Source organism: Streptomyces sp. LE64, assembly GCF_052606915.1.
The window spans coordinates 455,771-571,113 of record NZ_CP199708.1; the positions used below are offsets into that span (position 1 = coordinate 455,771).

General features: G+C 71.8%; 89 protein-coding genes, 3 rRNA genes, 2 pseudogenes and 1 riboswitch (2 of these 95 running past the window's edge). Of the genes and pseudogenes, 41 read left to right on the forward strand and 53 right to left on the reverse strand.

Annotation, left to right across the window (positions count from 1 at the left end; genetic code table 11):
* The 3 genes from ACSMX9_RS01970 to ACSMX9_RS01980 form a co-directional block, all read left to right on the forward strand.
* Positions 1-143, forward strand: partial view of a sensor histidine kinase gene (locus ACSMX9_RS01970; RefSeq protein ID WP_445399450.1) — the 3' portion only. Its footprint begins 1,249 nt before the window's first position; 143 of the gene's 1,392 nt are visible here — the last part of the coding sequence; its start codon lies beyond the left edge, outside the window; it ends in the stop codon at positions 141-143.
* Between the two features lie 4 nt (positions 144-147).
* Positions 148-810, forward strand: coding sequence for a response regulator transcription factor (locus ACSMX9_RS01975; protein WP_445399452.1), 663 nt, complete (start codon positions 148-150; stop codon positions 808-810).
* A gap of 166 nt (positions 811-976) precedes the next feature.
* Positions 977-2,134: an ROK family transcriptional regulator gene (locus ACSMX9_RS01980; RefSeq protein ID WP_351244911.1), complete on the forward strand. Its 1,158-nt coding sequence runs from the start codon at positions 977-979 to the stop codon at positions 2,132-2,134.
* Between the two features lie 95 nt (positions 2,135-2,229).
* Here the strand turns inward: ACSMX9_RS01980 and ACSMX9_RS01985 are convergent, their stop codons facing one another.
* From ACSMX9_RS01985 to ACSMX9_RS01995, 3 genes are all read right to left on the reverse strand, one after another.
* Positions 2,230-2,991: a GntR family transcriptional regulator gene (locus ACSMX9_RS01985; RefSeq protein ID WP_351244913.1), complete on the reverse strand. Its 762-nt coding sequence runs from the start codon at positions 2,989-2,991 to the stop codon at positions 2,230-2,232.
* A 304-nt stretch (positions 2,992-3,295) separates the two neighbouring features.
* Positions 3,296-4,177 (reverse strand): RNA polymerase sigma factor SigJ, encoded by an 882-nt coding sequence (sigJ, locus tag ACSMX9_RS01990; protein ID WP_445399454.1) that lies wholly within the window; start codon positions 4,175-4,177, stop codon positions 3,296-3,298.
* A 55-nt stretch (positions 4,178-4,232) separates the two neighbouring features.
* Complete coding sequence (locus tag ACSMX9_RS01995; RefSeq protein WP_445399456.1) at positions 4,233-5,195, reverse strand: EamA family transporter; 963 nt, start codon at positions 5,193-5,195, stop codon at positions 4,233-4,235.
* 47 nt (positions 5,196-5,242) lie between these two features.
* Between ACSMX9_RS01995 and pdxR the strand changes: the two genes are divergently transcribed.
* The 4 genes from pdxR (at position 5,243) to ACSMX9_RS02015 (ending at position 12,538) form a co-directional block, all read left to right on the forward strand.
* Positions 5,243-6,706: a MocR-like pyridoxine biosynthesis transcription factor PdxR gene (gene pdxR / locus ACSMX9_RS02000; RefSeq protein ID WP_445399458.1), complete on the forward strand. Its 1,464-nt coding sequence runs from the start codon at positions 5,243-5,245 to the stop codon at positions 6,704-6,706.
* A gap of 131 nt (positions 6,707-6,837) precedes the next feature.
* The gene (locus tag ACSMX9_RS02005; protein ID WP_445399460.1) at positions 6,838-8,280 is read left to right on the forward strand and encodes an SWIM zinc finger family protein; all 1,443 of its coding nucleotides are present in this window, start codon (positions 6,838-6,840) and stop codon (positions 8,278-8,280) included.
* Positions 8,277-10,991 (forward strand): DUF7824 domain-containing protein, encoded by a 2,715-nt coding sequence (locus ACSMX9_RS02010; RefSeq protein ID WP_445399462.1) that lies wholly within the window; start codon positions 8,277-8,279, stop codon positions 10,989-10,991. The genes ACSMX9_RS02005 and ACSMX9_RS02010 overlap by 4 nt, the downstream gene beginning before the upstream one ends.
* 101 nt (positions 10,992-11,092) lie before the next feature.
* Positions 11,093-12,538, forward strand: coding sequence for a GNAT family N-acetyltransferase (locus tag ACSMX9_RS02015; RefSeq protein ID WP_445399464.1), 1,446 nt, complete (start codon positions 11,093-11,095; stop codon positions 12,536-12,538).
* On the opposite strand, the gene ACSMX9_RS02020 is transcribed toward ACSMX9_RS02015, so the two are convergent.
* Positions 12,424-12,951: a hypothetical protein gene (locus ACSMX9_RS02020; RefSeq protein WP_445399466.1), complete on the reverse strand. Its 528-nt coding sequence runs from the start codon at positions 12,949-12,951 to the stop codon at positions 12,424-12,426. The genes ACSMX9_RS02015 and ACSMX9_RS02020 overlap by 115 nt on opposite strands.
* A gap of 243 nt (positions 12,952-13,194) precedes the next feature.
* Here ACSMX9_RS02020 and ACSMX9_RS02025 point away from each other — a divergent pair, with 243 nt between their 5' ends.
* A complete protein-coding gene (locus ACSMX9_RS02025) occupies positions 13,195-14,886 on the forward strand; it encodes a DUF885 domain-containing protein (RefSeq protein ID WP_445399468.1) in 1,692 nt (563 codons plus the stop codon).
* A gap of 24 nt (positions 14,887-14,910) precedes the next feature.
* Here ACSMX9_RS02025 and ACSMX9_RS02030 read toward each other — a convergent pair whose 3' ends face one another.
* Genes ACSMX9_RS02030 through ACSMX9_RS02040 form a run of 3 tightly spaced genes read right to left on the reverse strand, consistent with a single transcriptional unit; the run spans position 14,911 to position 19,754 of the window.
* A complete protein-coding gene (locus ACSMX9_RS02030) occupies positions 14,911-17,913 on the reverse strand; it encodes an AAA family ATPase (RefSeq protein ID WP_445399470.1) in 3,003 nt (1,000 codons plus the stop codon).
* Complete coding sequence (locus tag ACSMX9_RS02035; RefSeq protein ID WP_445399472.1) at positions 17,910-19,073, reverse strand: exonuclease SbcCD subunit D; 1,164 nt, start codon at positions 19,071-19,073, stop codon at positions 17,910-17,912. The genes ACSMX9_RS02030 and ACSMX9_RS02035 overlap by 4 nt, the downstream gene beginning before the upstream one ends.
* 54 nt (positions 19,074-19,127) lie before the next feature.
* On the reverse strand, positions 19,128-19,754 hold the full coding sequence (locus tag ACSMX9_RS02040; protein ID WP_366114835.1) for a YigZ family protein: 627 nt from the start codon (positions 19,752-19,754) through the stop codon (positions 19,128-19,130).
* Between the two features lie 118 nt (positions 19,755-19,872).
* Here ACSMX9_RS02040 and ACSMX9_RS02045 point away from each other — a divergent pair, with 118 nt between their 5' ends.
* Positions 19,873-20,280 carry a CoA-binding protein gene (locus ACSMX9_RS02045; protein ID WP_445399474.1) on the forward strand — a complete coding sequence of 136 codons (408 nt, stop codon included), beginning with the start codon at positions 19,873-19,875 and terminating at the stop codon, positions 20,278-20,280.
* Between the two features lie 17 nt (positions 20,281-20,297).
* Here the strand turns inward: ACSMX9_RS02045 and ACSMX9_RS02050 are convergent, their stop codons facing one another.
* Together ACSMX9_RS02050 and ACSMX9_RS02055 are read right to left on the reverse strand one after the other, a co-directional pair.
* On the reverse strand, positions 20,298-20,855 hold the full coding sequence (locus tag ACSMX9_RS02050; RefSeq protein ID WP_445399476.1) for a YbaK/EbsC family protein: 558 nt from the start codon (positions 20,853-20,855) through the stop codon (positions 20,298-20,300).
* Positions 20,856-20,881: 26 nt separating this feature from the next.
* On the reverse strand, positions 20,882-21,454 hold the full coding sequence (locus tag ACSMX9_RS02055) for a helix-turn-helix domain-containing protein (protein ID WP_445399478.1): 573 nt from the start codon (positions 21,452-21,454) through the stop codon (positions 20,882-20,884).
* A 248-nt stretch (positions 21,455-21,702) separates the two neighbouring features.
* On the opposite strand from ACSMX9_RS02055, the gene ACSMX9_RS02060 reads away from it, so the two are divergent.
* Complete coding sequence (locus ACSMX9_RS02060) at positions 21,703-22,752, forward strand: hypothetical protein (RefSeq protein WP_445399480.1); 1,050 nt, start codon at positions 21,703-21,705, stop codon at positions 22,750-22,752.
* Positions 22,753-22,827: 75 nt separating this feature from the next.
* The gene (locus ACSMX9_RS02065) at positions 22,828-24,111 is read left to right on the forward strand and encodes an MFS transporter (protein ID WP_445399482.1); all 1,284 of its coding nucleotides are present in this window, start codon (positions 22,828-22,830) and stop codon (positions 24,109-24,111) included.
* A 10-nt stretch (positions 24,112-24,121) separates the two neighbouring features.
* Here ACSMX9_RS02065 and ACSMX9_RS02070 read toward each other — a convergent pair whose 3' ends face one another.
* Together ACSMX9_RS02070 and tuf are read right to left on the reverse strand one after the other, a co-directional pair.
* The gene (locus tag ACSMX9_RS02070; RefSeq protein ID WP_445399484.1) at positions 24,122-24,982 is read right to left on the reverse strand and encodes a spermidine synthase; all 861 of its coding nucleotides are present in this window, start codon (positions 24,980-24,982) and stop codon (positions 24,122-24,124) included.
* Between the two features lie 66 nt (positions 24,983-25,048).
* Positions 25,049-26,227 (reverse strand): elongation factor Tu, encoded by a 1,179-nt coding sequence (gene tuf, locus ACSMX9_RS02075; protein ID WP_445399486.1) that lies wholly within the window; start codon positions 26,225-26,227, stop codon positions 25,049-25,051.
* 354 nt (positions 26,228-26,581) lie between these two features.
* Here tuf and ACSMX9_RS02080 point away from each other — a divergent pair, with 354 nt between their 5' ends.
* The 6 genes from ACSMX9_RS02080 (at position 26,582) to lnt (ending at position 32,740) form a co-directional block, all read left to right on the forward strand.
* On the forward strand, positions 26,582-27,319 hold the full coding sequence (locus ACSMX9_RS02080) for a TVP38/TMEM64 family protein (protein WP_445399488.1): 738 nt from the start codon (positions 26,582-26,584) through the stop codon (positions 27,317-27,319).
* 114 nt (positions 27,320-27,433) lie between these two features.
* Positions 27,434-28,657 (forward strand): FAD-dependent monooxygenase, encoded by a 1,224-nt coding sequence (locus ACSMX9_RS02085; protein ID WP_445399490.1) that lies wholly within the window; start codon positions 27,434-27,436, stop codon positions 28,655-28,657.
* 217 nt (positions 28,658-28,874) lie between these two features.
* Positions 28,875-29,747 carry an undecaprenyl-diphosphate phosphatase gene (locus ACSMX9_RS02090; RefSeq protein WP_445399492.1) on the forward strand — a complete coding sequence of 291 codons (873 nt, stop codon included), beginning with the start codon at positions 28,875-28,877 and terminating at the stop codon, positions 29,745-29,747.
* 385 nt (positions 29,748-30,132) lie between these two features.
* Positions 30,133-30,309 carry a hypothetical protein gene (locus ACSMX9_RS02095; RefSeq protein WP_351246782.1) on the forward strand — a complete coding sequence of 59 codons (177 nt, stop codon included), beginning with the start codon at positions 30,133-30,135 and terminating at the stop codon, positions 30,307-30,309.
* A gap of 204 nt (positions 30,310-30,513) precedes the next feature.
* A complete protein-coding gene (locus tag ACSMX9_RS02100; protein WP_445399494.1) occupies positions 30,514-30,999 on the forward strand; it encodes a nuclear transport factor 2 family protein in 486 nt (161 codons plus the stop codon).
* A gap of 142 nt (positions 31,000-31,141) precedes the next feature.
* On the forward strand, positions 31,142-32,740 hold the full coding sequence (lnt, locus tag ACSMX9_RS02105; RefSeq protein ID WP_445399496.1) for an apolipoprotein N-acyltransferase: 1,599 nt from the start codon (positions 31,142-31,144) through the stop codon (positions 32,738-32,740).
* Here the strand turns inward: lnt and ACSMX9_RS02110 are convergent.
* From ACSMX9_RS02110 to ACSMX9_RS02140, 7 genes and pseudogenes are all read right to left on the reverse strand, one after another.
* Entirely contained in the window at positions 32,652-33,569 is a 918-nt protein-coding gene (locus ACSMX9_RS02110) for a Gfo/Idh/MocA family protein (RefSeq protein ID WP_445399498.1), read from the reverse strand. The genes lnt and ACSMX9_RS02110 overlap by 89 nt on opposite strands.
* A gap of 193 nt (positions 33,570-33,762) precedes the next feature.
* Positions 33,763-34,284, reverse strand: a complete 522-nt coding sequence (locus tag ACSMX9_RS02115) for a hypothetical protein (protein ID WP_445399500.1) — start codon at positions 34,282-34,284, stop codon at positions 33,763-33,765.
* 186 nt (positions 34,285-34,470) lie between these two features.
* The gene (ung, locus tag ACSMX9_RS02120; RefSeq protein ID WP_445399502.1) at positions 34,471-35,151 is read right to left on the reverse strand and encodes a uracil-DNA glycosylase; all 681 of its coding nucleotides are present in this window, start codon (positions 35,149-35,151) and stop codon (positions 34,471-34,473) included.
* Positions 35,152-35,257: 106 nt separating this feature from the next.
* The gene (locus tag ACSMX9_RS02125) at positions 35,258-36,835 is read right to left on the reverse strand and encodes an ABC transporter substrate-binding protein (RefSeq protein WP_445399504.1); all 1,578 of its coding nucleotides are present in this window, start codon (positions 36,833-36,835) and stop codon (positions 35,258-35,260) included.
* A 246-nt stretch (positions 36,836-37,081) separates the two neighbouring features.
* The gene (locus ACSMX9_RS02130) at positions 37,082-37,465 is read right to left on the reverse strand and encodes a DUF3037 domain-containing protein (protein WP_445399506.1); all 384 of its coding nucleotides are present in this window, start codon (positions 37,463-37,465) and stop codon (positions 37,082-37,084) included.
* Positions 37,462-38,283 carry a HipA family kinase gene (locus ACSMX9_RS02135; protein ID WP_366114818.1) on the reverse strand — a complete coding sequence of 274 codons (822 nt, stop codon included), beginning with the start codon at positions 38,281-38,283 and terminating at the stop codon, positions 37,462-37,464. The genes ACSMX9_RS02130 and ACSMX9_RS02135 overlap by 4 nt, the downstream gene beginning before the upstream one ends.
* A gap of 299 nt (positions 38,284-38,582) precedes the next feature.
* Positions 38,583-39,027 (reverse strand): annotated as a pseudogene (locus ACSMX9_RS02140) (hypothetical protein).
* Between the two features lie 288 nt (positions 39,028-39,315).
* On the opposite strand from ACSMX9_RS02140, the gene ACSMX9_RS02145 reads away from it, so the two are divergent.
* Complete coding sequence (locus ACSMX9_RS02145; protein WP_445399508.1) at positions 39,316-40,137, forward strand: APH(3'') family aminoglycoside O-phosphotransferase; 822 nt, start codon at positions 39,316-39,318, stop codon at positions 40,135-40,137.
* Between the two features lie 22 nt (positions 40,138-40,159).
* On the opposite strand, the gene ACSMX9_RS02150 is transcribed toward ACSMX9_RS02145, so the two are convergent.
* Positions 40,160-40,435: a hypothetical protein gene (locus tag ACSMX9_RS02150; RefSeq protein WP_445399509.1), complete on the reverse strand. Its 276-nt coding sequence runs from the start codon at positions 40,433-40,435 to the stop codon at positions 40,160-40,162.
* A 221-nt stretch (positions 40,436-40,656) separates the two neighbouring features.
* Here ACSMX9_RS02150 and ACSMX9_RS02155 point away from each other — a divergent pair, with 221 nt between their 5' ends.
* Positions 40,657-42,033: a prevent-host-death family protein gene (locus ACSMX9_RS02155; RefSeq protein WP_445399511.1), complete on the forward strand. Its 1,377-nt coding sequence runs from the start codon at positions 40,657-40,659 to the stop codon at positions 42,031-42,033.
* Here the strand turns inward: ACSMX9_RS02155 and ACSMX9_RS02160 are convergent.
* From ACSMX9_RS02160 to ACSMX9_RS02175, 4 genes are all read right to left on the reverse strand, one after another.
* Entirely contained in the window at positions 42,003-42,629 is a 627-nt protein-coding gene (locus ACSMX9_RS02160) for a hypothetical protein (RefSeq protein WP_445399512.1), read from the reverse strand. The two genes, ACSMX9_RS02155 and ACSMX9_RS02160, sit on opposite strands and share 31 nt — an antisense overlap.
* A 661-nt stretch (positions 42,630-43,290) precedes the next feature.
* Positions 43,291-44,637 (reverse strand): FAD-dependent oxidoreductase, encoded by a 1,347-nt coding sequence (locus ACSMX9_RS02165; RefSeq protein ID WP_445399514.1) that lies wholly within the window; start codon positions 44,635-44,637, stop codon positions 43,291-43,293.
* 412 nt (positions 44,638-45,049) lie between these two features.
* Positions 45,050-46,588 carry a flavin monoamine oxidase family protein gene (locus tag ACSMX9_RS02170; protein WP_445399516.1) on the reverse strand — a complete coding sequence of 513 codons (1,539 nt, stop codon included), beginning with the start codon at positions 46,586-46,588 and terminating at the stop codon, positions 45,050-45,052.
* Positions 46,589-47,069: 481 nt separating this feature from the next.
* Complete coding sequence (locus ACSMX9_RS02175) at positions 47,070-48,587, reverse strand: amidase (protein WP_445399518.1); 1,518 nt, start codon at positions 48,585-48,587, stop codon at positions 47,070-47,072.
* A gap of 91 nt (positions 48,588-48,678) precedes the next feature.
* Here ACSMX9_RS02175 and ACSMX9_RS02180 point away from each other — a divergent pair, with 91 nt between their 5' ends.
* On the forward strand, positions 48,679-49,860 hold the full coding sequence (locus ACSMX9_RS02180; RefSeq protein WP_445399520.1) for a PucR family transcriptional regulator: 1,182 nt from the start codon (positions 48,679-48,681) through the stop codon (positions 49,858-49,860).
* A gap of 79 nt (positions 49,861-49,939) precedes the next feature.
* Here ACSMX9_RS02180 and ACSMX9_RS02185 read toward each other — a convergent pair whose 3' ends face one another.
* Positions 49,940-51,112: a helix-turn-helix domain-containing protein gene (locus tag ACSMX9_RS02185; protein WP_445399522.1), complete on the reverse strand. Its 1,173-nt coding sequence runs from the start codon at positions 51,110-51,112 to the stop codon at positions 49,940-49,942.
* A 1,719-nt stretch (positions 51,113-52,831) separates the two neighbouring features.
* Here ACSMX9_RS02185 and mtnA point away from each other — a divergent pair.
* From mtnA to ACSMX9_RS02205, 4 genes are read left to right on the forward strand one after another with little or no spacing between them, the layout of a single operon-like run.
* On the forward strand, positions 52,832-54,595 hold the full coding sequence (gene mtnA / locus ACSMX9_RS02190; RefSeq protein ID WP_445399524.1) for an S-methyl-5-thioribose-1-phosphate isomerase: 1,764 nt from the start codon (positions 52,832-52,834) through the stop codon (positions 54,593-54,595).
* Between the two features lie 28 nt (positions 54,596-54,623).
* Positions 54,624-55,202, forward strand: coding sequence for a 1,2-dihydroxy-3-keto-5-methylthiopentene dioxygenase (locus ACSMX9_RS02195; RefSeq protein WP_445399525.1), 579 nt, complete (start codon positions 54,624-54,626; stop codon positions 55,200-55,202).
* A complete protein-coding gene (gene mtnC / locus ACSMX9_RS02200; RefSeq protein WP_445399527.1) occupies positions 55,199-55,951 on the forward strand; it encodes an acireductone synthase in 753 nt (250 codons plus the stop codon). Before ACSMX9_RS02195 ends, mtnC begins: the two co-directional genes overlap by 4 nt.
* Positions 55,948-56,772 (forward strand): S-methyl-5'-thioadenosine phosphorylase, encoded by an 825-nt coding sequence (locus ACSMX9_RS02205; protein ID WP_445399529.1) that lies wholly within the window; start codon positions 55,948-55,950, stop codon positions 56,770-56,772. The genes mtnC and ACSMX9_RS02205 overlap by 4 nt, the downstream gene beginning before the upstream one ends.
* Before the next feature lie 46 nt (positions 56,773-56,818).
* Here ACSMX9_RS02205 and ACSMX9_RS02210 read toward each other — a convergent pair whose 3' ends face one another.
* From ACSMX9_RS02210 to ACSMX9_RS02220, 3 genes are all read right to left on the reverse strand, one after another.
* A complete protein-coding gene (locus ACSMX9_RS02210) occupies positions 56,819-58,045 on the reverse strand; it encodes a beta-ketoacyl-[acyl-carrier-protein] synthase family protein (RefSeq protein ID WP_445399531.1) in 1,227 nt (408 codons plus the stop codon).
* Positions 58,042-58,284, reverse strand: a complete 243-nt coding sequence (locus ACSMX9_RS02215; protein ID WP_445399533.1) for an acyl carrier protein — start codon at positions 58,282-58,284, stop codon at positions 58,042-58,044. The genes ACSMX9_RS02210 and ACSMX9_RS02215 overlap by 4 nt, the downstream gene beginning before the upstream one ends.
* A 66-nt stretch (positions 58,285-58,350) precedes the next feature.
* Positions 58,351-59,358: a beta-ketoacyl-ACP synthase III gene (locus tag ACSMX9_RS02220; RefSeq protein WP_445399535.1), complete on the reverse strand. Its 1,008-nt coding sequence runs from the start codon at positions 59,356-59,358 to the stop codon at positions 58,351-58,353.
* An 830-nt stretch (positions 59,359-60,188) separates the two neighbouring features.
* On the opposite strand from ACSMX9_RS02220, the gene ACSMX9_RS02225 reads away from it, so the two are divergent.
* The 7 genes from ACSMX9_RS02225 (at position 60,189) to ACSMX9_RS02255 (ending at position 70,651) form a co-directional block, all read left to right on the forward strand.
* Positions 60,189-62,243 carry an AMP-binding protein gene (locus tag ACSMX9_RS02225; protein WP_445399537.1) on the forward strand — a complete coding sequence of 685 codons (2,055 nt, stop codon included), beginning with the start codon at positions 60,189-60,191 and terminating at the stop codon, positions 62,241-62,243.
* Positions 62,240-63,283 carry a 3-oxoacyl-[acyl-carrier-protein] synthase III C-terminal domain-containing protein gene (locus ACSMX9_RS02230; protein WP_445399539.1) on the forward strand — a complete coding sequence of 348 codons (1,044 nt, stop codon included), beginning with the start codon at positions 62,240-62,242 and terminating at the stop codon, positions 63,281-63,283. The genes ACSMX9_RS02225 and ACSMX9_RS02230 overlap by 4 nt, the downstream gene beginning before the upstream one ends.
* A gap of 17 nt (positions 63,284-63,300) precedes the next feature.
* The gene (locus tag ACSMX9_RS02235) at positions 63,301-65,919 is read left to right on the forward strand and encodes an aminotransferase class III-fold pyridoxal phosphate-dependent enzyme (protein WP_445399541.1); all 2,619 of its coding nucleotides are present in this window, start codon (positions 63,301-63,303) and stop codon (positions 65,917-65,919) included.
* A gap of 147 nt (positions 65,920-66,066) precedes the next feature.
* Complete coding sequence (locus tag ACSMX9_RS02240; RefSeq protein WP_445399543.1) at positions 66,067-67,158, forward strand: DUF3419 family protein; 1,092 nt, start codon at positions 66,067-66,069, stop codon at positions 67,156-67,158.
* Between the two features lie 35 nt (positions 67,159-67,193).
* Positions 67,194-68,048, forward strand: a complete 855-nt coding sequence (locus ACSMX9_RS02245) for an alpha/beta fold hydrolase (protein WP_445399545.1) — start codon at positions 67,194-67,196, stop codon at positions 68,046-68,048.
* Between the two features lie 15 nt (positions 68,049-68,063).
* On the forward strand, positions 68,064-69,182 hold the full coding sequence (locus tag ACSMX9_RS02250; RefSeq protein ID WP_445399547.1) for an acyl-CoA dehydrogenase family protein: 1,119 nt from the start codon (positions 68,064-68,066) through the stop codon (positions 69,180-69,182).
* Positions 69,183-69,535: 353 nt separating this feature from the next.
* Positions 69,536-70,651 carry a flavin reductase gene (locus tag ACSMX9_RS02255; RefSeq protein ID WP_445399549.1) on the forward strand — a complete coding sequence of 372 codons (1,116 nt, stop codon included), beginning with the start codon at positions 69,536-69,538 and terminating at the stop codon, positions 70,649-70,651.
* 64 nt (positions 70,652-70,715) lie between these two features.
* Here ACSMX9_RS02255 and ACSMX9_RS02260 read toward each other — a convergent pair whose 3' ends face one another.
* Entirely contained in the window at positions 70,716-71,276 is a 561-nt protein-coding gene (locus ACSMX9_RS02260; RefSeq protein WP_445399551.1) for an EF-hand domain-containing protein, read from the reverse strand.
* Positions 71,277-71,757: 481 nt separating this feature from the next.
* On the opposite strand from ACSMX9_RS02260, the gene ACSMX9_RS02265 reads away from it, so the two are divergent.
* Positions 71,758-74,544 (forward strand): LuxR C-terminal-related transcriptional regulator, encoded by a 2,787-nt coding sequence (locus ACSMX9_RS02265; protein ID WP_445399553.1) that lies wholly within the window; start codon positions 71,758-71,760, stop codon positions 74,542-74,544.
* A gap of 26 nt (positions 74,545-74,570) precedes the next feature.
* Here the strand turns inward: ACSMX9_RS02265 and egtD are convergent, their stop codons facing one another.
* From egtD to ACSMX9_RS02280, 3 genes are all read right to left on the reverse strand, one after another.
* A complete protein-coding gene (gene egtD / locus ACSMX9_RS02270) occupies positions 74,571-75,581 on the reverse strand; it encodes an L-histidine N(alpha)-methyltransferase (protein ID WP_445399555.1) in 1,011 nt (336 codons plus the stop codon).
* A 33-nt stretch (positions 75,582-75,614) separates the two neighbouring features.
* Complete coding sequence (locus ACSMX9_RS02275) at positions 75,615-76,454, reverse strand: class I SAM-dependent methyltransferase (RefSeq protein ID WP_445399557.1); 840 nt, start codon at positions 76,452-76,454, stop codon at positions 75,615-75,617.
* 282 nt (positions 76,455-76,736) lie between these two features.
* Entirely contained in the window at positions 76,737-78,068 is a 1,332-nt protein-coding gene (locus ACSMX9_RS02280; RefSeq protein WP_445399559.1) for an aminotransferase class I/II-fold pyridoxal phosphate-dependent enzyme, read from the reverse strand.
* A gap of 89 nt (positions 78,069-78,157) precedes the next feature.
* Between ACSMX9_RS02280 and ACSMX9_RS02285 the strand changes: the two genes are divergently transcribed.
* Positions 78,158-78,820: a pyridoxamine 5'-phosphate oxidase family protein gene (locus ACSMX9_RS02285; RefSeq protein WP_445399561.1), complete on the forward strand. Its 663-nt coding sequence runs from the start codon at positions 78,158-78,160 to the stop codon at positions 78,818-78,820.
* 30 nt (positions 78,821-78,850) lie between these two features.
* Here the strand turns inward: ACSMX9_RS02285 and ACSMX9_RS02290 are convergent, their stop codons facing one another.
* From ACSMX9_RS02290 to ACSMX9_RS02300, 3 genes are all read right to left on the reverse strand, one after another.
* Positions 78,851-79,894 carry an EamA family transporter gene (locus ACSMX9_RS02290; RefSeq protein ID WP_445402867.1) on the reverse strand — a complete coding sequence of 348 codons (1,044 nt, stop codon included), beginning with the start codon at positions 79,892-79,894 and terminating at the stop codon, positions 78,851-78,853.
* Positions 79,895-79,956: 62 nt separating this feature from the next.
* Complete coding sequence (locus ACSMX9_RS02295; protein WP_445399563.1) at positions 79,957-80,538, reverse strand: Clp protease N-terminal domain-containing protein; 582 nt, start codon at positions 80,536-80,538, stop codon at positions 79,957-79,959.
* 214 nt (positions 80,539-80,752) lie between these two features.
* Positions 80,753-81,346 (reverse strand): PadR family transcriptional regulator, encoded by a 594-nt coding sequence (locus ACSMX9_RS02300; RefSeq protein WP_366116989.1) that lies wholly within the window; start codon positions 81,344-81,346, stop codon positions 80,753-80,755.
* A gap of 225 nt (positions 81,347-81,571) precedes the next feature.
* Here ACSMX9_RS02300 and ACSMX9_RS02305 point away from each other — a divergent pair.
* Together ACSMX9_RS02305 and ACSMX9_RS02310 are read left to right on the forward strand one after the other, a co-directional pair.
* Positions 81,572-82,123: pseudogene (locus ACSMX9_RS02305) on the forward strand (DinB family protein); the annotation flags it as partial.
* A gap of 611 nt (positions 82,124-82,734) precedes the next feature.
* On the forward strand, positions 82,735-83,577 hold the full coding sequence (locus ACSMX9_RS02310; RefSeq protein ID WP_445399565.1) for a PhzF family phenazine biosynthesis protein: 843 nt from the start codon (positions 82,735-82,737) through the stop codon (positions 83,575-83,577).
* Between the two features lie 4 nt (positions 83,578-83,581).
* On the opposite strand, the gene ACSMX9_RS02315 is transcribed toward ACSMX9_RS02310, so the two are convergent.
* Together ACSMX9_RS02315 and ACSMX9_RS02320 are read right to left on the reverse strand one after the other, a co-directional pair.
* Positions 83,582-84,394, reverse strand: a complete 813-nt coding sequence (locus ACSMX9_RS02315; protein WP_445399567.1) for a CPBP family intramembrane glutamic endopeptidase — start codon at positions 84,392-84,394, stop codon at positions 83,582-83,584.
* Positions 84,395-84,537: 143 nt separating this feature from the next.
* A complete protein-coding gene (locus ACSMX9_RS02320; RefSeq protein ID WP_445399568.1) occupies positions 84,538-86,058 on the reverse strand; it encodes a glutamate--cysteine ligase in 1,521 nt (506 codons plus the stop codon).
* Between the two features lie 533 nt (positions 86,059-86,591).
* On the opposite strand from ACSMX9_RS02320, the gene ACSMX9_RS02325 reads away from it, so the two are divergent.
* Both ACSMX9_RS02325 and ACSMX9_RS02330 read left to right on the forward strand, forming a co-directional pair.
* Positions 86,592-87,170: a hypothetical protein gene (locus tag ACSMX9_RS02325; protein ID WP_445399570.1), complete on the forward strand. Its 579-nt coding sequence runs from the start codon at positions 86,592-86,594 to the stop codon at positions 87,168-87,170.
* 338 nt (positions 87,171-87,508) lie between these two features.
* On the forward strand, positions 87,509-87,715 hold the full coding sequence (locus tag ACSMX9_RS02330) for a DUF5999 family protein (protein WP_351248548.1): 207 nt from the start codon (positions 87,509-87,511) through the stop codon (positions 87,713-87,715).
* 80 nt (positions 87,716-87,795) lie between these two features.
* Here ACSMX9_RS02330 and gcvP read toward each other — a convergent pair whose 3' ends face one another.
* A complete protein-coding gene (gcvP, locus tag ACSMX9_RS02335; RefSeq protein WP_445399572.1) occupies positions 87,796-90,681 on the reverse strand; it encodes an aminomethyl-transferring glycine dehydrogenase in 2,886 nt (961 codons plus the stop codon).
* 171 nt (positions 90,682-90,852) lie between these two features.
* Positions 90,853-90,948: riboswitch (glycine riboswitch) on the reverse strand.
* 112 nt (positions 90,949-91,060) lie between these two features.
* On the opposite strand from gcvP, the gene ACSMX9_RS02340 reads away from it, so the two are divergent.
* Positions 91,061-91,444: a PRC-barrel domain-containing protein gene (locus tag ACSMX9_RS02340; protein ID WP_366116974.1), complete on the forward strand. Its 384-nt coding sequence runs from the start codon at positions 91,061-91,063 to the stop codon at positions 91,442-91,444.
* Here ACSMX9_RS02340 and ACSMX9_RS02345 read toward each other — a convergent pair.
* The 13 genes from ACSMX9_RS02345 to ACSMX9_RS02405 form a co-directional block, all read right to left on the reverse strand.
* The gene (locus tag ACSMX9_RS02345; RefSeq protein WP_445399574.1) at positions 91,354-92,793 is read right to left on the reverse strand and encodes a DNA polymerase IV; all 1,440 of its coding nucleotides are present in this window, start codon (positions 92,791-92,793) and stop codon (positions 91,354-91,356) included. The two genes, ACSMX9_RS02340 and ACSMX9_RS02345, sit on opposite strands and share 91 nt — an antisense overlap.
* A 64-nt stretch (positions 92,794-92,857) precedes the next feature.
* Positions 92,858-93,496: a MerR family transcriptional regulator gene (locus ACSMX9_RS02350; protein WP_445399576.1), complete on the reverse strand. Its 639-nt coding sequence runs from the start codon at positions 93,494-93,496 to the stop codon at positions 92,858-92,860.
* 223 nt (positions 93,497-93,719) lie between these two features.
* Entirely contained in the window at positions 93,720-94,193 is a 474-nt protein-coding gene (locus ACSMX9_RS02355) for a bifunctional nuclease family protein (RefSeq protein ID WP_351248538.1), read from the reverse strand.
* Positions 94,194-94,288: 95 nt separating this feature from the next.
* Positions 94,289-95,038: a transcriptional regulator FtsR gene (ftsR, locus tag ACSMX9_RS02360; RefSeq protein WP_445399578.1), complete on the reverse strand. Its 750-nt coding sequence runs from the start codon at positions 95,036-95,038 to the stop codon at positions 94,289-94,291.
* A 13-nt stretch (positions 95,039-95,051) separates the two neighbouring features.
* Complete coding sequence (locus ACSMX9_RS02365; protein WP_351248534.1) at positions 95,052-95,885, reverse strand: FHA domain-containing protein; 834 nt, start codon at positions 95,883-95,885, stop codon at positions 95,052-95,054.
* Between the two features lie 189 nt (positions 95,886-96,074).
* Positions 96,075-96,974, reverse strand: coding sequence for a DUF881 domain-containing protein (locus ACSMX9_RS02370; protein WP_445399580.1), 900 nt, complete (start codon positions 96,972-96,974; stop codon positions 96,075-96,077).
* A 5-nt stretch (positions 96,975-96,979) separates the two neighbouring features.
* Positions 96,980-97,312, reverse strand: a complete 333-nt coding sequence (locus tag ACSMX9_RS02375; RefSeq protein WP_073795017.1) for a small basic family protein — start codon at positions 97,310-97,312, stop codon at positions 96,980-96,982.
* Positions 97,309-98,139: a DUF881 domain-containing protein gene (locus ACSMX9_RS02380; RefSeq protein WP_351248530.1), complete on the reverse strand. Its 831-nt coding sequence runs from the start codon at positions 98,137-98,139 to the stop codon at positions 97,309-97,311. The genes ACSMX9_RS02375 and ACSMX9_RS02380 overlap by 4 nt, the downstream gene beginning before the upstream one ends.
* Positions 98,140-98,340: 201 nt before the next feature.
* Complete coding sequence (locus ACSMX9_RS02385; protein ID WP_445399582.1) at positions 98,341-100,836, reverse strand: sugar phosphate nucleotidyltransferase; 2,496 nt, start codon at positions 100,834-100,836, stop codon at positions 98,341-98,343.
* Between the two features lie 113 nt (positions 100,837-100,949).
* The gene (locus tag ACSMX9_RS02390; protein WP_351248526.1) at positions 100,950-101,558 is read right to left on the reverse strand and encodes a CDP-alcohol phosphatidyltransferase family protein; all 609 of its coding nucleotides are present in this window, start codon (positions 101,556-101,558) and stop codon (positions 100,950-100,952) included.
* A 162-nt stretch (positions 101,559-101,720) separates the two neighbouring features.
* A 5S ribosomal RNA gene (rrf, locus tag ACSMX9_RS02395) occupies positions 101,721-101,837 on the reverse strand.
* 96 nt (positions 101,838-101,933) lie between these two features.
* A 23S ribosomal RNA gene (locus tag ACSMX9_RS02400) occupies positions 101,934-105,058 on the reverse strand.
* Positions 105,059-105,390: 332 nt separating this feature from the next.
* A 16S ribosomal RNA gene (locus ACSMX9_RS02405) occupies positions 105,391-106,917 on the reverse strand.
* Together the 16S, 23S and 5S rRNA genes form the textbook arrangement of a ribosomal RNA operon.
* A 576-nt stretch (positions 106,918-107,493) precedes the next feature.
* Here ACSMX9_RS02405 and ACSMX9_RS02410 point away from each other — a divergent pair.
* On the forward strand, positions 107,494-107,943 hold the full coding sequence (locus ACSMX9_RS02410; RefSeq protein ID WP_445399584.1) for a PTS sugar transporter subunit IIA: 450 nt from the start codon (positions 107,494-107,496) through the stop codon (positions 107,941-107,943).
* Positions 107,944-108,032: 89 nt separating this feature from the next.
* Positions 108,033-109,703, forward strand: coding sequence for a phosphoenolpyruvate--protein phosphotransferase (gene ptsP, locus ACSMX9_RS02415; protein WP_351248163.1), 1,671 nt, complete (start codon positions 108,033-108,035; stop codon positions 109,701-109,703).
* A gap of 40 nt (positions 109,704-109,743) precedes the next feature.
* Here the strand turns inward: ptsP and ACSMX9_RS02420 are convergent, their stop codons facing one another.
* Both ACSMX9_RS02420 and ACSMX9_RS02425 read right to left on the reverse strand, forming a co-directional pair.
* Complete coding sequence (locus tag ACSMX9_RS02420) at positions 109,744-110,640, reverse strand: hypothetical protein (protein WP_445399586.1); 897 nt, start codon at positions 110,638-110,640, stop codon at positions 109,744-109,746.
* A 122-nt stretch (positions 110,641-110,762) separates the two neighbouring features.
* Positions 110,763-112,739: an acetoacetate--CoA ligase gene (locus ACSMX9_RS02425; RefSeq protein WP_445399588.1), complete on the reverse strand. Its 1,977-nt coding sequence runs from the start codon at positions 112,737-112,739 to the stop codon at positions 110,763-110,765.
* A gap of 199 nt (positions 112,740-112,938) precedes the next feature.
* On the opposite strand from ACSMX9_RS02425, the gene ACSMX9_RS02430 reads away from it, so the two are divergent.
* Positions 112,939-115,326 (forward strand): glycoside hydrolase family 31 protein, encoded by a 2,388-nt coding sequence (locus ACSMX9_RS02430; protein ID WP_445399590.1) that lies wholly within the window; start codon positions 112,939-112,941, stop codon positions 115,324-115,326.
* On the opposite strand, the gene ACSMX9_RS02435 is transcribed toward ACSMX9_RS02430, so the two are convergent.
* A protein-coding gene (locus ACSMX9_RS02435; protein WP_445399592.1) for an NUDIX domain-containing protein crosses the window boundary here: on the reverse strand, positions 115,317-115,343 show its 3' portion. 507 nt of this gene lie beyond the right edge of the window; the window shows 27 of its 534 coding nt (coding positions 508-534); its start codon lies beyond the right edge, outside the window — the gene reads right to left on this strand; the stop codon is at positions 115,317-115,319. The genes ACSMX9_RS02430 and ACSMX9_RS02435 overlap by 10 nt on opposite strands.

Consider the following 115,343-nt stretch of genomic DNA (forward strand, 5'->3'; position numbering starts at 1 on the left):
GCGGGGAGTGGCGGGTGGGAGCCCGCCTGCCCCTGCGGGGGCCCGTGGGCGACCGCGCCACGGGCCCCGTGGCCGGTCCGGGGCGGCCGGCCCCGTCGGGTCGTCCCCGGTGGTTCGGTGGGGGTGGCGGGCCCGTAGGGTGAGTGCATGCCCCTGAAGGTCCTGCTCGTCGATGACGAGCCGCTGGTGCGTGCCGGTCTGCGCGCGGTGTTGGAGGCGCAGCCGGACATCGAGGTGGTCGGCGAGGCGGGCGACGGGGCCGCCGTGATCCCACTGGTGCGCACGCTTCGCCCCGATGTGGTGGCCATGGACGTCCGGATGCCGTTGATGGACGGGATCGAAGCCACGCGCGCGGTCTTGCGGACGGTTCCCGAACCACCGAAGATCATCATGGTGACGACGTTCGAGAACGACGAGTACGTGTACGGGGCACTGCGGGCGGGCGCGGACGGCTTCCTGTTGAAGCGGGCGCGCCCGGAGGAGATCGTGCACGCCGTCCGGCTCGTCGCCGAGGGCGATTCGTTGCCCTTCCCGACCGCGATCAGACGGCTCGCCGCGGAGCACGGCCGGGAGTACGGGACCGCCGGCGCACGTCGCGCGTTCAGTGCCGCGGCGCTGACCGCCCGGGAGGAGGAGGTGTTGCGGCTGATGGCGCGGGGACTGTCCAATGCGGAGATCGCCGGCCGCTTGACGGTCGGCGCCGAGACCGTGAAGTCGCACGTGAGCGCCGTGTTGGCGAAGCTGGGGGCGCGGGACCGCACCCAGGCGGTGATCGCGGCCTACGAGTCGGGATTCGTCTCGCCGGGCTGACGGACACCGACGGGCGGCACCGGTAGGGAGTGTTCGCCGGCCCGTGCGAGCGGGCGGAAGGAAGAAAATCGTACCGACCAGGTTGCGGGAGTGCATCGATGCTCGCCGTGGTCGTGCGGTGACGAGTACGATCCGGCCAGACGAGCACGAGCTGAGAGGACACACGTTGGGGCAGCTGACCGGCGGAGACCCCTCTCTCCTGCGGCGGATCAACTCCGCCGTGGTGTTGCACGCGTTGCGTGCGGCGGGTTCCGCGACACTCACCGAGGTGACCCGGGGGACGGGTCTGTCACGGCCGACGGTCGAGGGTGTGGTCGAGGGCCTCATCGAGGCGGGCCTGGCGGTCGAGACGGCCGCCGAGGAGGGGACCACCCGCAAGCAGGGGCGACCGGCCCGGAGGTTCCGTTTCCGTTCCGAGGCGGGCCATCTGTTGGGCCTGGAACTCGGCCCGCACCGGGTCGCCGTGGTCCTGGCCGACCTGGACGGCCGGGTGTTGGGCACCGGGGTCAAGGAGGTCACCGTCGAGGCGCCCGCCGACGAGCGGTTGGAACGCCTGCGCATGACCGTCGCCGACACCCTGCGCCGCACCGGGGTGGCCCGCAGTTCCCTGTGGGCGGTCGGGGTCGGCACGCCGGGCATCATCGAGGCGGACGGAACGGTGCGGCTGGGCACGGCGCTGCCGGACTGGACCGGGCTCCAACTCGGCGAGCGGCTGCGCAGGTCGTTCAAGTGCCCGGTGCTGGTGGAGAACGACGCGAACACGGCGGCGGTGGCGGAGCACTGGAAGGGGGCCGCGAAGGACTCGGACGACATGGTCTTCGTCCTCGCGGGCCTCAGCCCCGGCGCCGGCGCGCTGATCGGCGGACGGCTGCACCGGGGCTTCGGCGGTGCGGCGGGCGAGATCGGGGCGCTGCACCTGCTGGGCCGGGAGTCGACGCCCGAGACGCTGCTGTCCACCACGGACAAGCCCCTGGAGCCGTTGAACGAGCAGGCCGTGGCGGAGGTCTTCGCGCTGGCCCGGCGGGGCGATGCGAGCGCCCGGGCCGCCGTCGACCGCTTCATGCGCCGGCTGGTGCACCACGTGGCCGCCCTGGTGCTGGCCCTCGACCCCGAGATGGTGGTGGTCGGCGGCTGGGCGACGGGGCTGGACGACGTCCTGGAGCCGTTGCGGCAGGAGTTGGAGCGGTACTGTCTGCGGGCGCCGAAGGTGGCCCTGTCGATCCTGGGCGAGGCCGCGGTGGCGACGGGGGCGTTGCGGCTGGCGCTCGATCACGTCGAGGAGCAGTTGTTCGCCGTGGAGGGCACGGTCACCGCACGCCGATGAGGAGGTCGCCGAGACCGCGCCGGTCGGCCCCGGACAGCCGAAACCGCCGGGACTTTCCCCCCTTCACGGTGGGGCGTCCCGGCGGTCGCGGACGTTCAGGAGGCCTGGCGCTCGGGTCCGTGGTGTATTTCGACGCCGCCCGAGTCACCGAAGGTGAGGCGGCAGGTGTCGGCCCGGTAGGTGGCCACGGAGACCGCGGCGGTGCGGCCGGCGGCGAAGAACCGGGTGGTGACCACGAGCACCGGGGAACCGGGCAGCCGGTCGAGTTCGCGGGCGTCGTCGGCGCGGGCCGAGCCCAACTCCACCGCCCGGTCCTGGCCTTCCAGCCCCAGCCGCTGGAGCTCCCGCAGCACGGCCCGGGCCCGGGCGGTGCCGGACGGGCTGTCGATGCCGGAGAGGTCCGGAACGGACGCGGCGGGGACGTAGAGCAGTTCCGCGGCGACGGGCTGCCCGTGGGAGACCCGGGTGCGCCGCACGACGTGCACGGCCTCGCCCTCGGGGGTCTCCAGCATCCGGGCGATCGCGGGGGGCGGTGCGTCCGTCTCCCCGCCCGCGGTCTGCCAGGTGTCGCCGAGCGCGCCCGGCCAGTCCTGGACGGGAGAGCCCACGGCCACCCCGACCCGCGGCGGTGCGACGGTGGTGCCGACGCCCCGGCGGCGTTGCAGCCGTCCTTCGAGTTCGAGTTGCTCCAGCGCCTGCCGGAGGGTCGCGCGGGCCACCCCGAAGCGGGCGGCCAGCTCACGTTCGTTGGGCAGGATCTCGCCCACCGTGAACTCCGAGTCGAGTGCCTCGGTGAGCACGGTCTTCAGGTGCCAGTACTTGGGCTCCGGCACCGTCTCCAGTTGCGTGGTCCCCACCCTGTCCTCCGCAATCGCCGTGTCCCAGAAGCGTTTTAGCGCCCTTGTTTATTAAAGGTTCCTGCACTATGCCTGTGACGATAGAGCCGAGACACCCCTTGGTCAAGACCAATTCTGAAACGGCGCGGTGCCGATCCCGGCTCCGCCCGGACAACATTCATGAGGTGTTAGCGATGCCCACACGCCCGTAAGGCCACTGTCACATAGCGTACAGGGCCCGTCACATGACGAAATCTTTACTTTCCGCCGAATGCCCGCGGCGGTCACCCGCCCGGACGCCCCGGCGGAACGGCATCGGATCGCCTCACGTCAGGGCGGTGAGTTTGTCCGGGTTGCGTACGATGTAGACGCGCTGGACGCGGCCAGCGGCAACGTCCAGTTGGAACACCGTATCGGGTGCGCCGCCGCTGCGGACCAGGATCGCGGTCCCTCCGTTGAGTTCGAGGAACTCGAAGGTCAGGCCGTCGTCCGCGCTCTTGCGGGCCGCCCCCCACAGGAAACGGGCCACCTTGTCGGCCGAAGCGATCACCCGCAGCGGGGCCCTGCTCTTGCCCCCGCTGTCGCCGACCAGGGTCGCGTCCGGAGCGAGCAACGACAACAGGGCGGCGAAGTCCCCGCCGGTCGCCGCGGCGAGGAAGCGCTCGGTGAGCTCACGGCGCTGGGCGGGATCGACCTCGTAGCGCGGATGCCGCTCCTCGACGTGCCGCCGGGCCCGGGCGGCGAGTTGCCGGACGGCCGCCTCCCCGCGGTCGAGGATCCGAGCGATCTCCGCGTACGGATAGCCGAACGCCTCGCGCAGCACGAACACCGCGCGCTCCAGCGGGGACAACGACTCCAGCACCACCAGCACGGCGAACGACACGGACTCCGCCAGCGCGGCCCGTTCGGCACCGTCGGGGAGGACCGGCCCGAAGTCGGTCACCAAGGGCTCGGGCAGCCAGGGGCCGACGTAGGACTCGCGGCGGGCCCGCAGCTGGCGGAGCCGGTCGAGGGCGAGCCGGGTGGTGATCCGCACCAGGAAGCCGCGCGGTGCGCGCACCTGGTCCCGCTCGGCGGCCGACCACCGCAGCCAGGCCTCCTGCACCACGTCCTCGGCGTCGGCCACCCGGCCCAGCATCCGGTAGGCCACGCCCATCAGGACGGGACGGTGCTCTTCGAAGACCTCGGTCGCGGTGTCGGTGGTCATGCCCCCATCCCACCCCCGCCCGCGGCTGCTGTCCAACCCGCGCCGCGGGGACAGCTCAACCCCGGCGGTCGTCCGTCCGCGCCGCCCGGACGGGCGCCGAATCCGGGGCGGGGGGCGACGGCGGCGAGCCGGCGCCGCGGGCCCCGAGCAGGCCGGCCCCGAGGGCCACGCCGGCCGCGACCAGGGCGCTGCCGAGCGCCTGGGGCATCCCGTAGGTCCCCGCCCCGACCAGCGGCGCGGTGCCCGCGGCGGCGACCGGGATCAGCCCGGAGAACAGCGTGGCCCGTTCGGCGCCGATCCGCTGCACGCCGGCGTACCAGCAGACGAATCCGACGACGGTGACCACCACGGCCATCCACCCCAGGGCCAGCGCCTCGGTGGTGTCGGGCGGCCGGAGCCAGGTCCCGCCCGCCGCACCGACCGCGACCAGCCCGACCACCGCGGACTCCACCGCCGCCAACGCGCAGACCACAGCCGACAACAGCACCGGCCCCAGCGGGCGCAGCACGGGCACCGCCAGCACGGCGAAGCCCACCTCGCCCACCAGGGCCCCCACGGAGAACACCAGCCCCATCGCATCGGTGCGCCCCCAGCCCTGGACCGTGAAGGCCCCCGCGGCCACCAGCAGGGCGCCGTGCAACACGGCCCGGCTCGGGCGACGGCCCGCGAGCAGCGGCACCAGCACGGCCACGACGACCGGGGCGCAGCCGACGAGGACCCCGGGCACCGCGGGCTCCGCGGTGCGCTCGGCCGCGAGGACGGCGGTGTTGAAGCCGACCATGCCGAGGGCGGCGAGCAGAAGCAGGCGCAGCCACTGACGGGCCGCCAGGGCTCGGACCGCGGTCAGGGACCCGGCGGGCAGCAGGGGCAGCAGCAGGAGGAAGGCGAGCCCGTAGCGCAGGAACAGCCCACCCGCGTAGGGGTAGTCGCCGAGGAGGCTGTTGGCCGTGAAGGAGCCGCCGACCAGGAGGCAGGCGAGGGCGGCGGAGAGCGCGCCGCGCACCGGGTTCGCGTTCATGGGGGCGACGTTAGGGGCGGTGGTGGACCGGTTTAAGGTCCATTTCCATGAGCGTATCGGGGACCACTTCCGATGGCGGTGCACGGGAACGGGACGCGGGGCCCGGCACTCCGGTGTGGGAGTTGCTAAAGCCCGCCGTGACCGCTCCGGTCCGCCGTCGGGGCCGCGCCCTCCAGTCGGCGTTGCGCGCGGCCGCCCGCAGCGGGCGGCTCGCCCCCGGGACCCGGCTGCCGTCGAGCCGGGATCTGGCCGCCGACCTCGGGGTGTCCCGCGGACTGGTGACGGAGGCGTACGAGCAACTGACCGCGGAGGGCTATCTGCGCAGCGACCGGGGCGCGGGCACCTGGGTGGGCGACGCCGCTCGGGCCGCGCGCCCCGGCGCACGGGACCGCGCACCGGGGCGGCACGGCGCGGCCGTCGACTTCCTGCCCGGCTCCCCCGACCTGTCGTTGTTTCCGCGCGCCGGGTGGACGGCCGCGCACCGGACGGCCCTGGCCGACCTGGCGCACGACGGACTGGGCTATCCGGATCCCGGAGGGCTGCCCCGGCTCCGCACCGCCCTGGCACAGATGTTGGCCCGACGCCGCGGAGTGGTCGCCGACCCCCAGCGGTTGGTGGTCTGCTCCGGAGTCGCCCAGGCGTTGACCCTGGTCGGGGGCGCGCTGCACGCGCGGGGCGGGCGAACGGTGGGGGTCGAGGACCCCGGCAGCCCCCCGCACGCGGAACTGTTCCGGGCGGTCGGGCTACGGACCGTCGCGCTGCCCGTGGACGACGAGGGGGTGGCGCTCGGTCCGCTCGCCTCGTCCGGGGCCCGGTGCGTGGTGACCACGCCGGCCCACCAGTTCCCGCTCGGCATCGGGTACTCCGCCGCACGCCGGGCCGCGCTGCTGGACTGGGCGCGGGAGGTGGACGGGCTGGTCGTGGAGGACGACTACGACGGCGACTTCCGGTACGACCGCTCCCCCGTGGGCGCCCTCCAGGGACTCGACCCGGAGCGGGTGTTCTACACAGGGTCGGTGAGCAAGTCGCTGGCCCCGGGGCTGCGGCTCGGCTGGTTGCTGGCCCCGGCCGGGTGGGTGGACACGATCGTGGCGCGCAAGCGGACCATGGACCTGGGCAACCCGGTCCTGGAACAGGAGGTGTTGGCGGGGTTCGTGGAGGGCGGCGGCTACGAACGTCAGTTGCGGCGGTGCGGGCGGGCCTACCGGGAACGGCGGGACGCCCTGGTCACGGCGGTGCGGGAGGGGTTCCCGGGGGCCGAGGTGACGGGGATCTCCGCCGGGCTGCACCTGATCGCGGCGCTCCCCGCGCGGTACGGCCCCGAGGCGCGGTTCCTGCTCCGGGCCCGGGAGGCTTCCGTCGAGGTGCGCCCGCTGTCGGCCTACCGGGCCGACAGCCGGGCCGCGCCGTCCGAGGACGGCGCGGTGCGGCTGGTCCTGGGGTACGCCCACCTCTCCCCCGCCCGGATCACGGCGGGCGTGCGCCGGCTCGTCGCCGCCGTGGACGGTTGACCCGCCGTGCGGCCGTCGAGCCCGGGGCCTCCCGGCCGACCGATGGCGCGAATGCGACGGCTCGCTTCCCGGTCCGTTCAACGTCCGTGCAGGTGGAACCCGTTGTCAGTGGGTGCTCCTACGGTGTGCCCATGACCCGATCACTACACGCCCTGGCCTATGCACGACCGTCCGCTCTGGAGAGCGCGCCGGACGGACGACGGCTCGGTCTGGAGACCTCGCAGGGCGCGACGCCGACCGGACGGCAGGACCACCCCCGGTTCTTCGCCGGTTTCCTCACCTCCCCGCAGATCGCTTCGGCGGCGCTGCTCGCGGTGGCCGACGTGGCGGCGGCCCGGTACTACCAGCCGCAGTTGCGGGCCTCGCTCGACCCGGTGGTGACGGGCAACGGCGACCGGCTGCGCTTCGAGTCCTTCTCCGGGTGCGGCGGCGTGTACGCCCGGCTCGACGTCCTGGCAGCGGGCCTGGACGGCGGGGAGATCGGGCACGGCACGACCAACGTGGACGTGAACGACCCGCTGCGCGAGGCGCTGTCCCGGCTGGGTACGGACGATCCGCTGCACCTGCGGGTCGGCCCCGAGGAACTGGCGGTCACCACGCTGGACGGTTCCGTCGTGGAGAAGAAGGTGCCGTTGCCGGACCGTTGGCTGCGGGGCTTCGCCGAGGCCCAGGTGATCGCGGCGGGCTTCGAGCTGCGGGCCGAACTGCCGGCCGCCGAGGCGGTGCGCTTCCTGCGGGCCTTGCCCAGGGCCGGCCGGGGCCGGCCCCCGCTGTGGGTGGTGCCCGCCGGGCGCGGCCTGCGGCAGACCACCCGACCGGTGCCGGGCGCGGTGTGCCTGCCTGGTCCGGAGCGACTGGTCGCGCTCCAGCGGGTGCTCCGGCACGCCACCGCCCTGCGGATCTACGGTCCGGCCGCGGTCGGGCAGGAGCCCGCCTCCGCCGCCTGGGAGGTCGTGCTGCCCGGCATGCGGCTGACGCTCACCCTGTCCCCCGAGGCGTCCCGCGGGTTCTCCGGCGAGGGCGGGGTGTTGGAGGCCCTGGCGACGGACGAGGCGGGTGAGGACGCCGATCTGATCTCGGTGCTCCTCGCCTGGGAGCCGCGGATCGACGTCGCCGATCTGGCCGCCTCCTCCGGCCTCCCCCCGGAGCGCGTCCGGGCCGCGCTGGTCCGGCTGGGCACCTCGGGTCGGGTGGGGTACGACACGGCCGAGGCCGCGTACTTCCACCGCGAGCTGCCCTACGACGCGCACCGCGTGGAGCGGCACAACCCGCGGTTGCGGTCGGCGCTCGCCCTGCTGCGGGCCGGCGCGGTCGCCCTGGCGGGCGAGCTGGGCACGGTGACCGCCGCGGACGGCCACGTGCACCGGGTGCGCGAGGACCGCGGGCGGCTGAGCTGCACCTGCCAGTGGTGGGCGGAGTACCGGGGCGGGCGGGGCCCCTGCAAGCACGCCCTGGCCGTGCGGATGGCCCGCCGGGGCGCGGCGGACGCGCCCAGGGCGGACGGGAACGGGCCCGGTGCGGGCGAGGACACGACGGTCGCCGTCGGTGGGAACGCGGGAGAGGCACGAGGATGACGAACACGACGGCCACGGCCGGAACGGCGGCGCGGACGGGGGCGACCGGTTCGGCGCCCGGTACCCCGGAGGACCTGGTGGCGGCCGTGCGCACCGGGAAGACGGCCGTGGTGGTCGCCTTGGTGCGCGACATGGACGCAGCCGAACGGCGGGCGGCGCTCCCGGCGCTGAAGGAACTGCGCAAGGAACTGCGCGGGGCCCGCTGGAACGACCCGGCCCGTGCCGCCTATCCGGCGCTGCACGCGGCGGGTGCCGGCTGCCAGTCCGGGGCCGCGGCCACCGCGACCTGGCTCGCCGGGGCCGACATGCGCTGGTCCGGGGCGAAGTCCCGGCACCTGCTGGACCTGCTCTCGGACCGCACCCCCGAGTGGCAGGCGGAGGTGGCCCGGCGGTTGGCGGACCGCCCGCTGGCCTCCCGCGTCCCCTACGAGCTGATGTCCGGGCTGGTGCAGCGCGCGGGATGCGAACCGCCCACCACCGAGGCGTACGTCCGGGGGTGGATGGAGCACCTGAGCCGCAGCGGCGGGTCCCGCGGACCGAAGTTGCAGGACCGGCTCGCGGCCGATCCCCACCTGGTCCGTATGGTCGCCGCCCTGTTCGCCCAGGACGACGTCGGTTGGCAGCTCGAATGGACCTACGGCAACGACGCCGACCACGGCTGGACGCCCGCCCTGACGGAACTCACCGCCGCCGGGGTCCTGGACCGCGCCACGATGGTGGCCGCCTGCGTGGCACGGCTGCTGCGCGGGGGCAAGCCCCATGACCAGCGGGCGTTCCTGGGGGTGCTCACCGCCCTGTCCCCGACCCGGGAGGAGGAGCGGGAGCGGATCGCCGACTGGACGGCCCTGTTGGCGGACGCGGTGGGTCCGGTCGCCGCGTACGCCCAGAAGGTCCTGGGCGGGCTGGCTCTGGACGAGAATCTGACGATCCGTCAGGTTGCGGAGTCCTCGCGCGGGGCGCTGTTCCGTCCGGAGAAGAAGCTGGTGCGCGCCCAGCTCGTCCTGCTCGGCAAGGTGCTCACCGCCTCGCCGGGTACGGCGTCGGAGCTGCTGCCCGCCGTGGCGGACGCCTTCGGCCACCCGGACACCGACGTCCAGGAGCGGGCGGTCAAGCTGCTGGAGAAGCACGCGCGTCGGGCGGACGAAGGAGTGCGGGCGGACCTCCTCGGGGTCGCCGAGCAGCTGAGCACGGTGCTGCGGCCCCGTGCCGCCGCGGCCCTGGGCTTCGCCCCCGCGGCCCTGGAGCCCCTGGACGCCGGACCCCACGAGGAGTACCTGCCGCCGGTGCCCGAGCCGGTGCGGCTGGACCCGCCGATCGGCTCCGTGGCGGAACTGGCCGAGGAGATCAGCGCCCTGGTGACCGCGCGCGAGGAGGTGGCCGTCTTCGAGCGGGTGCTGGACGGTCTGGTGCGCCACGCCCACGCGGACCGTGCGGCCCTGGTCGAGGCGGTGCGACCGGTCGTCGCACGCCGCTGGTGGTACCCGGGGAAGCACCCCCACCTGACCCCCGACAAGAGGTTCGCGACGAGCACCTTCGGGATCGACGTGGTCCTGGCCGCCCTGTTCGACGCCGTCGGGACGGACACCCTGCACCGGGCGACACGACGCAACGGGGCCGGCGAGGAGGGGGAGTGCCCGCACTCCTGGCTGAACCGGCCCCGCCGGGCCCGGCTGTGGGAGGCCGCGCACCTGGTGCGCACCGACCCCCCGCCGTTCCTGTTGGCCACGCCCACCTGGACGTCCGGGCTGCTGGCCGCCGAGGACCTGGTGGCACGGCTCGCCGAGTACCGGGACCGGGGCGTCCGGCCGGCGGAGACGGACTTCGCGCAGGCACTGTTGCGGGTGGAGCGGGACGGGGGCGCCCGGGCCGCCGAGGCGCTCGCCCTCGGCACCCCGGAGGGCGAACGCCTCGCCCGCTGGCTGACCACCGAGGAGGCCGCGCCTGAGGTGACCTTGACGGCTCCCCTGAGGGACCCGCACCACCTGCTCGTCAACGTGGGCGGGATACCCGGGTCCCAGGAGGAGTGGCCCGAGGTGTTCCGGGGGCTGGGGCTGCCCGCCTCCCACGGCCGCCGCCCCTGGAGCTGCGACCACTGGCACGCCGCCGGCGAGGCCCACCGGTTGGCCGCCCTGCCGGGGCGACGCGAAATGGTGGCCGCCCGCATCGTGGACCAGTTTTCGCGCGTCGCCACGGTGGACGCCCGCGGTGACGTCGCCTACCTCCCCCTGCTCGCCGAGGCACCGGGGCCCGCCGGGGTCGCGGTCCACCTGTCCGTGGCGTACGGGCTGGGCGCCCGCGCCGGCGAGGACCGGACGGCAGCGGTGGACGCCCTGCTGGTGCTCGCCGCCCGGGGCGACCTCGACGCCGCACGGTTGGGCGGCCTCCTGGGCACCCTGGCGGCCGGCGGCACGGTGAAGGCGAGCCGGCTGGTGGACAGCATGAGCACCGCGGCGACGACCGGCGCGTACGCCACCGTGTGGGCGGTGCTCCGCGAAGCGCTCCCGCCCCTGCTGGAGGACGCCGTCCGGTCGGGCAAGGGCGCGCGCGGGCTGGCGGACCTGCTGGCCACCGCGGCGGACTGCGTGGAGCGCTGCGGGACGGGCTCCGGCGTACCGCACCTGGAGTCGTTGGCGGAACGCGGCGGCGGTTCGCGGTTGGTGAGTCAGGCCCGCCGGCTGAAGGCCCTGACCGGCGCGGACGCCGACGGCTGACCGGAGCGGCGGGGGCGACCGGACCGTGACCGCGGGGGGCTGTTACCCGCCGGTCACGGCCGGTTCGCGCATCCGCAACACCGCCCCGCCACGGTGGTCGCATGAGCCCGGACACATCTGACCACCCCCGGCGTCCGCACTGGCGGCGCGATGCCGTGGAACTGGCCGCCCTGTTCACGGCGGTGGCCGTCGCGGACACGGTGGCCCATCTGATCGGCCACGGCCCGGACGGCCCCGAACTGCTGGCCGTCTCGGCGGTGGTCCTGCTGGCCACCGCGGCGTTCCACGCCTGGTGGGCCCACCGGCACCGCCGCCCCGCCCGCCCGCCCCGGACCGCCGGGCGGCCGGGTGGGGCGGGCGCACCACCGGCCGACGCACCGACCACCGGCGTGTGGCGGCTGCGGACCACGGTCCGCGACGCCCCCGGGTCCCTCGCGGCGCTGTGCACGGCCCTGGCCTCGCACGGCGTGGACATCCTCAGCCTCCAGACCCATCCCTTGGCCGAGGGCACCGTCGACGAGTTCCTGCTGCGGGTACCGGCCGGGCTGTCCCCGGCCGAGGTCACCCGGGCCGCCGACCGGGCCGGGGGCACGGACCACTGGATCGAACGCGCCGACGCCCACGACCTGGTGGACGCGCCGACCCGGGTGCTGGCCCTGGCCACCCGGACCGCGCTGGATCCGGCCGAACTGCCCCCGGCGCTGCGCAGGCTCCTCGGCCGCTGCACCGTCCGCCCCCACCCCGCGCCCGTCGACGAGGACGAGGGGGTGCACGGCACCGTGCTGCGGTTGCGCACCCGGGACGGCGGCTTCCTCACCGTGGAGCGCCCGCACCTGCCCTTCACCCCCACCGAGTTCGCGCGGGCCCGCGCGCTGGTGGAGTTGGACGGGCGGCTCGGCCCCCGGGTGCCCGAGGAGCGGTCGGTCCTGGAACTGGGCTCCGGCGCCGCGGTGACGGTGCGCCGGGCGTCCCCGGCGGACCTCGCGGCGGCGAGGGCGCTGCACGAGCGTTGTTCACCGCGGACGCTACGGCAGCGCTACCACGGCTCGTCCCGGGACACGGACCGTCGGCTGCCCCGTCTGCTGCACCCCGCGTACGGGCGCACCCTGGCCGTCTGCACCGCTTCCGGACGGATCGTGGCGCTGGGCCACCTGTTGTGGGACGGCGACGAGACGGAGGTGGCGCTGCTCGTGGAGGACGCCTGGCAGGGGCGCGGCATCGGGGGAGAACTGCTGGGCCGGCTGGTGCGACTGGCCGAGGAGGCGGGCTGCCGCGACGTCCACGCGGTGACCGGCCCGTCCAACACGGCGATGATCGCGGCGCTGCGCGGACTGGGCCGTCCCCTGGACTACCTGGCCGACGACGGCGTCCTCGTCGTCACCGCCGCACTGGGCGGGCCGGAGGCGGACCGGCCCGCCCGGGGCGGTTCCGCTCAGCAGGAGACCTCGTCGTCGTCGTCGAGCGCCGACTCGGTGCCCACCCGGAACGCCCCCGGGTCGAACGTGAGCCGCAAGAGCACCGGGGCTCCCGACAGTTCCTTCTCGTAGCAGACGTCACCCGGGAGCCCCCGCGGTTCCGACCCGTTCCGGGACGCCACCCACGTCCAGCCGTCCGCCTCGGCCAGGGTGCGGTAGTGGTCCCGGACGGCGTCGTGGCCACCGTCGAACTCGTAACTGCGGGTCGCCGACAGCAGTTCCTCGTCGTTGGCGTCGAGGCAGCCCACTTCCAGGACGTACCAGCCCTCGGAGATCCGGGCGCCCCGCGGCGGGGTGCCCAGCAAGGGCACCGAGGAGATCTCCTCCGCCCGGGCCTGGGTGCCCAGGCAGTCGTCCTCGTCCAGCAGCAGGCCCCCCAGCATCCGGTTCAGCCCGAGGAGCAGCGCCAGGCCCACCAGCAGGGCGCCCACCACGGTCAGGGCACCCCACTGCCACACGGTCAATCCGGTCGGCTTCTGCGACACCGCCCCGCCCCCAGGTACGTCCGAAAGCGCCCGTCCCGTCCCCATCGTGGCGCTCGGGGCGAAGGTACACGTCACGGACGCCTTCCGGGGGCCGTCGAGGTGCGGTCCGAGCAGCTGCGCCGCGTTCCCGGTCGGCGGCGGCCCGATCCCGCCGGCGACCGGCGGCGGAAGCCGTGGCCGGGACCGGTTCCCGTACGGGCCGCCGCCGTGACGGGGCGGGGGTCCACGTACGAGGATGTCCGCATGTCACAGAAGAACGACCCGCTCCCCCGTGAGGTCGCCGACGCCTACGTCGACGCCCTCGTCGCCCTCGATCCGGTCACCGGCACCTACCTCGGGGTGCGGGAGAGCCACCGCGCACTGCCCGACTACTCACCGCAGGGGCGGGCGGCCCTGGCCGACCTCGCCCGCCGGACCCTGGACCGTCTGACGGCCGCCGAGGCGCGGCCGGGCGCCGAGGACGAGCGGGAGCGCCGGTGCGGCCGGTTGCTGCGCGAACGGCTCACCGCCGAGTTGGCCGTCCACGACGCCGGGGAACACCTGCGCGCGGTCGGCAACATGGAGACCCCGGCGCACGCCGTACGGGAGGTGTTCACCCTCACCCCCACGGAAACGGCGGAGGACTGGGCCGCGGTCGAGGCACGGCTGCGCGCGGTGCCCGCCGCCCTGGCCGGCTACCGGGAGTCGCTCGCCCTGGGTCTGGAACGCGAGCGGTACGCGGGCCCGCGGCCCACCGCCACCTTCGTCGACCAGCTCGCCGAGTGGACCGCACGGGACGCGGACGGCCTCTCCTGGTTCCACCACTTCGTGGCCCCGGCCCCGTCGTCGCTGCACGCCGGCCTCACCGAGGCGGCGGAGGCGGCCCGGGCCGCGTTCGCGGCGCTGCACGACTGGATGACCGGTACCTACGCCCCGAGGACCGCCGGCGCGCCGAACGCGGTGGGTGCCGAGCGGTACGCCCGCTGGGCCCGCTACTACAACGGCACGGACCTCGATCTGGCCGAGGCGTACGCCTACGGCTGGGCCGAGTACCACCGGCTGCTCGCCGAGATGCGGGCGGAGGCGGAGAAGGTCCTGCCGGGCGCCGCGACGCCCTGGACGGCGCTGGCCCACCTCGATGCGCACGGGCACCGCGTCGAGGGCGTGGAGGAGGTGCGGGTCTGGCTCCAGGAGCTGATGGACCGTGCGATCGCCGAGTTGGACGGCACCCACTTCGAACTCGCCGACCGGGTCAGGGTGGTGGAGTCTTGGATCGCTCCGCCCGGCAGCGCAGCCGCCCCGTACTACACCGCTCCCTCGGAGGACTTCTCCCGTCCGGGGCGCACCTGGCTGCCGACCATGGGCGAGCACAGCTTCCCCACCTACGACCTGGTGTCCACCTGGTACCACGAGGGCGTTCCGGGCCACCACCTCCAGCTGGCGCAGTGGGCCCACGTCGGTGCGAACCTGTCCCGCTACCAGGCGGGCGTGGGCGCGGTGAGCGCCAACTGCGAGGGCTGGGCCCTGTACGCGGAGCGGCTGATGGACGAGTTGGGCTTCCTCACCGACCCCGAGTACCGGCTCGGCTACCTGGACGCGCAGATGCTGCGGGCGGTGCGGGTGATCATCGACATCGGGGTGCACCTGGAGCTGGAGATCCCGGCCGACTCGCCGTTCAGGCCCGGCGAGCGGTGGACGCCCGAGTCCGCGGAGGAGTTCTTCGGCGCCCACAGCAGCCGCCCGGCGGACCACGTGGCGAGCGAGATGACCCGCTATCTGTCGATCCCCGGCCAGGCCATCGGCTACAAGCTGGGCGAGCGGGCGTGGTTGACGGGTCGCGAACGGGCCCGTGCCCGGCACGGGGACGCCTTCGACGCGAAGGCGTGGCACATGGCCGCGCTCTCGCAGGGGTCCCTGGGCCTGGACGACCTGGTGGACGAGTTGTCCCGGCTCTGAGCGCATCACGGGTGCGCCGCGACGTCAGTGGCCGCCGGCCCGCTGGCGCACCCGTGATCCGCCGCGTCCCTTCACGACCTCCAGTTGTGCGTGCACCCGGCGGCGGAGGTCGGGGACGTGGCTCACGATCCCCACCGAACGGTCGCGTTCGCGCAGCGAGTCGAGGACGTCCAGCACCTCGTCCAGGCTCTGGTCGTCGAGGCTGCCGAAGCCCTCGTCGATGAAGAGGGTGTCCAAGCGCACCCCGCCGGCCTCGTCGGTCACCACGTCGGCGAGGCCCAGCGCGAGGGCCAGGGAGGCGAAGAAGGTCTCGCCCCCGGAGAGGGTCGAGGTGTCCCGGGCACGGCCGGTCCAGGCGTCCACCACGTGCAGTCCGAGGCCCGAACGGCCCCGGCCCGAGCGGTCGTCGGAGTGCACCAGGGTGTAGCGGCCCTGGGACATCCGGGCGAGCCGGGCCGTTGCCGCGGCGGCCACCTGCTCCAGTCGGGCGGCCAGGACGTAGGACTCCAGGCGCATCCGGCGTTCGTTCGCGGCGGAGGTGCCGGCGGTGAGCGAGGCGAGCCGGGCGACCCGGTCGTGCTCCGCGCGCCGGGGGCCGAGCGCCCGGACGGCCGCGGTGATCCGGGCGGAGAGCCGTGTCAGGTCCTCGCGGTCGCGGACGGCCGCGGCGTGCCGGGAGGCGGCCTCCCGCAGCCGTTGCTCGGCCCGGGCGGCGGCGCGTTCGACGGCGGGGAGGTCCACGGGCGGCAGGCCGGCGGCGGTGAGCGCCTCGACGTCGGTGAGGACCGTCCGGACCTCGGCGTCCGTCTGCTGCCAGGCGTCGATCCGCTGCTGGAGCGCCCGGTGCGCAGGGCCGTCGAGCAGGGCTGCGGCAGCGGCGTCGGGGGTGTCGAAACCGGCGCGGTAGGCGGCGTCGGAGAGCCGCGCGTCGGCCTCCTTGAGCTGCCGTGCGGCTTCGGCCGCGGTCCGCGCCGCCTCGGCCGCGGTGTGCAGCGCGTCCACCCGCCGTTGCAGTGCCTCGGCCCGGGCGGCGACGCTGAGGGCTTCGCCGCGGGCCTCGGTCAGCTCCGCTTCGACGGCTGCCGCCTCGCGTTCCCACGCCTCCCGCCGGGCGGCTCGCGAGGCGGCCCGGCGGGCCGCCTCCTGCTGGGTCGTGACGCGCCGGGCGTGTTCGGCCTCGGCCCGGTCGAGGGCCTCCCGGGCGGCGTGCAGTCCCCAGGCCGTGCGCCGGGCCGTCGCGAGGTCCGTGCGCAGCACGGTCACGGCCTCGGCGAGTTCCTTCACCGTGGCGTCGCCGGCGGCGGCCGTCGCCGCGGCGCGCTCCCCCTCGATCCGGGCACAGCGCTCGCCGGCCGCGGTGTGCGCGGCGTCGGCCTGCTGGTACGCCGTGTGCGCGGCCTCCTCGGCTCCCCGGTCGACGTGGCCCGGGGCCTTGCGGGCGGGGCGGGGGTGTTCGGTGGCGCCGCAGACGCCGCAGGGTTCCCCGCTGGTCAGGGTGGCGGCGAGTTCGGCGGCGATCCCGTTCAGCCGCTGTTCCCTCAGGTCCAGCCAGTCGTGGCGGGCGCGGTTGGCGCGGGTGTGGGCCGCCCGCAGCTCCTGTTCGGCCTCGACGGCCGCGGCGGCGAGCAGGTCGCGCTGGAGCGCCGCGGCGTGGCGCCCCTCGGCGGACTCCAGCCGACCGGCCAGCGCTTCGGCCCGGGCGAGGCCCTGCTGCGCGGCGTCGATCGCGTCGCGCAGCGCGGTACGGGTGGTCTCCCAGTCGTCGAGCCAACTGGCGGTGTCGTGGAGCAGTTCCCGGTCGGCGGCCTCCTCCTCTTGCCACCGGTCCCGTTCCCCGGCGAGTTCGGCCGCTCGGCGCTCGACGCGGCGGGCCGATTCGAGGGCGCCGAGTTCCTCGGCGGCCCGGCGGGCCGCGGTGTGCAGACCGTCGGCGTCGAGGGGGACCGGGGTGTCCGGGTCGCCGGCGGCCGTGCGGGCGGCGGCTTCGGCACCGGCCGCCCGCTGTCGGCGGGTCTCGGCCTCGTCGCGCAGTTCCCGGGCGGGGGCCACGGTGTCGGCCCGGCGGGCCGACTCGATGCGGAGCAGGTCCGCGCGGTGTTCCGCGGACCGCTCGGCGAGGGCCGCCGCCCGTTCCCGCGCCCGGGCGAACCGGGTCTGGAGCCGGTGCCGTTCGCCCGCCCCGTCCAGCGCGGAGCGGGCCGCGCGTAGGGCGGACTCGGCCGTGGTGAGGGCGCACTCGGTGTGGGCGAGGCGTTCGAGCGCGGTGCTGCGGGCCACGGCGGCCCAGCCGAGGAGGGCGGTGCCGAGGCCGGGGTCGCCGGGCGACAGCTCGGGCAACGGCGACTCCACCACGTCCCCGGCGGCGGTGACCATCTGGTTGGCGAGGGCGAGGAGTTCGGTGTCGGCGGTGCGGACGGCCTGTTCGCCGGCGCGACGCCGTTCGGCGAGGCGCTGTTCCACCGCGGCGAAGCGGCCGGTGTCGAAGAGCCGGCCGAGGAGCCGGCCGCGGGTCTCGGCGTCGGCGCGCAGGAACCGGGCGAAGTCCCCCTGCGGGAGCAGGACCACCTGGCAGAACTGTTCCTTGCTCATGCCGAGGAGTTGGCCGATCTCCTCGCCGATCTCCTGGTGGGAGCGGCTGAGGTCCTTCCAGGCGCCGTCCTGGTGCGCGCGCAGGGCGCTGTACGCCTTCTCGGTGGTGGTGCCGGAGCCGCGCTTCTTGGGGCGGGTCCAGGAGGGTCGGCGGGTCACCTCCAGTCGGCGCCCGGCGACGGTGAGGTCGAGGCTGACCTCGGTGACCGTGCCGGGGTCGGCGTGGTCGCTGCGCAGGTTGACCCCCTGGGGGCTGTGCCGGGCGCCCGGCACCGATCCGTACAGGGCGTAGCAGACCGCGTCGAGGACGGAGGTCTTGCCCGCGCCGGTGGGGCCGTGCAGCAGGAAGAGACCGGCGCGGGAGAGGTCGTCGAAGTCGATCCGTTGGGTGGTGCCGAAGGGCCCGAACGCCGTGAGGCGCAGCTCGTGGAGTCTCATCGGGCGGCCTCGTGCAGGGTGTCGGCGGCGCGGACCTCGTCGAGGGCGGTGCGCAGGACGGTCCGTTCGTGGTGGTCGGGTGCGGCGCCGCGGACGTGGGTGACGAAGTCCTCGGCGATCTGCTGGTCGGTGCGGCCGGCGAGGCGTCGGGCGTAGGAGGCGTGCCCGTCCCCGGCGGGCCGCTCCGGGTCGAAGACCAGGCTCAGGGTGTGCGGGAAGCGGGCGGACAGCCGGGCCATGGGGTCCTCGGGGCGGACCGGGTCGGTGAGGGCGGCCTCGATCCAGGCGTCCTCGTGGGGGGTGAGCGCGGGGTCCGCGAGCAGGTCGTCGAGGTGTCCGCGGAGCCGGGCCAGCGGGCGGGGGACGGGGCAGTCGAGGCGTTCGGCACGCACCCCGCCGGTGGCGTCGAGGTCGACCAGCCAGGTGCTCTTGCGGTGGTGCACCTCGGAGAAGGAGTAGGCGAGCGGGGAGCCCGAGTAGCGCACCTGGTGGCTCAGGGTCTGGCAGCCGTGGAGATGGCCGAGGGCCGTGTAGTCGACCCCGTCGAAGACCTCCAGCGGGACCGAGGCCACACCGCCCACGGTGATGTCGCGTTCGCTGTCGCTGGGCTGTCCGCCGGTGACGAAGGCGTGCGCGAGCACCACCGAGCGGGTCCCCGCGGGGCGGGCGGCGAGGTCGGCCCGGACCCGGTCCATCGCGGCGCGGAGCACGCTCTCGTGGCGGGCCCGGGGTACGCCCAGTTCCTCGCCGACCAGTGCGGGCTCCAGGTAGGGCAGCCCGTAGAACGCGACGTCGCCGTGGGCGTCGGGGAGCAGGACCGGGGTGCCCACCGCGTCGGGGGCGGTGCGCAGGTGGACGCCGGCGTGCGCGAGCAGCCCGGCGCCGACGCCCAGCCGGCGGGCGGAGTCGTGGTTGCCGGAGATCATCACGGTGGGCACGCCGAGGGCGGCGAGCCGGTGGAGGGTGTCGTCGAACAGCTCCACGGCGGCCAGCGGGGGAACGGCTCGGTCGTACACGTCCCCGGAGACCACCACCGCCTCCACCCCGCGGTCGCGGACGGTGGCGAGGAGATGGGTGATGAACTCGGCCTGGGCGTCGAGCATGTTCACCCGGTGGAAGGACCGACCGAGGTGCCAGTCGGACGTGTGCAGGAGCCTCATGGCCCCGAGACTAGCCGGCGGGTCCGACAGCCGGTGCGGGTCGCGGGACGGCACTCAGGCGGGGCCGTACGCCTCCCCGCCGAGGTCGAGGGCGGCCGTGCCCGCGGTGGTGTCCGCGAGCCAGGCGCGCAGCGCCTCGACGTCCGCGTCGGGCAGGGCGATCTCGATGGCCACCGCCTCCCCGTAGCGCACCTCGCGCACCTGGCGTCCGGTGGCGCGCAGGTCGTTCTGCACCTTGCCCGCGCGCTGGTGGTCGACGGTGACGGTGGCGATCCTGAAGCGTCTGCGGGTGACCGTCCCCAGGGCGTCCAGGGCTTCGCCGACGGCGCCCCCGTAGGCGCGGATCAGCCCCCCGGCGCCGAGCTTGACGCCGCCGTAGTAGCGGGTGACGACGGCGACGGCGTACCGCACGTCCCGGCGCAGCAGCATCTGGAGCATCGGCACGCCGGCGGTGCCGCCGGGCTCGCCGTCGTCGGACGCGCGCTGGACGGCGGCGTCGGCCCCGATGACGTAGGCGGTGCAGTTGTGGGTGGCGTCGGCGTGCTCCCGGCGGACGCGCGCGATGAAGTCCTGTGCCTCCCGTTCGGTGGCCGCGGGTGCGAGCGCGCACAGGAAGCGCGAGCGGTTGATCTCGATCTCGTGCACGCCCTCCCGGGCGACCGTGCGGTACTCGTCCTGCATCGTCCCAGCCTATGCGGTGTGCGGCGGGAGCCTCGCGCCGGCGCCGGGGGCGGCCGGGAATCCCGGGGGTCCCCGTCGCGTTGCCCGGAACGGACGGAAGCGCACGAGGAGGCGGCACATGTACGGCGACCGGGACACGGTCCGCAGGATCCTCACGGAGTCGGGTGACACCTGGGCGGTGGTGGGGCTGTCGAACAACGAGTCGAGAGCGGCGTACGGGGTGGCGCGCGTCCTCCAGCGCTTCGGGAAGCGGGTGGTGCCGGTGCACCCGAAGGCGGAGACGGTGCACGGCGAGCCCGGGTACGCCTCGCTGGCCGACGTGCCCTTCGACGTGGACGTGGTGGACGTGTTCGTCAACGCGGAGCACGCCGGCGCGATCGCCGACGAGGCGGTGGCCAAGGGGGCCCAGGCCGTGTGGTTCCAGCTCGGGGTGGTGGACGAGGCGGCGTACGAGCGCACCCGCGCGGCGGGGCTGGACATGGTGATGGACCGCTGCCCCGCCATCGAACTGCCCCGGCTGGGGTGATCCGCGGGCGGTCCGGATCAGGCCCGGCCGAGCCCGTCCACCAGGACGGCGCCGGGCAGCTCGGCGAGCGCCTTCCCGGGCATGATCAGCTTGCCTCGGCGCAGTCCGCTGCCGAGCAGGACGTGCGTCAGGTCCAGGAGGCGCGGATCGACGAACAGCGCCCAGTCGGCGGGCAGCCCGACGGGGGTGATGCCGCCGTGTTCCATGCCGGTGAGCCCGGTCGCGGTGTCCATGGCGGCGAAGGACGCCTTGCGGGCGCCCAGTTGACGGCGGACGGTCCCGTTGACGTCGACCCGGGCGGCGGACGGGACCAGGCAGGCCGCGAGGGTGCTCTCGCCGCCGCGCTTGCCGGCGACCACGACGCAGTTCGCGGAGAAGGGGAGCAGTTCCGCCCCGTAGTGCTCGACGAAGGCGTCGGTGTCCGCCCACCGCGGGTCCGTCTCGACGTGGAGGACCTCCTCCGCGGGAACGGTCCCCCGCCAGTGGCGGAGCGCGTCGACGACGGGGACGGGCAGGGCGTGCAGGCGGTGGAGGGCGGGGGCGACGTCGTCGAAGGAGTCGAGGGGGGCTGGCATGCCGGAACGCTAGCAGTCCGCCGGGGTCACCGAGCCGGGGGAACGGCCACCGCCATGGTCATCTCGACGGGGACGGTGCCGTCGTTGCGGTAGGCGTGGGGGACGTTGGCCTCGAAGGTGGCGGAGGTGCCGGCGGGCATCGGATGGGCGGTTCCGTCCACGACGAGGGTCATCTCCCCGGCCGTGACGTGCAGGAGCTCGACGGTGCCGTTGGGGTGCGGGTCGGAAGCACTGCCCTCGCCGGGCATCAACCGCCACGACCACAGCTCCAGGGGGCCGCGGCGTTCGGTGCCCACCAGGAGCGAGTTGCGGCTGCCGGCCTCGGTGGACCACATCCGGACCGCCTGCTCCGCAGCGACCAGGCGGACCTGGGGTCCCTGTTCGTAGTCCAGCAGGGTCGCGATGCTGATGCCGAGGGCGTCCGCGAGCTTCACCGTGGTGCCGACGCTGGGGTTGGTCCGGGCCTGTTCGATCTGGATGACCATGCCGCGGCTGACGCCGGAGCGGGCGGCGAGGGCGTCCAGGGTGAAGCCGCGCTCCCCGCGCCAGCGCTTGAGGTTGCGGGCGAGGGACTGGGTGAGCTGATCGAGGTCCGACACGTTCCGTCCAAGGTCTGGGCTGGCGCGCCGTCGACGCGGCGCCACGGCGGTGCACCGCACTGTACTTCCCGCGCCGTCCCGGGTGGCGGGTCCCTTCGGTGCGCCCGGGCGCGCCGAAGGGACCCGCTGGCGCCTCGGCCGCCGGACGGGTGCGGGGGGCGGCGCTGGCCACCCGGCGCGCCGACCACCACGAACCCGTCGAACACCCGTGACCGGGTCGTTGCCCACCACCACTAGGGTTACTGCCCATGTGGCCAGGACAGCAGCAGCCCGGGGGCGAGCAGAACCCGCACCAGCAGCAACCGAATCCGTACCAGCAGCCGGGGTACCAGCAGCCCAACCCGTACCAACAACCCGGGTACCAACAGCCCAACCCCTACGCCCAACAGCCGGGGCAGCAGGCCCCGTGGGGCGCGCCCACCGTGCCGGCGGGGCCGGTGGTGCCGGGCCCGGGCGGCGACGGCGGCAAGGGCGGCGGGAAGCGGACCGCGTTCGTGGCGATCGGAGCCGCGCTCGCGGTCCTGGTGGCCGCCGGTGTCACCGGGTACCTGGTGCTGGGCGGCGAGGAGGGCGAGGGCGGGAAGCAGAAGGACGCCAAGGGCGCTGACACGAGCACGTCCCCCTCGGCCCCGGCGGCCCCGGCGGCCCCGGCGGAACCTTCCGCCACCGAGAACCCGCGCGGCGGCGAGGAACTGAAGCCCACCGTCGCCGGGTGGAAGGTCGTCTACAACCCCAAGCGCGGGGTCGCCTTCGACGTGCCGGCCGACTGGGAGGTCGACCAGCCCGGGATGTCCGTCGGCTTCGAGGACTCCAAGTCCGACAAGATCAAGCCCCTCATCGTGATGTCGGCCCCCGCCTACTACAAGGCCGAGTGGTGCACGTCCGACGACGACAAGGACGGCAACAGCAGCAAGACCGCCCTGGCCACCGTGGGCACCAAGGGTGCCAACGGCGCCACCAGCGCCGAGGACGCCGCCGTCCGCCAGGCTCCCTGGTGGGTCTACGGCGGCTACACCCAGCCCGACCGCAAGAGCATGCGGTTCGACGAGAAGGGCACCCCCTTCACCACCGCCTCCGGCATCAAGGGCAGCATCGCCCGCGCCCACTCGGTGAACACGCCCAAGAAGGGCGCGTGCATCACCGACGGCAAGTCGGTCGCCTTCGGTTTCAAGAACTCCAAGGGTGACTACGTCGCCTGGAACCTCTTCGGCGCCAAGGGCGTGAAGGAGGAGGTCCCGGACGCACTGATCACCCAGATCCTCAAGACCGTGAGACTGCACGGCGAGCCCACGGACTGACCCCCGGCGGCCCCGCGGCGGTGGCGGACGGAAAACGAGTTGGCCCCCGACCGGTTCATGACCAATAGTCCCGGAGTGAACTCCGCCACCGCCAAGCGCTCCCGGTCGCCCCGCTGGGCCGGCCGCAACTACGTCCTGCTGACCGCCGCCACGGTGATCACCAACCTCGGCAGCCACGGCGCGCTGATCGCCGCCGCGTTCGCCGTCATGGAGTCGGGCGGCAGCACCGGTGACGTGGGACTCGTGGCGGCGGCGCGCACCGTGCCGCTGGTGCTCTTCCTGCTCATCGGCGGGGCGGTCGCGGACCGGGTGCCGCGCCACCGGGTGATGGTCGCCGCGAACGCCCTCAACTGCGTCTCCCAGGCGGTGTTCGCAGCCCTGGTCATCACCGACGGGGCCACCCTCTGGCAGATGATGCTGCTCTCCGCCCTCGGCGGCACCGGGCAGGCGTTCTTCAGCCCGGCCTCCGAGGGCATGCTGATGTCCTCGGTCACCGGTGAACAGGCCAGCCGCGCCTTCGCCCTGTACCGGATGGCCATGCACGGGGCGGGCATCGGGGGCGCGGCGCTCGGCGGAGCCATGGTCGCCGCCCTGGGGCCCGGCTGGGTCCTCGCGATCGACGCCGCCGCCTTCGCCCTGGCCGGTGCCCTGCGGGCGTTCCTCGACGTGCGGCACATACCGGCCCGGGAGCCTGGGGCGGGACTGCTGGCGGACCTGCGGGACGGCTGGCAGGAGGTGATCGGCCGCCCCTGGCTCTGGTCGATCGTGGCGCAGTTCTCCGTCGTGGTCGCCGTCATCGGGGTCTCGGAGGCCGTGTACGGGCCGCTGGTGGCCCGGGACGAGTTGGGCGGCGCGGCTCCCTGGGGGTTCGCGCTGGGCGCCTTCGGCGTCGGCACGGTCCTCGGGGCGCTGTTGATGGTGCGCTGGAAGCCGCGCCGACTGCTGTACGTGGGCACCCTGTGCGTGTTCGTCCAGGCCCTGCCGGCCGCCGCCCTCGCGGTGGCGGCGCCCCTGTCGGTCCTGGTGGCGGTGATGTTGATGAGCGGGGTCGCCATCGAGGTGTTCGGCGTCTCGTGGATCACCGCCATGCACCAGGAGGTCCCGGAGGAGAAGTTCTCCCGGGTCTCCGCGTACGACTGGTTCGGCTCGGTGGGTCTGGTCCCGGTGTTCACCGCGCTGGCCGGCCCCGCCGAGGGGGCCTTCGGCCGGTCGACCGCCCTGTGGGGCTGTGCGGTGCTGGTGGTCGTGGTGACCGCGGCGGTGCTCTTCGTCCCCGACGTGCGACGGCTGACCCGGCGGGAGGCGCCCGCGGTGGAACCCGCCGAGCCGCCGGTGGCCGACCCCGACCCCGTCCGTTGACCCGACGCCCTCAACCGACCCGGAAGGCTCCGTCCGGCGGCTCGGGCGAAGCCACCGCCTCGGCGTCCCGCACCGCCGTCGCGCCCCCGGTGCGGGAACGCAGCGCGGGGCCGTGCTCCACCCGGGCCGGGAAGGGGTCGGCGGCCGCCCGGCGCGCCAGGTCCGCCACCGGCAGCGGGGCGTACGAGGCGACGAGGACGAGGTTGCCGAACCGGCGCCCCCGCAGGACGGCCGGCTCGGCGATCAGCGCCAGTTCGGGGTAGACGGCCGCGAAGGCTGCCAGTTGGGAACGGAGGAAGGCGAAGGGCGCGCCGTCGGCGAGGTTCGCCGCGTAGCAGCCGTCCTCGCGCAGCACCCGGCCCGTCTCCCGCGCGTAGTCGAGGGAGGTGAGGTGGGCCGGGACCCGTGAGCCGCCGAACACGTCGGCGATCAGGAGGTCCGCGGAACGCGCGGGGGCCGCGGCCAACCAGGCGCGGGCGTCGGCCCGGTGCACCGCGATCGGCTCCCCGGGGTCGAGCGGGAGGTGCTCGGCGACCAGTGCGCTGAGCGCTCCGTCCGCCTCCACCACCTGCTGTCGGGAACCCGGGCGGGTGGCGGCCGCGTACCGGGGCAGGGTGAGCGCCCCGCCGCCGAGGTGCACCACGTCCAGCGCACGGCCCGGCGCCGCGGTGGCGGCGGTGTCGATGACGTGCCCGAGCCGGCGGGCGTACTCGAACTCCAGGTGGGTGGGGTCGTCGAGGTCGACGTACGACTGCGGGGCGTCGTCGACGGTCAGCAGCCAGGCGCAGCGGCGGTCGACGTCGGGCAGCAGTCGGGCGGTGCCGTGCTCCACGGCCCGGACGACGGGTACGGGTTCCTCGGGTTGCTCCACCCCTCCATTGTCGCCGCCCGCGTCCGGTGCGACCGCCGTCGACGGCGGTCGCACCGGAGCCCGCGCTCAGTCGACCCGGGACACGGTCCCCGCGCCGACGGTCCGGCCGCCCTCCCGGATCGCGAATCCGAGTCCGGGCTCCAGCGGCACGGCCCGTCCCAGTTCGACGGTCACCGTGACGGTGTCGCCGGGGCGGGCCACTGCGGTCTCCCCGAGGTCCACGTCCCCGACGACATCGGCGGTGCGCAGGTAGAACTGGGGCCGGTACCCGGTGGTGAGCGGTGTGGACCGACCGCCCTCGGCCGCGGAGAGCACGTAGACCCGTGCCGTGAAGCGCCGGCTCGGCACGGTGCTGCCCGGGGCGGCCACCACGTCGCCGCGGCGCACCGCGTCCCGGGCGGTCCCGCGCAGCAGCAACGCCACGTTGTCCCCGGCCTGCGCCTCCTCCATGGGCTTGCCGAAGGTCTCGACGCCGGTGACCACCGTGGTGAGGGCCTCGGGGCCGGTGCCGAGCACCTCCACCCGGTCCCCCACCCGCACCGTGCCCCGCTCCACCGCCCCGGTCACGACGGTGCCGCGGCCGGTGATGGTGAGGACGTTCTCGACGGAGAGCAGGAACGGGGCGTCGACGTACCGTTCGGGCACCGGTACGAAGGTGTCGACGGCGTCCAGCAGCGCCACGATGGACTCGGTCCACTGGGGGTCGCCCTCCAGCGCCCGCAGCCCGGACACCCGCACCACCGGCACGGCGTCCCCGCCGTAGCCGTGCGCGGTGAGCAGCTCGCGGACCTCCAGCTCCACCAGGTCGGTCAGCTCCTCGTCGCCGGCGTCCGCCTTGTTGATGGCGACGACGACGTGGTCGACGCCGACCTGCCGGGCCAGCAACACGTGTTCGGCGGTCTGCGGCATGACGCCGTCGAGCGCGGAGACCACGAGGATCGCCCCGTCGAGCTGCGCGGCCCCGGTCACCATGTTCTTGACGTAGTCGGCGTGGCCGGGCATGTCGACGTGGGCGTAGTGCCGGGTGTCGGTCTCGTACTCGACGTGGGCGATGTTGATGGTGATGCCGCGCGCGGCCTCCTCGGGGGCGCGGTCGATGCGGTCGAAGGGCACGTAGGTGCCGGTGCCCCGCTCGGCGAGCACCTTGGTGATCGCCGCGGTCAGAGTCGTCTTGCCGTGGTCGACATGGCCCATGGTGCCGATGTTGAGGTGGGGCTTGGTGCGGACGTAGGCCGTCTTGGCCATGGGAGTTCCTCGCCTCGTGGAGGTGCGTGACGGGTCCGGAGCGACGCTCCGGACCGGGGACCCCTCGGTGTCGCCGACCCTCCCCCTGCGGGGTCCGCCGGACGATCCGGGAAGGGTCAGCTTCGGGCGCCGCCGACGGTCACGGACGAGCAGACGACGGCAGCCTTCGGGGCATCCGCTACCGCGGATGCTGCGAGGAGGAAGGCGTGCCGGAACATGGGGAGATCGTCGCGCAGTCGGCGGTGCGCGTCGACCGAATTAATCCGGCCGGGCCCGCGACCCGCCGGTGCGGCCGGGGCGCCGGGACCGCCGCCCCTACGACGATCATATGTGCGGGTCGGTTACGCTCCCCGGATGCTGGAGACCACCGCCACCCGGCCCGCACCGATATCCGCGACCGTCCCGGCGCGTTCGACGGCCACGGCCGTCCGCCTGGCGGGTGCCCTCTGGTCCCCCTGGTCGCGACTGTCCCTGTTGGCGGTCCTGTTGGCGGGTGCCGCGCTCGGCATGGTGGCGTTCGAGCCGCAGCGGCTGCTCGCGCACGAGGGGTGGCCGGTCCAGTTGCAGGGGGCCGCGGCGGCGGTGGTGTTCGCCGTGCTCTACGGCGTGTGCACGGTGGTGTTCGTGCCCCGCCCCTTGTTGAACCTGGCGGCCGGTGCCCTGCTCGGGGCGAAGTTCGGGCTGGGGGCGGCGATCGCGGGCACCGTCATCGGGGCGGCGATCGCCTTCGGGCTGGGCCGGGTCCTGGGGCAGGACGCCCTGCGCCCCCTGCTGCGGGGACGGTGGCTGAAGGCGGCGGACGGACAACTGAGCCGTCACGGGTTCCGCTCGATGCTGGCGGTACGGCTGTTCCCCGGGGTCCCCTTCATCGCCGCCAACTACTGTGCGGCGGTGTCCCGCATGGGCTGGTCGCCCTTCCTGCTCGCCACCGCCGTGGGGTGCGTCCCCAACACGGCCGCCTACGTGATCGCGGGCGCCCGGGCGGAGACCCCCACCTCGCCGGGGTTCCTGGTGGCCATGGCCTTCATCGCCGTCACCGGAGTCGGCGGTGCGCTGGTCGCCTGGCGCAAGCGGCACCGGTTGCGCGCCTGATCCGCATCCCCTCGCGGGTCGGGCCCGACCCGTCCGGGTGTCCGCCTCCCCCTTTGCGCGCGGGGCGGCGCCGCACGGCTCCCGCCCTGCTACCTTGTGTGACTCATCGTGCACATGACGTCACTGTGGGGAGTCTGCGTGAAGGTCGCCTGCGTCGGCGGCGGGCCCGCCGGTCTGTACTTCTCGATCCTGATGAAGCGCCACGACCCGTCCCATGACATCACCGTCTACGAGCGCAACCCCCCGGGATCCACGCACGGCTGGGGCGTGACCTACTGGAGCGCGCTGCTGGACCGGCTGCGGGAGGGCGATCCGGAGTCGGCTCGGGCCGTCCGGGAGCACGCGGTGAGCTGGCGCCAGGGCGTGGCGCACGTGGGTGGCCGCACCACCGTGCAACCCGGCGACCAAGGGTTCGGCATCGGGCGGCAGGCGCTGCTCACCCTGCTGGCGCGGCGGGCCGAGGCCCTCGGCGTACGGGTCGTCTTCGACCGGAACGTCACCGAGCCGCCCGAGGCGGATCTGGTGGTGGCCGCGGACGGGGTGCACAGCGCCCTGCGGCAGCGGCACGCCGCCCACTTCGGCACCGGGGTGACCACCGGCCGCAACCGGTACGCCTGGCTCGGCACCTCCCGGGTCTTCGACTCGTTCACCTTCGCCTTCGCGGCGACCGACCACGGCTGGGTCTGGTGCTACGGCTATCCGTTCAGCGCCACCCGCAGCACCTGCGTCGTCGAGTGCTCGCCCGCCACCTGGCACGGACTGGGGCTGGACCGCGCCGACAGCGCCGAGGGGCTGGTCCTCCTGGAGAAGCTGTTCGCCGAGCCCCTCGACGGCCACCCGCTGATCGGTCGCGAGCACTCCGCCGAGCCGGCGCAGTGGCTCACCTTCCGCACCGTGACCAACCGCACCTGGCACCGGGACAACCTCGTGCTCCTCGGCGACGCGGCGCACACCACGCACTACTCGATCGGCGCCGGCACCACGCTGGCCCTGGAGGACGCGATGGCACTGGCCGACGCCCTGCACGACGCGCCCGAGCTGGGTACCGCCCTGCACCGCTACGAACGGGAACGGCGCACCGCACTCGTACCGGCGCAGAGCGCGGCGCGCTACAGCGCCCGGTGGTACGAGGACCTCCCCCGGTACCTGGCGCTCCCTCCGGAGCAGATGTTCGCGTTGCTCGGACAGCGGCACTCACCGCTGCTTCCGCACCTGCCGCCGCGGCTGTACTACCGGCTCGACCGGGCGGCGGGGCGGCTGGACGCGCTGCGCCGGGTCAAGCGGTGGGCAGGCCCGCGGCTCGCCCGGACCGTGCAGTCGCTCTCCCCGCGGCGCTGACCTCCCAACCCGTCCGGTGCCGCACCACCGGCCGCCGGACGGCCGCCCCCCGGCCGTCCGGCGGCCGGTTCCCGTTCACCCCGGGCCCCTAGGCTGCGCACGAGACCGCCCGGGCCGCCCTCCTCGCGGGCCGCAGGCTCGTCCTTCCCCGCCGTCCCGTGGGCAACGGACCGCTCCGCGCGGCCCGGCCCCACTCAGCACTGGATGCCGCCCTTCCATGTCTTGGTTCGAAGCCTTCGTCCTCGGACTCGTCCAGGGGCTGACCGAGTTCCTCCCCATCTCCTCCAGCGCCCACCTGAGACTGACCGCGGCGTTCGCGGGCTGGCAGGATCCCGGGGCCGCGTTCACCGCGATCACCCAGATCGGCACGGAGACCGCCGTCCTGATCTACTTCCGCAAGGACATCGCCCGGATCGTCTCCGCCTGGTTCCGCTCGCTGACGGACCGGTCCGTGCGGCGGGACCACGACGCCCAGTTGGGCTGGTTGGTCATCATCGGCTCGATCCCCATCGGCGTGCTCGGGGTGACGCTCAAGGACCAGATCGAGGGGCCCTTCCGGGACCTGCGGCTGATCGCGACGACGCTGATCGTGATGGGGGTGGTGCTGGGGGTCGCCGACCGGCTCGCGGCACGCGACGAGTCGGGCGGCCGGCACCGGGCCGCACGCCCCCGCAAGACCCTGGAGGACCTCGGGGTCCGGGACGGACTCGTCTACGGGTGCTGCCAGGCCCTGGCCCTGATCCCCGGGGTCTCCCGGTCCGGGGCGACCATCAGCGGCGGTCTGCTGATGGGCTACACCCGTGAGGCGGCGGCCCGGTACTCCTTCTTGTTGGCGATCCCCGCGGTGCTCGCCTCGGGCGCGTACGAACTGCGGGACGCGGGCGAGGGGCACGTCTCCTGGGGGCCGTTGGTCTTCGCGACGCTCGTGGCCTTCGGCGTGGGATATGCCGTGATCGCATGGTTCATGCGTTTCATCACCACCAAGAGCTTCATGCCCTTCGTCTACTACCGGATCGCCCTCGGGGTGTTGCTGTTCGTCCTCGTGAGCGCCGGGGTGCTCAGCCCCCACGCCGGCGAGTTCGGGCACTGACGGGGCGCCGGAGGGAAGGCGCGGAGCGGCCCGCCCCGGAGGCGCTGTCCAACCGGGACGGGCCCTCAGCTCACGCAGCCAGCATGGGCTGTTGACGGCTCCACCCTAGGACGCGGTACTGACACCACCCGGTCGCCCCGCAGGGGACGGCGATCACTCCTACCTCGCCGCAGCCCGATCAAAACCCGCCAGGTCCTCGAAATTCAGCCGCGAGCGAGAGAGTTGCCTCACAGACCCACTCCCGGCGGACCGCTCGGCGGACTACCGGAAACCGCACATGACCTGCACGTTCTCTCCGCAAAGCCCTCCGCATCACCTTGCGTACAGTGATGAACTATAGGCAAGGCGTAGCGGATGGTCAGATCGAGCGCCTAAGCTTCGTGTCATGTCCCGCACCCAAGAGCATGCCGGTTGCGTGCGTTCCGCCGACTCCCTCAACGAGGAGATCCGTGATCTGTGGCTGCGGACGGGCGGTCGCCTGTCCGCGGAGGAACGACGCACCTACGAGGCGCTGGTGACCGAGTGGGCCGCCGCCGTCCGGGCGGACGTCACGACCTGGTGACGAGCACGACCGGCGCCACGCACCCCCCTCGTCCGCGCGCCGCCCGCCCCCCGGGCGGCTTCTGACCCCCCATCGGGCTCCCGGGCCCACGAGGCCGGGCCGGCCACCACCGTGGCCGGCCCTCTTCCGTGGTCCACGAGGACGCGGCCAGGGGAAGGGCGCACGACCCTTGGCGTGACGGCACCGGGGGTCAACACTGGACGCATGACCCAGCGCGTGGACCTGGCCACCGTGATGGACCGTCTCGCCGTCGACTCCCTGCTCACCGAGTACGCCCGCGCACTCGACGCGGGCGACTGGGCCGCGTTCCGCCGCCTCTTCGTCCCCGGTGGGCACGTGGACCACCCCTGCGCCGAGGACCCCGCGGAGCACCCCGCGACGGACACGGACGCCGTCGAGCGTCTGGCCGCCGCACTGGCCCCCCATCCCACCCGACAACACTTCCTGGTCAACCGGCTGCTCTCCTTCGACCTGCTGGAGCACGACGAGGGCGACGCCGCGCGGGTGAACGCCGACTACCTCGCCGTGCTCTACCGGGCGGACGGCTCCGTGGACGCGGCGCCGGACGTCGAGCACGGCGGCCGGTACGCGTTCCTCGCGGTCCGCACCCGCGAGGGCTGGCGACTGCGGGAGGCGCTCGGGGAGCGGATGTGGCGCAGGGCGCGCACGACCGGCGACTCCACCATGTGATCCGGCGCGAAGGTCGCACGGTTCCTCCGGCCGCCGTGGGCCCGCGCGCGCCACGGGCGGCCGGCGCATGCTGGACGTGCGGAGCGCACCGGCCCCGGAACGGCGGCCCCGCACTCCCGGGGCAGTGACGGAAGGCGGGCCCATGGACGAGGCGGTCGACGGACGACACCCCGGGCGCGCCGTTCCCGCCGCGCAGTGGCGCCGGTCGGCCCTCGCCCTGCCGGCCGGCGCCCTACCCGCGCTGACCTTTCCGGCACCCGCCTTGTGGTGGCTCGCCCCGGTCGCGCTGGTGCCCTGGCTGCTGCTGCTCCGCGGAGCCGCCACGGGGCGGCGGGCCGCGCGGGACGGGTGGCTCGGCGGGCTCGGGTTCATGCTCGCGGTGCACCACTGGCTGCTGCCCAGCCTGCACGTGTTCACGGTGGTGCTCGCGGGGCTGCTCGGCCTGCTCTGGGCGCCCTGGGGGTGGTGGGTGCGACGGTTGCTCGGCGGCCGACCGGGCCCCGGGCGGGCGGGCGTCGCGCTGCTGGTGCTGCCCTCGGCCTGGTTGGCGATCGAGGTCGTCCGCTCGTGGCAGGGCTTGGGCGGGCCCTGGGGCCTGCTGGGGGCCAGCCAGTGGCAGGTGGACCCCGCGCTGCGGCTGGCCTCGCTGGGCGGGGTGTGGCTGGTGAGCCTGTGCGTGGTCGCCGTCAACACGGCGCTGGTGCTGTTGCTCACGGCGCCCGGGGCCCGACTGACGGGGGCGGTGGGCCTCACGACCGTGGCGGTGGGCGCCACGACGGCATGGGCCTGGGCGCCGGTCCCCCGGTCGGCCGGTGCCGCACGGATCGCCGTGGTCCAACCCGGGGTGGTCGACGGGCCTCAGGCCCGCTTCGCCCGCGGCGAGCTCCTCACCCGCTCCCTGGTCGGCCGGCCGGTCGACCTGGTGGTGTGGGGCGAGAGCAGCGTGGGCCGGGACCTGGCGGACCGGCCGGACCTGGCGGAGCGCCTCGCCGCCCTCTCCCGGGAGGTCGGCGCCGACGTCCTGGTCAACGTCGACGCCCGCAGCACCGGGCCCGACGCCCCGGCCGGCATCTACAAGAGTTCGGTGCTGGTCGGCCCGCACGGCCCCACCGGCGACCGGTACGCCAAGATGCGGCTGGTCCCGTTCGGGGAGTACGTCCCGGCACGTTCCCTGCTGGGCTGGGCGACCTCCGTGGGCAGGGCCGCGGACGAGGACCGGCGGCGCGGGACCCGACAGGTGCTGATGGACACCGGAGGGGTGCGGGTGGGCCCGTTGGTGTGCTTCGAGTCCGCCTTCCCCGACCTGAGCCGGAGGTTGGTCGAGCGGGGCGCCGGAGTGCTGGTGGCCCAGTCGGCGACCTCGACCTTCCAGGACGGCTGGGCACCGGCGCAGCACGCCTCGCTGGCGGCACTGCGGGCGGCCGAGACCGGACGGTCCGTGGTCCACGCGACGCTCACCGGAATCTCCGCGGTGCACGGGCCCGCGGGCGAACCGGTGGGGCCCCGGCTCGGCACCCGCGGAGCCGCCGCGCAGGTGTACCGGGTGCCGCTGGCCACCGGGACCACCGCGTACGTCCGGTTCGGCGCCTGGCCGGTGGGCGCGGCCCTGCTCGTCCTGGGGGCGTACGCGGGGACCGGGGCGGTGCGCCGGATCAGACGGCGCCCGGCCCGGCCTGCTCCTGGATCGCCAGCACCACCCGCTCGCAGAGCTCATGGGTGGCCAACGCGTCCCGCGCGCTGATCGTGCGCCCGGCGCGCACCTCGTCCAGGAAGGCCAGCACGACCTGCTCGATCCCGCGCTGTCGGGCCACCGGTACCCAGTCCCCGCGCCGCCGGACACTGGGCTGGCCCTTGTGGTCGACGACCTCCGCGAGGTTCAGGACCTGGCGCTTGCTGTCCTGGCCGGCCACTTCCAGCACTTCCTCGACCGAACCGCTCAGCCGGTTCATCACGCCGAGGGCGGTGAAGCCCTCGCCCGCGAGTTGGAGCACCACGTGGTGCAGGAGCCCGTCCTGGGTCTTAGCCCGCACCCCGAAGTGGTCGACGGTGCCGGGTACGAGGAAGCGCAGGGTGTCCACGACGTGGATGAAGTCGTCGAAGACGAAGGACCGCGGCTCCTCGGGGAGTCCGACGCGGTTCTTCTGCATGACGATCAACTCGCGCGGGTGTTCCAGGCACTGGGCGTACCCCGGCGCGTGACGGCGGTTGAACCCCACGCTCAGGGAGACCCCCCGGTCCTCCGCGAGCCGCACCAGCCGATCGCAGGCGGCGAGGTCGTAGGCGAGCGGCTTGTCCACGTAGGTCGGCACACCGGCTTCGAGGAGCCGGGCCACGATCTCGGGGTGCGTCTCGGTGGGGGCGTGGACGAAGGCCGCGTCGATGCCCCGGGCGAGCAGGCCGTCGAGGTCCGTGTGGCACCGTTCCTCGGGCAGGTGGTACGCGGCGGCGACCCGCCGGAGGGTTTCCGGGGTGCGGGTCTGGAGGTGCAGTTCCACGTCCGGTTGGGTGGTGAGTACCGGCAGGTACGCCTTCTGCGCGATGTCGCCGAGTCCGATGCAACCGACCTTCACACGTGTCTCCTGCCAAGCGGTGCGGGCTACCGCCGGGCAGCATACGTGGCCCGCGGCGGTCACCGGTCGGCCGATCCGGTCGAAGCCCCCCGCGGTACGGCGTCCCCGGCGCGGGCCGGGCCACCCGCCGGGCGTCGGCGGGGCCGGCGCCCGGGCCCGCCCCGTCGAGGGCACCCGGGCGGGGGCGTCCGCGCTAGGACGCGCGCCCGGGGGCCCCGGGGCTCGGCGGGTCCTCGTCCAACTGCCGCCACAGTCGGGTGATCGCCGTGCGGACGGCCTCTCCCCGGGCGTCGGCGGTCAACGCGTCCAGCGCGCCGCGGGAGAGCAGCAGATGACTGCGGGCGGCGTCACGGCGGCCGAGCTTCGCGTAGTCCGCGGCGAGGTTCAGGTGCAGGGTCGGGTAGAGGGCCCGCGCGGCCGAGGCCGGCCCGCGCGGGGGCACGGCGTCCACCGCGAGTTCGTCGGCGGCGGACAGGGCCCGCAGGTCCCAGGCGAGTTCGACCTCGGGATCCTCCTGGGTGTCGGCCAGGTAGTGGGCGAGGGTGCAACGGTGCAGGGGGTCACCGTCCTCGGTGAGTTCCCCCCACAGGGCGAGGAAGCGGTCCCGGGCCTCTTCCCGGTCACCCCCGTGGTGCAGCATCACCGCCTGTCCGATGCGGGTGAGCGTTTCCTCGTGCTCCCCGTCCTGCGTCTCCCGCCCGTTGCGCTGCACCACCACTGCCTCCGCCGGTCCGCCGGGGCGCGGTCGGCCTCCGGGGCACCGGCCCCGACGCCGACCGCGCCGCTCGCCCTGACGCTAACCGCCGGGGTGACGGTGACCGGGCAGGCGCGGGCGGGGTACGCACCACTGGTCCAGCCCGGCCCCGGACACCCGCCCGCGCGCTCCGCGGGAGCGGTGTGCTCAGCCCAGGTTCGGAATCCGCCAGTCGATCGGCTCGTGCCCCTGGCCGGCCACCGCCTCGTCGATCTGGGTGAACGGCTTGGACCCGAAGAACTTCTTCGCGGACAGCGGCGAGGGGTGGGCCCCCTTCACCACCACGTGCCGCTCCTGGTCGATGAGCGGCAGCTTCTTCTGCGCGTAGTTGCCCCAGAGGACGAACACGGCCGGGTCGGGCCGGTCGGCGACCGCGTGGATGACGGCGTCCGTGAATCGCTCCCAGCCCTTGCCCTTGTGGGAGTTGGCCTCCCCGGCACGGACCGTGAGCACCGCGTTCAACAGCAGGACGCCCTGCTGCGCCCACGGCATCAGGTAGCCGTTGTCCGGCACCGGGTGGCCCAGCTCGGCGTTGAGCTCCTTGTAGATGTTGCGCAGCGACGGCGGGGTCTTGACCCCCGGCCGCACGGAGAAGCACAGGCCGTGGCCCTGGCCCTCGCCGTGGTAGGGGTCCTGTCCCAGGATCAGGACCTTCACCCGGTCGTAGGGGGTGGCCTCCAGCGCCGCGAAGACCTCGTCACGGGGAGGGTAGACGGGCCCCTTCTGCCGCTCCCCCTCCACGAACTCGGCCAGTTCCTTGAAGTACGGCTTCGTCAGCTCCTCGCCGAGGACGCCGCGCCAGGATTCGGGCAGCAGGGTGTCGGTCACGTGCAGTTCCTCCGGAAAACGGTCGTTCGGCGGCCGTGCCGTGCACGGCCGCCCCCACACCCGAGAAACTACCGGCCCCCACTGACAGGCGACCCCGTTTCCGGTCCTACCAACTGGTTTTCCTACGGAGTTCCCACATCCGCATGACCATGGACGGGTCCAGGGCCCGCTCGACCCCGGAGATCTCCTTGTTCGCGGCCATGTAGAGCCGGCTCTGCCACAGCGGCAGCAGCCGCGCCTCCTTCGCGAGGATCTCCTGCACCCGCTTGAAGTCCCCCGCCGCCGCGGAGCGGTTCGGCTCCCGCTGCGTCCTCGGCAGCAGGTTGGAGTCGATCTGCCGGGAGGCGTAGGGGATGCCCAGCACGTTCCGCTTCCCCACGAAGGGCGCGATGAAGTTGTCCGGGTCGGGGTAGTCCGGGGACCACCCGCGGCCGAAGGCCGGGTACTCGCCCTTGCGGTAGCCGGCCTCGAACGTCTTCCACGGGCTGCTGCGCAGGGTGATCTCGAACCGTCCGGACTCCTCCAGCTGCCGCTTGATCTCGGCGTAGGCGGCGGCGGTCTCCGACCCGTAGCGGTCGGAGGTGAACCACAGTTCCAGCGGCACCGGCTCGAAGATGCCGGCCTGGTCCAGGGTGGCTGCCGCCGCCTCGGCGTCGGGTTCCCCGAAGGCGTCGAAGTAACCGGTCGTGTGCCCCGGCAGACCGCTGGGGATCATGGAGTACAGCGGGTCGACGGTGTCCTTGTACACCTTGTGCACGATGGCGTTGCGGTCGATCAGCTGGGCCACCGCCCGGCGCACGGCCTCCTCGCCGGCCCAGCGGTCCTTGGGGTTGAAGATCAGGTAGCTGACCTCGGTGCTGGCGCCCTCGACGAGTTGGAGGTCGTCCTCGGCGGCGCGCTCCTGGAGGTTCGCGACCTCCTCGGCGGCCAGGCCGCGGTAGGTGACGTCGATCTTCTCGTCGCGCAGGGCCCGGGCGAGGGACGTGGAGTCCTGGAAGTACCGGATCGTCACCTCGTCGTTCTTGCGGTCCGCGTACCCCTTGTACTTGGGGTTGCGGGTCAACCGCGCCTGGCGGCCCTCCTCGTAGGAGGAGAGCACGTACGGGCCGGAGCCGGTGACCTTGGTCCCCGTGCGCAGGGCGTTCGCCGGGTACTCGCGGGGGTCGACCAGCGACATCGCGGGGGTCGCCAGGACGTAGGGGAAGGTCGCGTCGGGCCGCTTGAGGTGGAAGACCACGATCCGCTCGCCGCCCGCCTCCACGCGGTCGAGGCTGCGCAGCAGCCCCTTCGGTCCGTTCGGCACGCCGATGCGCAGGATGCGGTCGAAGCTGTGCTTGACGGCCTTGGAGTTGAGGACGTCCCCGTCCGAGAAGGTCAGGCCCTCCCGCAGGGTGCAGGAGTAGGTCCGCATCGAGTCGTCGGTGAAGTCGCACTCGGCGGCGTCCGGCTCGGGGGTGGAGGCACCCGCGGGGTAGCTGAGCAGGGTCTGGTAGACGTTCCGATACAGTTCCCAGGAGCCGTCCCAGGACGCCGCCGGGTCAAGCGTGCTGGGCGCGCTCGTCGTCCCCACAGTGATCTTTTGGTCTTCCTGCGATGTGCTGTCGGCGACGAACCCACATCCGGAGACCACGGACATCACCACCGCGGCTGCTATGTACTGCAGACGCCGGAACCGGACGAACACGCGCACGCTCCTCGAAAATCACACAAGCCGTGGGGGGCCGGCCGACCATATCGCAGCTCACGCGCGGTGCAACCCCCCTCGTCGGCACCTCTCTGATACCGATCCGGTCACGCCCGACGCATCACGGTCGACTTCCGTCAAGAGGGCCTTTGGCCACCACTGGAGACTGGCCGGAAACAAACCGGTGGCCTCGTCGCCGGAGCGCGCTGAGTCCCGGCGCCCCGGCGACCGCCGTCCCGCCGGGACTCAGCGCACCAGGACGTCCACCAGCCGCTCCAACTCGGCGCGCGGATCGGTGGTGAGCCCGGTGTGCACCGGCCCTGGCTGCACCACGGTCGACCGGGGCGCCACCAGCCAGCGGAACCGGCGCCCCGCGTCGTCACGCCCGGCCTGACCCGCCTCCGCTCCCCCCGCGCACACCTGCTCCACCCCGTGCAGGGCCGCCCGCACCCCGACCAGGTCCGCCCTCGGGTCGAGGGCGAGCAGTCGCGTCTCGTCGAGGTGGATGCGCGCGGCCACGAACGACCGGGCTCGGCAGTAGACCACCACTCCGGCGTTGATGAGTTCGCCGCGCTCCACCCGCGGCACCACCCTCAGCACCGCGTACTCGAACACGTCCCGCCCGCTCATCGGTCCCCCCGTCCCTCGCCGACCACCAGCCAACCGGCCCTGCGCCCCGTCAACCGTGGGTCCGGCGGGCCCAGTTCGATCCGACGGTGGATGTCGCGGGCACGGGGCGACAGCGTCGACACGTAGGCCCCGCGCACGGCGTCGGGGGTGTCGAAGCCCTCCTCGCCGGCCAGCCAGGCGTCCGGCACGGCGGCGGCCACCTCGTGCAGCAGGTCCTCCGTCACCAGCGGGGCCAACTCGGCGGCCGCCGCGGCCAGGTCGGGGGCGAAGGGCGCCAGGGCGTGGTCCGTCGCGTCGTAGGAACGCGCGGCCGAGGCGGTGGCGGTGGGCCAGTTGTGGTGCCAGATCATGCTGGCGCCGTGGTCGATCAACCAGAGGTCGTCCTGCCACACCAACAGGTTGGGGTTGCGCCAGGACCGGTCGACGTTGTTGACGAGCGCGTCGAACCAGACGATCCGCCCCGCTTCCCGCGCATCGACCGCGTAGGCCAGCGCATCGAACCCGAGGGCGCCGGACAGGTAGGCCGTGCCGAGGTTCGGCCCCGCACTGCCCCGGAGGAGTTCCTGCACCTCGGGGTCGGGCTCCCCGAGGCCGAGCACCGGGTCCAGGTCGATCACCACGAGGTCGGGGACGCGCAGTCCGAGCCGCCGGGCGAGCAGTCCGCACAGCACTTCGGCGACCAGGGTCTTGCGGCCCTGCCCCGCCCCGGTGAACTTCATCGCGTACGTACCGAGATCGTCGGCCTCGACGATGCCGGGGAGCGAACCGCCTTCGCGCAGGGGCGCGACATAGCGGGTTGCTACGACCTCTTCCAACACTTTCCCAGGCCACCCATCTCTTCGTCCTTGCGATCCACGAACGACTTCTCCGGTGCGTGGAGTCAGGAACCGCCGGTCAACGGCGGCTCGGGGAATCCGTGGACTTCAGGCCGGCGAGCCGGTCTCCCCGTTCCTCCGGCGGACCGTCGACGGCGCCACGCCCCTTGCTGCCGGCTTCCGGCACGAAGTGAGCATAGTAACCGAGGGTGACCGTCCGAGCCGCCGGGCCAGGATCACGACGGACTCTCCGGCTTCCCACCTGAATCGACGTTGCCTGGCCGTGCGAACGGACGAGCCCGTCATCCCCTACCGGGCCGTACGCCACCTCGCCGCCGTCCCGATCCGGACCCGACACTGAGCGACGAAGACCACCAGCCGGAGGTGCCGGGCAGCCAGCTGGTAGCGCCCAACACCTCACGCGCTACGTCCACCACCGAACGTCCGTCGGTGGCCACTCGCACCGTGTCCAGAGGCATCTGCTCATCCAGGATCCGCGCCTTACGGGCGCTGCTCTCCAGTTCGTGCTCCAGCTCCGAGCCCAGCTCCCGACCCGTCAGCCGCTCACGAGCGGTGGTGCTGCGCCGGGGATCCCCCTCCGGAGCGGGATGTGCCTGCCCCATGAAGTCGCCTTCGACGACGCAGTGGGCGACCCTCGCGGCGCGCAGACGCGCTGAGACCTCCCACCCCACGGTCGTCTTGCCGACGCCCGCGCCCCCCGATGAGCAGTACCTCTGCTTGATCCACAACGACACCCTGCCACCGAGGGGTCGAACTAGCGCGAACCGGATGCGCGCAGAACAAGGGAGGCAGGCCCTAGCGATCAACTGCTCAGCGCGTCAAAGAGACACGCTTTGGTCTTCCGAGTCAGGAACTCCAGGTCGTCCCCGCCTCCCCGGGGGTAGCCCGTGGCGGGAGAACCGTTGGGGTCCAGGGCTTTCGTTCGAATCTCGCCTTGCTCGACATCGGGCGCGTTTGAACGGGTAGATCCCTGGGGTCCGGATCCCCTACGCCGGACTGACTGGAGTGGCAGCCATGAGCGATCGGTGCGGAACGCGGACCATGTCGCCGGTGGCGCTCGGCGTGGATGACGGAGGCTGGTCGCCTGTTGCCGCGGGCGAGTCGGGAGCGGTGGTCTTTCGCAGTGCCGACGCCACCCGGTACGCCAAGTGCGTGCCTGCTGCGGGAGAAGCCGATCTCAAGGCCGAGCGCGACCGGGTGACATGGCTGAGCGATCAGGGTGTGCCCGGATCCCGAGTGCTCGACTGGCAGTCTGGTGATGCTGGCGTCTGTCTGGTGACGAGTGCGGTCTCCGGCACACCTGCTGACCAGGCGCCCGCTGAGGATCTGCGAGCCGCCTGGGAACGCATCGCGGACGCGGTCCGCCGGCTGCACGACGTACCCGCGTCCCCGTGTCCCTTTCGCCGGGGTCTGGACTCCATGGTCGCCATGGCGCACGATGTTGTGGCGCGCGACGCCGTCAACCCCGAGTTCCTCCCCGAGGACCAGCAGCAGACGCCCAGCACGGAGTTGCTGGACCGCGTCACCCGGCAGATCTCACGACGGCGAGAGCAGGAAGCCACCGACCTGGTCGTTTGCCACGGGGACCTGTGCCTACCCAACATCATCCTCGATCCGCAGACCCTGGACGTGTCCGGCTTCATCGACCTGGGCCGACTCGGACTGGCCGACCGCTACGCCGACCTGGCGCTGCTGCTCGCCAACGCGCGGGAAACGTGGACGGACGAGGAGCAGGCTCGGGACGCGGACACGGCGTTCGCCGAGAGGTATGGCATCGCCCTCGACCAGGACCGCCTGCGCTTCTACCTCCACCTCGACCCACTAACCTGGGGCTGATCGACTCCTGAGATCAGCGGGCTCACCAGAGGAAGATGCCGGCGACGTGGAGTCCAGCCAGGTAGATGGTGGCGGCCTTCTCGTAGCGTGTGGCGATTGCGCGCCACTGATTCAAGCCGCTGACGCACCGCACAACGGCATCGCGCTGTCTACACGCCTCCTGATCGAATGCCGGTGGTCCGCCACCGGCTTGCCCACGCTCGACCGCGCGCACACCGAGGCCGCACGGGCACTCGCCGAGGAACTCGTCCGGGAGCAGGTCTCCTTCATGCTCCAGCCCCGGGGACTCCCCCGTCATGGACCAGCGCCGCTCCCTGCACGGACCGGGGCCACTCCACAGCCTGGTCGGGCCCGCCGACCCGCTCGCCGTACCGACTGAACGCGGGTGGAGGCCCACCCCGACATCGTCCAAGCCGTGACCGACAACGAGGCCGGCATCGACGGCGGCGCCCCGCTCGACGCCGTCATGGGCGACCACGACCTCGACACCTACGAACTCCGCAGCGGAGGCACGGCGTCATGACCACGTACAAGGTCGTCCTCAACCCCCAGGCCCAGCACGCCCTGGCCGGACTCGTCCCGAAGCGGCGCCGCGCGATCCGCGAGGCGATGCGCGGACCCCTCATCACTCGTGGACTTCTTGTCCACGGACCTGTTGACCGCACCGCATGGTCGGCGAGCCGGGCCCCGCGGCGGTTCCGGACCCGTCCCCGGCCCGACTCCGCGCCGCCAGTAGGGTCTTCTCGTATGGACAACGTTGAACTGAGCGACGCCATAGCGGACTTGGCGAGCCTCGTCGGTCGCGTGGAGGAGACCGGCGAGCGGGTGTGTGTCGTCGATGGCGGCGAACCGACGAGTGTGCTCCTTGCGGCAGCGGAACTCGCCGAGCTGGAACACTTCGCCCAACGGACCCACGGCGGCGCGCGATACCGGCCCAGCCCCGGATCGGGACAGGGACACCCCCTCGGTCCGGACCCGCAGGGCCCGTACATCCGATACGTGCACGCCGGCGGAGGACGGATGACCTTCGTGCGGGACCGGGTGGTCGTGGCCGAGCTGAGGTCCGTGGCGGAACTCGACTGGCTGGAGGACAGGGCACGCATGGCCCGCCAGAGCTACATGCCCCCGAAGCAGGCAGCCGCGTTCGAAGAGTTCCTCGCCCGCCAAGGCCCGATGGGCGACGGCGTGGCGTGGATCGCCGACAGCTGGCGGTGCCAGCAGCCCTTCACGGAACTCGTCTTCATCAAGGGGCCGTCCGCCAAGGACGTCGCCCTCGCCTACGGGGCCGACTCACAGGACATCGCCAACGGGCTGCTGCTCCACCAGGTCGAGGAGCAGGACGCGCGGGAGGGCACCGACGACCTCACCCGTGTGCTGGCCTTCGGGGAGGAGAACGGCTGGACGTGGTTGGGCTACCACGACTTCGACCACGCCTTCTCGCGCTCCCTCAACCCTCCTCCCGAGCAGCAGATCACACTCGGCGCAAACATGGGCAAGGCCATGTACACCTTCGACTACTTCAAGGACGGGGTGTACCAGAACCCCCTCCCCATCGAAGACGACGCCGAGGACCAGCGGGACGTGTACGAGCTCACCTGGTACACCCCGGGCCAGCCGCCGTTCGCCCCGGAAGCACCGCTGTCCTTCCTCAACCTGCACCTACGCATCGCGGAGAAGGCAGACAACTGGACGGACGACATCGCACTGTTTTTCGAAGGCCTGGAACGAGCCTTCAACCTCACCCTGCCCCGGAACGCGATCACCTCCGGGAACGTGCGCTGCGCCCGCCCGGCACTCGAACGGGTGAAGGGCGTCCCATCGGGCGGCACCCCGGATCTACCGGCGCCGGGCTACAAGATCGCCCCTCAAGCAGACCCCGGCGGCATCCACGCGTAGTCCGCACCCGCTTCTGACGGCTTGCCCCACGCTTCGGGGTGGAGGTACGTGCCTCTCTCCTCCTCGGGCTTCTCTTCCTCCACGACCATGGGATGGGCACGTGCGAAGGGGTCCTGCCGAACACCGGTCACCTGCCAGGACACCTTCACTTCCGGACGGTCAGTGGCGATCGCGAAACGGTTGCCGCTCACCTCCTCGGACACGGTCACCTGCGCGAAGCCCCCCATGACGGTGAGCTGATAGCGAAAGTCGCTGTTCAACGCCGCGAAGTATTCGGGAAGCACAACAACCGCCACCCCTTCACTGTCCGTCACGGCGATTCCACTATAGAGGTTCAACTGCTCCGGTGATTCGATGCCCGCGTGATTCAAATATCGATTCTCAGGATCCAGTGGATGGTCAATTCGGAACTGACCACTTCCCTTCGTGAGAGTGCCACTGACACCCACTCTCCCGCTAAATTTCCCTGCATATCCGTAGTCACTCTTCCCCCACACCCCATAAGCCGCATAGCCATTGTTCGCCTCCCCGACCACGCCATTTCCGTGCAGCACGGTGCACTCACCACGGACACCGGCAGACAACTCGTTTCCCACGCCAACCCTACTGATGACGGAGTCATTCACATATGTCGGCACCGTTTTCCACCTTCCCTCGAAGCTGACTCGCGGGCGTTCGAGTGCACTCGCGACAGCAGCACACCCACTTTCTTGGAGTTGCTGCCACACCAGGGGAACCTTCCCCATCGATGATCGCAATCTTTTGATACGCCAAAAGGGGTACCTAAGGGCTTTCAGGGAATCGAGGTGTTGCTTCCCTGCAAGCCCTTAGGCTGCGGGTGTTGGTGGCCTACGGCTCGCGGCAGCCTTCACACCTGTCGGTGCGCTGCTGACGAGTGACAGGTGTTCCTCGTCCGCGATCTGGGATTCAGCGAGCCGTTCACGGCCCGACGGATCGGTTTTCCGGAACACCCGGCATTCGCAGAGGTCCGCGAAGAGGGCTGTCGCGCGTCCGGCTACGGACTGGTCGACGTCCCTGGCGATCTGGCTCACCGCGTCGCCACGGTGAGCTCGCTGATCGCGGGCGCCCCGCCCCGGCCAACGGCGAGGTGGGTCGCGCCGCACCTGCCTTCCCCGCCGTCCCGGGGCCGTCCCCGGGACTGGGCGTCTGAACGGCGGCGTGCAGCCGGTCCGTTCCCACCCGGTGGAGAGCACCGGTCCTTCGGGGCCGGGTGACACCTCGGCCGGTGCCGGGGTGTCACCGTTCCTCCGGTGCGACCGGTGGAACGGCGGGTGTCCTCGGGAGCGGGCGGAGAAGCACGACCCGGGCCACGGCAGGCGTGAACAGGGCGGTGAGGGGGGCGGAGAGGTTGAGTACGGAACGGAAGGCCCGCCCGACGACCGGGTCGCCGGGGTAACGCTCCTGCACGCGGTTCAGGTACCAGTCCGCTGCGCGGTCCGCGGGCCCGCTGCCGACCGCGTTGCCGATCGCGCCGGGCATCTTGCGGTCCGCGCCGGCGGAGATGTCCCACGCCTGCCGGGACGCCGCGAGGACCGCCCGTTGCACGCGCCGCGTCGTAGGGGTCCGTTGAGGACCGGCCAGCGCGTCGCGCAGGGCGACCGCGCTCATCGCGGCGACGGCCATGCCCTGTCCGTAGACCGGGTTGAAGGTGCACAGGGCGTCCCCCGTGGCGAGGAAGCCGGCCGGATGACCGGGCAGGTCGTAGCGGCGGCGGATGTTCGCGGCCTGCCGGTAGCCGAACGCCGGTGTGAGCGGTTCGGCTTCGTCCAGCCAGTGGTGCAGGAGGGGGTGCGGCAGCCTCTTGACGTAGGCCACGAACGCGTCGTCGGAGGTGGGCGGTTCGTCCCCGCGGAGCCCGGAGACGATGACCAGGTGGGTGCCGTCCTCCAGTGGCAGTGCACCGCCGGCGTGGACCTGGGCCGGACTGGGATAGACGTAGTAGCCGGCCGTGTCGCCGCCGAGGACGCCGCTCCTGCCGCGGTAGAGGCGGGACGCGTAGGCCAGGCCCGTGTCGATGGTCTCCTCGCGGGGGGCCTCGGCCCCGATCGCCGTGAGCCATCGCGGGGCCCTGGTGCGGCTGCCTGAGGCGTCGACCACCAGGTCGGACTCCAGGGCGCGTCGTTCCCCGTCGGCGCCCTCGGAACGGTCACGCAGCAGTACGCCCCGCACCCGGGAGGCGTCACCGAGGAGCCCGAGCACCTCGGTGGACTCCAGCACCTCGATCGCTGGATTGGCGAGAACCCGACGCCGGACCAACCCTTCCAGCTGTGCACGGGATCCGGTGTGGATGTGCAGGGTTGCGGGCAGGCGCCGGAACCAGCGCCCGTCCTGCCACTGCACCAGGCCCGAGGGCATGCCCACCCGCGGTGCCCCCTCCGCCGCGAGTTCCGCGAGGAAGCCGGGCAGTAGTTCCTCCAACGCCGACTGCCCGCCCTCCAGCAGGACATGCGGGTGTCGTCCCTGCGGTACCCCGGACCGCGGCTCCATGCCCCGGGGGAACCTGTCGCGCTCGACGACGGTCACCCGGTCGGCGTACCCGGCCAGGACGTGCGCGGCGAGGAGTCCCGCGAGGCTCCCGCCCACGACGACCGCGTGTCGCCCGTCCCCGGTACCGCCTGCACTCCAACGCCGCCCCTTGCCAACGGTGTTCACCGACGTCCTCTCTGATCGTCCGTCATGAGAAGACACCAGTATCGGGCTTGCCCGCACGGATCGGCCGTGTTCGCCCCATTCAGGCCCGAAGGACGCGTCTTCCCCGGGGACCGTGGCGGCGCGGATCGGCTACCGGGACGCAGCGACCCCGGTGACGGACCGGCGGGCGGATCGTCATCCCGCGCGAGCGACGCTCCGGCGCAGGCAGGCGGGTCCGACCGTACGTTCCGTACCGGGGGCGACCGCGCGCCGTCGGCTCCCGCCCGCGCGGCGGCACCGGGGTCTTCCGTACCCGTTCGGAAACGGAAGACCCCGGCGCCTGACCGCGGAGGCGGCCGGCGGTTCAGCCGGCCAGCACCCTCGTGTGGATCTCCGTCACCGCCTTGCGGGCCGAGGTCAACGCCCCGTGCTGCCAGGCGATGGTGTGGCTGAGCCAGTCCCCGGCGAAGTAGACCTGCCCGGCCGGTTGGTTCAGCAGCTGGTACTCCGGCCCGGTCTGGGAGGGCCAGGCCGCCCAGCCGCCCTCGATGAACGGGGTGCGGTGCCAGGCCACGCTGAACGAGGAGGCGAGTTCCGTGCGGTACTTGTCACCGTGGATCTTGACGCCCTGGGTCACCGCCCGCCGCTCGCGGTCCGCGTGCGTCAACGCGCCGTAGGTGACCGCGGCGTTCCCCGCGTGGTAGTAGCCGACGACGATGCCGCGGTTGCCCTGGTAGCCGTGGGAGGGGTACCAGACGGTGAACAGGTCGTTGTCGGTCGGAGTGACACCGCCGTAGATGCGCTGGTCCGTCTCCCACCAACGATTGCGGTACTCAAGGGCGATCTTCCCGGCCGCGCCCGCCTGGGGGTAGCGGAGAGCCGTCGTGACGTTCGCACCGAGGTTGTGCTCTACACGTGCCATCAGCATCGGCGGTATGGCCGCGATCACGAAGTCCGCGGTCTCGGTGGTCGGTTGGTTCTGGGGGTTCACCCAGGTGACCGAGACCCCGGACGTTTGGTTCATGACCCGGGTGACACGCGCGCCGTGGACGATGCGGGTGCTGCCGATCGCCGTGGCCAACGCCTTCGGAAGGGCGTCCATCCCGCCGACCGGCTGGAACATCGCCGTGGCCTGCTGGTAGTCGAGCTCGAAGGAGAAGCGGTGTCCCAGTCCGCTGGCGATGACGTCCGAGAGGGAGGGCGGCGGCCCGAGGACCGTACCGGTCTGGAAGCCCGCGCCCGGCTCCACCGAATAGCCCCGCCTGCTGCTGCCGGTGTAGGCCCAGTTGTCCGCCCGGCCTTTTATGTCGCCGAAATCCTTCAGGAATTCGAGCAGCCGCTCCTTGTCCGTCGCGGTCAGCGACTGGTTCAAGGCGCCCTGGTCCGTTGCCTTGGCCAGCAGTTCCGACACGTAGCCGTACACATCAGCCTTGGCGGTCCGCCAACGCACCGCCTGATTCGCCAGCGCCGGACTGTTCTCATGGTAGATCAACGCGTTGGCGTTCTGGTTGACGAAGGTCTCCAGCTTGACGCCGAGTTCCCGGCAGTAGTCCAGCGTCACATGGGACTGCGGAATTCGGGCCGGGCCTGCGTTGAAGTAGTCCCCCTCGGCGAACGTCGCCGTCTGGGCGCGGTAGTCGAGGTCCGTCTCCGTGGTGCCGTTGCGGACCGTCCAGCTGCGGCCGCCCACCCGGTTCTTGGCCTCGAGGATCCGACAGTCGTATCCGGCCTTGCCCAGTTCGTACGCCGCCGCGAGGCCGGCGATGCCTGCACCGAGTATCAGGACCTTCTTCCCCGCCTGCTGTCGGTTGTTGGTGAAGTCGGCGCGCTTCGGCGGGCGGTAGTCACCGGCGACCGCCCGGGGAACCGGCGCCAGACCGAGCGCCCCCATCGCTGAGTACATGACACCGGCGCCTCCCGTGATCCCCATCGCTCTCAGGAAATCGCGCCGTGAAGTCTTCGCCACCATTTTCCTCCATTCCCCCTTGCCCCGGAGTGTCATCCGGGGTTTCTCTTTGTGAAGTTCTGGCCGTGTGGGGGGAAGGTGGCCGGTGCGCCAGAATTTCTTCACTAGCAATTATCGTCCACGAATCGGCCGAACATTTCGCGAACATCGCCTATGGTTGAACGATGCCATAGGCACACTCGTCGCACAAGGCACTGGACTTCGTGTCCGGCACACTCATCACAGGACTTCCGGGGAGCGAAACGGAATACGTCCGAATGACCATTCATCCTGTCATTCGCCGTTGCCCGCCGGTCGGGCCTCACCGGAAAGCGGGGCGAAGAATTCCGGAGAGCGCAGGGCGGACCAGCCGCCTGCACGGCCCTCGGTGCCGGCCTGCGGCACGCGAACCCGACGGAAGCCGTCGGGCCCCCGACGCTCAGCGGCGGGTCGCGGCGATCGTGCGGTAGTGCCGGGACCACGGACGCGCGCGCTCGAAGGCGGCCGCGGCCGAGAGGACGTCGACGTCCGCGTACCGACGCCCCGCGATCTGCAACCCGACCGGCAGGCCCTCCCCCGTCAACCCGGCCGGCACCGAGATGGCCGGATGGCCGGTGAAGTTGAACAGGTGGGTCAAGCACCAGCCCAGGACCGGGTCCACCTCCTCGCCCTCGATCCGGTCGGGGCCCACGGTCCACCCGTCGTCCGCGTTGTCACAACCCGCCACGGCCAAGGTGGGGCTGATGACGAGGTCGTACCGGTCGAAGAGGTCCGCAACGGCGTCGTAGAGCACCGTGCGCACCATCTGGTCACGGCGCCCGTCCATCAGCGTGCGGCCGTCGGTCCGCTCGATCATCGCGCGCAGCCCGGGAGGGAGGTCGCCCCACGGCTCGCCGCGCAGGTCGAGGCCCTCGGCGGCGAACGCCTCGACCACGGTCGAGGCGATGGCACCCGCGTTGCGCACCCACAGGTCGGTGACCTCACGGTGCGGCAGCGGCAGCCGGAAGTCCGGCCGGTCGACGTGGATGCCGACCTCTTCCAGGGCCACGACCGCACCGTCCACCACGGTGCGCACCCCGGGCTCCACCGGGAACCCGCCCAAGGTGGGGAGGTACGCGGCACGCAGACCGGTCGGATTGCGCCGGGTGGCCGCCTGGAAGTCGGTGCCGTCATGGGGAACGCTGGTCGGGTCGCGGGGATCGTCCCCGACCATGCACGACAGCATCAGCGCGCAGTCCTCGACCGTGCGGGCCATCGGACCGTTGCTCATGTACGGGACGTGGCACAGGAACGCGTCGGGGCGAACCGCGTCGGAGACGCGACCGAAGGTGGGCTTGAACCCGACCACACCGCACAACGACGCCGGAATCCGCACCGATCCCCCGCCGTCCGAACCCTGCGCCAGGGCGCACAGCCCGTCGGCCAGGGCTGCCGCGGACCCGCCGGACGATCCCCCCGCGTTCTTGCCGAGGGCGAACGGAGTGCTCGTCGGCCCGAACAACCTGTTGTCGGTGAGGCCCTTGTGGCCGAACTCCGGCGTGTTGGTCTTGCCGAGCACGATCGCCCCGAGACCCTCCAGCTCGGCGACGTGCCGGGCGGTCCGTTCCGGCACGTACTCCCGGAAGGCCGTCACGCCGAAGGTGTTGGGCATCCCGGCCTTGTAGTCGAACAGGTCCTTGATGGCGATCGGCACGCCGTGCAGCGGCCCCGCGAGGTGTCCCCGGACGAGCTGCCGCTCCGACTCGGCGGCGGCTTCGAGCGCCGTGTCGGCCGCCACGTGCACGAAGGCGTTGAGGGCCGGATTGCGCTGCTCGATGCGCGTCAGGAAGGCCGCGGTGAGCTCGCGGGGAGAGAGATCACGCCGGCGGATTCGGCTCGCGAGTTCGGTGGCGGGCGTCAGGCACAGCTCGTTGATCTCGGCCGACGAGGCCTGCGACGGGGTCTCGGGGGTGCTCATGGGCCCAACTGTCCTGGCGCGATGCTTGCGATGCCACGTACAAGGTGCGCAGAACTCGACGGAAAGTTGCGCACCCTGCGAAGCTTCGGCTGTGACTGACGAGGCTGAACTGTTGCATGTTGCCAGCGACCAACTCCAGGCCCAGCTCGATGCGTTGACGAGACAGGTCGTCGACGGGATAAGACGGATGGGGATCGGCAAGGAACTGATCGACGAACCCGGGCTCACGGCCAGGGTCGTCACCGAGACCCGCGCGGTGATCCGCGAGCTGATCACCGCGCTCGCCCACGACGGCGAGCCGCTGCGCCTTCCGGAGACGCGGCACGTCGCTCGACTGGCGGCGCGCAACGGCACCCCGGAGCGCGACCTGCTGGACGCCTACCGCACGGGGCACCGCGTCCTGGAGGAGGCCCTGATCGAGGCGGTGCCCACCGCCGCGGACGCGGGGGTCGCCCTCGGCGCCGTACGGCTCGGAGCCCGGCGGCTGTTCGCCGAGATCGAGCACCTCGGGGAGCTCGCGATCGCGGAGTACCGCGAAGAGCTCACGGCGATCAGGCCGGCCCGGGGGCGCCGCCAACTGCACGCGGTGCGCGAGGTGTTGAGGGGAGAGGGTGCCGCGAGCCTGGACTTCTACAACTTACGCAGCGATCACCTGGCACTGGCCGCCTCGGGTCCGGGGTCCGAACGGGTCGTACGGATGCTGATGCGCGGCGTCAACGCACCGCACTGCGCGGTGTGGCCGGATGCCGAGCTGGGCTGGGTGTGGATCGCGACCTCCCGGGCGGACGCGGTCGCCGCGGCAGCGGACGCCGCAGCCGAGAGCGGCTGCTGGATCGGCATGGGCGAGCCGGCACGCGGGGCCGAGGGCTTCCGCCAATCGCACGCGGAGGCGCGCATGGCCCTGCGCGTGGCCGAGCACCAGAGGCGGCCCGTGCTGCGGTTCTCCGCTTCGGCACCGGAGGCCATCGCCCTGGCCGACGTCGAGGCGACCCGCACCCTCATCAGACGGCAACTCGGCCGGCTCGCCCGACCGACCCGCCAGGCGGCCACCGCCCGCAAGACCCTGAGCACCTACCTCGGCTGCGGTTCGAACGCGCGCGAGACCGCGCGACGGCTGCACGTCAGCAGCCGCGCGGTCGCCTACCGGCTCCGACAGGCCGGCGACCTCCTCCCGCCGGGCACGGACGCCGGATCGCTGGAGACCGCCCTCGCACTGCGCCTGTTCGAGTCGCTGGGCGCCGTCGACGCGACCGTGCCGGACCAGCAGCGCTGACGTCGGCGGACCCAGGGCGATGCGGAAACGATACTTCGGGCGTACGGGGGTCTCCCTGCCCGGCGGGCCGCACCCGGCACTACCGCATCGCCGGTCGTTTGGTGGTCAGGGGCAGGAGCCGGAGGGCCAGCGCGAGTTCGAGCGAGGACAGCCGGGTGTCCGAGGGCAGCAGGGCGCGCGCCGCTTGCAGTCTGTTGGCGACCGTGCGTTCCGTGAGGCCGAGTTTGAAGGCTGCGGACCGGGCGTTCTGCCCCGAGGCCAGGTAGACCTCCAGCGTCTTGCGGAGCGAATCGTGTCGAGCGCCCTCTTCCGCCAGTTGACCGAGGCGCCGGTGGACCAGGGCACGGGTGGCGTCGATGTCCGCCAGCCCGATGGCCTCGGGCTCGATGTCGGCGAAGCGCGCGCTCCTGCGCCCCGTCCAGGAGCACACCCGGGAGGCGGACTGCGCCTCCCGGTGGGTCCGCCGGAAGCCGGCCACGCCCTTGCCCGGCTCGCCGGCGCCCAACCATCCGCGCTGCGCCCGCTCCCAGACCGCCTCCCGCACCGTCTCCGGGCCCACCGAGCTGAACCACGCCCACACGACGCTGCGGTCGGTGAACACGGCGAAGGCGCTCTGCTCGCACTCGCGCGCGAACGCCGCCAGACAGGCCGCCGCCGGCCCCTGGGCCACCACGGCGACGTGCTCCGCGTTCAGGTCGTACCCCGGCAGCTCGGTGGCCGGCCCCACCTCGTCCAGGACGGACCGCACCGCTTGGAGTCGCAGCGCGTTCTCGTCCCCTCCGATGAGCTCCACCTCGTCCGTGTACTCGGTGGTCACCAGACCGATGAGCACCTCGGTCTGGTGCAGCAGCCGGCGGCAGCAGTGGTGCAGGACGTCCAGGGCGGCGGAGGGTCTCATCCCCGATTCCTGCGCCGCCTGGAAGAAGGCGTCCTGTATCACGCCCTGCGCGATCCGGTAGCTGGATATGACGTCGTCCAGCGGCGTCTCGTGGAGCGCCGCGAGCCTGGCGAGGTGCCGCGCACCGTGCGGTTGGATCGGGTCCCGCAGACTGTTCCCGAGCTCCTCCAGGAGCTGTGTGACGAGCTTTTCGGTCTCCAGCCACACCACGGTCGCGAGTGCCGGGTCGGTCGCGAGCGGACTCGTGGGTATGCCGTCGCGCCAGACCGCCGTGAGGATCTTGTCCACCAAATCCTGCTGACGCTTCAGAAGCCAGTCGGTGAACTCTCGAACGCTGCTGTCGTGCGTTGTCATGTCGATCGTGTCCTTCGGCTTTATGAGGCAGTCCGGATCCGTGTCGCGTGAGTTTCAGCTCCGTGACAGCTGGATGTCTGCCGTGAAGAATCGTGAATGGGAAACCGGTCGACACGGGTCCGCCCGCCACTGCACCGGATCGGTGGTCGGGTCGGTTCCGGCAGCGATCGACCGGCGGGAGTCAGCTCCGGGTTCGGGGAGTCACCCGGCCGGGACCGGCGGTGAAGGGGGTGGCCGGTACGGCCCGCGTGCAGCAGGACCGCTCGTCGGAGGGAGGACCTCCACGTCACCGGGGGACGGGACGGGTGCTCCGCCGGAACCCGGCGGAAGGGGGAGCACGAGGACGAGGTGCCCGAAGGATCGTGATGGGGGTCAGGGCCTCGTCGTGGTTGCGCGACGTTCGGACCGGGCTGCCGCTCCGCCGGTCGGCGCCCGAAGTGCACTGGTGCGACGGGGGACGCCCGGTGCGCCGACCGCGGCGGGGGGGCTCACCCCTGCCGGTGCCCGGCTCCCCGGGAGCTGCCGCGGCGGCCGTCGGGCGGTGCGGACACCCTCGTCGTCGCGGGCAGGACGCGGAAGTACGGAGCCGGGGGGCATCGCTGGGAGAGGGCGTCAAGGAAGGGGACCGACGGCGCGCGGAGCCCCCGCCCGTCCGCCGTGGCGGGGATTGCGCTCGGGCAGCACCCCTGCGCGCCCCCGCACCGATCGTTGATGCACCGGCCCACCGGGGTTCGCCGACCAGGCACGCGCGCACGGTCCCGGTGACCCCGAAGGCAGTTGCTCACGATGCGATCCTCCTGATTCGCCCCTCCCAATCCACTGGGGAGTCAAACGGACGGTCGTTGCTGGCCGGTCCTCATGCCTCCCCCGATCGGCTGCCGACCCGATCGATGCAGGTCGAGGGCATGGTTCCGGGTGGATGCACAGGTCAGGAACATCTTTGTTTCAGGTCGGGGTTTCCGGTAGGGCACTGCGTGTTCCGTCGTAGGTATCCAGACACATCAGGACCGTGGGCCGGTTCCTTCACCACTGGTGGGACCGCATGCGCGGGATGGAGCTCCGTTCACAACTCGGCTGAAAGGAAGCTCCGGTGACGCCTCAGGACCTCCCCGGTCGACCGGGAACCGTACGATGGAAGCCCGCCGGTTGCGGGGTGCCGTCCACCGCCGGAGCGACGGCCGCTCCCGGTGACGCCGTCCCGCCGACGATTCCCGCCCTCGTACCGACACCGGAAACACCGGACGAAAAGCGCTGCATTTCCGGGACTGGGAAGATCACGGAGAACATCTTTCCCGCTGCTGTCATTGTCCGGGCGCCCCCGACGGTGACACGCTGACCGGGCCCGGAGACGTCCTGCACCTACAGGTGAACACGGTTCAACCAGGGGTGCCCGCCCCCTGATGACGGCGATTCACCGAAGCCACCCGCCCGGAGAATGCCGCTCGGAATTGGAACGGCGTATCTGACGATGGAGTACTGCACAGAACCGTTTGCCCGACACCCCTGTTCCGCCGCGCGGCGGAGCCCTCGCCGTCGTCCCTGCCGGCCGCGCCGTTCCCGCGTGGGCCTGGCCCTCCTGCGGCGGAGGGACGGGGAACGAGCAGCCGACCGTGGCGGGCGGGCCGGACGGCGTCCGATGCCGTCGCCCCCGGGCGCAGGAGCGGACCGATGCTCCGCAGTGCGACGCACCCCCAGTGAACGCGCAGCAGAGGGAGACCCATGACAACCCGTTCCGCCCCGACGGACCCCGGGGTCGGCCCCGAAGCGTCCACCGCCACCGACACGGAGCACCGGCCGGGCGCCGCCGCCTCGCTCGCCTGGGTCGACGGAGCCGTCGTCGTCATCGACCAACGAGCGCTGCCGCACGAGATCCGGTGGCTGCACCTGAGGACCGTGGACGAGTTGATCGACGCCATCCGTTCACTGGCGGTGCGCGGTGCTCCGGCGATCGGTCTGGCCGGCGCACTCGGCGTGGCGCTCTCCGCACGCCTGCACACCACGGACGAGGGCACCACCGACCTCGCGGCGGTCCGCGCCGACGCCGAGCGGATCGCGGCGGCCCGGCCCACTGCGGTCAACCTGGCCTGGGCCGTCTCCCGCGTGGTGGAACGGTTGCCGAACGGACCGGACGCGGTGCTGCACGCGGCCCTGGAGGCGATCGGCGACGACATCGCCACGAACCGCACGGCCGCCGTCAGCGCCGCGGACCTGGTGACCTCGCTGCTCCCCGACCGCCCCCTGCGCGTGCTCACCCACTGCAACACGGGCCGTCTGGCCACGGCGGCTGTCGGCACCGCGCTCGGAACCATCCTGGAACTCGCGGATCGCGGCCGGATCGCCGAAGTGCTGGTGGACGAGACCCGACCGCTCCTCCAGGGAGCCCGGCTCACCGCCTGGGAGTTGCAGGAGGCGGGCGTGGCCTACCGGCTGTGCCCCGACTCCGCGGCCGCGGCGGCCATGTCGCGGGGCATGGTGGACTGCGTGCTGGTGGGCGCCGACCGCATCGCCGTGAACGGCGACACGGCCAACAAGATCGGCACGTACGCACTGGCCGTGGCCGCGGCCCGGCACGGCGTCCCCTTCGTCGTGGTGGCTCCGGAGTCCTCGTGGGATCCGGAACTGCCCGACGGGTCCGGGATCGTGGTCGAGGAACGCGGTGCGGAAGAGGTCACGACGCTGGCGGGCGTCAAGGTCGCGCCCGCCGGTGCACGGGTGTTCAACCCGGCCTTCGACATCACCCCCCATGAACTGATCACCGCGCTGGTCACCGAAGAACGCGTGGTGCGGCCCGCACGGGGCGGAGCGGCGGCCGAGGCGCCGGGCGGCAGCGACGCGGCGGACACCCGTGCGGCCGAAGCGCTCGCCGACCACTGCCGCGTCCTGTACCGGCGAGGCTGGATGCCGGGGACGTCCGGCAACCTCTCGGTGCGGCTCCCCGGCCCGGGCTCCCGCGCCCTCATCACCGGCAGCGGCCTGGGCAAGGGCGCCCTCGGACCGTCGGACACGGTGCTCGTCGACGCCGACACCGGCCGGGCCGTCCGGACGGCCGGGGGCGGACCGCGTCCGTCCGCCGAGACCTCCATCCACGCGGCCGTCTACCGGTGCTCCGACGCGCAGGCGGTCGTGCACGTGCACTCTCCGTACGCCACCGCCCTCGCCCGGCGGGTCGGAGCCCGGGACCGGCTCACCAGGTTGCCGCTGTGGGACTTCGAGTTGCTGAAGGGCCTCGGCCTCGCCGACGCCACCCACACCTCCCTGCCCGTCTTCCCCAACTGGCCGGACGTCCCCCGCATCGCCGACGACGTGGCCGCCCACCTGGCCGACTGCCCCGAGCCACCGCCGGCGCTCCTGATCGCCGACCACGGAGTGACCGTCTGGGGCCGCGACCTGGAAGAGGCGCTCAACCGCCTGGAGTGCGTCGAGGCCATGTGCCATCTGCTGCTGCTCGACGGCGGGCCGGACCCGGCCCGACCGGCCGCGTGATCCCCCGGTTCAGGAAAGGACCATTGCCTTGACCCTCTTGCAGATCATGCCGGACGACGCACCGGAGCAGGTGCTCCTGCGCACCCGCGACCCCGAACGCATCGGCGCCGAACTCGGTGCCCACGGAGTCGTCCTCCGGCACTGGCCACTGCGGACCGAGGACGTGCCCGCCTTGGACGACCAGGCCCTGTTGGACCTGTACCGCGAGGAGATCGAGGAGGTGTGCGAACGCGACGCCATGACGCTGGTGGACATCGCCCGGCTGCATCCGACCCCGACCGAGGAGTGGCGGAAGCGGGCGGCGAAGGCCCGTTCGACGTTCCTGGCGGAGCACCGGCACGGTGAGGACGAGGTCCGCTTCTTCGCCCACGGCCGCGGCCTGTTCACCCTCCACCTCGACGACCGCGTCCACGCCGTGCTGTGCGAGGCCGGTGACCTGTTGTCGGTGCCCGCGGGCGTCCGCCACTGGTTCGACATGGGCCCGCAGCCCGACTTCGCGGCCATCCGGTTCTTCCAGGAGGAGGACGGTTGGGTGGGGGACTTCACCGGCACCCCGATCGCCGACCGGTTCCCCCGGCTGGACGAGCTGACGGAAGCCGACCGGTGATCGAGCTGCGTGCGGAGGTGGTGGCGCTCGACATCGAGGGCACCATCGGCTCCCTGTCCCATGTGCGGGACGTGCTGTTCCCCTACGCCCGGCGCCGGCTGTCGGGCTGGTTGCACGACCACGCGGCCGACCCCCGACTGGCGGAGCTGCTGGCCGACGTCCGCCGGGAGTCGGGACGCCCCGGACTCGACGCGGCGGGCGCCCGGGCGGTGCTGGCCGCCTGGGCGGACCAGGACGTCAAGGCCGCTCCGCTGAAGCGGCTCCAGGGGTGGATCTGGGCCGAGGGGTACGCCGACGGTTCCCTGCACGGGCACGTGTACCCGGAGGTGCCGGCGGCGTTGCGCCGGTGGCGGGCGGACGGGATCCGCGTCCACACGTACTCGTCGGGTTCCGCGGCGGCCCAGTTGGACTGGTTCCGGCACACCGCCCACGGAGACCTGTCGGTGCTGTTCGGCGACCGCTTCGACCTGGAGAACGCCGGCCCCAAGGGCGATCCCGAGTCCTACCGGCGGATCGCGGGCCTGGTCGGCGCTCCGGCAGCGTCCTGCGTCTTCCTCAGCGACGTCGGGGCCGAACTCGACGCCGCGGCCCGGGCGGGCTGGCGCAGCATCGGCGTGCGCAGGGAGAACGACCCGCGCGGGCCCCGGGTGCCCGATCACATCACGGTGCCGGACCTGGACGCACTGAGCCTGCGGCCGGCCCACGTCCCCACCCCTGACGGGACTCTCGGAGAGGTGCCCTTCGCATGAACGCCACACAGGACGGCGTCGCGCACGCCGAAATCGGAGTGATCGGCAGCACCGGGCTGTACTCGCTGCTGTCCGACGCCACTGAGCTCACGGTGAGCACCCCGTACGGCGACCCGTCCGACGCCTTGACGGTCGGTACGGTGGACGGCCGGCGGGTCGCGTTCCTCCCGCGGCACGGTCGCACCCACGCGCTGCCGCCGCACCGCATCAACTACCGCGCGAACCTGTGGGCGCTGCGCTCCCTCGGCGTGCGGCAGGTGATCGCCCCCTGCGCGGTGGGGTCGCTCCGCCGCGAGCTGGGGCCGGGCACCCTCGTCGTGCCGGATCAGGTGGTGGACCGGACGGCGGGCCGGCCGTCGACCTACTTCGACGACGTCGTCTCGCACGTGTCCTTCGCGGACCCCTACTGCGACACCGGCCGTGCCGCGGTGTTGAAGGCCGGCGCGGAGGGCGGTGCCGCGGCCCCCGTCGACGGGGGGACGATGGTGGTGATCGAGGGCCCGCGCTTCTCCAGCCGCGCCGAGTCGCAGTGGTACGCGGCGGCGGGCTGGTCCCTCGTGAACATGACCGGCATGCCCGAGGCGGCCCTCGCCCGTGAACTGGCGCTGTGCTACACGTCGGTGGCGCTGGTGACCGATCTGGACGCGGGCATCGACGCCGAGGAGAGCGTGTCGCAGGAGGAGGTGTACCGCGTCTTCTCGCGGAGCGTCGGAGGGCTGCGCGATCTGATCCTGCGCACCGTGGTGGAACTGCCCGAGCAGCGCTCGTGCCGTTGCGCCCGCGCGCTGGACGGGGTGGAGGCGCCCTTCCTCACCGAGTGAGGCCACGCCCGTTCGGGCGGCTCCGGCCGTGCGGGGTGTCGCGCCGTCAGGCCCGGCCGAGTGCGAGCACCGCGTTCTGGCCGCCGAAGCCCATGGAGTTGCTCAGTGCCAGTTCGATGCGGTGCGGGGTGGGGGTCGCGACCGCGTCGATGTCCATCTCCGCGTCCTGGTGGGCGAGATTGGCCGTCGGGGGGACGAGGCCCTTCTCGACGGCGAGCACGGTGTAGGCGGCCTCGATCGCTCCGGCCGCCCCGAGGAGGTGTCCGGTGACCCCCTTGGTGGAGCTCACCGGCGGGCCGTGGGGCAGGGTCCGGTGCAGGACCCTTGCCTCGACCAGGTCGTTGAGCGGGGTCGAGGTGCCGTGCGCATTGACGTAGGACACGTCGCCCGGAGCGGCCCCGGCCCCGGCGAGGGCCTGGTGCACGGCCCGTTCCAGGCCGCGGCCGTCGGGGTGCGGTGCGGTGATGTGGTGGGCGTCCGCGGTGGTGCCGTGCCCGACGATCCGCGCCCGGGCCCGGGCGCCGCGGGCGCGGGCGTCGGCGGCGCGTTCCAGTACCAGCAGCCCTGCGCCCTCCCCCGCGACGAAACCGTCCCGGTCCCGGTCGAAGGGGCGTGAGGCCCCGGCGGGGTCCTCGGTGCGCCGGGAGAGCGCCCCCATGGTGGCAAAGCCGGACATGGCCAGCGGCGTGATCATCGCGTCGCTGCCCCCGGCCAGCACCACGTCGCAGCGCCCGAGCGCGAGCAGATCGCAGGCGGTCGCCACGGCCGTGCTCCCGGAGGCGCACGCCGTGGCCACGACCATGTTCGGGCCCTGCGCATCGACGGCGATCGCCACCTGCCCGGCCAGCATGTTCGGCAGGTACATGGCCAGCAGAAGGGGGGTGACGCGTTGCGGCTTCTGGTGGAGCAGCACCTCGTGCTGCCGCTCGTAGGTGTGCAGGCCGCCCGCGGCGCTGCCCAGCACCACCCCCACCCTGGCGCCGTCCCAACGGGTGCGGTCCAGGCCGGCGTCGGCCAGCGCCTCCTCGGCGGCGACCAGCGCGAACTGGACGAAGCGGTCGAGGCGGTGGGCCCGCCGGGCGCCCAGCAGCCCCTCGGCGTCGAAGTCGGGGACCCGGCACGCGAGGTCGACCGGCATGCCCTTCAGTTCGGGGTCGGGTGCGGCGGCGGTCCCGCGTGCTTCGCACAGCACGGTCCAGTTGCGCTCGACCCCGATCCCGGCCGGTGTGACGAGCCCGAGCCCGGTGACCGCGACGTCGGTCGGGAGCGTCATGCCGCGCCCTGGGCTACCCGGTCCTCCACCAGCCGGCCCATGTCCGCCAAGGTGGCCTGATCGCGCAGCTCGTGGTCCTCGATGTCCACGCCGAGGTCGCGTTCGAGGATGACGGCCAGCTCCACCAGGGTGAGCGAGTCGAACTCGACGTCCTCCAGGGTGGCGTCGGGGCGCACCATCTCCGGGGCGACCTTGAGTTCCTGGATCAGGATCGTCTTGAGCTCGTTGAATCCGTTCATGTCAGCTCCTTGCCCTCCGTGACGGAGGATCCGTGGAAACGGCCGGTCGGGGCGGCCCTCGGGGTGTCAGGCGACGCTGTGCAGTGCGGGCCAGACGAGCGTGGCGGCGCCCCAGGCGAGTCCACCGCCGAAGGCGGTGATGAGCACCCGCTGGCCCTCGGTCAGGGCACCGGAGGAGTTGTCCTCGTCGAGCAGCACCGGTACCGAGGCCGCGGCGGTGTTGCCCACGCGCTCGATGTTGGAGGCCCGCTTCCCGGGCGGCACGCCCAGGGCGTCCCCCAGCGACTTGGTGATGCGGGCGTTGGCCTGGTGGGCGACCAACCGGTCGACGTCGGAGAGTTCCCAGCCGGCTCGGGCGGTGGCCTCGCGGCAGGAGGCCCCCATGTGTCGCACGGCGTGACGGAAGATCTCCCGTCCCTGCAGCTGAAGGAACCGGGAGGCCGTTTCGGTCTGCTCCCGCTGGCGGGCGCCGCCGGCCGGCACGTTCAGGAGGTGGTTCCCGCGGCCGTCGCTGCCCAGGACCAGGGACCGGATCGCTCCCGGCTCGTCGACGTCGCCGGCCCGCAGGACGACGGCGCCGGCGCCGTCGCCGAAGATGGCGGCCGTGGTGCGGTCCCCCGGATCGACGAGGGAGGTGAACGCCTCGGCCCCGATCAGCAGCACCCGTTCGGCGATGCCCGCGGCGATGAGGCCGGCGGCGGTGCCCAGGCCGTAGACGAACCCCGCGCAGACGGCGGAGACGTCGAAGGCGGCCACCTGGCCCAGGCCCAGCCGGGAGGCCACGTCCGGCGCAGTGGCGGGACAGAGCTCGTCCGGTGTGGACGTCGCCAGCACCAGCGCGTCGACCGCATCGCTCTGCGAGGACTTCAGCGCGCGCCGGCCGGCCTCGACGGCGAGCTCCGAGGTGGACGTGCCGGGCGTGACGCGGTGGCGGCTGGCGATGCCGGTGCGGGTGCGGATCCACTCGTCGCTGGTGTCGAGTTCGGCCTCCAGTTGTGCGTTGGTCAGTACGTCGGGCGGCAGCCAGGAACCGATGCCGGCCAGAACGGCGGCACGGGGGGGTGCGTACGTCATGCCTGATGACTCCGGGGGCGCTGGGGGTCGACGGGGGAGGAAGGCCGGGGAGCAGCACCGGCGGGGGCCGGGGTCGTCTTGGGGGAGGCAATGGCTTCCGACCCGCCGGCCGGAGGGGGCCGGCATTCCCCTGGAGAATCCCGGGGCGGCGGGAGCGGCGTCTTCTCCCCGGCCCGTCGAGGAGGGGATCGACGCGAACTCAAGTGCGATGAGCCTGCCATCGTTCATGGCGCGCGATCAAGGGCAGGAGTCGGAAAACTCCCACCCCACCCTTCGGGATGAAGGAAATCCCCACCGACCAAACCTTTTGACTTCGCGATAGCAGCGAGCGGGATGCGAGATCGCTCCGGAATGCCCTCCACCGGATTCCCTCATTCCGAATGAAAAAGGTCCGACGATCCAAAGAATCATTGCCCGACCGAGCGGCCGGCTATCGCCGATAGCGTCCCGACCGCGGCCTTCGACGGGCCCGCGGGCCCGATTCGAGAGGGAACTCGCAGGTCAAAGCGTTCCGGTTCACCACGGCCCGCCCGCCCGATCCCCGATGTCCGGCGGAGTCGACTTCCACCATCCGGAAGGCGACCGGGAAGCCCTTTCAGGGTTCTGTCATTGCCCGTGCTGGACGGGGGTGGCACTCTCGTAGATCCAGTGGTGGCGCCGCCACAGCCCGTCCCGATGGGCCGGAAGGAAGCGCCGCGCCCGAACAGCACCCCCACAGATCCCCCTCGGCCCGCCTCCCTTCGCGTCCATTCGATTCCGCATAAGCCGGCGTCCGGCTGATGACAGCCAGCAGACGTATTCACTCGTCGCCCTCAGAATGAGGTAACCAAGTGGAATCCGTATCGGAAACCGACTTCGTACACATACAACGGGAACGCGCCCAAAGCGACTCGCAGGAGCCGGCATTCACGTTCCTCCAGGGCGACCTCGACGTTGTGGGCACACTGACGCACAAGGAATTGCATGACCGTGCCGGAGCCCTGGCCGGCCACCTCCTGAAGATCGCAGAACCCGGCGACCGGGTACTCCTCCTCCATCCGGCCGGACTCGACTACGTCGTCGCGTTCTTCGGTTGCCTGTACGCGGGGATCGTCGCGGTTCCCCTCTACGTCCCGCAGCGGCGCACCGCATCGACGGTGGAGGCGATCGCGCAGGACTGCGCGGCCACCGCGGTGCTCGCCACCACACCGGGGATGACACGGAAGTCCCTGTTCGACGAGGGCACCCGGGTGGCGTCCCTCCCCTGGTTCGCCACCGACGCGACCTCGGGCGACGCGGCGCCGCCGCCCGTGCGCGAGGTCTCCCCGGACGCCGTCGCCTACCTCCAGTACACCTCCGGCTCCACTTCCACCCCCAAGGGCGTGGTCATCGACCACCGCAACGCCGTACGGCAGTGCGCCGAGGCGGCACGCTCCTGGCAGGTCGACAGCGAGAGCCGATGGGTCTCGTGGCTGCCGCACTTCCACGACTACGGGCAGATCAGCGCGATCCTGCTGCCGGTCTACGCGGGATGCAGCTCCGTGCTGATGGCGCCGACCACCTTCGTGCGCCGCCCGATCCGGTGGCTGCGGGCGATCTCCCGGTACCACGGCACCCACACCGGGGCGCCGAACTTCGCCTACGACCTCTGCGTCGACGGCACGACCGAAGAGCAGCGGGCGGGCCTCGACCTCGGTTCGCTGGTCGTGGCCGGAAACGGCGCCGAGCCCGTGCAGTTCGACACCCTCCGGCGGTTCAACGGGGCGTTCGCGGCGTACGGGCTCAAGCCCGAGGCGCTGTGCCCGTCCTACGGACTGGCCGAGGCGACGCTGAAGGTCACCAACAAGGTTCCGGGCACCTCGACGTCCTGGGGCACCTTCGAGCCCATCACCGTGGGCGGCCCCGTCACCGAACTGCCCTCCGACGAGGGCACGCGGCCCCTCGTCTCGTGCGGAACGGCGGTGCCGGACACCCGGGTCGCCATCGTCGACCCCAGCACGCGACGCCGTCTGCCCGAGGGCCACGCCGGCGAGATCTGGGTGGCCGGCCCCACCGTGGCACGGGGCTACTGGGGACGCCCGCAGGAGAGCGAGCAGACCTTCGGCGCGCGCATCGAGGGCGAGGACGCCGAGCGGTACCTCCGAACGGGCGACCTCGGCTTCTTCCACGAGGAACAGCTCTACATCGGCGGCCGGATCAAGGACCTGGTCATCATCGACGGCGTCAACCACTACCCCCAGGACATCGAACGGACCGCCGAGGAGAGCCACCCCGCCGTGCGCCGCGGTCGGGCCACCGCCTTCGGCACGGAGGGGAAGGGCCGGGAGGGCGTCGTGGTGGTGGCGGAGTGCGCCTCCCGCGACGAGAGCCGCGCCGAGGAGGTCGCCGTGGCGATCCGCGATGCCGTCTGGCGGCACCACGAGGTCGCGGCCACCGTGCTGATCGCCGAGACCGGTTCCGTCCCCGTGACCACGAGCGGGAAGATCCAGCGGAGCCGCTGCAAGGCCGAGGTGCTCCGGGAGCGCCTCGCCGTCCGGGCCCGTGCGGACGCCTCCCCGGGCGCCTCCGACGAGGCCCCGGCCGGCCGGCCGGCGCAGCCCGCCCCCTCGGCCGCCGCCTCCGCGGCCCATGCGCTCCGCAGCGGCTGCCGCAGCTACGTCGAGGGCTGGATATCCGAGCGGATGCTCGCGGGGCAGGAGTTCGTGGACGGGCGGGGGCCGCTCTCCGCCTACGGGCTCTCCTCCCGGCACATGTTGGAACTGCACCAGGGCCTTGAGGACTGGAGCGGGCTCCGGCTACCGCCGGAGTGGATGTGGGAATCGGAATCGATCGACGCGCTGGCCGCGCTGGTGGCGGACCGTCTCGCCGGCCCCGCGCGGTCCACGACCACGGAGGCCGGACGATGAGGATCGCAGCCGTTTCCACGGCGTTGCCGTCACGACGCGTCACCAACGACGACGTCATCGACCTGGTTCGCGAGCACAGCGAACCCCACTTCGAGGGAGACCTCGACGAAGCGCTCCGCAGGGTCAACTTCTGGCTCTCGTACTCCGGTTCGGAGGAGCGCAGGTGGGCCACCGAGGAGGAACGCCCACTCGACCTGCTGGTGCGCGCTGCCGAACGGGCCCTGGAGGATTCGGGCTTGGCACGCGAGAGCATCGACGTGGTCATCTACACCGGCATCGGCCGGGGGTTCCTCGAACCGGGCGGGGCGTACCACGCGGCGGCGGCCCTCGGCATCAAGCGCGCCCAGTGCTTCGACGTCCTCGACGCCTGCATGAGCTGGACCAGGGCGCTGCAGATCGTCGAAGGGCTGTTCGCCTCGGGGGCGTGCCGTACCGCGATGCTCGTCAACGCCGAGTTCAACATGCGCCCCGGCGGGGCCGTGTACCCGGGGGTGTTCACCCTCGGCGACATCGACGCGATCACCTGGAGCTTCCCGGCGTACACCCTCGGCGAGGCCGCTTCCGCGACGATCCTCACCGCCGAGGGGAGCGAACCGTGGTCCTTCGCGTTCTCCTCGCGACCGGACCTGGCCGAGCTCTGCAACATTCCGATGCCGGGCTATGCGGACTTCTCGCTGCCTTCGGAGAAGGTCGCCAGGAACGGGGTCAACCGGTTCACCTCCTTCGGCTTCGAACTGCACGAGGCGGCGCGCGTCGAGGCCATGGAGGTGCTGAAGCAGCTGGACGCCCCCAAGGAGGAGGCGACCGCCGTGTTCACGCACGCCTCGTCGAAACGGTTCTGGCAGGAGATGGCGGACGGCGCGGGCCTGGGCGAGCAGATCTTCCACGTCTTCCACCACACCGGGAACATCGTCTCGGCATCGGTTCCGACGGGGATCGCCACCGCGGTCGCCGAGGGACGCTTGAACCGCGGCGACCGCGCGATCGGCTGGGTCGGTAGCGCCGGCATGTCCTTCAGTGCCTTCTCGTTCGTGTACTGACCGGGGGCGATGACAAGATGACCAGGAATCCATTCACATCTGCCGGAACCATTCTGGGACACGCCTTCGGATACGGCGCGTCACGGCTGCGCTCCCCCCGTGGGTCCCTGCGGGCCGAGGAGGCCGAGCGGCTGCTCGACTGCCTCGTCAAGGCGGGGCCGATCTACATGAAGCTGGGTCAACTGCTCGCCACCCGGTCCGACCTGGTGCCCGTGGAGTGGGCGGACAAGCTCCGCACCCTCCAGGACGACGCACCGCACATGGACGCGGCGACCACGCGCGCCGTCGTCACCCGGGAGCTCCGGGCCCCGATGAACAGCGTCTTCCGCGAGTTCGACCTCGCGCCGGTCGCCTCCGGATCGGTCGCCCAGGTCCACCGGGCCCGGCTGCTGGACGGCCAGGAGGTCGCCGTCAAACTGGTGAAGGAGGGCGTGGCCGAGCACATCGACCAGAACCTGCGCCTCATGGGCCGGGGCATCCGCCTCGCCGACAAGGTGCTCCCGGTGGTGGCCGAGTCCGACGGCATCCGGCGCTTCGCCGAGGTGTCCTCGCTCTTCCGCTCCCAGGCCGACATGCTCCAGGAAGCGGTCCGGCAGAAGGCCGTGTACCGCAACTTCGGGGGCCACCCCTACGTACGGGTGCCGCGGGTCGTCCCCGACCTGGTCACGCCCCGCATGCTCACCATGGAGTTCATGGAGGGCATCCGCGGGAACTCGGCCCACGAGGTGCGCCTCCCGGGGGCGCAACTGGCCCGGCGCCTCCAGGACACCATCTACACGATGCTGTACATGCACGGCCTGTCCCACGGCGACCCGCACCCGGGGAACATCCTGTTCTCGGAGGACGGCGCGCTGATCCTGCTCGACTACGGGATCACCGTCGAGCTGACCGAGGACGAGAAGTGGGGCCTGTCGTCCTTCTACTACGCGTGCACCCGCAAGGAGTGGGACATCGCGGTGGACCGGTTCACCGCCCACTTCGTCACGGGGGCCGAGAACCTCCGGGCGCGGTGGGAGGAGTACCGCGGCGAACTCGTGGCGACGCTGGAGCGCCACTTCGACACCCTCTCGAACCGCTGGTCGACCATCAGCTACTTCCGCGACGTGCGGGACATCCTGCACAGGTACGGCGCCCGGTACACCACCAGCTTCACCAAGGTCGAACTCGTCTTCCTGTCCTGCGAGGGGTTCGCCACCCAACTCGATCCGGAAATCAACATCTGGGACAACGCCCGGAAGTTCACGGACCGTTTCTCGCCCTACATGAGCAAGGCCGTCCGCGAACGGTTCGACCTGCAGTTCAGGAAGCAGATCCCGGGTTCCCTGGACATGCGGGACCGGGCGGACAAGTCGCTCGTGGCGCCGACCCACATCCACCGCTACTTCTTCCCCAGCACCTATCCGATCTTCGTCAAGGACGCCCTGGCCGGCCGGATCCGCGACGTCGACGGCAACGAGTACGTGGACCTCTCCGGCGGGTACGGGCCGCACATCCTGGGGTACTCCCACCCGGTGGTCAACGAGGCGATCACCTCCGGCGTGGCCTCGGGGCTGGTGAACGGGATCGGCAACCAACCCGAGATCGAGCTGGCCGAACTGCTCGTCGACGCCTTCCCGTCGGCGGACAAGGCGCTGCTGTGCAACTCCGGCACCGAGTCGGTGTTGCTGGCGATCCGGCTGTGCCGGGCCTACCGGAAGCGCCGGACCGTGGTCAAGTTCGAGGGCCACTACCACGGGTTCTCCGACCAGGGCATGGTCAGCTCGTGGTTCCGCTTCACCGGTGACAAGCACGCCCCGCAGCCCATCGCGGGCACGCTCGGTTCGGACCCGAACGTCGTGCAGAACACGGTGGTGCTCCAGTACGGGGACATCGCCGCCCTGGAGCAGCTGCGCGAGCGGGCCGACGAACTCGCCTGCGTCATCTGCGAGCCGATGCCGTCCTCGACGACCACCTTCGACCTCGACTTCCTGACGGCGTTGCGGGCGGTGTGCACCGACACGGGCGTGCCCCTGGTCTTCGACGAGGTGGTCACGGGTTTCCGGGTGGCGTACGGCGGGGCCCAGACGCTGGCCGGCATCGAACCGGACCTCACCTGCCTGGGCAAGGTGATCGGAGGCGGGCTGCCGTGCGGTGCGGTGGCGGGACGCGCCGAGTTGATCGAGACGTGCCGCAGCTCCGAGGACCCCTTCCGCGACTACGAGCAGAAGGCGTTCGCCGGCGGCACCCTCAGCGGCAACTCGCTGACCTGTCGCGCGGGCACGGCGGTCCTCACCCACCTGCGGGAGAACCAGCAGCTCTACGAGGAGCTCGACGCCAAGACCCAGTGGTTGCGGCGGGAGTTCGTGGAGAGCACCGGCAAGCACGGCATCTCCTGCCGCATCAACGCCCAGCGGTCGATCTTCTCGCTCAACTTCAGCCACCGTTCCGCGGGCATCTACCGCGAGCGGATGGCGGGCAGCAACTTCAAGGCCACCATCGCGCTCGCCTACTACATGCGGCAGCACGGGGTGTACATGCCGGAGCTGCACAGCTTCCTGCTCAGCGTCGCCCACACGGACGAGGACCTCGCTGCCACCAGCAAGGCGTTCGACCTGAGCGTGGCGGACATGGCCAACGACGGCTTCTTCGTGACGTGAGCGCCGGGGCGCCCCGGTCCGCCGGGGCGCCGAACCGCCCGGGTCCGCGGGTCAGTCACGTCCCGCCGACCGCGGTCGGGCACCGACGCTCAGTTCGACCCTGCACCCCGGGAGGACACTCCCGCACGCCGAATGGGGATGGTGACCATGAGCTCGAAGGGCTCCGAGAAGTGGATCCTGTACAGCACCTGCGACGAGGACTCGGACTCCGAGATGCGGGCTCTGGAGGTGTCGGCCGGCGAGGACGTGCTCAGCGTCACGGGGAGCGGCTGCCGCACCCTGAGCCTGATCGCGAGCCAACCGCGGTCGGTGGTGTCGGTGGACACCTCTCCCGGCCAGAACTACCTGCTCGAAGTGAAGTTGGCGGCGATCAGGCACTTCGACTACGACACGCTCCTCGCCTTCCTCGGCATAGATCCGTGCCCGAACCGGCTGCGGCTGTTCGCCGAACTCCGGGGCAAGATCAGCACGGAGGCGTACCGGTACTTCGCCCGGCACCACAAGGAGGTCCGGCAGGGCCTGCTGATGTCGGGACGGCACGAGAAGTTCTACCGGCGCGTCGTCGCCCCGGGCATGCGCCTCCTGTACGGGCGCGCCATGCACGACCTGTTCTCCGCCCGCACCCTGGAGGAGCAGCGGTCGATCTACCTCAAGAAGGTCGACGGCGTGTTGTGGCGGTCGCTGATCCGGTACGGGTTCTCCGAGCGGGTGCTGAAGTTCGTGCTGAACGACCCCGGCTACCGCATCACGATCGACGTGGGCTCCGTGGGCGGCTACGTGCTCGAACGCACCCACCACACCTTCACGAACCACCTCGCACGGGACAACCACTGGCTGGCGTTCACGTTCCTGGGACGCTACGCGGACCGGGGGACGTTGCCCCACTTCCTGCTCCGGGAGAACTACGAGGCGATCCGCTCGGCCCCGACCAAAGTCGAGATCGTGACCGAAAACCTCATCGACTACTTGCGAAAGGCCCCTGACGGCTCGCTCGACAAGTTCTCGCTCTCCGATGTGACCAGCTGCATCGACCAGGACGGCTTCGACCAGATCATGCGGCACACCGCGCGCGCGGGCAGGCCGGGCGGACGGGTATGCTACCGGAACTTCCTGGCCAAACACCAAGTGCCGGAAGAAGCACACTCCACGCTGTTCCGGGACGTGGCGCTCAGTTCGTCGCTCACCCATGACGACAAGGCGTTCGTCTACGACGTCGAGGTGCTCACCGTGAAGGGCTAGGCCCGCAGGGCCGCCCGAATAGAAAGGTGTCCGAAATGCAGATCGAGACCACTCGGGTGGAGACTTCCGACGGCTGGATGGACTTACGACGTGTCGGACAGGGAAAGACCATGTTGTTCGTGCACGGCCTCATGGTCAACGGACACCTGTGGGACCCGCTGGTCTCGGGCCTGAGCGACCGGTTCCACCTGGTGCTGCCCGACATCCCGTTGGGCGGACACCGCACACCGCTCGGACCGGACGCGGACTGCTCCCTGGAAGCGCACGCCGGTCGGGTCATCGAGCTGGCCCGACAACTCCCGGGCCCCATCGTCCTGGTGGGCAACGACACCGGAGGGGCGATCTCCCAGATCGCCGTCGCGCGTGCACCCGAGCTCTTCGAGCAGTTGGTGCTCCTTCCCTCGGACGCCTTCGACAACTGCCCGCCGAAGCTCCTCGTCCCGATGCGCCCGCTGGTCGGCCTGCCCGGCGTCATCCAGGTCCTGGGGCGGCTGCTGCGGCTGGGCCCCGTCAAGCGCATGTTCATGATGCTCGTGGCGCGCAGCAAGGTGCCGGCGGAGCACATTACGGAAATGCTGGGCGATCTCCCGAACAACCGCGGTGTGCAGCGGGACTTCGTCAAGCTCATGGACGGACTGCGGCCGCACGTCACCAAGGCGGTGGCGGAGGAGTTGCACCGGTTCAAGGGACGCGTGCTCGTCGTGTGGTCGCGGAAGGATCCCCTTTTCCCGTTCGATCACGGGCAGAAGCTGGCGGCGTGTTTCGAGCAAGGCTCGGTCGCCATTGCGGAGCATTCGCGTGCCTTCGTTTCGCTCGACGAGCCGGACTGGCTCGTCGAGCGGATCGTTGAATTCGTTGATGGCGGCGCAACGCCGCCCGATGCCACGTGAAAAGAGGGTTGAAGCGTGTCCACCAACTTCATGGTCGAGGAACTAGCGACCACTGAACGCTTATTTCCCGGACTCGACCGAACGCTCAGCGACGTCCCGGTGGCCGAACTGGAGTCGGTCAAGTCCCCGGGGCTCGGCATCTTCCGGGAATTCGGCGGCCCGGCCCTCATGGTGCCGGAGGATCTCGGTGGACTCCAGGCCCCGCTGACGGAGGGCCTGCACGTGCAGCGGGTCCTCGGTGCGCGGAGTCCCTCACTGGCCCTGGCCGCGAACATGCACCACTGCACGGTGCTCGCCATGCCTCCGTGTCCGGCCACCGAGGAACTGCTCGGTGCCGTGGCGGCGAACAAGCTGTACCTCGCGTCCGGGTTCGGCGAGGGCCGGCCCGCCGCCAGCGTCCTGGTGCCTCTGATGAGGGCCGAACGCCACGGTGACGGGTGGCGCCTCAACGGCGTCAAGAAGCCGTGCAGCCTCGCGGAGTCGATGGACTACCTCACCGCGAGCGTCATGGTGACCTCTCCGGACACCGGCGAGAAGGAGATGGCACTCGCGATCATCCCGGCCGACACCGAGGGGATGGAGGTGCGGACGCTGGGGGACGCGCAGGTGTTGCCCGGTTCCGAGACGCGCGAGGTGGTACTGACCGACGTCGACGTACCGGACGATCACATCTCGTTCCTGGGCGACCCCCAGACGCTCAACTCCGCGCTCGCGACGGTGTTCCACACCTTCGAGCTGATGGTGTCGGCGAGTTACGTCGGGGTGGCCAGCGGCCTGGTCGAGGCGGTGCTGCACCAGCGGCGCGGCTCGGCCGGGGAGCGGATCGAACTCGTCGGCGACCTGGAGTCCACCATGGCCTCGTTGGAGGCCGTGGCACGGGCGACGACGCCGGGGGACGACGATCCGCTGGGCGTGGCCCGCGCCCTGTACGTGCGGTACTCCGCGCAACGGACCGTCGCGCGGGTGGCCGCACACGCCACCGAACTGCTCGGCGGATCGTCGTACATGATCAGCGGCTTCAGTACGACGTACTACACCTCGGCCCGGGCGCTGGCGTTCCATCCTCCGGCCCGGAGCGCCATGGCCGAGCCCCTCGACCGCTTCGTCCTGGGCGGTCCCCTCGTGATGCCGTGACCGGTCGGAGCGGTCGCGGTGTCCGGCGCCCCCGGCACCCGACCGCTCCCGTGGCCGGAGTCGTGCCCGGTCGGGGCCCGTGCGAGCGCGCGGTTCCCGACCACGGCCGATGACGGTACGGGCCGGGCAGCCGGGGTCGCGGTCGTCGTGCCGGCGCGTGCCACGCGCCGGCACGGGCCCGTGACGGCGACCGCCGGGAGCCGGCCCCGGGCAACCCCCGGGCAGCGGGGGCAGCCCCGAAGACCCGTCCACTCCACCGCAACCGCGCACGGCGCGGAAGTCAGGAGCCCAGCCGTGAATCCCCACAGAGCCCGTGTCGTCGAGTCGATGCGGCTGTCGTTGCGGACCCGCTCATGAAGCTCTTGTACGTTCCCTGCGAAGACGATGCGGCGGACCCCACCTGTCGGTCCGTCCTGGATGCGTTGGGGCCCGGCGTCGAGGTCATCGAGGCGGTGCCGGCCGGCGCCCCTCGGGCGGAGCCCGGTGCAGCCCTCGACGACCTGGTGGCACGTACCGTCCGGCAACTCGACGGGGCCCCCTACGCGGTCTACGGCTGCGGCACGGGCGGCCGAACCGGATACGCGTGGGCGCTCGCGCTGGTGACGGCCGGCCACCGGCATCCCGCGCACCTGTTCGCGTCCGCGGACCCCGGCCGGTGCGCCCCGGACGACGGCGCCGGTCCGACCGGGTTCGAAGAGCACCACGACGGCCGTCGGACCCGTTCCCCGCGTCTCGGGTGCCCGGTCACGGTGGTCCCGGGGGACGGCGTGGCCGGCGCCGCGGAAGGGGACCGCACCGTCCCCTGGACCGAGTTGGTCGCCGGACCCGTGGCGCCCCTGCGGCCGGTCGGGGCGGAGGGTACGTCCCGGGAGGTCCAGGTGCGGAGCATCGCGGACCGGATGCGCACCGTACTGCTCGCCGAAGCCGGACCCCCCTTAGCCGCCACCGTCACCGGGGACTCCTTCCGGGAGGCCATGGCACAGGTCGCCGCGCCGGTGACCGTGGTCACCACCCGGAGCGCCGACGGGAGGCCGCGCGCCTTCACGGCGAGCGCGGTGTGCAGCCTCTCCGCCGATCCGCCCCTCCTCCTCGTCTGCGTCAACCGGTCCGGCAGCACCCACGAGGTGTTCACCACGGCCGACCGCTTCCTCGTCAACGTCCTCTCCCACGAACAGGCCCATGTGGCACAGGCGTTCGCCCGGCACGAACGTGCGGAGGCCGAGGCCGGCCTGGTGCCGCTGGAAGGCGGGGTGCCCGGGCTGCGGGAGGTGTCGGCGCGGTTCCTCTGCACGCGTCAGGACGTCCTGCCGGGGGGCGATCACAGCATTCTCGTCGGTCGGCTGACGGACGTCACGCTCTCCGGCGCGACGCCCCTGCTCCACTACCAGCGGACCTGGCACCGGCCCGTGGAACTCTCCGCGGACCTCCCCGTCGACCGCGGGTCCGCGTTGGTGAACGGCCACCGCTGACGGACCGCCGTCGTTCCGGTGCGGGCCGCGGCCCGCACCGGAACGACAGCTTCCGGGTAACGGCTCACTCGGTGAAGTCGACGCCGATCCACCAGTTGCCCGGCGCCTCGGGGTCCCTGCTGGACCAGTACTCGACGGTCGCCTCGGTGAACTCCTCGGCCGACAGCGTGCCGTCCCCGTCCCGGTCCAGGTGCCGGAAGGCGGTGTCCGCCTCCTCCCGCGTCACCCCGGGGAAGTGACCGCGCAGGAAGACGAAGTACTCCGTGGGGTCCACCACGCCGTTGCCGTCCGCATCGGCCACCGCCAGGAACGCCTCCGCCACGGCGCCGACCGTGGCCTTCGCCGTCTCCGGGTCGTCGACCAGGGAGAGGGTGGACGCGAGGAACTGCTCCCGGGTCATGGACCGGCCCTCGGGCGGCAGATGGGGTACGTGCAGCTTCCGCCAGACGCCCACGTAGGCGTCCACGATGCGCCGCTCGCCCTCCGAGCCGGGCCCGTGGCCGAGGGCCCGGGCCGACCGCTGCCCCATGAGCACGTGGTCGGCCTCGGTCAGGGCACCGCTGCCGTCCACGTCGAAACGGTCGAAACCGTGACTGATCTTACGGACCAACAGGTCCTGGGACATGACGCGTCTCCCTCGTCAACTCGCCGCTCCGCAGGTCGGAAGGATGTCGAGGGCGGCCGCGGGAAGCGGTCCTCGGCGCCGACGGCCAAACCGGCCGCGGCCCCGCGCCCCTGGTGTTCTTCCGCTCTTCGGAACGGATCATCATGTGGTCTCCGGGGGACCGTACGTCGGGCCGCGGGGCCGCGAACATCGAACAGCGGGCAGAACACCGTGGAATCGATGCCCGGCGGGGGGCGCAGGGCCCGCGCGTAGGCCGGCACAGGACGGGCGCTGCCGGTCTCGGCGCCCGTCGCACGCCGACGCGCCGTCCGTTCGTGCAGGCCAGACGGGTGCGGCGGCCGTCCCCCCGCCGAGCCGTGGGCTGTCTGCGGTCTGACCGGAAGGGGGCGGTCCCTGGCCGAAGCCCAGCTTCCGGATCCCCGCTCGTTGACATTGCATGGCGACAGTCGATGTCTGACCGGGGAAGGAGCAGTGTCTGCGGGTGCCGGCACAGGAACGGGGAACGGAGCGGCCGCGGGTGTGGGTGGAGCGCGGCGAGGTGACGGACGCGGCGGCGGAAGCCGCGGCGGCCGTGCACGCGGGCGACGGACGTTGGGTGCGGATCTCGGCGGCGGTGGCCGGCATGGGTCGGACCGCCGCACTCGACGAGATCGTCCGGCGGCAGGCCGTCGACGGGGTCATGCGGGTCGGACGGGCGCGGGGCGCGCCGGAGGAGACGGAGTTCCCGTTCGGCGTGGTCAGACAGCTCTTCGCGGACGACGTGGGCGTTCCCTTCGCCGCACTGGACCGGCCCGACGAACAACGCGTGTTCCACCGGCTGGTGACGCACACGGCCCGGATCGCCGCCGAGCGTCCGGTGCTGTTCGTGGTGGACGACCTGCACCACGCCGACGAGGCGTCCCGGCGGTGGCTCGGCTATCTGGCGCGCCGCTTCCCCGGACTCCCGGTCCTCTTGGTGCTCTCCACGTGCGCGGAAGCCTCCGATCCGGTCCGGCTCCCGGCCGCCACGGGCACGTCGGTCCTCCTCCCTCCGCTCAGTGCGTCCGCGGTCGCCGGGCTCGCCCGGGCCGCCGGGCTGGACGAGGAGCGGACGGCGACCTGCGTGGCGGCGGGCGCCGGCAATCCGGCCCTGGTGCACGCGCTCGTGGCCGACCTGGCCCACGGCCCGCTCCCCCGCCCCCCGTCCGCCGCCGCGCGGAGCCGCTACCGCGACACGATCGTCGACTGGGTCCGCCACCGGCTCGACCCGCCCGCCCGCCACGCCTGCCTCGCCCGCGCGGTCGCCGCGGAGGAGGAGACGTCCGGCTCAAGCCTCCTCGACGGGCTCCGGGCCCCCGGCCCGCACGGACGGGCGTCGAGCGGGCGCCCGGAGTCCGCCCTCGGCGCGTTGCTGCGCCACCCCCTCGCGCGCGACGCCGTGCTCACCGCCGCCGAGCCCGGCGAGGTCGCCGCGCTCCGCATCCACCTGGCGGAGTCGTTGCACGAGAACGGGGCCGCCGCCACCGCCGTGGCCTCCCGGCTGCTGCACGTCGCCGCGTTGGACGAGGAATGGATGGTGCGGGCCCTGGACGAGGCCGCGGACGAGGCGCTGCGGGCCGGTCGGGCGGCCGAGGCCGCGACGTACCTGCGGCACGCGTTGAGCGGGCCGCTCGCCCCCGAGCGACGGGCGGCCCTCGCCATGCGCCTCGGGGCGCTGGAGCTCCCGCACAGTGCGACTGCCGGGATCCGCCGGCTGCGCACCGGGTGGGAACTGCACACCGACGTCCGGGAGCAGGCGACGGCGGCGACCGCGCTGAGCGCGGCGCTGGTCGCGGATCGCCGCCCCGACACCGCACTGCGGGTCATGCAGCGCGCCAGTCGCATGGCGGACGACGACGGACTGGTGTCGGTCCTCCAGACCCTCACCGCACTGATCTCCTCGCACGACGCCGTCGCCTGGCGGGGCGCGGTCGCCGATCTGCGGGCCCTGGCGCCGAGGGCACCGGCCGGTGTGGAGCCGCTGGTGTGCGGACTGATCACCGAGTACGAGGCCGGAGCGGGGCTCTGTTCGGCGGCCGAGGTGCTCGCCCGGGTCGGCCCGCGCCTGACGGCGCCGGTGGACCCCCGGCTGCGGACCTCCTGGCTGGGCAGTGCCGCGACCCTGTTGCAGTGGGCGGACCGGCTGGAGGAGGCCCGCGAACTGGCGGACGCGTGCCTGCCGGCGCCGCCCGCTCCCCCGGACCTGACGGACGTGGGCGTGCAGTGCCTCCTCAGCGTCCGGGCCGAGGCGGCGCTGTGGGCGGGGGACTTCCGCGCCGTCATCGCCGAGAACGCCCCGCTGGTCAGCGCATCGGCCGGGCAGGGCGTCCAACTGCCGCACCTGACCGCGATGGTGACGACCGCACTGTTCGAACTCGGCCGGCGGGCCGAGGCGTGGCAGGCCCTGACCGCCGTGGGCCCGTCCGGTACCGACAGCTCCTGGGAGTGGAGCGAGCTGGGCTACGCCCGGGCCCTGCTGCACGCCGCGGACGGCGCCTGGCGGGAGGCCCTCGACGCCTACCTGGCCTGCGGGGCCGGCCAGAGCGCCCGGGACTTCGTCAGTCCGGTCGCCACGCCGTGGCGTTCCGGAGCGGCGATCGTCCTCGCTCGGCTCGGGCGGTGGGCCGAGGCCCGGGAGCTGGCCGAGGTGGAGGTCGGCCACGCGCGCACCTGGGGGACGGCGCGCACGGTGGGCCGGGCGCTGCGGGCGTACGCCGCGGCGGTGGGGGGCCGGCAGGCGTTGGAATCGCTGGTCGAGGCCGCCGAGGTGCTGGGCAGCGGTGCCGCGCCCGTGGAGTTGACGGAGACCCTGCTCGACCTGGGGCGGGCCCATCTCGCGGCGGGCAACGGGCGCAAGGGGCGCGCGGCGTTGCGGGAGGCCCACGCCCTGGCGCTGCGGCTGGCCTCGCCCGCCCCCGGGACCTCGACGCCGTCCGGTCGGCTGCTCGCCCTGACGGACGGGGCGCTGCGCGAGGGCGGGGTGCGCAAGCGGGCGCGCTCCGAGGACGACGGCCGGGTGCTGACCGCCGCCGAACGACGCATCGTCGAACTGGCGGCGGCCGGGCACACCAACGCCCAGATCTCCTCCGTGCTGTGCCTCGCCCGCCGCACGGTGGAGTCGCACCTCACCAACGCCTACAAGAAGCTGCGGATCACCCGGCGCACCCAGTTGGCGGCGGCCCTGGCGGCGGACGCCCGCACCACGGACGGTGCTCCGGCCGGGGGCCTTCCCTCCCCCGGGGACGGGTGAGCGGGGCCGGTCCGAAACCGGGCGCGCTACGGAGTCGCCCAGGGCTGCGGCAGCAGCGCCCGGAGTCCCTCGGCGGGCGAGGCGAGCGCCACGGCGTAGCGGTGCGCCTCGTCGGTCCACCAGTCGCTCAACCCCAGTCCGGCCGCGGTCAGTTCGGCGCGGATCCGCTCCCGGGAGAACTTGGTCGACACGCCCACCAACAGTCGCTCGCCGGCCGCGAAGGACACGGTGCGGTCCGGCACGGCGAGCCTGACCGTGTGGGACCTGCGGGCCAGGAGCGCGTTCTCGATGCGCTCCTGCCGCGGGTTCCAGACGACGTCGTGGTCGAAGTCGTCGTGGTCGAAGTCGGCACCGAGCCTGCGGTTGAGGACCGTGAGGCCGTTCTTGACGAAGGCGGCGGTCGCTCCCGCCCGGTCGTCGTAGGCCGCCCGCAGGGTCTTCTCGTCCTTGACCAGGTCGATGCCCAGGAGCAGCCCGTCACCCGGCCCCAGTTGGCTCCGTAGGACGTCCAGGAGCCGCCCGGCCCCGAAGGGCCGGAAGTTGCCGTAGGTGGCGCCGAAGAGGGTGAACAGCACGGGGGCGCCCCCCGGGGCCGGTCCCAGCGGTTCGGTGAAGTCGGCGACGCGCGGCCGGACGTCGAGTCCGGGGTGGTCGGCGCGCAGGGCCCGCGCGGCCCGGCGCGGGCCGACGTCGCTGACGTCGACGGGCACGTACCGCTCCAGGGAGCCCTCCGTGCGCAGCGCGTCGAGCAGCAGTCGGGTCTTGCGGCCGGAACCGGCTCCGAGGTCCACCAGGGTGCGGGCACGGGTGCGGGCCGCGATGTCCGGGCCGTGCCGGGCGACGATCTCCCACTCGGCGTCGTCGAGGTAGTACTCGGGCTGGCGGGCGACGGCGGTGAAGAGCGTGCTGCCGCGGTCGTCGTAGAGCCAGGTGGTGGGCAGGCGCTTGGGGGTGCCGGTGAGTGCGCGCACGACTTCCTGGTGTGCGTCTGCCGCCCTCTTGGGGGCGACGGTGTCGCTGCCGGTGAGCAGGCTCATGGTCTCTCCCGAACGAGATGCGGAGGGCACGGGTCAGGCGGTGTGCGCCCAGATCAGCCAGTGGTAGCCGGAGTCGGAGGTGTCCGCCCGGGCGGGCACCTGCGGCATCCACGCCGCCGGCGGGTTGTCGGGGCGGGGGAAGACCAGTTCCTCGACCGTCCAGCTGCGGGCGTCCCAGCCCTCCGCCGTGAGCTGCGCCCGGGGGTCGGTCCAGCCGCTGGCCCACAGCACTCCGAGTTCGTCCAGGCTGGTGAGGACCGGCGCGTAGTGGGACGCGGTGAACACGTCGGGGTGGACGTGGTCGCACCACAGCCGGCTGCCCGGGGCCGACATCTCCCGCACGGTGCGCAGCAGGGTGCGGCACGCCCCGGCGTCCAGGTAGGGCAGCAGTCCTTCGACCAGCCAGAGGGTGGGGGCCTCGGGGTCGAAGCCGGCGTCCTCCACCTGCTGGCGCCAGGGGCCGCTCAGGTCGGCGGCGACCTCGACCCGGCGGCAGCCCGGCCGCAGGGAGTGCCGGGTCCGGGCCAGCCGCTGGTTCCTGGCTTCCAGGAGTGCGGGGAGGTCGACCTCCATGTAGAGCAGTTCGGTGGGCAGTTGCAGGCGGAAGGCACGGGATTCGAGGCCCGCGGCCAGGGAGACGACCTGTCGGACGCCCTCGTCGACGGCGACCTTGACGGCCTCGTCCCCCATCCGGGCCCGCACCGCGACGACGGGCGGCGAGTAGCCGAGCACCGACACCACGACCTCCTGCCACTGTCGGCGTTCGGCATCGGTGCACAGGGTGAGCGGGTCCTCCAGGATGCGGTCCGCCCGGACGTTCTCCAACTCCCGGGCGGCCGCGGTCCATCCCGCGGTCGAGCTGATGCTTTGCACGGAGCTCCTTAGGCGTGAGTACGTGGGGCCGGCTGCCGCCCCAACCGTCGTGCGGGCACGGCCGCGGCGCGCTGGGCACGGGGACGGGAGGGCCCACCGACCCGTGCCGCGCTCCCGGTCCGACGCGGTGGTGGACGTGCCGTCCCGCGCGAGGTCCGCTCCGATGCCGCCGGGCCGGAGCTGCGGGGAGCGTCCCCGACGTGCTCCATCCTCGCCGGCCGGCCCGGGTGCCCACCATCGTGGACAACCACGAGATCACGGCGGCGGACCGGGGGCCGTGCGCTAGGTGAAGCGCCGGGCCGGCGCCGGGGCCGTTGCCGCGGCGACCGCGTCGGCGACCGCCCCGATGTCGTCGCCGGAGAGCGTGGAGACCGTGATCCGCACGGCGGGGGCCGTACGGATGCGGAACCGCGCGCCGGGCGACACGGCCCAGCCGTGGTGCAGCAGTCTGGTGACGACGCCCGTCTCCTCGGGCACCGGAACCCAGACGTTCATCCCGCTGCGGCCGAGGGCCGGGACGCCCCGGTGGGCGAGCGCGGCGATCAGGGCCTCCCGTCGGGTCCGGTAGGACGCCGCCACCTCGGCCGGGTCCACCGCGGCCGTGTCCCAGAGCCGGGCCAGGGCCCGCTGTTGCAACAGGCTGACCCAGCCCGGCCCGAGGCTCTGCCGCCCCCGGACCCGGTCCAGCGTGATCGGGTCGCCGGTGAGGACGGCCACCCGCAGGTCGGGGCCGTACGCCTTGGCCGCCGAACGGACCAGGGCCCAGTGGGTGGTGGCTCCGGCGAGCGGGAACAGCGGCTGGTCGACGATGCCGTGCCCGTGGTCGTCCTCGATCACCAGCGTCTCGGGGTGGCGGGCGAGGACGGCCCGCAGCGCGCGGGCGCGGTCCGGGCCGATCACGGCGCCGGTGGGGTTGTGCGCACGGTCGGTGACCACCAGGGCGCGGGCGCCGGCGGCCAGCACCCTCGCCACGTCATCGGGCAGCGGCCCGTCCTCGTCCACCGTGACGGGCGCGGTGCGCAACCCCAGCGCGGGCACCAGGTCCAGCAGGCTCCCCCAGCCCGGGTCCTCGACCCCCACGGTGTCGCCGGGGGCGAGGTGGGCGGCGAGCAACCGTTCGACGGCGTCCAGCGAACCGGAGGTGACGGCGATCGGGCCGGCCGGAACCCCGTCCCGGGCGAAACCGCCGCGGGCGTGCCCGGCGAGGCCCGGGTCCACGGGCTCGGCCCCGTACAGCACCGGTTCGCGGTCGCCGCGGGCGGCCGCTTCCGTGAAGGCGGCGGTGAGGGACGGGAGGAGCGAGGGGTCGGGGTTGCCGTCGGACAGGTCGCGGACGCCGGGGGGCGGGTCCACGCGCAGGGCGTTCCGGGCGGCGACGGCTGGCTTGGGGCGCACCCGGCTCCCCCGGCGGCCGTCGGTCTCGATCACCCCGCGTTCCCGGAGGGTGCGATAGGCGGCGGCGACGGTGTTGGGGTTGACCCCGAGGCGCTCGGCCAGGGCGCGCTGCGGCGGGAGCGCCTGCCCCGGCCCCAGCGCACCGGAGGTGACGGCCTGTTCGACGCTGCGGGCGATGTCCGAGGCTCTCCGCCCCTGGATGGGATATTCTCCTAGCACAAACAACATTATGCACTAGTGCAATCTAGGGCGCGAGTCGCACCGCGCCGCACCCGGAGGCACGGCGCATCGCCAGCGAGGGAGCCGAGATGTCCGACCGCACCGCCTACGCCCCGACCGACCGGACCGTCCCCACCCGCTCCCGGGAGCGGGCCGCGTACGACCACGCGACCGTGCACGCGATACTCGACGCCGCGTACGTCTGCCACCTGGGGTTCGTGCGCGACGGCACCCCGGTGGTGCTCCCCACGCTGTACGGACGGGTGGGGACGCGCCTCTACGTGCACGGCTCGACCGGATCGCGCCCGCTGCGGATGGCCGGGCAGGGCACCCCGGGACTCCCGGTGTGCCTGACGGTGACCCACGTGGACGGTCTGGTGCTCGCCCGGTCGGCCTTCCACCACTCGATCAACTACCGTTCGGTGGTCGTCCAGGGCGTGGCACACCCCGTCGTCGACCCGGGCGAGAAGCGCACCGCGCTCGACGCGCTGGTGGATCACGTGGTCCCCGAGCGCTCGACCGACTCCCGACCGGCCAACGCCCGGGAACTCGCGGCGACGGCGGTGCTCCGGCTCGACCTGGACGAGGTCTCGGCCAAGTGCCGCACGGGCGGCCCCAACGACGACCCCGAGGACCTGGACCTCGCGCACTGGGCGGGCGTGGTTCCCGTGCGGCAGACCTACGGAACGCCCGTGCCGTCCGCCGACCTCGCCGCCGGCACCGCGGTTCCCGCCTACCTGACCCGCCTGTGAGACACGGGGGCGGACCTACCCGCCCCCACCTCACCGACGCCCTTCGGACCGCCCCTCGGCCACCGGGCCCGGGTCGAGGGGTCCGGACGGCGCCCCGGACGGCGCGGGGGACACGGACGCGTTCCCGGCGGAACCGCCGCGCGCCACCGGCTCGGACGAGCCCTTGACGGGCGTGGAGGACTGGGCGATGAACGCCCCGAGCACCACCAGCAGCCCTCCGAGGACCTGCGGGGTCGCCAGTTGCTCACCGAGCAGCACCCAGGCCAGCACGGTCGCGGTCACCGCCTCAAGGCACGCCACCACCCCGGCGACCTGGGGCGACAGCCGCCGCACCGACCGCACGCCGGTGGCATAGGCGAAGACGGTCGCGATCAGCACCACCCAACCGAGCAGCACGTAGGCGGCCACCGGGGTGCCGTCGAGGTCGGCCGTGCCGGCCAGCACCGACCAGTCCATGCCCCACGGACGCGCGATCACCGTGAGGACGAGTGCGCCGATCAGCAGGCCGTACGCGATGACGCCGAGCGGGTCGGGCGCCTCCCGGCCCGCGTCGCTGCCCTGGTCGGAGAGGACGAAGTAGCACGCCTGGCAGCAGGCCGCGGCGAAGGCGAGGAGGAGGCCGAGGGCGTCGAACCCGAGCCCCGCCCACACCTCCACGACGCAGGCGAGGCCCCCGACCGCGAGGACCACGCCGAACGCGGCGGCCCGCGTGACGGGCCGGCGCTGCACGAAGCGGATGTACCCCAGCAGCAGGGCCGGCCCGAGGTACTCCACGAGCAGGGCCACTCCCACCGGGATCCGGGCGATGGCGGCGAAGTAGAAGGCTTGGACGCCCGCCACGGCGAGCAGGCCGAAACCGGCGAGGAGCGCGGGCCGGCGGCGCAGCAGGTCACGGTGGCGCCAGGCGAGCGGCAGCATGACCAGCGCCGCACCCGCGACCCTGAGCCACACCACGTGCAGCGGGTCGAGACCCGCCTCGATCAGGGGTTTGGCCGCGACGCCGGAGCCGCCGAACGCGACGGCCGAAGCCAGTGCGACACCGAGGTCGGTACCCCGCCCCTGACGGGCGCTCATCTGAGACGTACTCACCGACGCATGATGTCAGAGCATCACCGCGATGTCAGGAGTGTCCCGTCTCACACCCCTCTCGCCCCTTGTTCCGGGAGCCCCGCACGGTCGACGTCGCCCCCGCGGCCGACGTGCTCGATCCCGACGTGCGACAGGACGTCCACCGCGCGGCTCTCCCGGTCGTCGACCAGGGCCGCGCACAGGTCCACCCCGCTCGCCCGGGTTCCGCCCCGGGCCCGGGCGCGCAGCACGGCGCGTTCCAACGCCGCGACGGCGGCGGGCGACCAGTGCGGGCCGCGCGTCGCCCGCGGCGGGGGGAACGGGCCGCGGTCCTCGGTCGAGGAGCGCCAGGCCCGGCCGTAGCCGATGCTGCGCTGCACGAGGTAGCCGAGCAGTCGGGCGAGCCGCGGTCCGTCCCCGAACAGGGCGCGCACCAGGGGGTCCGTTTCCAGGAGGGAGTGCAGGAGGTGGGCGGTGTCGACGTGGCGGTCCCCGTCGCGCACGGCACGACGCCGTGCGCCCGCCACGGCGGAGCGCACCTCGACGTCGAGCAGGTCGTCGGGGGGCGGGCCGGCGGCGCGGAGGGCGGGCTGCTGCGGAAAGGAGAGGTGCACGTCCTCCACCCCATCACCGACGGGCGAACGACACATCACCAGGAGGAAGCATCTTCCCGTCCGACGGCGGTCGGGCGTGATGCGCCGATCCTCCTCCTTGCGGATGACTTCGGACGATCTCCCGCCCCCCGCGCGCGCCCCCTTGCCGTTCGCTCCCCACCGCGTACGCCTCCGCTTCGCCACCGGCCGGAAGCGGAGGCGCCGCCGACCGGAGCCACCCCCTCCGACGGGCAACCGCTCCCCCGCGGGCTCAGTCCTCGTCGGCGAGGATCAGGTAGAGCTTCTTGCGCGCCTCGTTGATCACGGCGAGCGCCTTGTCGCGCTGCTCGGGGCTCCCCGACTTCCACACCTGGCCGAAGGCGTCCACCAGACCGGTACCCGCCTGACGGATCTCGTTCAACGCCTCCCAGTCCAGCCCCTTGCCCACGTCCTCCCAGGGCGCGTCGGGACCTTCCGAGGCGGCCTGCCGACCGGCTTCGGTGAGCGCGAACGACTTCTTGCCGCCCTCGGTGGCACTGCTGATCAGGCCCTCGTCCTCCAGCAGTTGCAGCGTCGGGTAGACCGAGCCCGGACTGGGCTTCCACGCCCCGCCGCTGCGCTCGGCGATCTCCTGGATCATCTCGTATCCGTGCATCGACCGGTCCCGGAGCAGGGCGAGGATCGAGGCGCGCACATCACCGCGGCGCGCCCGCCCCCTCCCCCCGCCACGGCCGTGACCGCCCCAGGGTCCGCCGCCGGATCCGAAGCCCGGACCGAAGGGCCCGAAGGCGGCACGCCCCTCGAAGCCACCTCGCCCGGGCCGGCCGGGGCCGCACGGGCCCCGCCCGTGTTCATGAGCGAACATCTTCTTCACCCCTCATATCGTTGATCGATTGCGACACGTCAACGATATATCGCAAGAGGGGTTTCGACAAGCCGTGGGAAGCGGTGGGGGATGACCTGTGCCAGCGGGTGTCGACCGATGGACTTCTGCGCCAACTGGAGACGACCGTCTGCGGGCTCGGTGACGGTGGAGGACGACCGCGGACGGCGACGATCCCTCCGCCCGACGGGTCTGTAGTGTGCGGCGATGACGAGAAGCGAGCGGCTCGCGGAGCAGTTGGACTGGTACTGGCAGAAGAACCTGCGGCCACGGCTGGACGGTCTTACCGACGAGGAGTACTTCTGGGAGCCGGTGCGGGGCAGCTGGAGCATCCGCCCACGTGACGCCTCGGCCACACCGGGGTCGGAAGGTTCGGGCACGTGGACGATGGACTCCGCGTCCCCTGCCCCGGTGCCGGCGCCGGTGACCACGATCGCCTGGCGGCTGGCGCACGTCGTCGTCTCGTGCCTGGGCTATCGGGTCGGATGGTACTTCGGCGGCCAGGGCGTCGACTCCCGGACCTTCGCCTACGCGGGGACCGCTGACGAGGCGCTGAACCAGCTCGATGAGATGTACGGGAGATGGAACGCTGGGGTCCGCCAGCTCTCGGACGCCGACCTGGACAACCCGCCCGCGGTGGGTCCCGAGCCGTTTCCCATGGAGAACAGGGTCCTGCACGTCAACAGGGAACTGATCCATCACGGCGCCGAGATTTCGCTGCTGCGCGACCTCTACCGCTGGCAGGACGGAGCCGCACCGCAGGAAACAGGCCAGGTCAAGGGCAGACGGTCGTCGGCCGGGCCGGGCACCGACAGTGATGCGGCCGGCCGGGGATCGTCCGGCAGGAGAGGTCGTCGAGCGGGCGGCCAGGGGCGGGCCGTTCCCGCCGAACGCGCCAGCTAGCTCACGGCCCTGTCGGGCACGAACAGCAGTCGCCATCCGGCTGGCACGGACAACGGCGTCCGTAAGCGAGCCGGGGTGCCGAGTTCCCATGGATCAACGGCAGGAACCCGCAAAGGAGTTCGTAAGAGCACAGCGCCGCACCTCCTTGAGCAGGGCAACCGCGGCGACCGCGCGTCAGCAGGCCGGGCGGCGCAGGACCTGGCCGGGGAGCAATCTGCCCTTGACCTGCGGCGGTCAGGGTTCGGTGGGACCGACCGGCCCTTGGGTGGGACGGGACGGCCGGGCGTGACGGGTTCGTGGAGTACGGCAAACACGAGGGGCGAGCGGCTCGCGGAGCGGTGGGCGAAGACCGGCACCGACGCGCGCCACGCCCCCTGCGCACCGCTGTTCCCGCCCGCCCCGCGACCGGGCCACTGGTGCCGCATTGGCCTTGGCCGGGACACCGGGAGAACCCCTACGGTCCTGTCATGCGCCTACGAATCATCGACGCCTTCACCGACCGGCCCTTCGCCGGGAACCCCGCCGGGGTCGTCCTCTTCGGCGACCCCGCGAACCCGGCCGGCTTCCCCCGGGACGACTGGATGCAGCAGGTGGCCCTGGAGGTGAACCAGGCCGAAACGGCGTTCGCCCACCCGCTCCCGCATGGGGGCGACGCCGACTGGGCCCTGCGCTGGTTCACCCCGGCCACCGAGGTCTCCATGTGCGGGCACGCCACGCTGGCCACGGCGCACGCCCTCGTCTCCGACGGGCTCGCGGACGGCCCGGTCCGGTTCCGGGCCCGCTGCGGTGTCCTGACCGCGGCGCCGCACCCCGACGGGACGATCACCCTGGACTTCCCGACCGCTCCGCTCACCCCGGTCACCGCGTCGGAGGAACTGGTGCGGGCCCTCGGCACCGAACCCCTGTCCGTCCACGACACCGGAGCCGAGGTGGGGGACCTGCTGGTGGAGCTCCCGGACGAACGGGCGGTCCGCGCCCTCGCCCCGGACCTCACGGCCCTCGCCCGGGTGTCGGAGCGCGGCGTGGTCGCCACCGCACCGGCCGGCGCACCGGACGCGGGCCACGACTTCGTGTCGCGCTGCTTCTTCCCCCGGGTCGGCATCGACGAGGATCCGGTCACGGGGAGCGCGCACACCGCCCTCGCCCCCTTCTGGGCGGCGCGTCTGGGGCGCAACGCCCTCACCGGGCTCCAGGCGTCGGCGCGTTCCGGGCTGGTCCGCGCCGAACTCAGGGGCCCGCGCACGCTGCTGACCGGCGGTGCGGTCACCGTGTTCGACGGCCGGTTGCTCGCCCCGCCGCCGACCCGCTGATCCGTCAGGGCGCCGTGGGCAGCCAGTCCACCCTGCCGGCCAGCAGTGCGTAACCGACGAACGCACCGATGTCCAGCAGGGTGTGGGCGACGACCAGCGGACCGATCCGCCCCCACCGCCGGTACAGCCAGACGAACACCACGCCCATCACCATGTTGCCGATGAAGCCGCCGATGCCCTGGTAGAGGTGGTACGAACCGCGCAGGACCGAGCTCGTCGCCAGCGAGGCCCAGGGCGAGTAGCCGAGTTGGTCCAGCCTGCGCAGCAGGTAACCGAGGACGATGACCTCCTCCAGCACGGAGTTCTGCACCGCGGACAGGATGAGCACCGGGTACTTCCACCAGACCTCGGGCAGCGCCTCGGGCACCACCGTGAGGTTGAACCCGAGCCCGCGCACCAGCAGGTAGAAGGCGATCCCGGTACTGCCGATCACCGCGGCGACGGCGGCCCCGCGCCCGAGGTCGAACCACGGGCGGCGCCGGTCGAAGCCGAGCACCCCGAGTCCCTTGCCCTCCCGGATCAACAGATGGGCGACCAGCGCGACGGGCACCAGCGCGGAGGTGATGCCGAAGAGCTGCCAGGCCAGGTCCAGCCAGGGCCGGCCGGGCGCCGCCGAGGCGTTCATGGTGGCGGCCTGGTCCCGCAGGCCCCCCGGTTCGGTGACCGACCCGAGGAAGCTGATCAGCGCGGACACTCCGCTCGCGCCCAGGGAGAGCGCGAGGACGAGCAGGGTCTCGTCCCTCAGCGTCCGGCGCGAGAGCCGCTCCCCCGGTTCGCCCGTCCCGGGTCCCACCGCCGACCCCGCTACCGTCTGCACCCGTGCCTCCCGCTGCGTGACGCCGTCATCCCTGGCCGCACGGGACCCCCGGCCCCGCCCGCAGCGCCCATCCTCCCCCGAACGGGTCCCCGGACCGTGCAGGGGCCACCTCGCGGGGCGCAGGGGCGAGCGGGGCCGCCGGATCAGCCCAGGGGGAGGGCGGGGCGCGGCAAGCCGACCGGCCAGGCGTGCACCGGGTCCCCCGCGTGCATCAGCTCGCAGTAGCGCCGGGTCGTGGCGGCCAGCGCCGCGTTGCGGTCCATGCCTCCCGCGAGGGCGCGGTGGAAGGTGGCCGCCTGCCACGAGGCCCCGTTGGCCCGCCTGCGGCACCGCTCCTCGATCACTCCGAGGTACAGGTCGCGGTCGGCGGGGGTCACGCCCCAGGCGTCCAGCCCCGCGGCGGCCAGCGGCAGCAGTTCGTCCAGGACGAGGGCGGTGGCGGCGATCCTGCGCACGCCGCCGTGCCGCCCCGGGCGGGGCCATCGCAGTTCGGCCTCGATCCCGTGCCGGCAGGCGTCGTCGAAGTTGGCGGCGGCCTCCTCGAAGGACAGCCTGCTCCACACAGGGACGGCGTCCTCGGCCAGTGCCCGCACCACTCCGTAGTAGAAGGCCGTGTTCGCGACGACGTCGACGACCGTCGGCCCGGCCGGCAGCACCCGGTTCTCCACCCGCAGGTGGGGCACCCCGTCGGCGACGCCGTACACCGGGCGGTTCCACCGGTACACGGTGCCGTTGTGCAGTACCAGTTCGGCGAGCGAGGGCACCCCGCCCCCGTCGAGCACCTTCAGCGGGTCCTCGTCGTCGCAGATCGACAGCAGCGGCGGGAAGAACCGCAGGTTCTCCTCGAACAGGTCGTACGGCGAGTCGATCCAGCGTTCCCCGAACCAGGTGCGCGGCCGGACGCCCTGGGCCGCCAGCTCCGGCGGACGGGTGTCGATGGACTGCTGGAACAGCGGCGGCCGGGATTCGCACCACAGTTCCCGGCCGAACAGGAAGGGCGAATTGGCCCCCAGGGCGATCTGCACCCCCGCCACGGCCTGAGCCGCGTTCCACACCCCCGCGAACCGGGCCGGGGTCACCTGGAGGTGGAGTTGCACCGAGGTGCAGGCGGCCTCGGGGGCGATCGACTCCGAGGTGCAGGTGAGACGTTCCACGCCGTCGATGTCGAGGAGGAAGCTCTCTCCCCGGGCGGCGACGATCTGCTCGTTGAGCAACGTGTAGCGATCCGCCTCGGAGAGGTTCGCCGGCACCAGGTCACCCTGGGTGAGCGTGGGGAGGATCCCGATCATCACGATTCCGGCATCGACTTCGTTCGCCTTCCGGTGGGCGTAGGAGAGACCGGTGCGGAGTTCTTCCGCCAACTGGTCCAACACCCGTCCGCCGAGCCGGTGGGGCGCGATATTGACTTCCAGGTTGAACATGGCCAGTTCGGTCTGGAAATCCCGGCTCGCGATCCGTTCGAGGACTTGCGCATTCATCATCCGCGGCAACCCGTCCGGCCCGGCGAGATTGAGCTCGATCTCCAGTCCCATGAGGTTCTTGGGACGGTCGAAGCGCTCCTCGTCCAGGAGTCGCCCGAGCCCCGTCAGACACTGTCGGAGCTTCTCCCGGTACCGCTGCCGATCGGACAGGTCGACCACACCCGCTACGACCTTCTCCCCCATCGAAGTATTCCCTCCTCGAAGTGGGCAGCCCACCGTCTGGCCGCGTCGTCCTCGGGGATGATGCCCAGACGCGGCCATCGGTAACGTCCCGCCGCCGCCACCTGGCCCCGCCACCACGGGCGTGTTCCGCATTGGGCGCTTTCACGAGGCAATGGACGCTGCGCACGGGAACACCCACAAGGTCGAGCAGAAGGGATAGCCGCGCTCTCGCAAAGCCTGCCGAATTGTGGCGCAAAACGGCAAGGAGAATCAGCCGCCCCACCCCACAAAACAACACGAGGTCACAGAGTCGAACGCATCGCGAATGGGGATAAAAAAGCCCGACCCACCGGCCAGAAGACCTCTTGCTCGGGCCGGTTCGATCAGCTAGCCGAATCATCGAACGAACGCGCATCGTATAAACTTCGCTACCGAGGCAGAGAGTTGGCGTTCGCGGCCCTGTCCCACCGCTCCCGCTTCCTCTGACCCCGTGCGCTGACAGTGCTGTCCGCGCTTCCTGGTTCCGCCTGCCGGTGAATGAGAGGCGACCCACCATGCCGCTGGTCTATCCCCCAGCCCCCGCGCCCACTCTGAGTAGCGTCATCACGGCACTGGGATCCCCCACCGCCGTTCACGAGGCCCGCACCCCCACCCTGCGTTCCGCGCAGGGCGCCGTCGCGGCGGAACTCCCGCTGCCCGTCCACGTACTCGACCGACTCGTGCCCGGGACCCGCGCCAGCCTCGCGGGCTGGCGCTACACGATCCGGTGCGACGGCAGGTCGGTGGCCGCAGCGGACACCGTCCTCACCCCGGACGGCTGGGTCTTCTCCCACTTCTTCGAGGGCCCGTACATCGCCTCCACCGAACGCGCCGTGCGCCAGGCGGAATCCCTCCAGACCCCCCACCAGCCCCGACTGCTGTCGCTCCCCGGCTTGTACATGCTGACCCTGTGGCTGCACGGCGACCCCGCGGCGGACCCGGCGGTGGGCAGCCCCGCCCCCGACGACCTGCTCGTCCCCCTGGCGCCGGCGCCCCCGGGGGTGCCGGCCCACCGCGTCCACCGGGTGGACGAACTGCTGCCCGCCCTGGGGCACCGGCTCGCGCCGGCACCTCCGCTCGCCGCGCCGGCCTGACCCGCTCTGCGAGGGACCCCACGGCGTCCCGTGGTTCCCGTGCGCGACCGGCGGCCCCGCTGCTCACTCCGAGCACCGGGGCCGTTCCCCTCCGTTTCCGGCCCAGACGGACTAGCCCTTTCCGACCATGGCGAACCCTCCTTTGGGACAGGCCATGTGGGCTGAACCATCCTTGCGGGTGATACGCGTCTAGCGAGTAAGAACCGGCTGCGACGAAATCCCTGCGGAATCACGCCCGTGCGGCAACACTGGAATCAGACCGACGACACGGGCGGCGGCACGTCTCCTCGTTCCGCCGCAGCACGGACGTCACACCGCAGCGAAAGAGCGCTTCCACCATGTGCCAGCATCAGCCATCGTGCCCGACGGCGGAGTCCGCCGACCGTGAGGCCGCGCTCGCCGTGGCCCACCGCCCCGAACAGGGGTGGAGTCTCCTCTGCAACGGCGTCCTGCACTTCGAGGACACCGGTGAACTCCTACCCAACGGCGAAGTCATCGCGCCTCGTCGCCCACTGGGCGCGGACGGGGTGATGACGGCGGCCTGAGCCCGCCGGTGCTGACGGACCGGTCGGGCGACCCGTGGCCGCCCGACCGGTCCGTCAGCATGTCAAGCCCTGCCGGCGGTTCACTCCCCGTAGGCGTCCACCGGCGGGCAGGAGCACACCAGGTTGCGGTCGCCGTACGCCTGGTCGATCCGCCGCACCGGCGGCCAGTACTTGTCCGCGGGCGACACCCCGGCCGGGAAGACCGCCACGTCCCGCTCGTAGGGGTGCTCCCACACGCCGGCCAGGGAACGTGCGGTGTGGGGCGCGTTGCACAGCGGGTTGTCCTCGGCCGGCCACTGTCCGGACGCCACCTTCTCGATCTCCGCCCGAATGGCGATCATCGCCTCGCAGAAGCGGTCGAGTTCCGTGAGGTCCTCGCTCTCGGTGGGCTCGATCATCAGGGTGCCCGCCACCGGGAACGACATCGTGGGCGCGTGGAAGCCGTAGTCGATCAGCCGCTTGGCCACGTCGTCGACCGTCACGCCGGTCGCCTTGGTGAGCGGCCGCAGGTCGATGATGCACTCGTGGGCGACCAGACCTCCCGGACCGGTGTAGAGGACCGGGTAGTGCGGCTCCAGGCGCTTGGCGACGTAGTTCGCGGACAGCACCGCCACCTGGGTGGCCCGCTTGAGCCCTTCACCGCCCATGAGGCGCACGTACGCCCAGGAGATGGGCAGGATCCCCGCCGAACCCCACGGCGCGGCCGAGATCGGCCCCACGCCCGTGTCCGGTCCGGCCGCCGGCTGGAGCGGGTGGTTCGGCAGATGGGGTGCGAGATGGGCTCGCACCGCCACCGGCCCGACCCCGGGCCCGCCGCCCCCGTGCGGGATGCAGAAGGTCTTGTGCAGGTTCAGGTGCGAGACGTCGCCGCCGAACCGCCCCGGCTTGGCCAGCCCGACCAGCGCGTTGAGGTTGGCGCCGTCGACGTAGACCTGGCCGCCCGCATCGTGCACGGCCGCGCAGATGTCGGCGACGTGCTCCTCGAACACCCCGTGCGTCGACGGATACGTGATCATCAGGACGGCCAGTTCCTCGCGGTGCCGCTCGATCTTGGCCCGCAGGTCGTCGACGTCCACCTCGCCGTCGTCGGCGGTCGCCACGACGACCACCCGCATCCCCGCCATGACCGCGCTCGCCGCGTTCGTCCCGTGCGCCGAGGAGGGGATCAGGCAGACCGTGCGCTGTTCCTCCCCGCGCGCCCGGTGGTAGCCGCGCACCGCGAGCAGACCGGCCAGTTCGCCCTGCGACCCCGCGTTCGGCTGGAGGGACACCTTGTCGTAGCCGGTGACCTCGGCGAGCCGGTCCTCCAGTTCCCGGATCAGCGTCAGGTACCCCTGGGCCTGCTCGGCGGGGGCGAAGGGGTGCAGCTGCCCGAACTCCGGCCAGGTGACCGGTTCCATCTCGGTGGTGGCGTTCAGCTTCATCGTGCAGGAACCGAGCGGGATCATGCCCCGGTCGAGGGCGTAGTCCCGGTCGGAGAGCCGGCGCAGGTAGCGCAGCATCGCCGTCTCGGAGCGGTACTGGTGGAAGACGGGGTGCGTCAGGTAGTCGTCGGTGCGCAGCAGCGCCGCCGGCAGGGCGTCCGGGACCGTTGCGTCCAAACCCTCGACGTCGGCGTCGGCTCCGAAGGCGGTCCAGACCGTCCCGAGTTGCTCGCGGGTGGTGGTCTCGTCGCAGGCCACGCCGACGTGGTCGGCGTCCACCAGCCGCAGGTTGACCCCGTCCTCGCGGGCCGCGGCCACGACGGCGGCGGCCCTGCCGGGCACCCGTGCCGTCACCGTGTCGAAGAACGCGCCGTGCACCACCTCGACACCGGCGGCCCGCAGGCCCGCCGCGAGGACCGCGGCGTGGCGGTGGGTGCGGCGGGCGATGGTCCGCAGGCCCTCCGGCCCGTGGTACACGGCGTACATACCGGCCATCACGGCGAGCAGCACCTGGGCGGTGCAGATGTTGCTGGTGGCCTTCTCGCGGCGGATGTGCTGTTCGCGGGTCTGGAGCGCGAGCCGGTAGGCGCGGTCGCCGTCGCGGTCGACGGACACGCCGACGAGCCGGCCGGGCAGGTTGCGGGCGAACTTCTCGTGCACCGCCAGGTAGCCGGCGTGCGGGCCGCCGAAGCCCATGGGCACGCCGAAGCGCTGGGTCGTGCCGACGGCGATGTCCGCGCCCAGTTCGCCGGGCGGGGTCAGCAGGGTGAGGGCGAGCAGGTCGGCGGCGACGGTGACGACGGCGCCCAGTTCGTGGGCCTGTTCGATGACGGGGCGCAGGTCGAGCACGGCCCCGGAGGCCCCCGGGTACTGGAGCAGGACGCCGGTGACGCCCCGCTCGGCGACCTCGGTGGGGATGCCGGCGGTCAGGTCGGCGACGACGACCTCCACCCCGGTGGGTTCGGCGCGGGTTCGGATGACGGCGACCGTCTGGGGCAGGGTGTCCGCGTCGACGAGGAAGACGCCGCCCTTGACCTTGCCGACCCGGCGGGAGAGCGCCATGGCCTCGGCGGCGGCGGTCCCCTCGTCCAGGAGGGAGGCTCCGGACGTGGGCAGCCCGGTCAGTTCGGCCACCGTCGTCTGGAAGTTCAGCAGGGCCTCCAGGCGGCCCTGCGAGATCTCCGGCTGGTACGGCGTGTAGGCGGTGTACCAGGCCGGGTTCTCCATGACGTTGCGGAGGATGACCGGCGGGGTGAAGGTGCCGTAGTAACCCAGGCCGATCATGGAGCCGAGGACGTCGTTGCGGTCGGCGAGGGAGCGCAGTTCGGCGAGGACCTCGGCCTCGGTGCGGGCCGCCGGCAGGTCGAGCGCCTCGGCGTTCTTGATGACGTCGGGGACCGCGGTGGCCGTCAGTTCGTCCAGCGAACCGTACCCGACCTGGGCGAGCATCTTGGCACGGGCTTCCGCATCGGGGCCGATGTGGCGCCGCTCGAACGGAATGCCCTGTTCGAGCTGGGAGAGCGGGGGACGGTTGACAGTCATTGCGGGGGCCTCCTGGTCGGTACGACCTGCGAGGGGCACCATGACGCGGGTGCCCGGACGGCCTCCCCCTCTGTCATCTCAACCTGAGAGCTTCACCGGGCGCGCGGCCCGACTTTCACCGTCGGTGAGGGCGGAGGTCCGGAAACCGCCCGCCCTGCTTTCCAGAGTGACCTCACCCGCGCGGTACTGGGGCCTGAGAGATTCCGGGGAGGATTTGCTCCTTCGGCGCCCCCGACCGTGGCCGGGGAGCTCTCCCGCACGGGGTCGACAGCCGCTTCCAGCCTACCAGCGGCTCTTCGCACGGGGCTTCGAGTGGCCGCCTGCGGAAATGTGCTCTTTCGTGGTGCTGACGGATGAGTTGCGACGAGCTGGAGGGCACGTGCAGACCGACATCGATCCGCGCAACCTGATCGGCCGCAAGGCGTTCGACCTCCACGGTACGAGGATCGGCACCGTGGACGAGGTCTACCTCGACGACGCCACGGGAGTGCCGGAGTGGGCGGCGATCCGGACGGGTCTGTTCAGCCGGGACGCGTTCGTCCCCCTGGAGCCCAGCGAACTGGTGGCGGGCACCCTCCGGGTTCCCTTCGAGCGCGCCCTGATCAGGGACGCCCCGGACTTCGGCGTGGGACGCCACCTCTCCCCCGAACAGGAGCTGCGGCTCTACCACCACTACGGGCTCGACGTGGCCTCCCCCGGCCCCGATGTCGGCGAGTGGGCCGCCGGCCCGGGGGACGAGCCCGAGCCGTCCGGGGAGCGGTAACCGTCCGCCACCAGGGGGACCGGGTCGGAGGGGGTGAGGTCGGGGTCGTCCACGGCGAAGGTCCGCACCCGGCCCGGCGGGGAGTCCGGGGTCTCGAAGCGCACCGTCACCCGCCCCACCCCGCTGCCCTGGACCCAGCCCGGCCCGTGGACGGCGTGGTGGACGTCGTGTCCGGCCGCCCACCGGGAGGACGCGCGGGCGGGCGACGCGGGGTCCTGCGGGCCTTCGGCCCCCGGATCGGCCTCCGCGTCGTCGGGCACCTCGGGCGGGTGCTCCCCGGCTGCCTGCGCGAACAGGTCCTCCTGGGTGTAGTCGGCGAGGCCGCTGACGCCCACGCCGAGGAGCCGCACGCCGCCGGTGGTGTCCACCGACTCCAGCAGGCGGCCGGCCGCCTCGCGGACCACCCTGGGGTCGTCGGTGGGGCCGCGCAGCGTCTCGGAGCGGGTGAGCGTCGAGAAGTCGTAGCGGCGCACCTTGAGCACCACGGTGCGGCCCGAATGGCCGGAGTCCCGCAGCCGTCGCACGCACCGTTCGGCGAGCCGTTGCACCTCCAGCCGCACCCGGGTCCGGTCGTGGATGTCGACGTCGTACGTGTCCTCCACGGACACCGACTTCGTCTCCCGTTCGGCCACCACCGGCCGCTCGTCGCGGGCGAGGGCCATCGCGTACAGGCCCGCCCCGTGGGCCTTGCCCAGCAGCCGCACCAGTTCGTCCTCACCGGCCTCGGCGAGTTCGCCGACGGTGCTGATGCCCGCCCGGCGCAGGTGGTCGCCGGTGGCGGGCCCCACCCCCGGCAGCACCCGGACCGCCATGGGGGCCAGCAGGGCCCGTTCGGTGCCCGCCCGCACCAGCAGCAGACCGTCCGGTTTGGCCTCCTCCGATGCGATCTTGGCGACCATCTTGGAGGCGGCCAGCCCGACCGACCCGGTCAGCCCCGTGGCAGCCCGGATGTCGGCGCGCAGTCGGGTGCCCACCGCGCGGGCGGACGCCTCGTCCCGGGCCGTGTCGCCCGCCTCCAGGTCCACGAAGGCCTCGTCCAGGCTGAGCGGCTCCACCAGCGGGGACAACTCCCGCAACATGCTCATCACCCGGTCGCTGATCTCCCGGTAGAAGCCGAAGCGGGGCACCAGGTAGGCGGCGTTCGGAGCGAGCCTGCGGGCCTGGGCCGTGGGCATCGCCGAGCGGACCCCGAACCGGCGTGCCTCGTAGGACGCGGTGGCCACCACCCCCCGCGGGCCGATGCCGCCCACCACCACGGCCTTCCCGCGCAGGCTGGGCTTGGCGGCCTGCTCCGCTGAGGCGTAGAAGGCATCCATGTCCAGGTGCAGGATGGTGGGCTGGTTCCTCACCCCTCCGATGCTGCACTACGGCGGTGACAACGCCCCGGCGACCCGGGGGCGGCCTCCCGCGAGGTCAGCCGGCGCGGTTGCGGCGCCGGGCGAGCTCGTCCGCCGGATTGTGGCCGATCAAGGTCTCCCCCGTGTCGACGCGCTCGCCGTGCAGTTGGGACAGGGCGCTCTCGACGTCCTGCCAGACCACGCCGACGGCGATGCCGAAGACGCCCTGGCCGCCCTGGAGCAACTTGTGCACCTCGTCGGGCGAACTGCACTCGTAGACGGTGGCGCCGTCGCTCATCAGCGTCAGCCGCTCCAGGTCGCGGAATCCGCGCTCCCGCAGGTGCTGGACGGCCGCCCGGATGTTCTGGAGGGACACGCCCGTGTCCAGGAACCGCTTCACGATCTTGAGGACGACCACGTCCCGGAAGCTGTACAGCCGCTGGGTGCCGGAGCCCTGTGCAGGCCGAACGCTGGGCTCCACCAGACCGGTGCGGGCCCAGTAGTCCAACTGGCGGTAGGTGATGCCGGCGGCGGCACACGCGGTGGGACCCCGGTAGCCGAGCGGTTCCGCGGCGCGCCGGGCGTCGTTCTCGGGCACCGGGAGGGGACGGGGCGGCACCTGGCCGACCCGACCGTCGTGGAGCGCGTACGGGCCGCCTTCCCCCAGGATCCGTCCGGGGGCACCCCCAGCCGTACCGTCGCCGCTGCTTCTCACGCCGACCTCCGTCCTTGACCTGCCCTCACGACGGTAGGCAGTCGCTCGGAGTGCGTCAACGATCGCCACACTCGCCACGCCGAGTGATAATCACCCTACGAGTGGTTTCCCGTGTCCGGTTGCGGGGAAAGGCTAGCCGAATGCGGTGAGAGGGCCGTCCCGGGACCGGGACGCCCCCCACCGTCCGGACGCTCGCACCGGCGGCGCGGGCCCGACGGTCCGGTCACTGGCTGTTGGTGCCGAAGTCCTCGGGGGAGATCTGGTCGAGGAACTCGCGGAACTTCTCCACCTCGTCCTCCTGCTCGTCGGGGATGGCGATGCCCGCGTCGGCGAGCACCCCGTCACTGCCGTAGATCGGCGTTCCCGTGCGCAGGGCCAGCGCTATGGCGTCCGAAGGGCGCGCACTGACCTCGACACCGCTTGCGAAGACCAGTTCCGCGTAGAAGACGCCTTCGCGGAGGTCCGTGATGCGCACTTCGCTCAGCTCCTGGCCCACGGCCTCCAGCACGTCCTTGAACAGGTCGTGGGTCAGCGGACGCGCGGGAGCCATGCCCTGTTGGGCGAAGGCGATCGCCGTCGCCTCCCCGGGCCCGATCCAGATGGGGAGGTAACGGTCGCCTCCCACTTCACGCAGAAGCACGATCGGTTGGTTGGAGGGCATTTCGACCCGGACACCTACGACGTCGAGCTCGTTCACACAGCAACCCTAGGCCGTGCCCGGCACCTTTGGGTAGTCGGGCACTCCTCCTGGCCCTCCAGCAGGCCGTTCCGGTGCCGTGGACGGCCGGTCGCTCAGGGCGACCGCACCCCCAGGGCCGCGTGCACCAGCACGGTGTGCAGCCGGACGGTGAGCCCGGCAAGCTCCCGGGCGCGGGCCTCGGCATGGGCCCGGGTCTGGGGGTTCCGGTGCATCCGCAGGGGCGCCACGACCTGGTCGACGAGACCGGCCTCGCGCTCGGCGGAGCCCTTCATCGCCCTCAGGTGCCGGGGCTCGATCCCGAACCGGCCCAGTTCCTGGACGAGGCCCGCCACGGTGACGGCCGAGGCGTCGTAGCTGCCGTCGGGCAGCGGAGCGAGCAATCCGTAGGACTCCCACTCGGCGAGCCCGTCCTCCCCGATGCCGACGGCGGCCATCAGCTCCGCACGGCCCACCCGGGCCGCCGTGGGCGCGGTCCCCGGAGCCCCGGGCCCCGCCGGGTCCTCGTCCGGGGTGTCACCCGGTCGCCCCAGGGACGGCAGCTGGACGGCCTCGCCCCGTTCCAGGGCCTGCACGTACTCGCGGATCACCCGCAGCGGCAGGTAGTGGTCCCGCTGCAACCGCAGGACCTGGCCGAGCCGCTCCACGTCCTGCACGCTGAACTTGCGGTACCCGGACGGGGTGCGCTGCGGTTCGACGAGTCCCTCCGACTCCAAGAAACGGATCTTGGAGATGGTGACCTCCGGGAACTCGTCCCGCAGCGCGTTCAACACGGCGCCGATGCTCAGCAGGCGACGGCCCGCCGCGGCGGTGCCGTTGCCGGCACCGCCCGGTGTGTGCACCATGGACCTTCCCTGGTCAGACACCCCGCTGGCTCGCGTAGAAGACCAGCCGGTACTTACCGATCTGCACCTCGTCGCCGTGGGAGAGCCGAACGTTGTCCACCGGCTCACGGTTGACGTACGTGCCGTTGAGGCTGCCCGCGTCGGCGACCGTGAACGAGCCGTCCTGAGCACGTCGGAACTCGACGTGCCGCCGGGAGACCGTGATGTCGTCCAGGAAGATGTCGCTCTGCGGGTGACGCCCCGCGGTCGTCAGATCACCGTCGAGGAGGAAACGACTGCCCGAGTTCGGCCCCCGTCGCACCACCAGGAGCGCGGAACCGAAGGGCAGCGCGTCGACCGCCGCCTGCGCCTCGGGCGACAGGGAGGGCAACTGGGTCTGCCCGGTCACCTCCGAGTCGTACGCCTCCAGGCCGGAGATCGAAATGGTCGAGGTCGTCTCCGAAGGCCGCTCGGCGCCACCGCGCAGAGGCGCCCCGCAGTGCGAGCAGAAACGGCTCGCCTGCGCGTTCCGGCTGCCGCACCTCGTGCACACCAGGTCCATGGACGGACCGCCCTCCTGCCCCCCGCCCGGAGGCTGGGAGCCGTACGGACCGGCGGCGAACCCACCGCCCGCGCCCGGGGCCGACTGCTCCCCGAAACCTATGGGCGCGGAGGTGGCGGGGTCAACGGGAGACGCGCCCCGTCCACCCGGGACGTCACCGCCCGGAGCACCCACCTGATCGCGGAACAGCGGACGCTCACCGGACTGCGCCTCGGCGTCCCCCTGCCGCGGGGCACGGTGCCGGGCCGTGGCGTTGCCACGCTCCTCGCGTGCGCTCTTGCCGAACAACTTCGCAAACAACTTCACGGGCGATTCCCCTTGACCGAAACAGACCCGCCCGTGGGGCAGGACGAACCCTGAGTACACACACCTGCCGACCCGGACACCTTCACAACGTCCGTACCCACCAGACAGTTTCCACCACGCACCGCGCTTCCGGTGCGCCGACCCCCCGCAATCACGCGCCCTCGCAAAGTGACCGAGGCGTTCCCCGGCTCACCGCGAGGACGACCGAGCGTAGTCAGGCCGCTGCGCCGGCCGCAAGGCATCCACGACGATCTTCTTCGAGCGCGTCACGGTCACGTCGGCCTGCTCCTTCTCCAGAGTCTGCACCACGCCGCCGGGAATGTTGAGCGCCGGTTCGAGGTCCTGCGGCCTGCCGATGACCTTGAAACGGTAGGGGGGACTGATCCCGGTTCCGTCCACGCTCACTCCTTCTCCCTTGCCGCCCGTCAGATACGTGCCGGCTACCACCCGGACCCCGTTCAGTTGGATCGCCTCGGCGCCGGCCGCACGCAACTCCTGGACGGCGTCCAGGAGCATGCGGGCCTCCACCGCTGCCCGGGAGTCCGTGACGACCACCGTGATGCCGGGTCCTTCGGCGCCCACGGTGCCCGCCAGCACCCCCAGCTGCTTCTCCCTCTCGACGGTCTGCTTGCGCGCCTCTTCCGCCTGGTCCGAGCTGTTCTCCAGCTCGGACCGCTGGCCCTGGAGACGCTGCTTCTCCTCTTCTAGACGTTGGGTCCGGTCATCCAGTTCATCGAGGATCCGCACCAGATCCTCCTGCCTGGCGCCACGGAGCACACTACTGTCGCTGGTGGCCGCCACCTGGACGGCGAGGCCGAAACCGAGCCCCGCCAGCAGCAGTGCCACGATCAGTTGCGCCCGGCTGAAGCGCGGCGGCCACAACCCCTTGACCAGGCGTTGACGGCCCGTCAGGCCCGGGGGAGCCCCCTCGGGGGCGCCTTCTCCCGGCCCCCCGGCCACGGGTCCCACCGGCACTTCCGCGGGCAGTTCCTCACGGAGCGGCCACCCGGAGCCGGACCGCCGGGCGTCCCGTCCCGCGGAACGGGTGCCCTCGTCGGGGCCGCGCCCCTCGCTGCCGTCTGAGTTCATCCGCCTCACGCCCGGAAGACGTGCCGCCGGATCGCGGCGGCGTTGGAGAAGATGCGGATGCCCAGCACGACCACCACACCGGTCGACAGCTGGGCGCCGACGCCCAACTCGTCGCCCAGGAACACGATGAGTGCCGCCACCACGACGTTCGACAGGAACGACACCACGAACACCTTGTCGTCGAAGATGCCGTCGAGCATCGCCCGCAGGCCGCCGAAGACGGCGTCGAGCGCCGCGACCACGGCGATCGGCAGATACGGCTCGACCACCGCGGGGACTTCGGGTCGGACCAGCAGTCCGGCCACGACTCCCAGGACGAGGCCCAGTACGGCGATCACGATGTGCCCTTCTCTGTTCTCGGCTGTGCGGTACGGACGATCACGCTCGGTGCCGCCGGCAACCGCAGGTCCTTGTGTACGGAAATCCCGGTCCTGATCCCGAAGTTCTCCTGGAGAGCGTTGAGGTACAGGCCGTCGGGACTGTTCTGGAACCGGGTGCTCAGCCGCTCCCCGTCCCCCACCGCGAGCACCGTGTACGGCGGGACCAGGGGCCGGTTGTCGACCAGCACCGCATCGCCGGCGGCACGGATGGCGGACAGCGCCGTCAACCGCTGGCCGTTGATCGACACCGCCTCGGCACCGGAGTGCCACAGGCCGTTGACGACCCGCTGGAGGTCACGGTCCTTGACCCGCCCGGTGTCGGAGAAGCCGGAGGTGCCGCGCGGGCCGTCGCCGTCGACGTCGGCCTCCTTCGCGTCGTCCACCGTCAGCTTGACCCCGGGTCCGTGCACGGCGGAGGAGCCCGCCAGGACGCCGATGAGGTCGTCGGGGCCGGTCTCGTGCCGGAGCGCCTCGCGACGACGGTCGTGCACGTCGTCCCGCAGGTCGTCCACGTTCTTCTGCAACTCGTCGGCGGCGGCGGTTTCGGCCTCGACCCGGTCGATCAGTTCCTCCCGCTCCTTCGCGATCACCGGAGCGGTGGCCCGGGCCTGGGCCGCACCCACCGTGACCACGAGGGCTGCCAGGACCAGCCCGCCGGCGAGCCCGAGGCGGGCCCGGAGCGTCTTCGGAAGCCCGCCGGATTCGCCCTGCGCCCGCTTGCGGGCGGCCGCCTCCGCATAACCGTCGTCGAGGCTGTGGTCCATGACGTTGGTCAGCAGGGACATGGACGCGTCCGGGCGCCGGGGACGCGAAGCAGTACTCCGAACAGGGGGCGGCTGCGGCATGCCGCACATCGTCGCACGTCGGTGCCCATTCCTCCGAATGGCCCTGTCCGGCCGCCGGACGGGGCGGTTCGGCGACGCCGGCGTCCACTCGAAAGACGTACCCGGGCGGGTCGTGCGACGGCCCGCCCGGGTGACCTCCGCTCAGCTGCCGGCGCCCTCCACGACCGCCGACCACTCGTCCAACAGCGCCTGGGCGGACGCGTCGTCGGGGCCCTCGGCCCACAGGTGGGTGACCGCTTCCGCGCGATCCGGGAGGACCAGCACCCACCGGCCGTCCGCCTCGACCACCCGGACCCCGTCCGTGGTGTCCACGGACCGGTCCCCGGCTTCCTCGACCACGCGCCGCATCACCAGCCCCTTGACCGCCCACGGGGTGGCCACGTCCCGCTTCAGGACGTGCGCCCGCGGAATCCGGGCATCGATCTGACTCAACGTGAGCTGGGTGCGGGCCACCAGACCGATGAGTCGGACGAAGGCCGCCGTGCCGTCGAAGACGCTGCTGAACTCGGGCACGATGAACCCGCCGCGGCCGTCGCCGCCGAAGATCGTCGTCTCCTCACGTCCCACCCGGGTCAGGTCGTCGGGGGTGGTCGTCGTCCAGTCGACCTGGGTGCCGTGGTAGGCGGCGACCTGCTCGGCGATCCGGGTGGTGGTCACCGGCAGTGCCACCCGACCGCTGCGCCGTTCCGCGGCGACCAGGTCCAGCATCACCAGGAGCGCCCGGTCGTCCTCGACGATCCGCCCCTTCTCGTCCACCAGGGAAAGCCGCTCGCCGACCGGGTCGAAGCGGACGCCGAAGGCCGCCCGGGCGGAGGCCACGATCTCGCCCAGCCGCACCAGCCCGGAGCGCCGGGTCTCCGCGGTCTCGGTGGGCCGTGCTTCGTCCAGCCCCGGGTTGACGGTCAGCGAGTCGACGCCGAGCCTGCCCAACAGGCTGGGCAGGACCAGTCCGGCGCTCCCGTTCGAGGCGTCCACCACGACCTTCAGCCCGGATTCGGCGATTCCCGTGGTGTCGACGTTGCGCAGCAGGGACCCGGTGTACGAGTCGAAGACGCTCGACGGGAAGTGCAGGTCCCCGATCTCGCCGGGGAAGGCACGGCGGTACTCCTGGCGTGCGTAGACCCGGTCGAGTTTGCGCTGGCTCGCCTGCGAGAGGTCGGCGCCCCGGCCGTCGAAGAACATGACGTCGACCGAGTCGGGCACTCCGGGCGAGGTGCGGATCATGATGCCGCCGGCGCTACCCCGCGCGGTCTGCTGCCGCGCCACCGGAAGCGGGACGTTCTCCAGGTCCCGCACGTCGATGGCACTGGCCTGGAGCGCGGAGATCACCGCGCGCTTGAGCGCGCGGGCTCCCCGGGAGTGGTCACGTGCGGTGGTGACCGTCGCCCCCTTCTTCAGGGTCGTGGCGTAGGCACCCGCGAGGCGTACGGCCAGTTCGGGGGTGATCTCCACGTTCAGGATGCCGCTGACGCCCCGCGCCCCGAAGAGGTGGGCCTGACCCCGCGACTCCCAGATGACCGAGGTGTTGACGAAGGCGCCCGCCTCGATGGTCTTGAAGGGGTAGACCCGTACGTTGCCCTGGACGATCGATTCCTCGCCGACGAGGCACTCGTCGCCGATGACGGCACCGTCCTCGATGCGCGCCGCCCGCATGATGTCGGTGTTCTTGCCCACCACACAGCCGCGGAGGTTGCTGTGGTCCCCGATGTACACGTTGTCGTGGAGCACGGCCTTGTGGAGGAAGGCCCCGCTCTTCACCACCACGTTCGAGCCGACCACCGTGTGCTCGCGGATCTCGGCGTTCGCCTCCACCTTGGCGTAGTCCCCGATGTACAGCGGGCCCCGGAGGACCGCGTCGGGGTGGACTTCCGCCCCTTCCGCCACCCACACCCCGGGGGAGATCTCGAATCCGTCCAGGTCGACGTCGACCTTGCCTTCGAGGACGTCGGCTTGGGCCTTCACATAGCTCTCGTGGGTGCCGACGTCCTCCCAGTACCCCTCGGCGATGTAGCCGTAGACCGGCTTGCCCTCCTTCATCAATTGGGGGAAGACGTCCCCGGACCAGTCGACGGACGCGTCGGCCTGGACGTAGTCGAAGACCTCCGGCTCCATGACGTAGATGCCGGTGTTGACGGTGTCGGAGAACACCTGGCCCCAGGTGGGCTTCTCCAGGAACCGTTCGACCCGGCCTTCCTCGTCGACGATGGTGATGCCGAATTCCAGCGGATTGGGCACTCGGGTGAGGCAGACCGTGACGAGCGCCCCCTTCTCCTTGTGGAAGGCGATCAGCTCGGTGAGGTCGAAATCGGTGAGCGCGTCACCGGAGATGACGAGAAAGGCGTCGTCCTTCAACGCCTCTTCCGCGTTCTTCACGCTTCCCGCGGTACCGAGCGGCTTCTCCTCGTTGGCGTAGGACAAGTCCATGCCGAGTTCTTCACCGTCGCCGAAGTAGTTCTTGACGAGGGAAGCCAGGAACTGGACGGTGACCACTGTCTCGGTGAGCCCATGCCTCTTGAGGAGCCTGAGCACGTGCTCCATGATGGGGCGGTTCGCCACCGGCAGGAGCGGCTTGGGCATGCTTGAGGTCATCGGACGAAGGCGTGTGCCTTCGCCTCCGGCCATCACGACGGCCTTCATGTCGGAAGCGTCCTCCTTGAGAGACGACGGTCTAGCCGACTGCGAGCCTTCTCATTGTCCCGCACGGATGCGTTGCGGGCCATCAGGCCACCGCCCAGGCGTCATCGGTGGGCTCAGCCGGCCATGGCGTCCGCCCGTACCAGACGGCGGACCTGCACCACGTAAAGGACTCCTGCCCACCAGTACAGGGTTGTACCCCACCCGGCGAACGCCCATCCGAAAATGGCGGCGAGTGACGCGATCCAACCGCTGCCGTCACTGAGGAGGAGCAACGGGAACGCGTACATCAGGTTGAAGGTGGCCGCCTTGCCGAGGAAGTTCACCTGCGGCGGCGGATATCCGTGTCGGCGCAGGATGCCGACCATCACCAACAGCACGAGTTCACGTGCCAACAGCACGGCGGTCAACCAGAGCGGCAGGATGTCACGCCAGGTGAGGCCGACCAGGGTGGACAGGATGTAGAGCCGGTCGGCCGCGGGGTCGAGCAGCCGACCGAGGCTACTGACCTGGTTCCAGCGCCGGGCGAGCTTCCCGTCCAGATAGTCACTGATACCGCTCAGGGCCAGCACGAGCAACGCCCAGCCGTCGCTCTGGGGGCCGCCGAACTCCGGTCGGAGGATCAGCCACAGGAAGAGCGGCACACCCGCGAGGCGGGCCATGCTGAGGATGTTGGGGATGGTGAGGACCCGGTTCGTTTGGACGCGGGTCTCCTGGACCTCCATCCGGGGGCCTCCTGTGGGAAACGAATCGACGATACGCCCTGACCCTACCGCCCGACGGACAAAGCCCCGCACTGAGGGCATGGGCCTTCCCCCAGGAAACGCAAAAAAGTCGTGTGTCCCAGGAGGAAACCCTCCTGGGACACACGACTCGTATCAAAATTAGTTCGGCGGCGTCCTACTCTCCCACAGGGTCCCCCCTGCAGTACCATCGGCGCTGAAAGGCTTAGCTTCCGGGTTCGGAATGTAACCGGGCGTTTCCCTCACGCTATAACCACCGAAACACTACGAAACACACACCAGACACACACCCACCAACAGCGGGATACGTGTTGGAAGTTCGTGGTTTCAGAACCAACACAGTGGACGCGAGCAACTGAGGACAAGCCCTCGGCCTATTAGTACCAGTCAACTCCACCGGTCACCCGGCTTCCATATCTGGCCTATCAACCCAGTCGTCTACTGGGAGCCTTACCCCATCAAGTGGGTGGGAGCCCTCATCTCGAAGCAGGCTTCCCGCTTAGATGCTTTCAGCGGTTATCCCTCCCGAACGTAGCCAACCAGCCATGCCCTTGGCAGAACAACTGGCACACCAGAGGTTCGTCCGTCCCGGTCCTCTCGTACTAGGGACAGCCCTTCTCAAGACTCCTACGCGCGCAGCGGATAGGGACCGAACTGTCTCACGACGTTCTAAACCCAGCTCGCGTACCGCTTTAATGGGCGAACAGCCCAACCCTTGGGACCGACTCCAGCCCCAGGATGCGACGAGCCGACATCGAGGTGCCAAACCATCCCGTCGATATGGACTCTTGGGGAAGATCAGCCTGTTATCCCCGGGGTACCTTTTATCCGTTGAGCGACGGCGCTTCCACAAGCCACCGCCGGATCACTAGTCCCGACTTTCGTCCCTGCTCGACCCGTCGGTCTCACAGTCAAGCTCCCTTGTGCACTTACACTCAACACCTGATTACCAACCAGGCTGAGGGAACCTTTGGGCGCCTCCGTTACTCTTTAGGAGGCAACCGCCCCAGTTAAACTACCCATCAGACACTGTCCCTGATCCGGATCACGGACCCAGGTTAGACATCCAGCACGACCAGAGTGGTATTTCAACAACGACTCCACAACCACTGGCGTGGCCGCTTCACAGTCTCCCACCTATCCTACACAAGCCGAACCGAACACCAATATCAAACTGTAGTAAAGGTCCCGGGGTCTTTCCGTCCTGCTGCGCGAAACGAGCATCTTTACTCGTAGTGCAATTTCACCGGGCCTATGGTTGAGACAGTCGAGAAGTCGTTACGCCATTCGTGCAGGTCGGAACTTACCCGACAAGGAATTTCGCTACCTTAGGATGGTTATAGTTACCACCGCCGTTTACTGGCGCTTAAGTTCTCAGCTTCGCCACACCGAAATGCAGCTAACCGGTCCCCTTAACGTTCCAGCACCGGGCAGGCGTCAGTCCGTATACATCGCCTTACGGCTTCGCACGGACCTGTGTTTTTAGTAAACAGTCGCTTCTCGCTGGTCTCTGCGGCCACCCCCAGCTCAAGGCGCAAAGCCCATCACCAGGAATGGCCCCCCTTCTCCCGAAGTTACGGGGGCATTTTGCCGAGTTCCTTAACCATAGTTCACCCGAACGCCTCGGTATTCTCTACCTGACCACCTGAGTCGGTTTAGGGTACGGGCCGCCATAAAACTCGCTAGAGGCTTTTCTCGACAGCATAGGATCATCCACTTCACCACAATCGGCTCGGCATCAGGTCTCAGACTATTGCCAGGCGGATTTACCTACCTGACGTCCTACACCCTTACCCCGGGACAACCACCGCCCGGGATGGACTACCTTCCTGCGTCACCCCATCACTCACCTACTACAAGTCCGGGTCACCGGCTCCACCACTTTCCATTCCCCGAAGGGTCCGGAACGGCTTCACGGGCTTAGCATCGCCTGATTCAATGTTTGACGCTCTACAGCGGGTACCGGAATATCAACCGGTTATCCATCGACTACGCCTGTCGGCCTCGCCTTAGGTCCCGACTTACCCTGGGCAGATCAGCTTGACCCAGGAACCCTTAGTCAATCGGCGCACACGTTTCCCACGTGTGTATCGCTACTCATGCCTGCATTCTCACTCGTGAACCGTCCACCACTACCTTCCAGTGCAGCTTCACCCGGCACACGACGCTCCCCTACCCATCACAGTCCCCGTTAGGAGTACATACTGCAATGACACGACTTCGGCGGTACGCTTGAGCCCCGCTACATTGTCGGCGCGGAATCACTAGACCAGTGAGCTATTACGCACTCTTTCAAGGGTGGCTGCTTCTAAGCCAACCTCCTGGTTGTCTCTGCGACTCCACATCCTTTCCCACTTAGCGTACGCTTAGGGGCCTTAGTCGATGCTCTGGGCTGTTTCCCTCTCGACCATGGAGCTTATCCCCCACAGTCTCACTGCCGCGCTCTCACTTACCGGCATTCGGAGTTTGGCTAAGGTCAGTAACCCGGTAGGGCCCATCGCCTATCCAGTGCTCTACCTCCGGCAAGAAACACACGACGCTGCACCTAAATGCATTTCGGGGAGAACCAGCTATCACGGAGTTTGATTGGCCTTTCACCCCTAACCACAGGTCATCCCCCAGGTTTTCAACCCTGGTGGGTTCGGTCCTCCACGACCTCTTACAGCCGCTTCAACCTGCCCATGGCTAGATCACTCCGCTTCGGGTCTTGGGCATGCTACTCAAACGCCCTATTCGGACTCGCTTTCGCTACGGCTTCCCCACACGGGTTAACCTCGCAACACACCGCAAACTCGCAGGCTCATTCTTCAAAAGGCACGCAGTCACGAGACACCAACACAAGTGCTGGCATCCGACGCTCCCACGGCTTGTAGGCACACGGTTTCAGGTACTATTTCACTCCCCTCCCGGGGTACTTTTCACCATTCCCTCACGGTACTATCCGCTATCGGTCACCAGGGAATATTTAGGCTTAGCGGGTGGTCCCGCCAGATTCACACGGGATTTCTCGGGCCCCGTGCTACTTGGGAAATGCACAAGCAAGTCGCTGACGTTTCGACTACGGGGGTCTTACCCTCTACGCCGGGCCTTTCGCATGCCCTTCGCCTACATCAACGATTTCTGACTCACCGACCAGCCGGCAGACTGATCAAGCACACTCCCACAACCCCCCAGACGCAACCCCTGCCGGGTCTCACACGCCTAAGGTTTAGCCTCATCCAGTTTCGCTCGCCACTACTCCCGGAATCACGGTTGTTTTCTCTTCCTGCGGGTACTGAGATGTTTCACTTCCCCGCGTTCCCTCCACATGCCCTATGTGTTCAGGCAAGGGTGACAGCCCATGACGACTGCCGGGTTTCCCCATTCGGAAACCCCCGGATCAAAGCCTGGTTGACGACTCCCCGGGGACTATCGTGGCCTCCCACGTCCTTCATCGGTTCCTGGTGCCAAGGCATCCACCGTGCGCCCTTAAAAACTTGGCCACAGATGCTCGCGTCCACTGTGCAGTTCTCAAACAACGACCAACCACCCGTCACAACCCACCAAACAGGCAGACCTTTACCGGGGCCGGCATACCGAAGACCCAACCGCAAAACGGCCGTGCCCTCAGACACCCAACAGCGCGCCCAACCCAGCCCCACCCGAAGACCAACTTTCCACACCCCCAACAGGGCAGTACTCACAGCCTCCGACCCAGAACCAGATCGAATAGTCAACGTTCCACCCATGAGCAACCAGCATCGAACACTCGCCGATGTACTGGCCTCTGACCACCCATCCCCCGAAGAGAACAGGCAGTAAGAACGCTCCTTAGAAAGGAGGTGATCCAGCCGCACCTTCCGGTACGGCTACCTTGTTACGACTTCGTCCCAATCGCCAGTCCCACCTTCGACAGCTCCCTCCCACAAGGGGTTGGGCCACCGGCTTCGGGTGTTACCGACTTTCGTGACGTGACGGGCGGTGTGTACAAGGCCCGGGAACGTATTCACCGCAGCAATGCTGATCTGCGATTACTAGCGACTCCGACTTCATGGGGTCGAGTTGCAGACCCCAATCCGAACTGAGACCGGCTTTTTGAGATTCGCTCCACCTCACGGTATCGCAGCTCATTGTACCGGCCATTGTAGCACGTGTGCAGCCCAAGACATAAGGGGCATGATGACTTGACGTCGTCCCCACCTTCCTCCGAGTTGACCCCGGCGGTCTCCCGTGAGTCCCCAGCACCACAAGGGCCTGCTGGCAACACGGGACAAGGGTTGCGCTCGTTGCGGGACTTAACCCAACATCTCACGACACGAGCTGACGACAGCCATGCACCACCTGTACACCGACCACAAGGGGGGCACCATCTCTGATGCTTTCCGGCGTATGTCAAGCCTTGGTAAGGTTCTTCGCGTTGCGTCGAATTAAGCCACATGCTCCGCCGCTTGTGCGGGCCCCCGTCAATTCCTTTGAGTTTTAGCCTTGCGGCCGTACTCCCCAGGCGGGGCACTTAATGCGTTAGCTGCGGCACGGACAACGTGGAATGTTGCCCACACCTAGTGCCCACCGTTTACGGCGTGGACTACCAGGGTATCTAATCCTGTTCGCTCCCCACGCTTTCGCTCCTCAGCGTCAGTATCGGCCCAGAGATCCGCCTTCGCCACCGGTGTTCCTCCTGATATCTGCGCATTTCACCGCTACACCAGGAATTCCGATCTCCCCTACCGAACTCTAGCCTGCCCGTATCGACTGCAGACCCGGGGTTAAGCCCCGGGCTTTCACAACCGACGCGACAAGCCGCCTACGAGCTCTTTACGCCCAATAATTCCGGACAACGCTCGCGCCCTACGTATTACCGCGGCTGCTGGCACGTAGTTAGCCGGCGCTTCTTCTGCAGGTACCGTCACTCTCGCTTCTTCCCTGCTGAAAGAGGTTTACAACCCGAAGGCCGTCATCCCTCACGCGGCGTCGCTGCATCAGGCTTTCGCCCATTGTGCAATATTCCCCACTGCTGCCTCCCGTAGGAGTCTGGGCCGTGTCTCAGTCCCAGTGTGGCCGGTCGCCCTCTCAGGCCGGCTACCCGTCGTCGCCTTGGTGAGCCATTACCTCACCAACAAGCTGATAGGCCGCGGGCTCATCCTGCACCGCCGGAGCTTTCCACCCACCCCCATGCGAGGGCGGGTCATATCCGGTATTAGACCCCGTTTCCAGGGCTTGTCCCAGAGTGCAGGGCAGATCACCCACGTGTTACTCACCCGTTCGCCACTAATCCCCGGCCGAAACCGGTTCATCGTTCGACTTGCATGTGTTAAGCACGCCGCCAGCGTTCGTCCTGAGCCAGGATCAAACTCTCCGTGAATGTGTACCCGTAATCGGGTCACACACACGAGAGCGGAACAACACCCAGGAGGAATAGTCCCGAATGCGTTCACAGCGTCCTCGCTGTGTGTATTTCAAAGGAACCTCATCACCAGACCATGACGGTCACAGTGACGGGGTATCAACATATCTGGCGTTGACTTTTGGCACGCTGTTGAGTTCTCAAGGAACGGACGCTTCCTTCGTACTCACCCCCACCATCCGGTGCAGGCTTTCCTCCGGGCACTTCCCTTCGGTGTTTCCGACTCTATCAGACCGTTTACCCGCTTCTTGACCGTCATTTCGCAGGCATGCGAAACAGGGGACTCTCAGCGAGAATTCAACCTCATAGGAGCTGCCCGACATTCGACGCTGTGCGCGTCACTCGCGGGCAGGTCTACGACTGTACAGGGGGCTTGACAGCAGGGGCAAATCGAGGGGGTGGGGCTCGACTCCACCGACCGGCTCCCTCGACTCAGAACTCGGACATTTCATGATCTACCCTGCTGAACAGTGCGTCGTCCCGGGACGAGCAGGGGCCGGCGCCATCGGAGTCCAGACCCCGGGAGGCTTGCCCATGACCAGCGTGACATCGCCCGTGGCCGGTCGTGCCATCGGATTGACCGCAGTGCCGGACCCCGTCTTCTCCGGTGCCATGGTCGGCCCGGGCACCGCAGTCGATCCGGAGCGGGGACCGGCCGAAGCTGTCTCCCCCGTGTCCGGAGTGATCGTCTCGCTCCATCCGCACGCCTTCGTCGTGGTCGACGACGAGGGGCACGGGGTGCTCACCCACCTGGGGATCGACACGGTGCAGCTCAACGGTCAGGGATTCGAGCTGATGGTGCACAAGGGCGACGCCGTTCAACGCGGACAGGCCGTCGTGCGGTGGAACCCGACCGAGGTGGAGGAGGCGGGCAAGTCCCCCATCTGTCCCGTGGTGGCCCTGGAGGCCACGGGGGACGCCTTGTCGTCCGTCGTCGAGAGTGGTGACGTGAAGGTCGGTGACACGCTCTTCGACTGGCGGTAGCACGGCCGGCCGGAGCGGGATCCGCGGTCGGACGACGGTCTGGGCAATCCCTGCGACGCGGTTCGTCGCAGCTACTCGGAGACGGTGACATGGAGACAACGCTGCGAGGCGTCGGCGTGAGCCACGGAGTGGCGATCGGCGAAGTACGGCACATGGGCACGGCGGTGCTCGAACCACCCGCGAAGCAGATCCCGCCCCAGGACGCGGAGCGCGAGCAGGGACGGGCCCGGCAAGCGGTCGACGCGGTCGCCGCCGACCTCAACGCACGCGGCAACCTCGCGGGCGGCGAGGCCCAGGCGGTGCTCGAAGCGCAGGCCCTCATGGCCCAGGACCCCGAGCTGATCGTCGACGTCGAACGGCGGATCGCGGTGGGGAGCACCGCGGAACGCGCGGTGTACGACGCCTTCGCCTCCTACCGGGCGCTGCTGGCCGGGGCGGGCGAGTACCTCGCCGGCCGGGTCGCCGACCTCGACGACGTGCGCAACCGCATCGTCGCCCGGTTGTTGGGGGTCCCCATGCCAGGGGTGCCCGACAGCGACGAGCCCTATGTGCTGCTCGCACGGGACCTGGCTCCGGCCGACACCGCACTGCTCGACCCGGCGCTGGTGCTCGGCTTCGTCACCGAGGAGGGCGGACCGACGAGCCACAGCGCGATCCTGGCCCGGGCCCTGGGCGTGCCGGCGGTGGTCGCCCTGCCGGGCGCCACCGAGTTGGCCGAGGGCACGGTGGTGGCCGTGGACGGCAGCACCGGTGAGGTCTTCGTGGACCCGAGCGCGCAGAAGCGGGCCGCGCTGGCCGAGGCGGCGGAGGAGCGCAAGGCGGCACTGGCCGCGTCGCGGGGGCCGGGGGCGACCTCCGACGGGCACAAGGTTCCGTTGTTGGCCAATGTGGGCGGGCCGGCGGACGTGGCGGCGGCGGTGGCGGCGGGCGCCGAGGGGGTCGGGCTGTTCCGGACGGAGTTCCTGTTCCTGGACGACAGCGCGACGGCTCCCTCCGAGGAGAAGCAGGTGGCGGCGTACCGACAGGTCCTGGAGGCGTTTCCGGAGGGGCGGGTGGTGGTGCGGGTGCTGGACGCCGGGGCGGACAAGCCGCTCGACTTCCTGACCCCCGCGGACGAGCCCAATCCGGCGCTCGGGGTCAGGGGGCTGCGGGCGCTGCTGGACCATCCCGAGGTGTTGCGCACCCAGCTGACGGCGTTGGCGAAGGCCGCCGAGGGGCTGCCGGTGTACCTGGAGGTGATGGCGCCGATGGTGGCCGACCGCGCGGACGCCGAGGCCTTCGCGAACGCCTGTCGTGCGGCGGGGCTGCGGGCGAAGTTCGGTGCCATGGTGGAGATCCCCTCGGCGGCGCTACGGGCACGCTCGATCCTCCAGGAGGTCGAGTTCCTGTCGTTGGGGACCAATGACCTGGCGCAGTACGCCTTCGCCGCCGATCGGCAGGTGGGCGCCGTCTCCCGGTTGCAGGACCCGTGGCAGCCGGCACTGCTCGACCTGGTCGCCCTGTCGGCGGAGGCGGCGAAGGCGGAGGGGAAGAGTTGCGGGGTGTGCGGGGAGGCGGCGGCCGATCCGCTGTTGGCGTGCGTGTTGGCGGGGCTGGGCGTCACCTCCCTGTCGATGGGGGCCGCGTCGATCGCGTACGTGCGGACGGCGTTGGCGAAGTACACCCTGGCCCAGTGCGAGCGGGCCGCCGCCGCCGCCCGGGCCGCGGACACGGCCCGGGACGCGCGGGCGGCGGCGCAGGCCGTCCTGTCCGGGGAGTAGCCGTGCCCGCGCCGCGCTGCCGGCGCGCCCCGGTCGGTGGTCAGTGGCGGTGGGGTCCTTCCGGCCGGGGGGCGATGCCCTCGACCTCCGGGGGTGCGCAGTAGTCGACGTCGGGTTCCGGGGCGATGAGCTCCCCGGAGAGCGCGTCGGTGCAGTAGGCGTCGAAGACCTCGGCGGCGGTCAGCGGGACCAGGCCGTCGCCGTGCAGGCGCCAGCCCCGGACGCGGTCGTGGCGGTCTGGGGCGGTGGTCCGCATGACGAGTCCGCCGGGGTCTCCGGTGGTGATGCCCGCGGCGAGGACGGTGGCGAGTTCTACCGCGGCGGAGTCGTCGACCTCGGTGATGCCGGTGGCGTCGCTGCGGGCGCGGAAGACGCCGAGCAGGGGTCCGTCGGGGGCGGTGACGCTGCCGACCAGGTGGTGGGCGCCGGGCGGGGCGGCGCGCAGGATGCGGCGCAGCAGGTCGAAGGCGCGGGCGAAGGCGGCGCGGCCGAGGTCCTCGCCGCAGGAGGCGCACTCCCCCGCCCGGTCGAGCAGTTGGGTGGCGTGCTCCCAGGTGGCGCGGCGGGCTGCTTCGTCGAGGAGGTCGGGGAGCAGTTCGGCGAGGGGGCGGCCGTCGTAGGGGACGGTGGGACCGCTCGCGGCGAGTTCGGCGGTGAAGCGGGTGCGGGAGGCGCGGGTGTCGGGGTCGATGCCGGTGCGGGCGCAGTAGGCGGCGTACTGCTCGGGGTCGAAGAGGGCGAGGCTGGTGTGCCGGCCCTGGTCGTCGAGGTCGCGCAGGAGCGCTTCGGTGTGGCGGAGGTAGGCGGGGTGGTCGTCGAAGGCGAAGCTGCGGTAGCGCCGCATGGTCGCGAAGTCGGCTTCGTCGACCAGGAGGCCGATGGTGCCGGCGATCTCGCGGTGGAGTCGTTCGGTGAGGGTCGGGCGGACGGGTTCCATGGGTTCCCCCTGTTGCACGGTCGATCTATGCTCACTCACCGTAACCGGGGCCACTGACATCGGTGGTCGGGAGGGCGGTGCCGGCCGTCGGGGCGGAGGTGACGGCCGGCGTGCTGCGGGGCTCAGGCCCGTTGTCGGGCCAGGTCGACGTAGAAGTCGAGGAGGTCGGTCCGGTCGACGGAGCCGGGGTTGACGGCGCGGTCCAGGGGGGTGCCCTGGAGCAGCCGCTTGACGGGGACCTCCAGGCGCTTGCCGGTGAGGGTGTGGGGGACGGCCGGCACGTCGATGATCTCGTCGGGCACGTGGCGGGGGGAGAGGTGCTCCCGGAGGGCGCGCCGGATGCGGGTGCGCAGCGCTTCGTCGAGGGTGATCCCGGGGGCGAGGTGGACGAAGAGCGGCATCCAGTAGTCGCCGTCCGGGCGTTCGACGCCGACGACGAGGGATTCCCGGATCTCGGGGAGCCGTTCGACGACCTCGTAGATGTCGGCGGAGCCCATGCGCACGCCCTGGCGGTTGAGGGTGGAGTCGGAACGACCGTGGATGACGACGGAGCCGCGGGAGGTGAGGGTGATCCAGTCGCCGTGTCGCCACACGCCGGGATAGGTGTCGAAGTAGCTGTCGTGGTAGCGGTGGCCGTCGGGGTCGTTCCAGAAGCGGACGGGCATGGAGGGCATGGGGCGGGTGACGACGAGTTCGCCGACCTCGTCGATCAGGGGTCGGCCCCGGGGGTCCCACGCCTGGAGGTCGGTGCCGAGTCCGGGGGCCTGGAGTTCGCCGATGTGGACGGGGAGGGTGGGCACGGCGCCCGCGAAGCAGGAGCAGACGTCGGTGCCGCCGCTGACGGAGGCGATCCACAGGCCGCCGTCCCGGCCGGCGAACTCGTCGTGCAGCCAGCGGAAGCCGTCCGGGGGCAGGGGCGAGCCGGTGGTGGCGACGCAGCGGACGCGGCCGAGGTCGTGGTCAGCGGCGGGGTGGAGGCCGGCCTTGCGGCAGGCCATCACGTAGGCGGCGGAGGTGCCGAGGAAGGTGGCGCCGGTCCGGTCCGCGATCCGCCACTGGGCGCCGGTGTCGGGGTGGCCGGGGCTGCCGTCGTAGAGGACGACCGTGGTGCCGGTGAGCAGGCCGGAGACGAGGAAGTTCCACATCATCCAGCCGGTGGAGGTGTACCAGAAGAACCGGTCGTCGGGACCGAGGTCGCAGTGCAGGCCGAGTTGTTTGAGGTGCTCCAGGAGGATGCCGCCCTGGGACTGGACGAGGGCCTTGGGCAGTCCGGTGGTGCCGGAGGAGTAGAGCACCCACAGGGGGTGGTCGAAGGGCACCGCGGTGTACTCGGGGGTGCGGTCCGCGGCGGTCAGCGTCGACCAGTCCAGGGTGCCCTCGGGGGCGGGGGTGTCGAGCAGCGGCACGTGGACGACGGCGCGCAGGGTGGGGAGGTGGGCGCGCAGTTCGGCGACGGTGTCGGTGCGGTCGTGTTCCTTGCCGCCGTACCGGTAGCCGTCGGCGGCGATGAGGACGACGGGTTCGACCTGGTGGAAGCGGTCGAGGACGCTGCGGGCTCCGAAGTCGGGGGCGCTGGCCGTCCAGACGGCGCCGACGGCGGCGGTGGCGAGGAGGGCCACCACGGCGTGCGGGACGTTGGGCAGGTAGCCGCTGACGCGGTCGCCCGGGCGGACGCCGAGGTCGCGCAGGGCGGTGGACAGGGCGCCGACCTGGCGACGGAGTTCGCGCCAGGTGACGGGGACCGGGCCGTGGGTCTCGTCGACGTGGAGGAGGGCGGGTTCGTCGGGCCGTTCGTCGGCGGCCCGCAGGGCGTGTTCGGCATAGTTGAGGGTGGCTCCGGGGAACCATTGGGCGCCGGGCATGGCGCGGTCGCCGAGCACACGGGTGGCGGGCGTCGTGAAGCGGACGTCGAACCATTCGGCGATTGCCAGCCAAAAACTGTCCAGTTCTTCGACGGACCAACGGTGCAGAGCGGGATATCCGCCGGCGGCGGGAGCGCCGTGGTGGGCCGCTGCCCACGCCTGGAAACGGGTGATCCGGGCACCGTCGACGGTCTGCCGGTCGGGCTGCCAGAGGGGCGGAGTGGGCGCTGGGCACATGGCGGGGGCTCCCCTGCTGTTGCTGGTCGTGGGGCGTCGGCGGACACGGGGTGGTGTGCCCGGGACGACTGCCTGGGACGATGCCACGGGTGGGCGCCGGGCACCAGGGAAGGGCGCGCCGGTGCGGGTTCGGAGCTCCGAGTGAACGATTGGTTGAACGCGGCACCGAGTGTGGGGAGGCGGTGGCAGGGTGATCGTCATGGATGGTCGCGGCCTGGGGCGTTCGGTGAGGGCGGTCGGTTCGATGACCCCGGTGTGGGGGATTCGTACCGTGTGCACGGCGGTGCGCAGACGGCGGGCGGATGCGGCCGGGCTGCCGCCGCGGGGTGCGGAGCGGGCCCGGGTGCCGGGTGTGGTGGCGGAGGTGGTCCCGGGGCCGGGCGGGGGCAGCATCCGGTTCGCCCGGTCGCGGTTGCGGGTTCTGGTGACGGTGACGGGGGCGGTGTTCTGGGGGTGGGACGGGGCCGGCCCCGAGCCGTCGTACGCCCTGGCGGGGGCGGTGCCGGAGCCGGATGCCCGGGCGGCGCTGGAGCCGGACATGGACGGCGGGTGGCGGGTGGTGTCGGAGCGGGTCACCCTCGTGGTGTCCCGGCTGGGGGGCGTGCGGGTGTGCACGCCGGGCGGGGTGGTGCTGCGGGAGGTGGCGCCGCCGCGCTGGTGGGAGCCGGTGGACGGGGGCGCGGCCCGGTGGATGGAGCGGGCGGAGGTGGCGGCGGACGCCCGGTTCTTCGGGTTGGGCGGGCGGTCGGCGGGGCCTCGGCTCCCGGACGGCACGTACCGGATGTGGAACACCGGGCCTCGGAAGGCGTTCGGGCCCGGCGACGATCCGCTCTCGCTCACGATGCCGGTGCAGTTGGTGGTCGCGGACGCGGGGACGCACCTCGTCTTCCACGACACGACGTGGGACGGCTCGGTGACGCTCCAGGAGGGCGAGGAGGGGCTGGGGTCGGGGCACGACCGTCCGGGCACGGTGGAGTGGCGCTCGGACGGGGGGCCGCTGCGGTGCTGGGTGGTGGTGGGCTCGCCGGCGCGGGTGTTGCACACCTGGGTGTCGTTGACGGGCGCGCCGGCGGTGCCGCCGACGTGGGCGTTGGGGCACCACCACGCCCGGCAGGGGTTCGGGAGCGCCGCGGAGGTGCGGCGGGTGGTGGCCGGGTACCGGAAGCGGGGGGTGCCGCTGGACGCGGTGCACCTGGGCGCCGACCACCTGGACGGGCACCGGGTCTTCACCGCCGACCCGCGGCGCTACCCGGACCTGCCGGGGCTGGCCGGGGAGTTGGCGCGGGACGGGGTGCGGTTGGTGTCGGTGGTGGGTCCGGCGGTGAAGGCGGAGCGGGGGAACGCCGTGTTCGAGTCGGGGCGCGAGGCCCGGGCGTTCGTGCGGGAGGGGGGCGGGCGGAAGGCGGTGGGCACGTCGAAGGCGGGGGCGTCGGTGTACCCGGACTTCACCGATCCGGGGGCGCGTGCGTGGTGGGGCGGGTGGTACGGGGAGCGGTTGGCCCAGGGGTTCGCCGGGTTCTGGCACGACCTGGACGAGCCGGTGTCGTTCACCGCGTTCGGGGAGCGGACCCTGCCGCGGTCGGCGCGGCACTCCCTGGAGGGGCGGGGCGGTGACCACCGGGAGGCCCACAACGTGTACGCGCTGGGCATGGCGCGGGCGGGGTACGAGGGGGTGCGCCGGGCGCGGCCCGCGGAGCGGCCGTTCGTGTTCTCGCGGTCGGGCTGGGTGGGGCTCCAGCGGTACGGGGGCGCCTGGTCGGGCGGGGTGGTGACGGGGTGGCCGGGGTTGCGGGCCTCGTTGGCGTGGGTGTTGGGCCTCGGGTTGTGCGGGGTGCCGTACTCGGGGCCGGACGTGGGGGGCGGGACGGACGGTCCGTCGGCGGAGCTGTACGTGCGGTGGTTCCAGTTGGGCGCGTACCTGCCGCTGTTCCGCACGCACGCGGCGCTGCGGGCGGCGCGGCGGGAACCGTGGGCGTTCGGCGAGGAGGCGTTGGGGCACGCACGGGCCGCGGCCGTGGAGCGGCGGCGGCTGGTGCCGTACTTCGGGACGTTGGCGCGGGTGGCGGCGCGGACCGGGGCGCCGTACGTGCGCCCGTTGTGGTGGGGGGCTCCGGAGGACCGCAAGCTGCGGGACTGCGGGGACGCGTTCCTGTTGGGGGACGCGTTGTTGGTGGCACCGGTATTGGACCCGGGGGTGGTGGAGCGGGAGGTGCAGTTGCCGGAGGGCACCTGGTACGACGTGGTGAGCGGGAAGAGGTTCACGGGGCCGGGGCGGGTGCGGGTGGCGGCGCCGCTGTCGCGAATTCCGGTGCTGGCCCGGGCGGGGGCGGTGGTGCCGGTGCGGGGCGAGGGGGACGAGCGGGAGTTGGAGGTGTGGCCTCCCGTGCCCGGGAGCGCGGGAGGCGGGCTCGTGGTGACGGACGCCGGTGACGGATGGGAGTCGGACGTCGTGGAGCGGTTCACGACCCGTCTGCGGGGTGGCCGGGTGGTCGTGCGGCGTCACGGGGGCGGCCCGGTGGGGTATCCAGTGCGGGTGCGCGAGGTGGACCCCCCGCCCTCCCGTGGCGCGGTGGTCGGTCAGGCGTAGCGGCCCTCGAACCAGGC

Coding starts and splice junctions, on each gene's coding strand:
- ACSMX9_RS01975 (WP_445399452.1), top strand. CDS start 148: ATGCCCCTGAAGGTCCTGCTCGTCGATGACGAGCCGCTGGTGCGTGCC.
- sigJ (WP_445399454.1), bottom strand. CDS start 4,177: ATGACCACCGACACCGCGACCGAGGTCTTCGAAGAGCACCGTCCCGTC.
- ACSMX9_RS01995 (WP_445399456.1), bottom strand. CDS start 5,195: ATGAACGCGAACCCGGTGCGCGGCGCGCTCTCCGCCGCCCTCGCCTGC.
- pdxR (WP_445399458.1), top strand. CDS start 5,243: ATGAGCGTATCGGGGACCACTTCCGATGGCGGTGCACGGGAACGGGAC.
- ACSMX9_RS02005 (WP_445399460.1), top strand. CDS start 6,838: ATGACCCGATCACTACACGCCCTGGCCTATGCACGACCGTCCGCTCTG.
- ACSMX9_RS02010 (WP_445399462.1), top strand. CDS start 8,277: ATGACGAACACGACGGCCACGGCCGGAACGGCGGCGCGGACGGGGGCG.
- ACSMX9_RS02015 (WP_445399464.1), top strand. CDS start 11,093: ATGAGCCCGGACACATCTGACCACCCCCGGCGTCCGCACTGGCGGCGC.
- ACSMX9_RS02025 (WP_445399468.1), top strand. CDS start 13,195: ATGTCACAGAAGAACGACCCGCTCCCCCGTGAGGTCGCCGACGCCTAC.
- ACSMX9_RS02030 (WP_445399470.1), bottom strand. CDS start 17,913: ATGAGACTCCACGAGCTGCGCCTCACGGCGTTCGGGCCCTTCGGCACC.
- ACSMX9_RS02035 (WP_445399472.1), bottom strand. CDS start 19,073: ATGAGGCTCCTGCACACGTCCGACTGGCACCTCGGTCGGTCCTTCCAC.
- ACSMX9_RS02040 (WP_366114835.1), bottom strand. CDS start 19,754: ATGCAGGACGAGTACCGCACGGTCGCCCGGGAGGGCGTGCACGAGATC.
- ACSMX9_RS02045 (WP_445399474.1), top strand. CDS start 19,873: ATGTACGGCGACCGGGACACGGTCCGCAGGATCCTCACGGAGTCGGGT.
- ACSMX9_RS02050 (WP_445399476.1), bottom strand. CDS start 20,855: ATGCCAGCCCCCCTCGACTCCTTCGACGACGTCGCCCCCGCCCTCCAC.
- ACSMX9_RS02060 (WP_445399480.1), top strand. CDS start 21,703: ATGTGGCCAGGACAGCAGCAGCCCGGGGGCGAGCAGAACCCGCACCAG.
- tuf (WP_445399486.1), bottom strand. CDS start 26,227: ATGGCCAAGACGGCCTACGTCCGCACCAAGCCCCACCTCAACATCGGC.
- ACSMX9_RS02080 (WP_445399488.1), top strand. CDS start 26,582: ATGCTGGAGACCACCGCCACCCGGCCCGCACCGATATCCGCGACCGTC.
- ACSMX9_RS02085 (WP_445399490.1), top strand. CDS start 27,434: ATGACGTCACTGTGGGGAGTCTGCGTGAAGGTCGCCTGCGTCGGCGGC.
- ACSMX9_RS02090 (WP_445399492.1), top strand. CDS start 28,875: ATGTCTTGGTTCGAAGCCTTCGTCCTCGGACTCGTCCAGGGGCTGACC.
- ACSMX9_RS02095 (WP_351246782.1), top strand. CDS start 30,133: ATGTCCCGCACCCAAGAGCATGCCGGTTGCGTGCGTTCCGCCGACTCC.
- ACSMX9_RS02100 (WP_445399494.1), top strand. CDS start 30,514: ATGACCCAGCGCGTGGACCTGGCCACCGTGATGGACCGTCTCGCCGTC.
- lnt (WP_445399496.1), top strand. CDS start 31,142: ATGGACGAGGCGGTCGACGGACGACACCCCGGGCGCGCCGTTCCCGCC.
- ACSMX9_RS02130 (WP_445399506.1), bottom strand. CDS start 37,465: ATGAGCGGGCGGGACGTGTTCGAGTACGCGGTGCTGAGGGTGGTGCCG.
- ACSMX9_RS02145 (WP_445399508.1), top strand. CDS start 39,316: ATGAGCGATCGGTGCGGAACGCGGACCATGTCGCCGGTGGCGCTCGGC.
- ACSMX9_RS02150 (WP_445399509.1), bottom strand. CDS start 40,435: ATGACGGGGGAGTCCCCGGGGCTGGAGCATGAAGGAGACCTGCTCCCG.
- ACSMX9_RS02155 (WP_445399511.1), top strand. CDS start 40,657: ATGACCACGTACAAGGTCGTCCTCAACCCCCAGGCCCAGCACGCCCTG.
- ACSMX9_RS02170 (WP_445399516.1), bottom strand. CDS start 46,588: ATGTACTCAGCGATGGGGGCGCTCGGTCTGGCGCCGGTTCCCCGGGCG.
- ACSMX9_RS02175 (WP_445399518.1), bottom strand. CDS start 48,587: ATGAGCACCCCCGAGACCCCGTCGCAGGCCTCGTCGGCCGAGATCAAC.
- ACSMX9_RS02185 (WP_445399522.1), bottom strand. CDS start 51,112: ATGACAACGCACGACAGCAGCGTTCGAGAGTTCACCGACTGGCTTCTG.
- mtnA (WP_445399524.1), top strand. CDS start 52,832: ATGACAACCCGTTCCGCCCCGACGGACCCCGGGGTCGGCCCCGAAGCG.
- ACSMX9_RS02205 (WP_445399529.1), top strand. CDS start 55,948: ATGAACGCCACACAGGACGGCGTCGCGCACGCCGAAATCGGAGTGATC.
- ACSMX9_RS02210 (WP_445399531.1), bottom strand. CDS start 58,045: ATGACGCTCCCGACCGACGTCGCGGTCACCGGGCTCGGGCTCGTCACA.
- ACSMX9_RS02215 (WP_445399533.1), bottom strand. CDS start 58,284: ATGAACGGATTCAACGAGCTCAAGACGATCCTGATCCAGGAACTCAAG.
- ACSMX9_RS02220 (WP_445399535.1), bottom strand. CDS start 59,358: ATGACGTACGCACCCCCCCGTGCCGCCGTTCTGGCCGGCATCGGTTCC.
- ACSMX9_RS02230 (WP_445399539.1), top strand. CDS start 62,240: ATGAGGATCGCAGCCGTTTCCACGGCGTTGCCGTCACGACGCGTCACC.
- ACSMX9_RS02235 (WP_445399541.1), top strand. CDS start 63,301: ATGACCAGGAATCCATTCACATCTGCCGGAACCATTCTGGGACACGCC.
- ACSMX9_RS02240 (WP_445399543.1), top strand. CDS start 66,067: ATGAGCTCGAAGGGCTCCGAGAAGTGGATCCTGTACAGCACCTGCGAC.
- ACSMX9_RS02245 (WP_445399545.1), top strand. CDS start 67,194: ATGCAGATCGAGACCACTCGGGTGGAGACTTCCGACGGCTGGATGGAC.
- ACSMX9_RS02255 (WP_445399549.1), top strand. CDS start 69,536: ATGAAGCTCTTGTACGTTCCCTGCGAAGACGATGCGGCGGACCCCACC.
- ACSMX9_RS02260 (WP_445399551.1), bottom strand. CDS start 71,276: ATGTCCCAGGACCTGTTGGTCCGTAAGATCAGTCACGGTTTCGACCGT.
- egtD (WP_445399555.1), bottom strand. CDS start 75,581: ATGAGCCTGCTCACCGGCAGCGACACCGTCGCCCCCAAGAGGGCGGCA.
- ACSMX9_RS02285 (WP_445399561.1), top strand. CDS start 78,158: ATGTCCGACCGCACCGCCTACGCCCCGACCGACCGGACCGTCCCCACC.
- ACSMX9_RS02290 (WP_445402867.1), bottom strand. CDS start 79,894: ATGAGCGCCCGTCAGGGGCGGGGTACCGACCTCGGTGTCGCACTGGCT.
- ACSMX9_RS02295 (WP_445399563.1), bottom strand. CDS start 80,538: ATGTGTCGTTCGCCCGTCGGTGATGGGGTGGAGGACGTGCACCTCTCC.
- ACSMX9_RS02300 (WP_366116989.1), bottom strand. CDS start 81,346: ATGTTCGCTCATGAACACGGGCGGGGCCCGTGCGGCCCCGGCCGGCCC.
- ACSMX9_RS02310 (WP_445399565.1), top strand. CDS start 82,735: ATGCGCCTACGAATCATCGACGCCTTCACCGACCGGCCCTTCGCCGGG.
- ACSMX9_RS02320 (WP_445399568.1), bottom strand. CDS start 86,058: ATGGGGGAGAAGGTCGTAGCGGGTGTGGTCGACCTGTCCGATCGGCAG.
- ACSMX9_RS02325 (WP_445399570.1), top strand. CDS start 86,592: ATGCCGCTGGTCTATCCCCCAGCCCCCGCGCCCACTCTGAGTAGCGTC.
- ACSMX9_RS02330 (WP_351248548.1), top strand. CDS start 87,509: ATGTGCCAGCATCAGCCATCGTGCCCGACGGCGGAGTCCGCCGACCGT.
- gcvP (WP_445399572.1), bottom strand. CDS start 90,681: ATGACTGTCAACCGTCCCCCGCTCTCCCAGCTCGAACAGGGCATTCCG.
- ftsR (WP_445399578.1), bottom strand. CDS start 95,038: ATGGTGCACACACCGGGCGGTGCCGGCAACGGCACCGCCGCGGCGGGC.
- ACSMX9_RS02370 (WP_445399580.1), bottom strand. CDS start 96,974: ATGAACTCAGACGGCAGCGAGGGGCGCGGCCCCGACGAGGGCACCCGT.
- ACSMX9_RS02380 (WP_351248530.1), bottom strand. CDS start 98,139: ATGTCCCTGCTGACCAACGTCATGGACCACAGCCTCGACGACGGTTAT.
- ACSMX9_RS02385 (WP_445399582.1), bottom strand. CDS start 100,836: ATGAAGGCCGTCGTGATGGCCGGAGGCGAAGGCACACGCCTTCGTCCG.
- ACSMX9_RS02390 (WP_351248526.1), bottom strand. CDS start 101,558: ATGGAGGTCCAGGAGACCCGCGTCCAAACGAACCGGGTCCTCACCATC.
- ACSMX9_RS02410 (WP_445399584.1), top strand. CDS start 107,494: ATGACCAGCGTGACATCGCCCGTGGCCGGTCGTGCCATCGGATTGACC.
- ptsP (WP_351248163.1), top strand. CDS start 108,033: ATGGAGACAACGCTGCGAGGCGTCGGCGTGAGCCACGGAGTGGCGATC.
- ACSMX9_RS02420 (WP_445399586.1), bottom strand. CDS start 110,640: ATGGAACCCGTCCGCCCGACCCTCACCGAACGACTCCACCGCGAGATC.
- ACSMX9_RS02425 (WP_445399588.1), bottom strand. CDS start 112,739: ATGTGCCCAGCGCCCACTCCGCCCCTCTGGCAGCCCGACCGGCAGACC.
- ACSMX9_RS02430 (WP_445399590.1), top strand. CDS start 112,939: ATGGATGGTCGCGGCCTGGGGCGTTCGGTGAGGGCGGTCGGTTCGATG.